Here is a 115,343-nt window from a genome sequence, read left to right as displayed (position 1 = left end):
GGAAAGCGGCACCGTCGCCGTTCTATTGCCCGGCGCATTTTATACATTACGCGAGACACAACTCCCGCCAGTCCAGGCCCTGCGCGATGCGGGCGTGCCGATAGCGATTGCGACCGACTGTAATCCCGGATCCTCCCCGCTGACCTCCCTGCTGCTGACACTGAATATGACCTGCACGCTGTTCCGTATGACTCCGGAAGAGGCGCTGGCAGGCGTCACCCGGATCGCCGCGCAGGCGCTTGGCCTCGACGATGCCGGCACCATCGAGGCTGGAAAACGGGCAGATCTCGCTGTCTGGAACGTCAAAGAGCCGGCCGAGCTGGCCTACCGCATCGGCTTCAACCCTCTCCACAAACGCATTTTCGCGGGGACTTCATGAGCGACATCATCCTGACGCCGGGCAGCACCACGCTGCTCGATCTCGAAGGCCTGCGCGGTCAGGGCCACCGGTTCCGGCTCGACAGGGCGGCGAAACCCGCTGTCGATGCGGCTGCCGCTCTTGTCGCCCAGGCGGCGAATGGGGATGAGGCCGTCTATGGCGTCAATACCGGGTTCGGCAAGCTCGCCACCGTGCAGATCGCACCGGAGGATACGTCCACCCTGCAACGCAACCTGATCCGCTCTCACTGCGCTGGCGTCGGCGCGCCGACGGAGACACAGGTAGTGCGGACGATGATGATCCTGAAGCTGCTGTCTCTCGGACGCGGCGCCTCCGGCGTGCGTTGGGAAGTGATCGAGCTGATCGAGGCAATGTTGCGCGTCCGGGTGACACCCGTCGTGCCGAGCCAGGGTTCCGTCGGCGCTTCCGGCGACCTCGCCCCGCTCGCCCATATGGCCGCGGTGCTGATCGGCGAGGGCAAGGCCGAGTACAAGGGCCGGATCATGCCGGGCAAGGAGGCGCTGGACACCGCCGGACTGACACCGATAGAGCTAGGCCCAAAAGAAGGTCTGGCGCTCATCAACGGAACCCAGTTCTCCACCGCCTACGCACTGATCGCTCTCTCCCACGCCTGGCGCAATGTCGAGGCGGGTGTGGTCGCGGCGGCACTTTCGACAGACGCCATCATGGGCTCCACCGCGCCCTTGCATCCCGCTATCCACGCGCTTCGCGGCCAGCCCGGCCAGATTGATGTCGCCGCAGCCATGCGATCCCTGATGGAGGGATCCGAGATCCGCGAGAGCCATCGCCATGGCGATACCCGCGTCCAGGACCCCTATTGCATCCGCTGTCATCCTCAGGTTTCAGGCGCGGCCATCGACATGATGCGCCATGCCGCCCGCACGCTTGAGATCGAAGCAAACGCAGTGACCGACAACCCGCTGGTTCTGGTCGAGGATGGCCGGATCATCTCCGGCGGCAACTTCCATGCGGAGCCGGTTGGCTTCGCCGCCGACCAGATGGCCATCGCCATCGCCGAGATCGGCGCCATCGCCCAACGCCGTGTCGCCCTTATGGTGGACCCGGTGTTGTCCTTCGATCTGCCGGCCTTCCTGACACCCGAGCCCGGCCTCAATTCCGGCCTTATGATCGCAGAGGTCACCACTGCCGCGCTGATGAGCGAGAACAAGCATCTCGCAAATCCCTGCTCGACGGACTCGACCCCCACAAGCGCCAATCAGGAAGACCATGTTTCGATGGCCGCCCACGGCGCCCGGCGACTGATGCGGATGAACGACAACCTGACACGGATCATTGCCGTCGAACTGCTCTGCGCCGCGCAGGGCATTGAGTTCAGGGCACCCCTAAAGACCAGCACAACCCTCAACCGCGTGGTATCGGCCATCCGCGCCGTCTCTCCGACACTGACCGAAGACCGAGAGGTCGCGAACGACATAGAAGCGGTTGCAGAACGCATCCTCGACAAATCAATCGCGGAAGCCACTGAACACGATCCGCTGCTGTCCCTTTCCGCCCGTTACTAGACCGGAGGCGAAACAATGACCGATCCCCGCAAGAATGCCCGCGACATCTTCCCGCCGACCGGCCCGGAGCTGAACGCCAAGCACTGGACCACCGAAGCACCGATGCGCATGCTGATGAACAATCTGCATCCGGACGTGGCCGAAAATCCGCATGAGCTGGTGGTTTATGGCGGTATTGGCCGGGCGACCCGGACCTGGGAAGACTTCGACCGGATCGTCGCCAGTCTCAAAGAGCTTGAAGAAAACGAGACTCTGCTTGTGCAATCCGGGCGCCCTGTCGGCGTCTTCCGCACCCACGCCGACGCTCCCCGTGTCCTGATTGCCAATTCCAACCTGGTGCCACACTGGGCCACCTGGGAGCATTTCAACGAGCTCGATCGCAAGGGCCTGATGATGTACGGCCAGATGACGGCCGGCTCGTGGATCTATATCGGCAGCCAAGGGATCGTGCAGGGGACGTACGAAACCTTTGTCGAAGCCGGGCGCCAGCATTATGACGGCGATCTGAACGGCAAATGGATCCTGACCGGCGGCCTTGGAGGCATGGGCGGCGCCCAGCCGCTCGCCGCAGTCTTCGCAGGGGCCTGTTGCCTTGCTGTCGAATGCGACGAAACCCGAATCGATTTCCGCATCCGTACCGGCTATGTCGACGAGAAAGCCACCAGCCTCGACGAAGCACTGGAGATGATCGAACGCTGGACAGCGGCTGGCGAAGCCAAGTCCGTCGGCCTGCTCGGTAATGCCGCCGACATCTTCCCGGAACTGGTAAAGCGCGGCATCCGCCCGGACATCGTCACCGATCAGACCTCGGCGCACGATCCGATCAACGGCTACCTGCCGCAAGGCTGGACTGTCGCCGAATGGCGGGCGAAGCGCGAGAGTGACCCGAAAGCGGTCGAGAATGCTGCCCGCGCGTCAATGAAGGTGCATGTCGCCGCCATGGTGGATTTCTGGAACCAGGGCGTGCCGACGCTGGATTACGGCAACAACATCCGTCAAGTCGCGCTGGAAGAAGGGCTGGAGAACGCCTTCGCCTTCCCTGGCTTCGTACCTGCCTATATCCGCCCGCTGTTCTGCCGCGGCGTTGGCCCGTTCCGATGGTGTGCGCTGTCCGGAGATCCGGAGGATATCTACAAAACCGACGCCAAGGTTAAGGAGCTGATGCCGGACGACACGCATCTGCACAAATGGCTCGACATGGCGCGTGAGCGGATTTCCTTCCAGGGACTGCCCGCCCGGATCTGCTGGGTCGGCCTCGGCGACCGACACAGGCTCGGCCTAGCCTTCAACGAGATGGTCCGTAATGGCGAGCTGAAAGCCCCGGTGGTGATCGGCCGCGACCATCTAGACAGCGGCTCCGTCGCCTCCCCAAACCGGGAAACCGAAGCGATGAAGGACGGCTCTGATGCGGTGTCGGACTGGCCGCTGCTGAATGCCCTCCTGAACACCGCCTCCGGCGCCACCTGGGTCTCGCTGCATCATGGCGGCGGGGTTGGCATGGGCTTCTCACAGCATTCCGGGATGGTCATTGTCTGCGACGGTACCGAGGATGCCGACCGGCGGCTGGAGCGGGTTCTTTGGAACGATCCGGCGACCGGTGTCATGCGGCACGCGGATGCGGGCTACGAGATCGCCATAAACTGCGCCCGGGAGCATGAATTGAATCTTCCGGGCATTCTGAACCGGTAATTAAAATCCGGAGACAAAAACGAAGTGAGGAACCACAGAGTTTTCTGAACAGGGAAAGGCAGAACTATGAAAAGACGTGATTTTCTGAAAACAACAGCAACCGGCGCAGCAGCTGTCGGTGTAACGGCAGGCGCTGCGACGCTTGCCTCACCAGCGATTGCCACTGGCAAGATACAGTGGAAGATGGTCACGGCATGGCCGAAAAACCTGCCTGGTCCGGGTGTGGCCGCGCAGATGCTCGCGGACCGGATCACTACACTGTCCGGCGGCCGGCTTGAGGTCAAACTGTTCGCTGCCGGCGAGCTGGTTCCAGGCCGGGGCGTGTTCGACGCTGTGTCCGAAGGAACCGCAGAACTTTATCACGCGGTTCCGGCCTATTGGGGCTCCAAGTCCAAGGGCATCCTGCTGTTCGGCTCCCAGCCGTTCGGCCTGCGAGCGGATGAGCAGTTTGGCTGGCTGGCACATGGTGGCGGACAGGAACTCTATGACGAGATGTATGGCCGTTTTGGCCTCAAGCCGTTCCTGTGCGGCAATTCCGGACCTCAGTGGCAGGGCTGGTTCCGTAACGAGATCAACTCCGTCGACGATCTCAAGGGATTGAAGTTCCGGACCACCGGTCTGGCATCGGAAATGTGCGCCAAACTCGGCATGTCCGTGCAGGCCATGGGCGGCCGCGCCATGTTCCAGGCGATGCAGTCCGGCGCACTGGACGCCGGTGAGTTCATTGGCCCGTGGACGGACAGCGCCCTCGGCTTCTATCAGATCGCCAAGAATTACTACTGGCCCGGCGTCGGCGAGCCGTCCTCGGCAGAGGAATGCGCGGTGAACATGGAGGCCTACAATGCCCTTCCGGATGATCTGAAGGGCGCGGTCAAGATCGCTTGCGAAAGCCTCTACAATCCGGTCTGGACCGAGTACACGACCAAGCATGCCGCCGCTCTGAAGCAGCTGGTGGAAACCAAGGACGTGCAGGTCAAGAAGCTTCCGGAAGAAGTCATCATCGCCATGGGCAATGCCGCTGGCGAAGTGATTTCGGAGTTACGCGGCGATAGCGACGAGCTGGTGAAGCGGATCACGGAAAGTTTCATCACCTATCGCAAGTCGGTTGCCAGCTACATGGTCTATGCCGATAACGGGCAGATGAACGCTCGTGCACTTAACTACACGTACTAAGGCCCATCTCTCGGGGTACGTTCCTTAAATGGGAAAAGCCGGGGCGGAATTCCGCCCCGGCTTTCACTGATCTATCATGATGAATTCCCCATTCGCCGATTATCTCGACAGGATTAACGACACGGTCGGCAAGATCGTCCGTTGGCTCGCCATATTCATGGTGCTTGTGCAGGTTGCCATCGTCATCATGCGCTACGGCTTTGGCATCAGCGCAATCGCCGTGAACGAGAGCGTTCTCTACATGCATGCGGCCCTGTTCATGCTGGGCGCCGGATACACTTTGCTAATCGACGGACATGTCCGTGTTGATATCTTCTACGCAAAGGCCAGTACCGCAACAAAACAGGTGATCGACATTTTCGGGCACCTGTTCCTGCTACTGCCATCCATGGCGACTGTGCTCTATTGGTCATGGCCTTCCGTGCGGAACGCATGGTCAATTCTTGAAGGTCCGATTTCCGTTGGCGGTATCCCCGCCTCTTTCCTTCTTAAATCCCTGATACCGGCCTTTTGCGTGCTGCTGATGATCCAGTCCACAGCGTGCCTGTTGCGGAACATAGCCGTCCTCGCCGGACGGAGGATCTGACACGATGGCCCTCGACCTGTTGATGTTTCCGGCTCTGATTGCCTGCATCCTTCTCGGCTTTCCGGTTGCATTCAGCATCGCGGGTGTTGCGATCCTTTTTGCCGCACTCGGATGGCTCACAGGCGCAATGGATATCTCCCTGCTCGGCGCTCTGGGGCAGCGCATTTTCGGTGTCGTCACCAATGACGTTCTGATCGCGATTCCACTCTTCGTGCTGATGGGGATAGTGCTTGAGAAAAGCCGAATAGCCGAAAACCTGCTCGAAACCATGGGCCAACTTTTCGGCCGCGTGCGTGGCGGTCTCGGTGTCTCGGTCGTGCTTGTTGGCGCCCTTCTGGCGGCCTCGACCGGGATTGTTGGGGCAACCGTCATCGCGATGGGGATGATCGCCCTCCCGACCATGCTGAAGAACCGCTACGATCCCCGGCTAGCCTCAGGGCTTGTCTGCACGGCAGGGACACTCGGCCAGATCATTCCGCCATCGACCCTGCTCATCATCCTCTCGGACGTCATGTCCAACGCCTACCAGCAGGCACAGTTCACCCAGGGAAAGTTCTCAGTCGAGACCATCTCCGTCGGCCAGCTTTTCGCCGCCGCTCTGGTCCCCGGCTTGACGATGGTTGGTATTTACATCGCCTATGTGATGGCACGCGCCTGGCTGCGCCCGGGCGACGCCCCCGCCATTGAGATCAGTGGAAGCCCGCCGACACGCACCGCAGTGCTTGGCGCCGTAATACCGCCCGTATTGCTCATCGTTGCCGTGCTGGGGGCGATCCTGGGCGGCATCGCGACGCCGACGGAAGCAGCCTCTGTCGGCGCAATCGGTGCTCTGCTAATGGCAGGGCATCAGCTTGGTGCAGACCGCCGCATCATCCTGTTTGGTGCGGGCAGCTTGATACTGCTTGCGGTCGCGGCAGGGCTTTTCCCCGTACGCCTGCAACGCAGCGATGCCGAGTTAGCAGACTGGTTGCAGGGTGGCGCCTATGCAGGATTGGTTCTGCTTGGCACCGGAGCTATCGTGAACGCTCTTATGAAAGCGCACCGATCCGGGATTCTCAAACCGGCAATGACCCAGACTATGACGGTCACCTCGATGATTTTTGCCACCATCCTGACAGCCAGCATCTTCTCGCTGGTCTTTGTCGGACTCGGTGGCGAAGAACGGGTGGAACAAATTCTGACGGCCATGCCTGGCGGTCCTTTGGGCGCCCTGGTCTTCTCCATGGCGCTGATCTTTGTGGCGGGGTTCTTCCTCGATTTCGTAGAAATCACCGTGATCCTGCTGCCCCTGATCGCCCCCGTACTGATAATCATGGGGCATGATCCGATGTGGCTTTCCGTGCTGATCGCAATCAACCTGCAAACCTCTTTCCTGACCCCACCGTTCGGATTTTCGCTGTTCTATCTCCGTGGCGCCGCACCGAAAGAAATCACCACCGGCCAGATCTATGCAGGGGTGGCGCCCTTCATCCTTCTCCAGATCCTGGCGGTCTCGGTTATCTGGGTGCTACCGCAAATCGCGACATGGCTACCCGGGATCCTGTTCTGATACCGGAGGCAGCAACTGAGCTTCATCTGTCACCCGGATCAAACCTGGATCACGAAACAGTGGCTTGCTGCGGCGCGCGAACGGTGCTGGTAGAACCGCAGCTTTAGCGTTCTGCGGATAGGTCAGGCTACAATCCATGCAACCCATTACAAGCGGCAACCAATCGAAGAGACGCGCAATCGCGGACTATTACCCGTGGACGGACCGGACAGGCCGGGTTTCGTTGGTCAAAACCGTTGTTCTGCTCGCCATCCTGACACCCGCTTTTTTGCTGATATTCGACACGCTTGTCGGAAAACTGAGCGCACGCCCCTGGGATGTGGCGATCCACCGGGTCGGCTGGTGGTCCGTTGTGTTCCTGCTGGCATCGCTTACCGTTACACCGCTGCGCCGAACACTGCGCTGGAACGGACTGTTCGCAGTCCGGCGCATGATCGGCGTTTCCGTCTTCTTCACGGTGGCGCTGCACCTGTTGCTCTATATGGGCCAGCAAGCTTGGGACCTGCCAAAGATTGCCACCGAGATTGTCCTGCGGTTCTATCTGGCTATCGGTTTCGTCGCTTTGCTCGGCCTCGCCGCTCTTGCCGCGACATCGACGGACGGCATGGTTCGGCGCCTCGGCGGCAAGCGCTGGCAGCTCTTGCACAAGCTGGTTTATCCGATCAGCCTGCTGGCCTTGGTGCACTTCTTCCTGCAATCCAAGAATGATGTGACCGAGCCGATCCTGTTCAGCGGACTATTCGCCTGGCTGATGCTCTACCGCGTCTGGCGATGGCGCCTGGGCGATCCGTCACTCGGCGGGCTGGCAGCCCTGGCCATCGCCACTGCCTTGCTGACTGGCGCAGGAGAAAGTATCGGCATCGCGCTCACACACAATGTCCCGCTATCGGTGATGCTTCAGTCTCAGTTCGATCCAAGCATCGGGATTCGCCCAGCCTGGTGGGTTCTGGGAGCAGGACTTGCCGTGACGGTTAGCTCGGCGATCAGACAGTATCAGCGGCTCCTAGCCTCCGCTTGATGAAACGGCTCAAGACGTCGGCGCCCAGTCATTCGCGAAGGGTTTCTCCAATGCCCGCGCCACCAGCTCAAGCCGGTCCTGGCCATAGAACGGATCGCCATCGACCACATATGTCGGGGATCCGAAAAAGCCCCTGGCAATAGCCTCCTCCGTATTGGCGCGATGCCGTGCGGCAACCTCCTCCGCGCCGGCGGCCTCGATCAGAGCCGCCCCGTCGATTCCCGCCGAAGCCGCTATAGCCAGCAGGGTTTCGCGGTCCGATAAGTCCGCATCATCCGCCCAATGCGCTTCCAGAAAGCCATGCGCCAGCCGGTCCGTCTGCTCTCCCGTCTCGCCGCTCGCGATCAGCATCCGGTTCGCTGTCTCATAAGATTCTTGATGATAAGTCGGCGTTCGGCCGAGCATCCTCACATTTCGGTATTCGGCCCAGCGCTCTATCTCCCGGCGGAATGCATAGTCACGATAGACAGCGTCCTCGACACGACTGGTATTTCCGCGCGCCGTAACAAGTGTCCGGAGAACGAACGGCCGGTGCACAAGCCTGGCCCCGGCCCTGGCCGCTATCTCCTGCAAAACGGCGGAGCCGATATAGGCATAGCCGGAGTAAGCAGCGTAGAAATACTCAATCGTTTTCATTTGGCGGGTTCCAGGCCGGAGGGAAACGCTCACTCTAATGCCTGTTTCCCGAAAAATGAGACTGATCTTTTCGATGACGCTCTTCGTAACGGAAAGGGTCCAAAGACCAATCGATCGAGGCGTCCGCCATGAAGCCGTTGAACAAAAGCAACCTGCCAGAAAAAACCTGCCCGATCTGTCAGCGCCCTTTCGCCTGGCGCAGAAAATGGGCGCGGGTGTGGGACGAGGTTCGCTACTGTTCGGAGCGCTGCCGGCGCGCCGCTAAAAACAAGCGTCATCAGAGTTCCGAAAGAATCACCTCGGCACTGTCGCGATAATCCTGCTGCTTGGCCGGCGTCATCCTGTCCCAGGTACGGTAGACAGGGCCCAGACGTGGATTACCGCCCAGCTGTCCGCGGTTTCTATCCATGAAATGCCAATAAAGGGAATTGAAAGGGCAGGCGCCCTCGCCCGTTTTCCGCTTCACGTCGAAATGACAGTTCCCGCAATAGTCAGACATTTTGTTGATGTAGTTACCGCTGGCCGCATAAGGCTTGGAGCCCAGCAAACCACCATCGGCGAACTGGCTCATTCCCAATGTATTCGGCATCTCCACCCATTCATACGCATCGGCATAGACCGCCAGATACCATTCATGCACCTGATGTGGATCGATCCCGGCCAGCATTGCGAAATTGCCAGTCACCATCAGACGCTGGATGTGGTGGGCATAAGCTTCTTCCCGCGTTTGTCCGACGGCCGCCGCGAGGCAAGACATGTCCGTCTTGCCGGTCCAGTAGAAATCAGGCAATGGGCGCGTGGAGCCAAAGAAGTTCGAGCCCGCATAGTCCGGCATCTTCAGCCAGTAAATGCCCCGGATAAATTCCCGCCAGCCGATGATCTGCCGGATGAAACCTTCCGCCGCGTTCAGAGGTACATCACCGTCCAGGTAGGCACGCTCGACCCGGCGGCAGACTGCGAGCGGTTCAAGCAGGCCCGCATTGAGATAGTGGCTCACAACGGCGTGGTAGAGAAAACTCTGCCCCGTCAGCATGGCATCCTGAAAGTCCCCGAAGCGCGGTAAGGCCTGCGCAACGAAACTTTCGAACGCCGCTTCCGCATCCGCGCGGGTTACAGCGAACCAGAACGGCTCCAAATCGCCAAAATGGTCCGCGAACTGAAGAGCAACCAGATCGAGAACCTGCCCGGTGACTTTATCCGGGTTTGTCCGCAATGGCTCGGGCATGAAGAGGTCACCCGCAGCGGGCTTCCGGTTTTCCGCATCATAGTTCCATTTGCCCCCCGCCGGCTTATCCCCCTCCATCAGCAGACCGGTCTTGCGGCGCATTTCACGATAGAAATACTCCATCCGGAGCTGCTTCCGACCGTCCGCCCAGGCCGTGAACTCTTCTCTTGATGACAGAAAACGATCATCCGGAAGAACATCCACCGGCCGTCCGAGAGCATCGCTCCAACGTCGCACTTCCTTCTGCAAGCGCCACTCTCCGGCCTCGGTGACGAGGATGCGCGCGGGGTTCAACCGCCCTGAAATCCGCTCTACCTCTGCACCGAGAGATCCGGTATTCTGTGGATCGTCCAGCCGGACATATTCGACCGACCAGCCGTCTTCGCGAAGCTCGTCGGCGAAATGCCGCATCGCTGAGAGAAGAAAGGCGATCTTCTTCTTGTGGTGTTTCACATAGGTCGCCTCGGCGGCGACTTCCGCCAACAGGACAACATCACTGTGCTTGTCTCCCGCCTTGAGCGAGGAGACTTCCGGAGACAATTGGTCGCCGAGAACAAGGATCAGATTGCCGTCCATGGCAGGTACCGCATAACAGAGGGACACTGTAACGGATACGCTCTTCCAGCGGTGATGGATTGGTCAGCGATCAAATGCAACCGGCCGGCCGCGATCGCTGGCCGGCCGGTCTGGTAGACGCAGCAGTCCTAGCCGATCAGGCCGTTGTCGTCGCGCTTGATGGCGATGACGCAGGAGCGCGGCACCGAGGCGCCGCCGTCCGGGAAGTGGCTGTTGCCCTTCTCACCCGGATGCTGGATGCCAACAAACAGAGTTCTGCGGTCCGCACTCCATGTTACGCCAGTGACCTCGGCTTCATTAGGGCCGACGAGGAACCGCTTTATCTCACCGGTTTCCGGATCGCCAACCAGCATCTGGTTGTTCCCCATTCCAGCGAAATCGCCTTCGTTCTTGTAGTTGCCGTCCGTCTGGATCCAGAGCAGGCCCGTGCTGTCGAAGGCAAGGCCGTCAGGGGAATTGAACATATTGTCGGCATTGACGTTACCGGAGCCCGCATACGCGTCGGAATGCACCGCCGGGTTGCCTGCAAGTACGAACAGGTTCCAGTTGAAACCGCTCGCGATATGGTCGCCGCCTGCCGGCTGCCAGCGCACGATCTGACCGTAATTGTTCTTCTCACGCGGGTTCGGTCCGTTGGCCGACGTATCGTCGCCACCGGCATTCGGCTTTACGCCGCGGTTCTTGTTGTTGGTCAGGCAGCAATAGATTTCGGCCTTCTTCGGATGCGAGGAAACCCATTCCGGCCGGTCCATTGTCGTGGCGCCAACCTTCGAGGCGGCGATCCGCGTATGGATCGAGATCTCCGGCCGTGACATGCCCGTGGCTTCCGGCGTCAGCGCGAGCCATTCACCGGAGCCATCGTCATTGAACTTGGCAACGAAGAGGGAGCCGGTCTCGAGCAAGTCAGAATTGTCGCCACCCACGGCATAGGTGCCGTCGGAGATGAACTTGTAAAGAAACTCGCCGCGCTCATCGTCGCCCATGTAGGCGACAACCTGACCGTTCGCCGCGACCACCACTTCGGCGTTCTCGTGCTTGAAACGGCCAAGGGCGGTGCGCTTCTTCGGGGTAGAGGTCGGGTCCATCGGATCGATTTCGACAATGTAGCCAGCGCGGTTCGGCTCATGCGGATGTTTGGAGATGTCGAAGCGCTCGTCGGCTGTCGCCCAGGCGTAACCCCAATCCTTCGTCTTCACGCCATAACGGCTGAGCTCGGCGCTCGGCTTGTAGGCCTCGTCACTAGAGGAGAAGTAACCGTTGAAATTCTCCTCGCAGGCCAGATAGGTGCCCCACGGAGTGCGGCCGTTACCGCAATTGTTCCAGGTGCCGAGCGAGGTGGTGCCACTCGGATCGGCGGCGGTCTTCATCAGATCATGGCCGCGCGCCGGGCCGGTCAGCTCCATCGGCGTATCGGCGGTGATGCGGCGATTCAGAGGCGAATCGACAACGACATGCCAGCGGCCGTCCTGCTCTTCGACTTCCATAACGCTGACACCATGCGCGGCCTTGCCCTTGCGCACATCGTCGGGGTTTTCCGGCAGCTTGCTTTCACGCGCTCCATAGATAATCGAGCGGTTGGTGTATTCGTTGTTCACGGCGAGGACATTCTTGCCGCCGGAGACAAACAGGGCCATGCCGTCATTATTGTCGCCGAAAGCCATTTCCTGCGTCTCGCCCGTACCCCGGGTCGACTGGTCGAAATCGGCACCGCGAGACCAGAGTGGCTGCCCCCAACTCGTGACGATGTTCCAGTTATAGCCCTTTGGCACGGTTATCGTGTCCAGCGTATTCGCCGCAACCTGCTCGAAGGAAAGACGGGTGGCCGCCTCGACCGGCGTCAGCGCGGAGGTGCCCATAAGGAAGCTGGAAGCGCCGAATACAGTCAGCGCGCCGAGGAAGCCACGACGGCTCATTGCGCTTTCAACAACGATATCGAAACCGCAGACATCGGGGCTGGGGCTGGTAGCCTCATCCCATTCGTCAAAAGACATATCGTGGTCCGGACCTGGGATCGGGCTGTGCTTGATATCCTGCATATTCTCTCTCCGAATTCGCGTCTTTGGCCGTTTTTTCGGCGCATTATGGAAGTCAGGAGATTATGCGTTTCAGGTTTGCGAAATATGACAGTGACGGATGATTTCTCGATTCATCCGCCAATATCTACCGAGTGTACTCAAAACCGATCGCATTCAATTTGGATTGGCGGCCGCATGTTCCGTCAGGACCGTATCGATCTTGGTTTTGAGATGTGTCAGAGAAACCGGCTTCGTTATATACCCGTCAACGCGCAACTCCTTTGCTTTCATGACTGTGTCAACCTCTGCATCGGCAGTCAGGAAAATCACCGGCAAATCCGCAACACCGCCGGTTTTCAAACCCCGCAGGGTCTTCAGAAACTTCATGCCACCCATCGGTTCCATATGAATATCGCAAAGGATCAGATTTGGACGGACACGCAGCAACTCCTTCATCCCGTCAATTCCGTCAGAAACTTCGTAAACGGCCTCAAAACCGATCTCGCGCAGCAGCCTTACAATGATTTTCCGAATGTAGAATTCATCTTCAAGTACAAGAACATTCATCGTTTCGTACTTTATTTTCGGAATACCCATCAGCCCTCCCCGGACTCCTAGAAAATCCGTTTAACCGTTTCGTCGAACTCTGTGAGGGTTGGCTCCAGCACTTCAGCCATAATCCCGGCCATCACGTCATCCTGCGCGTCAAGCGCGTCCTGCAACTCGCCTGCGATGCGCCCCAGACGGAGCGCTCCAACCGAGAGCGCAGCTCCTTTGAGGGAATGCGCCGCGTTGCGCGCGGCCGCCATGTCTCCCTCCTGCATGGCATGACCGACTTCGGAAATCCGAACACCCCACGCTCCCCGCGCGGACAAAACGAACTCCTTCGCCTCGTCATCGAATTTGCCAAAAGCCTCTTCCATGGCGGCCGGCTCAAAGATCTCCCGGTCCCAGACGGGCAGATCGGGAACATCCTCCGCCTCTTCGGGCTCGGGTTCGTCGCTCTCGGCGTCGCGTCGCAGTGGGAGACCCGCAGGCAGATAATCAGACAGAGAAGAAACGAGCATTTTGCTGTCGATCGGTTTGGTCAGACAGGCGTTCATGCCAGCAGCGAGACATTCCGCCTCGGTTTCGGCCATCGCATCGGCTGTGAGAGCGATTATCGGCAAAGGCTTATCAGCGGCGGTTTCTTTTCCGCGAATTGCCCGGGCAAGCGAAAATCCATCCATGCCAGGCATGTTGATATCGGTCAGCAGCAATCCATGACCGCCATCATCAAGCGCGGCGAGTGCGGCAGCGCCGTCATCGACAATCTCGCAGGCAAAGCCCATGCGGAACAGCATTTTGCGGACCACCACCTGGTTAGTGGGATTGTCTTCGGCGACAAGCACAATTGCATTCGCAGACCGGGCCTCTTCAAGTGGAGGCGGCGTGAACGCAAGTTCCGGACGCGCATCCCCTTCTTGCGCATCGGCGCGCTCCAGGCCAAGTGCTATCGCCACGGCGCGCCACAGCTTTGGGCGGGTGATCGGCAGAGGGAGCAAAACCGCGGCGCTCTTCTTGGCCGCGTCAGGAAGACCAGCCAGAGCCTCCCGTCCAGCGCAAAGCGCCAGCGCCCCGCCCGGTTTACATACCCGCCGGGCATCGTCCAACTCACCCCCCAGCCCTGCAATCACGAGGTCGCACGGTTGAGTATTTTCCGGATCGTCTGCTCCTATGTCGGTCACGCCTCCCGCCTGCAGATAGCGGGTCGCAACATCGGCCTGGCAGGGCTCAAGCCCGGCGAGCAACACTCTTGCTGCGGAAAGATCGTGGTCTGGGGCCGGAACCGTTCCCTCATCCCCTTTCACCGGCAGCTCAAACCAGAAAGTAGATCCTTCGCCGAGAGTGCTGAGAGCGCCTATACGTCCCCCCATAAGTTCTGTCAGACGATGGCTGATCGACAGCCCCAGACCGGTGCCACCAAACTTCCTGGCTGTCGACTGGTCGGCTTGGACGAAGGGTTTGAAAAGTTTGCTGCATTGTTCCTCGGTCAATCCAATGCCGGTATCCAGAACCTCAAACCGAAGCCACTCACCGTCATGATCGGAAAGTTCACGGATCTTGATACGAACATTGCCACGTTCGGTGAACTTGACGGCGTTACCGCCGAGGTTAAGAAGAATTTGGCGCAATCTGGTCGGGTCGCCATGACGCTGGTCGGCAAGATCCGTCTGGATATCCACTATCAGCGAGAGTCCTTTCTCGTCCGCCTTCTGGATCAGGATTTCAGAGGCGCCGTCCACCGTCTCCATAAGAGAAAACGGAACAGTCTCGATATCGAGCTTTCCGGCTTCGATCTTGGAGAAGTCGAGAATATCGTTAATGATAGTCAACAGAGCGCCAGCGGAGTCCCGTATGACCCGGGCCATCCCACTTTGCTCAGCATTGAGTTTGCTGAGCGCAAGCAGTTCAGCCATCGACATGACACCATTCATCGGTGTCCTGATCTCGTGGCTCATTGTGGCGAGGAAAGACGATTTGGCACGGGTGGCGGCTTCCGCCATATCGCGGGCCTCGACGAGTTCCGCTTCCGCTTTCTTTCTCGCAGTGACTTCAACACCGAGCTTGACCACATAGAACGAGACCGTCCCGAAAGCGACAATGGCGACGAACAACAGAGTCACATTGCGCATCAAAGTGGTATTCGCATCGGCCAGAATGGTATTCATGCCTTCTGCGAGATAGATGCTGATGGGCATTGCGAGATCCGGGTCGAGTACAGCCCTCGTAGCCAGATATTGAGCTTCACCGGTATCGACGATGCTAACGGTGCCTGGAACCAGCAGAGACTCGATCAGGATCTGCTCAACCGAATTTTTCTCCCGGTAACGCTCCAGAAAAGCCTCCACATCTAGCTTCTCTGACGGTTTCGCCCGCACCAGATCCGGATGCCCGAGCATTCTCCCGGCTAGGTCCGTTGCAAAAATCAGATCGCCGAAGCCATTCAATATCTCCGAAGCCTGAACAAGAGTGAGGGAGAGCGACGAGAGAGACAGGTCCACCCCCAGAACCCCCCACAGCGCACCGTCATCGTGATAGAGCTTCCGCGTGTACGTGACGCCTAGAGAACCGCTGGACGCAAATTGATAAGGTTTTGTCCAGACACCGGATTCAGCAGCAAGAGCCTCTTTATACCAGGGACGGCTTCTAGGATCGTATGGCCCGGACGCGACATCCACCCCGACCCAGCGGCCGGTCTTCTTTGCCGTGGAAAACCAGTGTCCGGCAGGTTCCCCGGTCGGGTCGTCAATAACCCTCCGCGTCAGTTTCCCTTCGGTAGCGCTCTGGTTCAAAGGCACAAGATCCTGCACCTGCAGGAAACGGCCATCGGGAAACCCGATATAGATTCCGTTTATCTGCGGCAAACGCCGAACCGGTCCCGTCGCTACAGCGAAGAACAGATCCTCAACCTCAAGATCTGACAGTCCGACGAGACGGGTATCAGTGATTGTCTCGTAGACCGCTGGTCCCGGATCAAAAAGCCGATTGAGTTCACGTGAAAATGTCGACCGGGCGACCGCTAGTTGTGCGCTGCCATCAGATATCAGCGCAGCATACTGCCGGTCATATACCCAGTATGAAATCCCGCTGCCAAACGCGAGGATAAGTATAAATGCCGCAACAGAGGCTAAAGCCCGTGTCATAGTGGCTCCAGAGGCACCAACCAAAAGGTACCACATAACAGTATTTTTCATACTATGGAGTGCCAGTGCTAAAAATAAAATCAATACAATTTTTATGAGAACAGAGCGGCCACCAAGCGACTGTTGCCGCATCGTACGGTTTTAAGATTGCCTTTCATTAATCGGCACGACATTGTGGCCGCCGATTTTCACCGCATCGGTCAAGCCATGAAGTCTCTGAGGCAGAAACGGACATTGGCGCTGCTCCCCGCGATCCTCTGGGTCGCGGTGCAATTCGCCATGACCGGTGTGTTTTCCACACCGGCATCAGCCGCTTATGCCGCTCTCCTCTCAGGAGAAGCGGAGCAGATCGTCGAGATCTGTTCCTCGGATGGCCTCCGGACCATCGCTGTTGACGCACAAGGTCGTCCCGTTCCGGCGACCGGTGGTGCAAACACATGCGACTGGTGCCAGTCCTTCGGCGCTTTCATTCTGCCGGCACCAACTGTTGACGGTATCCCACACGGTCTGTCTTCCGGTCATATCCGGCAAATCATACCGAACCAGCAACACCATCGTCTGGCTGCATACCAAAGCCGGCACCTGACACGAGCGCCTCCTTCTGTGACCTGATCCTCCCAATAGGTGCCTCGGCACCGCGATTAGCTTTCACAAAAGGAAAATTCATGCTCCGCACTCTTCGTGCGGCCGGGGCTTGTCTAGCCCTCGCCGCCGCATTACTTGCCGCAATCCCCACGACGGCATCCGCCGCTCCTGAAACCGTCACCGTCACGGATACTCTTGGCCGAACCGTGACCGTGCCGCACGGCGCAAAGCGCGTTCTTCTCGGTTTCTACTTCGAGGATTTTTACGCCATCGTTGGCCCAGATGCCTTCAAGCGTGTCGTCGCCATCTCCCGCGATACGTGGGAAGGCTGGCGTAACCTGCAATGGAAAGCATATAGCGCGGTTGAGCCGCGCATCGAAAAGCTTGTCGATGTCGGCGAAGTTGAATCCGGAACCTTCAACCTTGAAGCAGCGCTGGTAGCAAAACCTGACGTCGCCATCGTCGCCGCATGGCAATTCCGCGCCATGGGCAATGCGGTCGACAAACTGGAGAAAGCGGGCATCCCCGTGGTTGCCGCCGATTTCAATGCACAGACCCTGGAAAAACATCTGGCGAGTGCCCGGCTGATCGGGGCAGTTATGGCCACCGAGGATCGTGCCGAACAACTGGCCAGCGAATATGAGAACGCCTTCAAAGACGTCCTCGCCCGTGTGGCAAATGCTACCGGACCGAAAAAACGAGTCTATGTTGAACTCGCACGCAAGGGTGCTTCGGAATACGACAACAGCTATGCCGGACGGATGTGGGGCGGCGTGATCGACCTTGTCGGTGGAGACAATATCGCCAACGGACAGATCACGAACTGGGGTGCTCTCAGCCCCGAATATGTGCTCGCTTCGAAACCGGAAATGGTCCTGCTTGCAGGCTCCGGTTGGGCAGGTCGGGATCAGGCTGTTCTGATGGGCTTCGGCGTCGACGAAAATGAAACGCAGGCACGAGCAAGGGCATACCGGTCTCGTCCCGGATGGGCGGAGCTGCCTGCGATCCGGAATAACGAAATCTATGCCGTCTATCACGGCGGCGCCCGGACCCTCTACGACTACACCTTCCTGCAATTCATCGCCAAAGCGCTGCATCCGGAGGCGTTTGCCGATATCGACCCGCAGGAGAACCACCGGCGCTTCTACGAAAGATGGCTGCCTGTTAAGGCCAGTGGAAGCTTCATGCTGAAAGTGGATTGATCACCTTCCGGTCCCGGTGGTGCTCACAGCTTCGCCGGGACCGGCCCGCTTCCTCCTATCGCGAGAAAAGCATGACGCATTCACTCCAGCAGGAGCCTGCCCCTGAGCTTGCCCAGGAGCAGATTGCCTACAGATCATTGATGGCGCGGCGGTCCGGTTTGGCTCTGGTCGGCATCGCACTGGTCTGCGCCGCCGCCATCGCCGACCTTTTGATCGGCCCGTCTTTCCTGAATGTCTTCGACGTCCTCGCTGCTCTGGTTGATGCGGATGGCGCAAGTGATCCGATGACACTCGTGATCGTGCACGATATTCGCCTGCCGATGACCCTGACCGGCTTGATCGTCGGGGCGTCCCTCGGGATAGGCGGAGCGTTGATGCAAACCATCCTGGGAAACCCGCTGGCCAGCCCCTACACGCTCGGGTTTTCCGCCGCGGCCGGTCTTGGTGCGTCGATCGCCATCCTCACCGGCTTATCGCTCGGCGCCCTGTCGGCTTTCAGTGTTCCATTGGCCGCTTTCAGCACTGCCTCACTCGCCGCCTTGATCGTTCTTGGCCTCGCATGGAGACGCGGTATGAGCGCGGAGATCATGGTTCTGGCCGGTATCGCAACCCTGTTCCTGTTCCAGTCGCTTCAGTCCCTCGTGCAATACATGGCCTCGCCGGAAGTCCTGCAGGAGATCGTTTTCTGGGTCTTTGGCAGCCTGCTGAAAGCAGACTGGATCAGCGTCAAGGTCTCCGGCTCGGTTCTGATCGTCGGGATGCTTCTGATTATACCGGACCTGTGGCGGCTAACGGCGCTCCGGCTCGGAGACGACCGCGCAGCCAGCCTGGGCGTGAAGGTCAAACCGCTCCGGTTTCGAATTTTCGCAATCGTGGCCCTCCTGACCGCAGGCGCCGTCTCGTTTGTCGGCACAATCGGCTTCATCGGGCTCGTCGCCCCGCATATCGCACGCATGCTGGTCGGGGAAGATCAACGCCTGTTGCTACCGCTATCAGGCGCTGCTGGAGCAGGCATCATGATCGGCGCATCGATTGCCTCGAAGCTGATCGCGCCAGGCGCCATCGTTCCGATCGGTATCGTCACCGCGATTATCGGTGTGCCTTTCCTGTTCGGACTGATCCTGAAACAACGGAGGGCTTACTGGTGACACTGTGTGTAAATGGCCTCTCTCTCAGTTACGGACAGACGGAGATCCTGCGGGATATCAGTTTCAACCTCACTGCCGGGTGCCGCGCCGCGCTGGTCGGCCCGAACGGTACTGGCAAGTCCAGCCTGCTGCGGGCGATTGCCGGGCTGCAACCGCATGGCGGCACGGTGTCGCTGCTATCGGGCGAACGGCCGGAAGATTCCATTGCCTACATGCCGCAGGACACCGGGACGGCATCTGCATTGACCGTTTTGGAAGTTGTTCTGCTTGGTCGGCTGAGAAGCCTCGGCCTGCGGGTAGGCGAGAATGACCGCATAGCAGCCTTTGAAGCGCTTGCCATCTTCGGGCTGACAGATCTTCAGTCACGAACATTGGGGCATCTCAGCGGCGGTCAGCGCCAGTTGGTGTTTCTCGCCCAGGCACTGGTTCGCACGCCTCGCGTTCTGCTGCTTGACGAGCCGACAGCCGCGCTTGACCTGCGGCACCAGATCCTTGTCCTCGACATCGTTCACAAACATTGCCAGACGCATGGAATTCTTGCCATTGCAGCTATGCACGATCTTGGGCTGGCAGCCCGCTTTGCCGACCAGGTCATCAGCTTGTCTGCGGGACGCATCCTGGCGACCGGCACACCAGAAGAAGTCCTGACAGCCGCAGCAATCGAAACGCTTTACGGAGTCACCGCAGAGGTTACTCGCACTGCCTCAGGCGGTTTTGCCATTACGCCAACCGGGCTCGCAAACCCGCCCGGCAGCCAGAAAGAACGCGTTTCAGCTTGAATTCCCACGCCTGCTCAGGCAGAAGCCCTGCACTCCCTATCCGATTCATGTCCGTACGACAGATCGGTATGCGCGCTGGCTTTGAGAACCGGCGAAGAGGAAGCTGCATTGATCGCATTCGAAACTGTCAGCGTGACGGCGGGAGACCGGACTGTCCTCGCGGACATCAGCCTGACGCTGCGGGAACGGCGGATTGCCGTGATCGGCGCCAACGGATCTGGTAAATCGACCTTCGCCCGACTGATCAACGGCCTGCGTCGGCCAAGCACTGGCACTGTTACCGTGGACGGCCTCGATACCGTGAAAGCCGCGAAAGACGTCCGCCGGCAGGTTGGGTTCCTGTTTCAGGACCCTGACAACCAGATCGTCATGCCACTGGTGGAAGAAGACCTTCGCTTCAGTCTGAAGGGCCTCAAACTCCCCCCGGCGGCTGAGGACGAGCGGATCGAACGCATCCTCGACAGCTACGGACTGACCGATTTGCGCAACCAGCCTTCCCATAGCCTGAGCGGCGGCGAAAAGCAGTTGCTCGCGCTCGCCAACTCAATGCTCCGGAAGCCGCGCTATCTGGTGTTGGACGAACCGACCACTCTGCTCGATCTTAAAAACCGGAAACGCGTGATGGATGCCATCGATGGGCTGGAGCAGACGGTAATCTGCGTCACCCACGATCTTGAAATCGCCGCGACGGCGGAGCGCGTGCTGGTATTGGCGGAAGGTCTTGTCGCTTTCGATGGCCCCGCATCGGCTGCCATTGCAGCCTATAGGGAGATGGCGCGGTGAAACTGTCGCTCTATGTGCCTAAGGACTCCCCGGTCCATGCGCTACCTCCCGGATGGAAACTCGGCCTTTTGTTCATGACGGGACTGCTGATCCTTCTTACAGACGACGCACGGCTTCTTGGCACTGGGCTCGCCATCGCTCTAGTCGGGTTTCCACTGGCGCGGCTGCCATCGACGGAGATCTTTCATCAGGCCCGCCCGATGCTGATTGTTCTGGCGATCTTCTTTGCAGCCCACGCCATGTTCACCACGATCGAGACCGGTACAGTTCTGACACTGCGTTTTGCCATCATGATCGTCTGCGGCCTGCTGCTGACGCTGACCACACGCGTCTCCGATCTGATGTCTGTGCTGGAACGCATCTTTCGTCCGCTCGCGCCTCTCGGACTCAATCCGGAAAAAACCAGCCTTGTTTTCGCCATGACCATCCGTTTCATTCCGGTTCTGGCAGAAACTTGGGAAACCGTTCGCGCGGCGCAACAAGCCCGCGGCATGGACCGCAATGCACTCGCCCTCTTGATCCCCATGACGGTGCTGACCCTGCGCCGCGCCGACCAGATCAGCGACGCTATCGAGGCTCGCGGCATTGACCTCTAACACCAGAACATTCGGAGTCTCTCAATCATGACCACACGCGACCTTGTCCTGATCGCGCTTTTTGCAGCGATCACCGCCGTGCTTGGACTCTTTCCTGCCCTCACCCTGCCGATTACCGGAGTACCGGTGACGGCGCAGACCCTTGGCGTCATGCTGGCCGGCTCCATCCTTGGCGCCCGGCGTGGCGGTCTTGCCCTGCTTGTCTTTCTCGTGCTGGTCGCTGTGGGCCTGCCGCTGCTTGCGGGCGGACGAGGCGGAGCGGCGGTCTTCTCCGGCGTCACGGCCGGTTTTCTCTTCAGCTGGCCGGTTGCCGCCTTCGTGATCGGGTGGCTGACGGAAAAAAGCTGGGACCGCTACCGACTGATCCACGCAGTCTCGATCAACGTCTTCGGCGGCATTCTGGTTGTTTATGCGGGAGGCATTGCCTGGATGGTGGCTGTCGCCGGCATTCCGATGGACAAGGCGCTCTATGGCTCACTGCCCTTCATTCCAGGCGATGCATTGAAGGTGATTGCCGCAGCGACCGCCGCAGTCGCCCTGAAACGCTATCAGCAACATCCGCTCGGCCATTCAGCCTGATACGTTCATATACAAAAAAGCGGCCCTCCGGGGCCGCTTTCATTTTGGTCTGAACAGAATTCAGACCGCGATATCGAGAGTTGTGCCTCTGTTCGGGTCACCAGAACCCGGCAACCGACCGTCATTACCCTGTGCGGCCGCACCCGGATTTTGGTTTTCTCCACGATCTGCAGAAGTATCCGTCACGTTCACCACTGTCGGCTCGTTCGGAGTAGCATCTACACCTGCACCGCTTGCACCGATCTGTTCCTCACCTGCATCTCCGTCAGCAGCAGGCCGTACAATTGGCTCCTGCTGCGTCTGAGTGACGTTTCTGAGGTCTGCTACCGATGCGCTTACTGCTGGCCCAACAGCCATGTTAGCCTCCAACCGACATAAGGAACCGATCCTGCTTCTTTCTCACAGGATAGAGATATTCGCTCGAAATTTCAATTCAAGTCTGAATGGCGGCATTTTCTCAGCCCCATTCAACCGAACGCAGCCTGAAAATCCCGAATCAGAGTTTCCGGATCTTCCGCCGGCACACCGAACCGGACAAGTCCGTCCGGAATGCCAAGCACGCGGCGGATTACTTCCGGAACCGCCTCATAATCCCTGTGAGCATAATGCCAGAAGGTTCCCGGCTGGCCCGGAACCAGCCCTGGCCGAAACCGGGCCAATCGCGCCAGAGACGCATCAACTTCTTCAGGCCGACCATGAAAGGAAACCGACAGATCGGTACAGCCATCGCACGGGTAGAAAAGCTCCGCTACACTCTTGCGATCCTTCAAGGAAGAAGCGAGCTGCGCTGCCGCTTTCGCACGCTCAGACAAGTGCCCTGGTGCGTCGCTTAAGGTGTCCAGCAGCGCTTCAGCCTCGGCCGCACCGGGCATTGCGTCGTAAGCTCTTTGCAAATAGGCAAAGCGATCCTCGGCAAACCCCGAACTCTTGGAGAAAGCGATCAGTCCTCCGCGACCCGCCGGGGCCGATGTGAAAACAATGTCACACCCTACCGCAAGCGGCTTTAGCACTTCATGGCCCAACACCGAATTGTCAGCCAGAACCAGAATGTCCCGGGCCTTGGCAAATTCGACAACCCGCGCGAGATCCGCGCGGGAAAGCCTCGGTCCAGATACTGTTTCGACCCAAAGCAGACGTGTCTCCTCGGTGACAGCCAATTCCAGGGCGTCCAGGTCCCCCATATCCGCGAAACCGACCTTGAGCCCCGCTGAACGCCGCCGAATAGATTCGATCACACGATAGGTATCGGGATGTGCGCCCTCTGAGAGAACCAGATGATTCCCGCCATCCAGCATATCGAGCAGCGCTGAAATCGCCACTGGTGCCGAAACGAAAGCATATCCGTTTCCACCTTCATTGGCCGTCGCGAATGCCTGCTCAAGCGCGACCAGCGCGGCCGGTTTTTCCATCCTGAACATCATCAGCTTCCGTTGAGAATGCGAATACTGACACTGGACAGCGAGTTGAGCTGCTCGAAACGGAGATACCGCATCGAAGAGTCGCCAACATAGGTCCGCCAAAGATCGATGGAATGGTCAATCCGGCTCATAGAATCGCCAATCTGGAAAAAGCGCTTCCCGGCCTTGTGCAGAAATTCGATAAACGGCTCCGGACTCTTGTGATCACGGAACAGCATTTCATACGAATTACGATATTCCGCCAGCATCAGATGCACCGCTTTCCATCGCTTCTGATAAAGCTTACGCCATTGACCGACCCTATCATTCAAGGTGGCCTGCGCGGCCGGCGGCATGCTGTCGAGCGGACGCGACTCTGTGTTGAGCCAGTTCGCAAAATCTTTCCAGATTTCTTGCCGACGAGCGAAAATATGCTCGTAATAGATAACGCCTTTCCAGGCATACAAAGTTTCCGCAGCGTCGCTTTCCTTGATCCGCATGGCCTGGATCAATGGTTTCAGGGCGCCCATGTCGTTGGCGTCCCAGAGCTTGTTGACCAGAGTTTTCAGATAACTGGCGCGATTCTCATCAGTGACGCCGTCGAATGCGGTTTCGACGATCGGCTGGAATTGCTTCATAACGTGGTCGCGTACACGGCCGAATTCGGCAGCGGTCATCTCGAAATAACCCGGATGCGGATCAAGCCCCTCTGCCTCCATCCGCTCCCGAAACAGGAACGGATCGACCGAAGGAAGGTCATCCAGAATTTTCAAAACCTTGAGATCGGCCGCGGCTTCCTCGGATTCCAGGGAGTCCGACATACCAGCCTGGAATTGCAATGCGGTCCGCAAATTCCGATCATTCAGGAAAATGGACCGGCCGCCGTCGAGGTCCGCCTTTTCACTGTAGGAGAAGAAAACCTTGGTCCCGACAGGCTTCGACGCCGATTCACGCATATCGTCGTCGGGATAGGTTTCCTTCATGAAAATTGCATTGTTCAGGTCCCGTGTCTTGAACAGGAACTGCCCCGGCGCACCGCCGTCGGCAAGAACACTACGATGCAACGCCGCGCAATTGAAAACCCGAGAAGACCCGGCTTGCAACATGCGCGACAGCTGCTCAACGGCCAATCGCTCTATAGAGACCCGTTTACGCGTATGACCCATGCAGAACGATCTTACCCTAAAGTTACATCCAGGCCTCAATCAAATGCGGTCCCGGCTCATTCAACGCGCGCTTGAATTGTTCGTTGAACTCATCCGCGGTCGTCGCCCGGGTCGCCGAAACCCCCATACCGCCAGCCAATTGCCGCCAATCCAAGTCCGGACGGCCGATCTCCAGCATGTCGAAGGCCTTCCGGCCCGGGTTTTCGGCGCCGACATTCATCAGTTCGCCCTTCAATATTTCATAGGTTCTATTCGCGAAGATAACGTTAACGACGTCGCACTTCTCGCGCGCCTGAGTCCAGAGCGCCTGCAGCGTATACATGCCACTGCCATCGCCCTCGAGGCAGATTACCTTGCGGTCCGGACAGGCGATTGCCGCACCGGTCGCGAACGGCATACCTATACCGATGGAGCCACCGGTCAGCGACAGCCAGTCATGTGGCTCGGTACCGGCGGTGAACGGCATCAACCCACGGCCCGATGTTACTGACTCATCCGCAATAATCGCGTCTTTCGGCATAAGGTGGCCGATCGCCGCAGCGATACTCTCAGGCGTGAGGTCACCGCTCATCAGCTCCGGCTTTTCGGCTTTCTGACGAACAGGCTCGATATCGGTCGCACCGAGTTCCTCGGCGATGGCGGTCAGGGCGTCCAGCAGGTCGTAGCCTTCCGGCGCCACCTCAACGACTTTGCATTCTTCGGGAACCAGCACGCTTGGCTTGTTCGGATAGGCGAAGAACGCCACCGGCACAGGCGCGCCGAGCAGAACCAGATGCTTGACCGACTGAAGCTGTTTCAGGGCGATATCCACCGGATACTGGATCCGCTCAACCGGCACACGGCCCGCACCGCGCTCCCAGCGCCGGTTACTGGTCTTGCAGCTCAGACGGCAGCCGGTCTTCGCCATGATACGTCCGGCCATCTCCAGCGCCTCGCCCATCAGGGCGGTGTCAGAGATATGGATCATGCACTCCTCGCCGGAGGTCAGAGCCGCTGCGGCCGCGCGAATCGCTTCGGCAGGTGCTTTCGGACGGGCTACCGGTGCAACCGGGGCGGCCGGACCGTCGGACTCTTCCCACGCGGTATTGGCCGGCAGAATCAGCGTCGCCACCTGACCGGGCACACCCATGGAGGCGGCAACAGCTTCGGCGCCGTCGGCCGCGACATCCTTTGAGGACCGCGAGGTTTTCACCCAGTCGGAGACCGGGCGGGCGATACCTTCGATATCGGCGGTCAGCGGCGCATTATATTCAACATGATAGGTCGCATGCTCGCCAACGATGTTGACGACTGGCGTGAAGGCCTTCTTCGCATTGTGCAGATTGGCCAGACCATTGCCGAGGCCTGGGCCGAGATGCAGCAAGGTGGAGGCCGGTTTCAGCGCCATCCGCGCATAGCCGTCTGCCATACCGGTGACAACGCCCTCGAACAGGCCGAGCACGCAGCGCATGCCCTCTACCCGGTCAAGCGCGGCGACAAAATGCATCTCCGACGTACCGGGGTTGGAAAAACATACGTCCACTCCGGACGCGACAAGGGTCCGCACCAGGCTCTCTGCGCCGTTCATTTTTATCCTCTGGATTCAGGGAGTCGAAAAAGAACGGCGATGATGGCGCCGCGCTTTGCAAAGCGCAAGCGCGGTCGCCTCACCCCATTCGTTCCGATTAGAGACGGGTAAAGCCGTCAGCTCGCGATTGCGTGTACTTTGCGTGCTTTGCCGCCAAGCTCGTGATCGTGCTCGCGGATGAAACCCTTCACCACAGGCGCGATCTCGCGGCGCCAGCGGCCACCGTTGAAGACGCCGTAATGGCCAACGTGCTTCTGCAGGTGATAATGCTTCATGGAGTCCGGCAGATTCGGCGTCATATCGAGCGCGGCCTGCGTCTGGCCTACACCGGAAATATCGTCGAGTTCGCCTTCGACGCACAGGATCGCGGTTCTGGTGATCTGCTCGGTTTTGACCGGGTTCCAGCGGGCCATCATCTCGCCCTTCGGCAAGGAATGCTTCTGGAAAACAGTTTCCACCGTCTCCAGATAAAACTCCGCCGGCAGGTCCATGACCGCCAGATATTCATCGTAGAAGGCCTTCTTCTTGTCCGCCTCCTCCTCATCGCCCTGGACCAGGTGATCGAACAACTCGTTAAGCGAGATCATGTGCTTGTCGAGGTTCATCGAGATGAAGTTGGTGAGCTGGATGAAGCCCGGATAAACCCGTCGCCCCATACCCGGATAGGGCGGCGGCACTACGGTGACGACATGGCGCTCGAACCATTCGATCGTATGTTCCTTGGCGAGCTTGTTAACCGCCGTCGGATTGCGCCGCGTATCGATCGGACCGCCCATCAGCGTCATGGATGCCGGTGCGCAGATATCACCCCAACCAGACATTATGGAAACCGCCGCCAGTACAGGAACGCTTGGCTGGCAGACCGCCAGAACATGGGTATTCGGGCCGAGATAATGCAGAAAGTCGATGATGTAATCGATGTAATCGCTGAGATTGAAACGGTCCGCCGTGATCGGCACATAGCGGCAATCGTTCCAGTCCGTCACATAGACATCGTGGTCCGGTAACATCGCTTCCACGGTACCCCGCAACAATGTTGCGTAGTGCCCTGAAACCGGCGCCACCACCAGCAGCTTCGGATCCTTGCGCTTGGTGTCGCGCTTGAAATTCACCAGGCTGCAATAGGATCGGTGGATAACGACTTCTTCTTCAACCGCGACATCCTTACCGTCGATTACAGTCTTCTCTAAACCCCATTCAGGCTTGCCGTAGCGCCGGGTTACCCGCTCGAACATCTCTGCGGCGGAACCGATCTGCTTTCCCAACGGCGTATAGGAGAGCGGACTCCAAGGCGCCATAACTGTGTTACGGACGGCCTGCGCTCCCATCCGCCATGGCATGATCGCCATGCGGGTCGCTTCATACATATGATACAGCATCGCTTAAGCTCCGCGTTCCGACGAACACGCACAGCCGGGCACAATCGCCTGCCGCAGCGTCCGTACAATAACTAGACAATACTGGCACTCAAATTGCTGCATTGCACCAAAGAAAGCGCACAACAAACCCCGCCGGCCAAAATGTTGAGCGCGGGCTTAATGCAGAGCCGGCGACTTCAGCAAAGTCTGACGCGCGATCGAACGGACATTAATGCTGAGTATTTCACCGTCCCGAGCGAGAGATAGAGGAACGGTCACCCCCGCCTCGCCAAGGGACCAGACATGCCGGAAAAACTCCGCCAGCGAGTTGACCCGCTCATCGTCAACGGCAACGACAATGTCGCCAACCTCGATATCAGCTTCGTCCGCGGGCCCGTTTTCACTGAGCGCCGCAACCACCACCTGATCATGGACTTCCGTGCCGAAAATGCCCAGCCAGGGGCGCGCGGGCTTATCCACCCGTCCGAAGGTCGACAATTGCTCAAGGATCGGTTTCAACAGATTGATCGGAACAATCATGTTCCCGTCGACCGCTGTATCCTCACTGGTTTGCTGAACCATCAGCGATCCGATGCCCAACAAACTGCCATCCGGCCCGATCAGCCCGCAGCCGCCCCAATTCGGGTGCGCTGGCGCCGTGAAAATCGCTTTGTCGAGCAGATATTCCCAGTATCCCGCAAACTCGCGGATGGCCATCACCTCCGCTGCTATCGCCCCTTTGCGGCCTCCAAGACCTCCGATTACGACCGGATCGCCTTCACTCAGAATGTCCGAATCGCCTAGCGGGAGGCACGGCAGATCAAGATGGCCGAGGGCCTGGATGAGGCCGAGGCCGGTCTCCTGATCATAGCCCAGAACATGGCCCGCGACGGCGCGGCCAAAATTATCTGTAATCCAGACCTGCTCGGCTTCCGTGACAAGATAGCCAATTGTCAGAACCAAACCGTCTTCCCGGATAACGACGCCATTTCCGCTGCGCTCCGTGCCCAGCAGGCTGGCGGTGTAGGCATCATCCGGAATTGCTGTACGAACACCCACGAGGGAAGCATAGATACGGTCTAGGTCATATCCGTAATCTTCCTGATTGGGTGGGCTTGCGCTGTCCTGTTCCATCAATGTCCTGGCGCTTGTGTCCTGATGCCTGGGCTATTTTACTCTGCTTTGGTTCAGTATACAGAGCCGCTTCGCTGTTGGAAGAGCGTCACCCCGTCTTGAAAAGAGCGCATAGCCCGGCCTCGCGCATCATGCGATAAGGCAAGGTCAGTGTATGGGCATTGCGTTCAGCCTAGCGGCCGCGCATATAGCGCCTTTCCGGTCGATACGGATGCAACATAGCATGTACCGACTTACGAAGAATTTCCATAAAGCGGACCATTCTGTCCAACTCCGTCTGTAGGATCGGCCGAGCGCCGCCGCGCCTGCGGCTGGGCTGCCAAATCCAAGTTTGAACTGTTTCAGTTCGATGCAATTGACGGGCCAAGAGCTGACCAATGCATCGGGATCTTTAGAATGCGGTATAGGGGTGAAAATATCGTAAAGAAACTGGGCACACTGACCAAAAAGCGCACATTGCGGACGGGTTGTGAACAATGTCACTCCTGAGCCCATGGAATCTGGAATGAATAACGAACGATACAAACGTGACCAGTCGATGAGCACAATGGCCAAAGAATGAGCAAAAGACCGGCAGCCTTCCTCGACCGTGACGGCGTTCTCAATCGGGATACGGGGTATCCGCATCGCCCAGACCAGATCGAATGGGTCGATGGCGCAATGGAAACTGTCGCACTGCTGAAAGCGCGCGGATACCTTCTGTTCGTTGTTACCAATCAGGCCGGAATTGCCCGTGGATACTATGGAATATCAGACGTCGAGGCGCTGCACCGATGGATGAATATGCGGTTGCAGGAACATGGTGGTTCGATCGACGACTTCCGGATTAGTCCCTACCATCCGGATTTCGACGACGGTCGTTTCACCAACCTCGCGGATTGGCGCAAACCACGGCCGGGCATGCTGCTCGACCTTCTGGCGCATTGGGACGTTGACCTGTCTCGTTCCTTCATGATCGGCGACCGGGCAACCGATATGGAAGCCGCCGCAGCGGCAGGGATTCCGGGCCATCTCTTTAAAGGTAATGACCTGCTGGAGTTTGTGAACGACCTGCTGTCTCCAGCCCCGGATTGAGCGGCCGCACAATAAAATGGTTTCGATTTCCGCATTGCGGAACCAGTGCTTGCGTGCGACGCATTGGATCAAGAGGATGCGCCGCGATTCATGAACCATAGAACTCACGCGGAAAGGGCCTCGCGATGACCAGCCGGATCCAGATCGGCACTCTGCAGATCGACCAGACGCTCTACAATTTTGTCAATGATGAAGCCCTTCCCGGCACCGGCGTCGCGCCGGAAGCTTTCTGGGCTGGGTTCGAGCGCATCGTCGGAGAATTCGCGCCGAAGAACCGGGCACTGGTCGCCAAGCGTGGTGAACTGCAGAAAAAAATCGACACCTGGCACAAAGCCAATCGCGGCGCCGGTTTCGATCTCGAGGCCTACAAGCTCTTCCTGAAAGACATCGGCTACATCGTGCCGGAAGGCCCCGCCTTCTCCGTCGGCACCGATCTTGTCGATGCGGAAATTGCTACCGTCGCCGGGCCGCAGCTCGTCGTTCCGGTGATGAATGCACGCTACGCCCTGAACGCCGCGAATGCGCGCTGGGGCAGCCTCTACGACGCGCTCTACGGCACTGACGCGATCTCGGACGAAGGCGGCGCTGCCGCCGGAGGTGCCTACAATCCTGCACGCGGCGCCAAGGTCATCGCCTGGGCACGGAATTTCCTCGACAAATCGGCACCGCTCTCCAGCGGCAGCCATGCGGATGCCACCGGTTACAGTATTGCCGAAGGCCAGCTTTCCATCTTGCTGAAGGACGGCACGAAAACCGGTCTGAAAACCCCGAGCCAGTTCGCCGGGTATAAAGGCGACGCGGATGCACCGAGCGGTATCCTGCTGCGCAAAAACGAACTCCATTTCGAGATCGTCATCGACCGCAGCCACATGATCGGCAAAGACGATGCGGCCGGTATCGCCGACGTCATTGTCGAAGCGGCACTGACGACCATCATGGATTGCGAAGATTCGGTCGCAGCGGTTGATGCAGAAGACAAGGTGCTTGCCTACCGCAACTGGCTTGGCCTGGCGAAAGGCGATCTTGCCGACAAGTTCATGAAGGGCGGCAAGGAAGTCACCCGCACGCTGAACCCGGACCGCATCTACACCGCCGCCGATGGCGGCGACGTCCGGTTGCACGCGCGCAGCCTGATGCTGGTCCGCAATGTCGGCTTGTTGATGACCAACCCGGCCATTCTCTATGATGGCGACAAGGAAATTCCGGAGTGCCTGATGGACGGCGTGTTCAACGCCGCTATCGCCCTGCATGACCTGCGTGGCGAAAACAAGGGTGGCAACAGCCGGGCCGGTTCCGTCTATACCGTGAACCCGAAAATGCACGGCCCCGAAGAAGTCGCCTTCATCGAAGCGCTCTTCACCGAGACCGAGCAGCTGCTCGACCTCGCGCCGAACACCCTGAAAATGGGAATCATGGACGAGGAGCGCCGGACCACGGTGAACCTCAAGGAATGCATCCGTGCCGCCAAGGACCGGGTGGTCTTCATCAATACCGGCTTCCTCGACCGTACCGGCGACGAGATGCACACCTCCATGGAAGCAGGCCCGATGATCCGCAAGGGCGACATGAAAGCCTCTGCCTGGATCAAGGCCTACGAGGACTGGAACGTCGATATAGGGCTGGAATGCGGCCTGCAGGGCCACGCCCAGATCGGCAAGGGCATGTGGGCCATGCCGGACCTGATGGCGGAAATGCTGAAGCAAAAGAAGGGCCATCCGGAAGCGGGCGCAAACACCGCCTGGGTCCCGTCCCCCACCGCCGCAGTGCTGCATGCCACGCATTATCACGAGTTGAACGTGAAGCAGCGCCAGGATGAGCTGAAGACCCGTGGCCGCGCCAATCTGGACGATATCCTCTCCATCCCGGTGGCCACGCGCCCGAACTGGGACGCGGAGACCATCCAGCAGGAACTCGACAACAATGCCCAAGGCATTCTTGGCTACGTTGTCCGCTGGGTCGATCAGGGCGTCGGCTGCTCCAAGGTGCCGGACATCAACAATGTAGGCCTGATGGAAGACCGCGCGACCCTGCGGATCTCCAGCCAGCACATCGCCAACTGGCTGCATCACGGGGTCTGCGACGCCGCACAGGTCGAAGAAACCATGAAGCGTATGGCCAAGGTGGTCGACGGCCAGAATGCTGGCGATGCGGCCTATTCGCCGATGGCCCCTGACTTCGACAAGAGCATCGCCTTCCAGGCAGCCTGCGATCTGGTATTCAAGGGACGCGAGCAGCCGAGCGGCTATACCGAGCCGGTACTGCACGGTCGCCGGCTGGAAGTGAAAGCCAGCGCCTCTTAGTAAATTACGTCATCTGAAAGAAAAACCCGGCACCTCAATCTTGGGTGCCGGATCGGCCGGGCTAGAGAAACTCTAGCCCCGCCCGGTCGTCGTCAACCGAGACAACTTTCGCTGAACGATCCCCAATAGACTTGGATTTCACATCAACTTTCTGGGACACATTCAGGTTCCTGACGGATTCGCCCGCGACGGCGGCGCCGCTGGGTGAATAATCCACGACATCCACATCCACCTTGCCCGCGGCATTTACGACAACAGCGGACTCCCGGACTGAAAGACGCTCGTCGCCACGACGGTCAACATCATCAGTCGATGTGCGGACAGATTTAATAATCGCCTGACGCAAGCGCCTGACAGACTGGTTGACCTCCCCGACAACTTCACGGACCCGCCCTACGCGCTCTTGGTTGCTTACTGCTTCATCCGACACTTGCCCGATATTTTCAGAAACGTCACGAGCGGCATCTGCCGTTTCGCTGACATTGCGTGCGATCTCGGCTGTAGCCGCCTCCTGCTCTTCCATCGCAGCGGCAATTGATGCGGTGATCTCGTCCACCGTGGTGATCTGCTTGACCATCTGGCCAACGGCATCGACGGAGGCCTTTGTTGCCTTCTGAACTCCTTCAATCTGCGCCGTAATCTCATTGGTCGCCTGTTCAGTCTGGCTGGCCAAATTCTTGACCTCGGAAGCGACCACAGCAAAGCCCTTACCGGCATCCCCCGCACGCGCCGCTTCGATCGTCGCATTCAATGCCAGCAGATTGGTCTGTGAAGCGATCGTGCTGATCAAGGTTGCTATCTCTCCGATCTTGTCTGCCGCTTCCGAGAGAGATCCGATGGTCTTCTGAGAGGTATCCCCGACCTCGACAGCCGTTGAAATGGCCGTGGTCGCGCTCGAAACCTGCGTGGCGATTTCCTGAATTGACGAACTCAGTTCAGTGGTCGCGGCTGAAACGGATTCGGCATTGTCCAGGGCTTGCTGAGCAGCCGAGGCAACACGCCCGGTACTGCTGTGAACATTGGATGCAGACTCGGACATAGCGCCAGTCTCTTCATCCATCTTTTGCGCGTTGCTGGAAACTTCTTGGACAGCGTCACCGGCCGTGCGCTCGATTTCAGAAGCCATGCCCTGAAGAGATTCGACCCGGCTCCGGTCAGCTTCTTCCCGTTCGACTTCCTGCCTCGCAACAAGAGCAACGTTTTCGCGGCCCTTTTCCTGAAAAAAGAGCAGTGCACGGGCAATATCACCGATTTCATCACCGCGATCTTGAGCCGGAACCTTCGCATCATAGTCGCCTTGAGCAACGTTACCCATAACACGAACAAGATTGCTCAACGGCCTGGTAATAGAAAGCGTGAACAACAAGGCGAGAACCACGACAACAATAAAAATTCCTAGCGAAATCAGGGCACTGTCTAGTGCAAAGCTCGAAACCTCCGCTCGAATCCCAGTTCTGTCATCAATGGCCACAATTGCCCATGTAGCCCCAAGAAACTCAAACGGTGCCGCGCCAACCAGCCAGTCATCCCCCTTGAAGGGAGCGCTTCCAGAAGCCGCTTTCCCCTCGAAAGCCTGCGACATAATCGGGATGTTCATCTTCTCGACCAGAACGCGCGGCGTGTCGTCGTGGCGAGAGTCGCTGCGCCGGAGCCCGTCTTCTCCGACGATCATTGCCTCACCCGCCTCACTGAAGCCGTATGGCAAATTCATGATCTCGTTAATGCGCCCAATTGGCATCTGAAAGACCAATACGCCAACTTGATTCCCACTCGCGTCTGCTATGCCGGTCGAGATGAAACTCGCTGGCGCGTCCGCACTCGGCTCATAAGGGCGAAAATCAAAAAAACTATGCTTCTCCGGTGCATTGAGGGCAGCACGAAAAGCATTTCCAAGGTCTGTTTTGGACCAGGCACCAGTATTCAGGTTGGTGGCGTAATCCGCCTCTTTGAAAACCGAATAGACCAAGTCCCCTTCCAGATCGAACAGGAACACATCGTAATATCCCCGGGTCCTGAGGAAATCGCGAAACCAGGGGTGATAGGTTCCATGAGCCCTGTTATAGGCATTGTCCGCACTACCGCGATCCAGCTTCTCTTTCTCTCCGAGCGCGTTGCTGTTCGAAGTTATGTAAATGTCCTGCAACACTTCTGTGCGGTTACCGTCGATCTCCAACCATCCGGCTGTGAAAGCAGCAAGGGCGTCCCGCGTGAAACCACTCCTTGAAACGGTTCGGAGGTCGTCCTCTATGCTTGAGAAATAAATCCCGAGCATCTCTTCGCGTGCTTGAGCCACGCTTTCCATGCGGCTCTCGCCTGCGGCTTCGAGATTGTCTGTTGATTTGCTTACGCTGTAAAACCCGTTGCTTGCCGTCGCCACCAGTACAGCGAGAAGCAAAACTGCCGGAATCTTGATGAAAAGCCTGTTCAAGACACGCACAATGTTTCCCCTCAAAATACGTTGGGCACTCTATTTTAGAGGGTAATTTGTTAAAGTTAAGAAAAACTAAAATTGACACTACAATTCGAGCAAAAAATTAATGGGTTACAGGCACACCGCATGATGGCCATGCAATATGAAAAAAACCTATCTCCACATTCTACTATGAATCCTAAAAAGAATGATACTTGAGGACATTAGACCAAAGGATCACGTATCCGGATAGCGGTAGCGACCCGCCCTTCGAAAAATCATCTGTCCGCAAAGATCAAAAAACACTCCTGCGCACGATCTGTAATTGGCGTTCGGCAGTTGCTCCTTTTGCGAAAGGTACGCCAGCAGCGGAGCTAATCCTCGTCCACCGACGGCCGCAACCCCAGATCCATGACCTGCTTGCGGGCGTCCTCGTCCTCGACACCTACCATGGCGGACAACAGCATTGCCGCGGCAACGACTCCTTCCATATGCGCCTTTAAAGGCGAAAGCCCACGCGCGAAGGACTCCTCAACCGTCTCATGATAGGCATCCTCGATCATGCTTCTGGTACTGTCGTCCACGATGGCCTCTGTCTGGATTTTGTCGCCTCAAGGCCTATTGGTTAACGGCCCGCAATGCAACGCGCATAGTTGGAAAAATCAGCCTCTTTTTGGAACGGATGTTTTTGAATTTCAGACATAGATGCACCGGAAGATCGGATCCTTGAAAACAGGATCCTCCAACAACCATAAAACCTGACTGCAGAATCTGAATGCTAAGATTTTGTGACCGGACCGTTAACCTCGACACGCGCAATTTCGTTCTTTTTCCGGCGTCGAAAGATCAAATCGCCCCGCTGACGATTGATCACAAATTCTTGATCCAGCATTTGAATGCCCGACCAGTTCCCAATCTGGCTTTAAATTGCTCTAAACCCGGGCGTCAGCAATCAAAAATGTGCAGGATCAAGACTGAATGAATGTGACCGAGCTAATTGCAGGCTGCGGCTTGGACCGGAAGAGGGTCGACGCTCTACCCGGAATATGGGCAAACCATGTAGGACCGGAACTGGAGGACGCACTGAGTGCGACCTACACATTCTGTAAATCCTATGATGGATTGACCGGATTTCTTTGGGGCCAGAACGAGACGGCATGGGTTGCAAGCCAAAAGGATCGCTGGCAATCCGTGTTCAGAGCTGGGATCGGTCTAGAGCATGTTGAGCAGGTTCGCGAGTTCGCGCGAGGTGATCTCGAAAGCGCCATGAACCCGGCAGTCTATGGGCAATTCTTTGCCTGCCTGGGCCGGGAGCTTACGGCCCGGGTCCTTGCAGTCGGCAAGGGCTCACCAGAATCTCAGGACGCCGCCCTTCTGATCGGCACATTGATGAACGCCGAAGCCACAATCGCGTCTTCTGCCTATAGCGAAGCGCAAAACGAGAAGAACCAGTCCACCATCGAAGAGCTCACGGGCATGATGGGACAGAATGTAGGCGATATCATCGGTGGCGTGGCAGGCGCTTCCGACAAGCTCTCCTCCAGCATGGCCACCATCAGCCAGAATGTCGGCCGCAACCTCGATCTCGCGACCGGCATTTCCAGCACTGTGGATTCGGCGGTTTCCCAGCTCTCCGAATTGTCTTCCGCAATCGACGGCATCCTGAAATTGCTTAATGGCATCAAGTCGATTGCCGGGCAGACCAACATGCTGGCGCTGAATGCGACCATCGAGGCCGCCCGTGCTGGCGAAGCGGGGCTTGGTTTCGCCGTCGTCGCCCGTGAGGTCAAGATGCTGGCCACAGACAGCCGGGAAGCCGCCGACGGCATCGCGGAAATGACCAATAGGCTGAGCGATACGCTCGGCATGGTCCAGACCGGGTTCGCGGAAATCACGGAGCGGGTGTCGACCATGGTACGATCCATCCAGGAGAACGGCACAGCAGCCGAAGAGCAGCACCGGGCGACCGGTGAGATCGCGGACCGCATGGCCCGACTCGGACAGGAAATTGACGAATCGATCTCGGGCATCCGTCAGCATTACGGCTGACGGATGATGAACAGGAGAGAACAAGCGGATGATTGAGGTTCCGGCCGTCGAAACGGTTCAGAGCATTTTCACTGCCGCCAGCTACTACGGTTATGTCGGCATCGCGGTGGCTGCCGCTTTCCTCCTCTACGGGGTCGACAGGATCGATCCCAGCACGCGGGGAAGCTACCTCTTCCGACTGCTTCTGATCCCGGCGACGGTGGTGTTCTGGCCGGTGATCCTCTGGCGCTGGGCACTTGTCGGCCGCATGGGAAGTGAACAATGAAGCGCCGTCATCAACGCTGGCACCTGAGGATCTGGATCGCTCTGGCGATCCTGCTGCCAGGCTTCCTGCTCATCACCGTTCTGCAGCGTCAGGACCGCCCGATCGAGCCGCCCCTTCAACTCGGCGAAAGGGCAACTCAATGAGCGTGCAATACAGGCCCATCACCTGGACCCGAAACAAAATCATCTACGATCTCGCGCTCGGATTCGGTATCGCGGCCTTCATCATCCTGTTCTTGCGGTATGCACCAGGCTGGCTGGAAAGCCCGCGGATCAGCGGCCCCCAGCTCCGCATGCGCGCCTTCGGCACATGCGCCTTCCTGCTTCTGACCATTGTACTCAGCATCGGCCCTCTGGCTCGGCTGGACAGCAGGTTTCTGCCGCTGCTCTACAACCGCCGGCATTTCGGCGTCGCCATCTTCTTCGTCGGGCTGGCCCACGCGCTTGCGGTAATCGGCTGGTATCAAGCCTTCGGTCCAGTCGACCGCTATGTCGCACTGCTCGCATCGAATACCGCCGTCACGTCCTGGCAGGCCTTCCCGTTCGAGTATCTCGGCATTTTTGCTCTCGGCATCCTCTTCACCCTGGCAGCGACCAGTCATGATTTCTGGCTGAACTTTCTAGGCGCGCCTGTCTGGAAAGCCATCCACATGTCCGTTTACGTGGCCTACGCCGCCGTGATCGGCCATATCGCGCTCGGCGTGCTGCAAGCGGAACACTCGCCCTGGCTACTCGGCCTAACAGGCATCAGCGTGCTTCTCGTCTGCGGACTGCACATCGCGGCGGGCCTGCGCGAACGCGCCGCGACGGATGCGGAAGCCGTCACTGATTCTGATGGAGACTGGGTGCACGCCGCTTATATCGGCGATCTGCCCGACGAAGGCGGCGTTACAGTCTTCCTGCCCACCGGCGAGAAGGCCGCCCTGTTCCGCTATGACGGCAAGGTCTCCGCGCTCTCCAATGCCTGCGCGCACCAGAATGGCCCGCTGGCCGAAGGACGTATGATCGACGGTTGTGTCACCTGCCCCTGGCACGGCTACCAGTACCGGCCGGAAGACGGCTGCTCGCCCGCTCCCTTCACCGAGAAAGTGGCGACATATCGCCTGCGCCGCGACGGTGATCGCCTGCTGATCGATGCCATCGCACTGCCCCCCGGCACTCCCGTTCCGCCCATCCAGCTGGAGCAGAGCGCATGAGCCAGTCCTCCAACGATTTCTTCATCGGCTATCTAAAAACTCCGCCGAAGCTCGCGATATTCCTGACCGTCGTCACCACTCTGGTGATGGGGCTCGGGATCGGCGGCGGATTCGCCCTGCTGGCAGGGCAGCCCGACTATGGCAGTGGTGGCTTCAAGGGCGGCTACCAAGAGCATCTCGGTGTCTTGCAGACAGCCCCATATCCGATGCTGCGGATACCGCCGGACGAAGCCCACCCCGATGGCCAGACAATCCTGCTCTCCAATCCGGGCAAGCGCGGCGCACAGAAACGTGCAGCGAAGCATGACGGCAGCATCGTCGATGTCGGCGGCGTCTTCATCACCCGGGAAGGGGCGCGCATTCTTCAGGTCGGTGGTGCCGCAAAGATCCGCGCAGCGAAGGATCCGGCACCTGTGCAGGGCTTTGTACCGTCAGCTGACGTGCCGCTCGGCCCGGTGACGCTGCGCGGCGAGATCGTCGATACGAAATGCTATCTCGGCGCCATGCGGCCCGGCGAAGGCAAGGTGCACCGGGCCTGCGCCAATCTCTGCCTGATGGGCGGCATCCCGCCGATGCTGGCGGTCTTTCACGAGAACGAGGCCCCGACCCTGCTGTTGCTAACGAATGCAGACGGCGAGGCCTTCGACGCCGATATCCTGGATTATGTCGCGCCCTATGTCTCTGTCACGGGAGACCTGTATCGCCGGGGCGATCTGCTGATATTGCGCACGGATGCCAGCCGGATCGGTTTCATATGATGCGCCTGAAAGACTTCCTCTGGTTGCTTCTAGGACTGGCCTATGCCGCCGCCGCTGGCTGGCTGATGTATGATTATTCGGACGAGGCAGCATCCCTGCTGCGCGGGCGCTGGTTGAAAGATCTGTGGCCCGGTGCTGAGAAAGTGATCCGAGTAAGCTGGCTATACGACCTGCGGATTGTCGCCGTACCACTCTATGCCGCGCTCGGCCTCTGGATAGCCGAACAGGTCTGGCGGCTGCTGACGGGTCTGATCAGGCGCAAAACTCAATAATGAGGAAAAACCGGAAGTGACCGATATTGCGGGCAAGGTAATTGTGGTCAGCGGTGCGACAGGTAATCTGGGCGCAGCCTGTGTTGCGGCAGGAAGGCGCGCCGGCGCAAGGATTGTGGCACTCGGCCGTTCGAAAAACTCGCTGGAACAACAGTTCCCTGATGCGGCGAGCGATGCTGGAATTTTGCTACTCGATAATGTGGATCTCGCCGACCCGGCATCCGTTGAAAGCGGTTTCGCCAGAAGCGTTGAAACCTTTGGTGGCGTCGATGCCGTGATGAACACTGTTGGCGGTTTCGCGATGGGCCGGATCCGTGAGGACAGTGTCGAGACCTGGCGCAAAATGCACGCGATCAATACCGAAACCGCGTTCATTCTGACCCGAACAGCCATCCCTCTGCTGCAACAACGCGGTGGGGGCACAATTGTGCATGTTGCCGCTCTCGCCGGTCTCAACGCCGCGCCGGAGCTCTCCGCCTATGCCGCCTCGAAAGCAGCCGTACTTCGGCTTGTCGAGGCTGCCGCCGCTGAGCACCGCACAGATGGCATCCGGATCAATGCAGTGATGCCCAGCACAATCGACACACCGCAGAATCGTGCGGCAATGCCGGATACCGATTTCAGCCAATGGGTCTCCCCCACCGCCCTCGCCGAGGCCATGCTGGTGCTGGCTAGCGACAGCGCACGGGCCATAACCGGCGCTGCTATTCCAGTCACCGGGCAAGGCTGACAGGCATCGTAGCGGCATGGTCTAATCCGGCACATAACCGGACGGAAGACCATTCAATGAGCAAAACAGACAGCGGCCTTTCTAGAAAGGCCTATCAGCGCGCGCTCTATGACCTCCAGGTCGAACTGTGTCATCTACAGGCTTGGCTCAAGGCTTCTGGTGAGAGAGCGATAATTGTTTTCGAGGGCCGAGATGCAGCCGGAAAAGGAGGCGTGATCAAGCGGATAACAGATCGGGTGAGCCCGCGTGTATTCCGCACAGTCGCCCTTCCCGCACCGACCGAACGGGAAAAGACCCAGCTCTACGCCCAGCGCTATATCCAGCATTTCCCAGCAGCAGGCGAGATCGTGCTGTTCGATCGCTCTTGGTACAACCGTGCCGGGGTCGAGCGCGTGATGGGCTTCACCGACCAGGATTCCGTCGACCAGTTCCTCGAAAGCACCGTATTTTTCGAGCGGGAGATCGTCTCAGCCGGGATCAAGCTGATCAAATATTTCCTGAACGTCAGCAAGGACGAGCAGGAGAAGCGCTTCCTGTCCCGCATGACAGATCCGGTCAAACACTGGAAACTGAGCCCGATGGATCTCGATTCCTATCGGCTCTGGGATCAGTACTCGCGCGCCTATGAAGACATGATCGGCGCCACGCACACGCTTGAGGCACCGTGGTTCATTGTCGATTCCGATGACAAGAAACGCGCGCGCCTGAACTGCATTTCCCATCTGCTCGACCAGTTCGAGTATGAAAAGATTCCCTTTGTGGCGCCGGACCTGCCGCCCCGCGAACATCTGCCGGACGCCCCGCCGGACGATCCACGCTTCGGCACAACAATACCGGAGCCTTTCTGAGCATCTTTAGTTTCGCCAAGCGAAACCGAATTTCGAAAACACTTGTCGGCCTCCCCGGCAGTTCGATATGACTTAGGAAAAGCACTTGGGAGGAATGAAGAGTGAAAGAGGCAGTCGTCCTTTCGACCGCCCGCACGGGACTGGCAAAATCCTTTCGCGGCGCCTTTAACGACACCCACGGCGCGACCATGGCAGGGCATGCGCTCGAACATGCGGTCACGCGCGCCGGTGTCGAGCCTGGCGAAATTGAGGATGTGATCCTTGGCTGCGGCCTGCCGGAAGCGGCAACGGGCAAGAATATCGCGAGGCTTTCGGCGATCCGCGCCGGTTTGCCGGTCTCCGCCGGCGGCGTTACCGTCAATCGATTCTGCTCGTCCGGCTTGCAGGCGATCGCCATGGCGGCGCAGCGCGTCATTGTCGATGGCGTGCCGGTGATGGCGGCGGGCGGGGTTGAATCCATCAGCCTGACCCAGACCAACCTGAACCAGACCCGGCTGGAAGAGCCTTGGCTGATGGAGCACAAGCCCGAGCTCTATCATTCCATGATCGAGACGGCGGATCTGGTGGCCACTCGCTACAGCATCAGCCGTGAGGCCCAGGACGCCTACGCCCTGAAGAGCCAACAGCGCACGGCGGCGGCCCAGGAAGCAGGCAAATTCGATGACGAGATCGTCCCGATCACCGTCGAGAAACTGGTGAAGAACAAGGAAACCGGCGAGATAAGCCGGGAGACGGTCACCCTCACCAAAGACGAATGCAACCGCCCCGGCACCACGCCGGAAGGCCTTGCGGGTCTCACGCCGGTGCGTGGCGACGGACATTTTATCACCGCCGGTAATTCCAGCCAGCTTTCGGACGGCGCGTCCGCCTGCGTTATCATGGACGGCAAGCTGGCGGAGCAGCGTGGGCTGGAACCACTCGGCATCTTCCGCGGGCTGGCCACCGCCGGCTGCGAGCCGGACGAGATGGGCATCGGCCCGGTGTTCGCCATACCGCGCCTGCTGGCGCGGACCGGCGTCAAGCTGGAGGATATCGGACTATGGGAGCTGAACGAGGCCTTCGCCTCGCAGGTTCTCTATTGCCGCGATAAACTCGGCATACCGGACGAGATAATGAACGTGAACGGCGGCTCGATCTCTATCGGTCATCCTTATGGGATGACCGGCTCGCGCATGGTCGGGCACGCCTTGATCGAAGGAAAGCGCCGCGGCGCGAAATATGTAGTGACCACGATGTGCGTCGGCGGCGGTATGGGCGTCGCCGGGCTCTTTGAAGTGGCATAAGGGAGCAGGCAAATGGACTTGAATTTCACCCCGGAGGAACTGGCGTTCCGCGAAGAGATACGCGCCTTTCTGCAGTCCGATCTTCCGGACGATATCCGGGCCAAGATGAAAGGCGGCAAACGCCTCGTCAAAGACGACTATTTCCGCTGGCATCAGGCGCTGTCGAAGCGCGGCTGGCTGGCCACGAACTGGCCGAAGGAATATGGCGGCCCGGGCTGGACACCCGTGCAGAAGCATATCTTCGACGAAGAATGCTATTCCGCAGGCGCTCCGCGCATCCTGCCCTTCGGCGTCAACATGGTCGCTCCGGTGATCATGAAATTCGGCAGCCAGGAGCAGAAGGACTATTACCTGCCGCGTATCCTCGACCTGACCGACTGGTGGTGCCAGGGCTATTCTGAACCGGGCTCCGGCTCCGACCTCGCCTCCCTGCGTTGCAGCGCGAAGCTGGAAGGCGATCACTACATCGTCAACGGCCAGAAGACCTGGACCACACTCGGCCAGTATGCGGATCATATCTTCTGCCTGGTCCGCACCGATCCGGATGCGGCCAAGCCCCAGCAAGGCATCTCCTTCTTGCTGATCGACATGAAGACGCCGGGTATCACTGTCCGCCCGATCATCCTGCTCGAAGGCGAGCATGAGGTGAACGAAGTCTGGTTCGACGATGTGAAGGTGCCTGCCGAAAACATCGTCGGCGAGGAGAACAAGGGCTGGACCTACGCCAAGTATCTGCTGACCCACGAGCGCACCGGTATCGCCAATGTCGGCGCCTCCAAGGCCGGTCTACTGCATCTGAAGGCGATCGCCCGCGACCAGATGAAGAATGGCCGCCCTCTGCTCGAGGACCCATTGTTCCGCAACCGCCTCGCCAAGGTCGAGATTGACTTGTTGGCGCTGGAGATGACGAACCTCCGCGTGCTGGCCGAAGTCCAGTCCGGCGGTGCGCCTGGGCTGGAAAGCTCAATCCTGAAGATCAGGGGCACCGAGATCCGTCAGGAGCTGACCGACCTAGCCCGCCGTGCCCTCGGCCCGTACGCGCTGCCGTTCCAGTCGGAAGCGCTTGATGGCGGCTTCAATGGAGAGCCGGTCGGCCCCGATTACGCGGCGCCGAAGGCCCAGCAATATTTCAACATGCGCAAGCTCAGCATTTATGGCGGATCGAACGAGATCCAGAAGAACATCATCGCCAAGGCCGGGCTCGGACTCTAAGGGATCAGGAACATGGATTTTTCGCTCAGCGAAGAGCAGCGGATGCTCAAGGACACGGTCGAGCGCCTGGTACGCGAGACCTATGATTTCGAAAAGCGGCAGAAGACTGCCGACACAGAGGAAGGCTTCTCCCGCGAGGTCTGGGGCCAGTTTGCCGAACTCGGTCTGCTCGGCGTGCCTTTCCCGGAAGATTTCGGCGGCCTCGGTGGCGGCGGTATCGATCTGATGATCGTCGGCGAAGCAATAGGCCAGGGCCTTGTGGTCGAGCCCTATCTCGCCACCGTGGTGCTCGGCGGCGGACTGGTCGAACTGCTCGGCTCCGATACCCAGAAGGAAGAGATCCTCGGTGCTGTTGTCGGCGGCGAGAAACTGTTGGCTTTCGCCCATGGCGAGCCGGACGGCCGCTATGAGGCCACCCATGTTCGCGCAACGGCCGAGAAAGTCGGCGGCGGCTGGAAACTCACCGGGCGCAAGTCCGTCGTGCTCAATGGCGGCGAGGCGGACACGTTGATTGTCTCCGCACGCGTCAGCGGCGCCCATGACGACGAGGACGGCATCGGTCTGTTCCTGGTCGACAGGGACTCAGCCAACCTGAAGCTGCACAGCACGCCGGCAATCGACGGCACCCGTGTCGCCGAAATAGCACTCGACGGCGTCGAGATTGCCGAGGATGCGGTGCTCGGCACGCCCGGTGCCTGCTTCCATGCCATCGAGGAAGTGCTGGCCCGCGCCGTCATCCTGCTGTCTGGCGAAGCGGTCGGCGCCATGAACATGGCGGTCGATACTACGGTCGAATACCTGAAGACCCGCAAGCAGTTCGGCAAGGCTCTCAGCCAGTTCCAGGTGCTGCAGCACCGGGCCGTCGAAATGAGGATTGCGTTGGAGGAAGCCCGTTCGCTGGCGATCCTGGCCGCCGCCCGCCTGGGTGAACCCCGGGACGTGCGTGAGCTTGCGGTTAGTGCCGCCAAATCCGGCATCGGCCGCCACGCCCGCTTTGTCGGAGAACAGGCGGTCCAGCTGCATGGCGGCATCGGCATGACCCGGGAAGTCCCGGTCGCGCATTATACCAAACGGCTGATCATGCTCGACCATCTGTTCGGCGATACCGACCACCATCAGGAACGCTTCGCGGCTTTGTCCGACGCCGCGGCCTAAAGCCCCGCATCTATACAACAGCCGTCATCCCGGCTTTCGACGGGGTGACGGTTTGGTGTGGAGATGAAAGTTTTGTTTTAACTTTCAGGCATCGGTCATCCACCGGTGACAGCCGCGCCGAAATTGCCTACACCGGAGCTCCTTTCTTCTGACCGGATGCTCTCATGTTTTCCGCTATCATCTTCGACTGCGACGGCGTCCTCATCAATTCCGAGTCCATCCTCAGAGACTATTATCGGCGCTTTCTCGCCGGGCTTGGCCTGAATTACGAACCGCATGCCTATAGCCAACGCTTCAAGGGCAAGTCCTGGCCACAATTCACCATGATGATCGAGGCAGAATACCTGGAGACCTTCGGCAAGCCGCTACCCGAAAGCAGCTATGACGCCATCAAAGACGGCACTTGGGCGGAGTACCAACGCTCGCTGAGACCGACTGACGGCATCGACGCTCTGCTCGACAGCATCACACGCCCCAAGGCTGTCGCCTCGAACAGCCGTGCAGCGTCGCTCGAACGCAAATTGCGCCATACCGGGCTTATCGAGCATTTTGCCCCGCACATGATCTCCCTGGAAGATGTCGAGAACGGCAAACCGGCGCCGGATATGTTCCTTCTTGCCGCCCAGCGGCTTGGTGCCGCCGCTCGCGAGTGTCTCGTCATCGAGGACAGCACAACCGGCGTTACCGCCGGCGCGGCAGCAGGCATGACGGTTTGGGGCTATGTCGGCGAGAGCGGCGGCGACACCGATCTGCCGGACATGCTCCGCGACGCCGGAGCACACGAGATCTTTGCCCATCATGACGAGATTCGCGCAAAGCTGCCATGACAAGTGGGCCGGTGACAGGCCCGGTGTAATCCCGTATTTGGAGAGGCCCTCGAAACTGCGATGTATACTCGCGAAAGGGCCTCCCATGTTTTCCGCCATTATATTCGACTGCGACGGCGTTCTGGTGAATTCCGAATCGATCCATGTCGCGCTGGAACTTGAGCACTTGGCCGCGCTCGGCCTCACCTATGACCGAGCCGAGTATGTACACCGGGTAAAAGGCCGCTCCTGGCCGGATTTTCTGTCGATCCTTTCCGGCGATCATCAGGCGGCTTTCGGCACACCACTGCCCGAGCACTTCTCCGACGGGCTCTCCAGCGCTACATGGAAAGCGTTCGAGACCGAACTGGCGGCGATGGAGGGAGCGGCGGCCTTGCTTGGCGGCATCACCCATCCCCGCGCTGTCGCCTCGTCCAGCGGTCACAAGGCGCTCCGCACCAAGCTGGAAATGACAGCGCTGCTGGAGTTCTTCGAACCGCACGTGGTCTCCAGCGACCATGTCGAGAAAGCGAAACCGGCACCCGACATCTTCCTTCACGCAGCGGAAAAGCTTGGCGTCGCGCCAGATCGTTGCCTCGTAATCGAAGACAGTGTGAACGGTGTCCTCGGCGCCCGTGCGGCCGGAATGACAGCCTGGGGATATACGGGCGATGCGGAAGGAGAAGCCAGCCTCCCTTCACGCCTTAGAGAAGCAGGCGCAGCAGACGTTTTCGCGCATCACGACGAGATCCGGCAACAACTTGGCTGACCTCTTTCAGTAACGAACGAGCACGCCTTCCCATCCCAACACCTTATCCAGGTGTTGCACTTCATTTGAGACTTTGGCAAACCCCGTTGCTCGTAATAATGAGGTATCGACCGATTACGAGCGATCCTTATCCCAACTCCATCTCCGCCATCGCGATGCGGGCGTCGTGGAAGCGCGGGTTCAGGGCGAGGCACTGCTCGTAGCAGGTCCGGGCATGGTCCTTGTTGCCAGCGGCGTCGAAGACCTGACCGAGGGTGAACCACGGGTCCGGGTCGGAGGGATTGAGGTAGATGGCACGGTTAAGGGCGTTGGCGGCGGGCTCAAGCCAACCGGCCTCGAAGCATGTCCGGCCGAGCTGGCGCTGATGGTCAGCGTCCGCCGGATCGAGTAGAGCGGCCTGCCCCACGAGTTGTGCGGCCTCGTCATGCCGGCCGTTCTGCATCGCTAGGATACTTTTGACATGGAGCGAGCGCGGGCTTTCCGGCTGGTCTTTCGTGACCCGCCGATAAAGGTTTTCCAGCCGTGCCGTGCCGATATTCACCACCCGTCCCACTCGGGACTGGCTGTCTTGCGAGGTCCGTTCCATGACGAGACCACCTTACCCTGCCTCATCCAATAGCACCACAGGTGAGCGTCAGCCACCCAGCACGCGCCCGGCGACGGCATCCAGTTTCGCGACCAGTTCGGGATCGCGGGCTTCTGGATGGGTGATCATGGCGTACTGCAATGCGTTGTCACCGCCCTGCTCGTCTACTTCGGGTCGCTTCGCCAGCATCGGCGCGACGGTCCGGACCAGATCGCGGGCTTTCTCCGCGTTTCCGGTCAGCACCTTGATGACCTGCTCGACGGTGACGCTATCATGTTCCGGATGCCAGCAGTCGTAATCGGTAATCATGGCGACGGTGGCGTAAGGGATCTCTGCCTCACGTGCGAGTTTCGCCTCCGGCATGTTGGTCATGCCGACCACATCACAGCCCCAGGAGCGATACAGCGTGCTCTCGGCGAAGGTAGAGAATTGCGGGCCTTCCATACAGATATAGGTCCCGCTCACGCTGTAGGGCAGGCCGAGCTGCTTGCAGGCACCCGTCAGCGCTGCCTGGATGCGTTCGGAGACCGGATGGGAGAATGACACGTGCGCAGCGCAGCCGTTCGTGTAGAAGGTCTTCTCGCGGGCGAAGGTGCGGTCGATGAACTGGTCAATCAGCACGAAATGCCCGGGTGCGTACTCTTCTTTGAGAGAACCGACGGCGCTGAGCGAGATGATGTCCGTCACCCCGGCACGTTTCATCGCATCGATATTGGCCCGATAGTTGATCCCGCTCGGGTTCAGTTTGTGGCCGCGACCGTGGCGCGGCAGGAAGACCAGTTTCTGACCATCCAGTTCTCCAAAAAGAAGCTGGTCGGACGGTGTGCCAAAAGGCGAGGAGACTGTCTCCCAGCGTGTATTGGACAAACCGTCGATCTCATAGATCCCGCTGCCGCCGATAAAGCCGAGAACCGCGTCACGCGTCAGTGCAGTCATGGGATGCAACCTTCTTCCAGAAACAAATCTGGCTCTCTGCCTAGCGGATGGCTGCGTCCTTGCCAACGGCAAAAGAAAAGGCCGCATCCAAAGACGCGGCCCTCTCATAGATATGATCGGTCAGATCAGTGCACGTCGGCCCAAATCTTCCGCTTGGAAGCATAGAATAGTCCGCTGGCAACGATCAGGAACAGGATCACCGCGACACCTGTCCGCTTGCGTTCCTCAAGGTTCGGCTCTGCCGCCCAAGTCAGGAACGTCGTGACGTCCCTGGCCATCTGGTCCACAGAGGCCGTGGTACCGTCCGCATAGGTGACGCCATCTTCATAGAGCGGCTGTGCCATAGCGATCTGATGTCCGGGGAAGGCTTTGTTGTAGCTCATGCCTTCCGCGACATTCACGCCTTCCGGAGCCTCGCCGTAGCCAGTCAGAAGAGCATAGATGTAATCCTCGAAACCGGCCCGCGCCTCAACGATGAGAGACAGATCCGGCGGCAAGGCACCCCCGTTTGAAGCGCGCGCTGCATTGTCGTTTGCAAACGGCGCGACGAAACGATCCGCCGCCGTACCCGCGCGGGCGAACATTTCACCCTCATCATTCGGGCCGTCCTCGACTTCGTATTCAGCCGCGATCGCCTTCACTTCTTCTTCCGAATAGCCGAGACCGGCCAGATTCCGGAAAGAGATGTAGTCCAGAGAATGACAGGTCGCACAGACTTCCCGGTAGACTTGGAGGCCACGCTGAGCGGCCCCCCGGTCGAAAGTGCCGAACAGGCCGGAGAATGACCAATCCTGCTTTTCATAGTGAATGGCATCACCGGCTGCATGTGCCGTCTGTCCACCAATGGCGAGAGCCGAGACCAACGCTGTCGCCGCGATCAGAGATTTCATACCCATCATGCTTTCTCCTTCGCGGCAGCAGGAGCAGCTGCCATTCCACCCGCGCCGCCAAGCACGGACTCACTGATGCTCTTCGGCAAAGGCTTCGGCGTCTCGAAAATCGAGAGCAGAGGAAGCGCGACAAGGAAGTAGAAGAAGTAATAGACCGTCGCGATCCGGGACGCTGTGACGTACCAGCCTTCAGCCGGCTTGCCGCCGAGCCATGTCAACGCGATGCAGTCCAAGAACAGCAGCCAGAAGAAGATTTTGAAGACTGGCCGGAAGCTGCCGCTTCGTACCGGGGATCTGTCAAGCCAGGGCAGGATGAACAGGACCGCGATGGCACCGAACATCGCCACAACCCCGAACAGCTTGTCCGGAACCGCACGCAGGATCGCGTAGAACGGCAGGAAGTACCATTCAGGCACGATATGCGCCGGTGTAACCAACGGATTGGCCGGAATATAGTTGTCCGGATGGCCCAGGAAGTTCGGCGCAAAGAAGATGAAAAAGGCGAACGGGATCAGGAAGACGAAGAGACCGAACGCATCCTTGATCGTGTAATAAGGATGGAACGGGATCGTGTCCTGCGGCCCCTTCACATCAATGCCCAGCGGGTTGTTCGAACCGAAACGATGCAGCGCGATGATGTGCAGCACAACGACGGCGAAGATCACGAACGGAAGCAGGTAGTGAAGCGCAAAGAACCGGTTCAGGGTCGCATTATCGACCGAGAAGCCGCCCCACAGCCATGTCACAACACTTTCGCCGACGATCGGAATCGCGGAGAAAAGGTTGGTGATAACGGTCGCGCCCCAGAAGCTCATCTGGCCCCAGGGAAGCACGTAGCCCATGAAAGCAGTTGCCATCATCAGCAGCATGATCACGACACCCAGCATCCATAGCAGCTCACGCGGAGCCTTGTAGGAGCCGTAATAGAGGCCGCGGAACATGTGGATATAAACGGCAATGAAGAAGAAACTGGCGCCGTTCATATGGATGTAGCGGATCAACCAGCCGGAGTTGACGTCGCGCATGATACGCTCGACAGAGGCAAAGGCGTAATCGACATGCGGCGTGTAATGCATTGCCAACGTGATGCCGGTAACGATCATGATGACCAGCATGATTCCGGCCAGCGAGCCGAAGTTCCACCAATAGCTCAGATTCTTCGGTGTCGGATACTCATGCGCTTCATGATGCAGAAAGGTGAAGATCGGCAGGCGGTGGTCGATCCACCGGACAACCGGATTTGTAAAATTAGCTGTGCTCATAGATCACGCTCCTCAACCGATTTTGATCGCGGTATCGCCGGTGAAGACGTATGGCGGTACGGGAAGGTTAAGTGGAGCCGGGCCTTTGCGAATTCGCCCGGAGCTATCGTAGTGAGATCCATGGCACGGGCAGAACCAGCCGTCGTAATCCCCGCGCGGCTCGGTCGTCTTCTGACCAAGCGGAACGCAACCCAGATGGGTGCAGATCCCGATCAGGATGAGCCATTCCGGCTTCTGCACACGATCTGCGTCCGGTGTCGGGTCCCGCAACTCGCCGAGATCGACATCCTTTGCCTCTTCGATTTCCTTCGCCGTACGATGACGAACAAAAACCGGCTTGCCGCGCCAGACGACCGTGATCGACATGCCTTCCTCGACCCCGGAGATATCAACCTCCGTGCTCGCGAGGGCCAGCGTATCCGCCGCCGGGTTCATTTGGTTGATGAACGGCCAAGCCGCAGCCGCGATGCCAACCACGCCAACCGCGCCGCTGGCGACATTGATAAAGTCGCGCCGTGTCGCGCCTTCTTCTACCTCAGCCATTGTAAATCAGCACCTCTCGCCCACTTATTGAATCGCCAAGAAACTTATATCGTCCCCTGCCGGTGTGAGTGCGACACAGGGTCGCGCGCTACTGGCAGACGAAAGCCTGCTCTGACGCTATTGCATCGTCCTATACTGCACCCGGAAACCAATTGCAAAGCCTCCCTAGTCTCCTGTCAGCAATAGGCCCCTGCCCGTGCGAATTGCCCTCTATCAACCGGATATCCCACAAAATACCGGCACCATTCTCCGTATGGCCGCCTGTTTTGGCTTGCCGGTGGACATTATCGAGCCCTGCGGCTTCGCTCTGAGCGATGCCCGGATGCGCCGTGCAGGTATGGATTACATCGATCATGTGGACTGGTCGCGGCACAATTCATGGGAGCGCTTTCTGGAGCAGAGAACGTCTGGACGACTGGTCCTGCTGACAACAAAAGCAGACGCCTTCCTTCAGGATTTCAACTTCAAAGCGGACGACACACTCCTGTTCGGTCAAGAATCCGCCGGCGTACCGGAAGAGGTTCACAACCGGGCCGATGCCCGCATCTCCATTCCGATGCAAAGCGGCCTGAGATCACTGAACCTCGCGGTGAGCGCTTCCATCGCAGCCTGGGAGGCGCTGCGCCAGACCGGTTTCAACCAAGGCATCCCGGCTCATCCGAATGGCGGACAGGCCTAGAGCCAAACCCACCTGCGCCAGTTTTTGACCGTCTGTTCTTACATGCAGAGCGCAGCATCAAAGTCGTTAACTTTCGAGAAAGCCCTGTGGCCGGGGTTTTCTGTGCCGTGATTATCAAAAAGGGACTTCATCACCTCCTCTCCCAAGCATTCTGCAAACAATTCCGGCGTCTTGATTTTCTCGTCTCCTCCCATCCCGCGTTCCTGAGTTGAAGAGAAGCGATTTCGATTAACCATATTTTAGTCAAGCCACATCAATATTTTAATCAAACCACATCATTATCTGGGCTATACCAGTGCAAAACTTGACATTTTCGTCACAGCAACCATCCTGAAGTCATGGCAAGACAAAAAGAATTTGATCGATCCGACGTCCTGCAAAAAGCCATGCAGGCGTTTTGGATCCGCGGCTACGAGGCGACATCCATTCAGGATCTGGTCAAGGTAACCGGCATCAACCGCGGCTCGATGTACGATACCTTCGGCGACAAACGCGGGCTTTTTGAAGCCGCGATTGATTTTTATATTTCAAATGTCAGCGCCAAACGCCTAGCCAAGATGCAGAGTACAGATTCGGCCCTGACGGCGATCCGGACCTATTTCGAAGATCTTATTACCTTCTCTGTCGGCGACGGCCGCAAGCTCGGTTGCCTGATTACGAACTCCGTTGTTGAACTAGCCCCACATGACCCCGTCATCGGCGGGATACTCCGCGGCAGTTTTGCTCGGGTTGAAGATGTCTTCCATCAAACCCTGCTGCGCGCGCAGGACGACGGCGAAATCCCCTCTGAGATTGATGCCCGGGCGACTGCCAGGTTCATGACAGCGACGGCAAACGGAATCCGTGTGTTCGCACGCGCCGACGCGGACGCAGAAACCATGCGCGATGTCGTCAACAGCGCAATGTCCGTGATCGAGGATAGACATCCTGAGCTGCCGATCGCGGCCGAGTAAAAGCGCCCCAAAAGACCTTTTCTTCCGCCATTGGATCGTTTCGTTTGAACGCATTTTGTTGAAGAGCGGTTATTGATTTTGAATTTTGGAACAAGTGTTCCATATTGATGCTTATAAAATTCAGCCACGGGAAAACATCCATGACTCAGCTTACTCCGCTCTTTCCTCGTCAGCAGGTACCTGCCCTTTCCGTTAAAACACTCGGCGGCGGGAACTGGGAAATCTCCGATGCAAAGCCCGAGAATTTCACCATGGTCGTTGTTTATCGCGGCCTGCATTGCCCGATCTGCGGCATGTATCTGAAAGATCTCGACCGCAAACTCGCGGATTTCAAGGAACGCGGCGTCGATGTGATCGCGCTTTCCAGCGACGATGAAGCCCGCGCCACGCAAGCCAGAGACGACTGGAAGATCGAGAACCTCACGCTCGGTTACGGACTGACACTTGAGAAGGCCCGTGAGTGGGGTCTCTACATCTCTGCCGGTCGCGGCAAGACTTCCGTCGGCATTGAGGAGCCGAAACTGTTCGTCGAGCCGGGTCTGTTCGTGGTCCGGCCAAACGGCGAGCTGTACTTCGCCAGTGTCCAGTCCATGCCGTTCGCACGCCCGGATTTCGCAGCAGTCCTGAAGGCCCTCGATTTCGTTATCGCGAATGATTATCCGGGTCGTGGCGAAATCGTCGATCACCTCGCACAAGCAGCCGAATAATCGAACGTCCGGGGAAGTCGCCCAGCGGCTTCCCCTCTCTTGCCATGGCGTTGCTCGCTCCCTGCATGCCCCGATTCCACTGGCACCGGCTCCGGCCTTGAGCTACTAGGGCAGCGTGAAAAACCATCCGCTTAAGACACTCCGTTTCCGACTAGAAGCCGCCCTCGTGGCAGTTCTGCTGTTTGTCGTGCGCCTGCTGCCTCTCACTGCCGCGTCCTGGATCGGCGGCAAGATCCTGCAGCTCGTCGGACCATGCCTGCCCGTGCACCGCACGGCCCGACGGAACCTCGAGCGCGCCTTCCCGGAAAAAGACAGCGCCGAGATCAGGCGTATCCTGAACGGAATGTGGAACAATCTTGGCCGGACCGCTGCTGAATATCCGCACCACGATACAATCAAGGCCGAAGCTTCCAGCCGTCTGGAAGTTCATGGCGGCGAACGGCTTGAAAAGCTCGCCGCCAATCCGCGCCCGGCCGTTTTCTTTTCGGCTCATCTTGCCAACTGGGAGGTCCTGCCGATTGCCTCCGCTTTGCGTAATCTGCCGGTGAACCCAGTATTCCGGAGCCCCAACAATCCCTATCTGACAGAGCTTTTCGAGGCCCGGAGACCCCACCCGGATGTACAACTGGTCGCCAAGGGACCGCGCGCCGTGCGGGAGCTGATCAAGATCCTGAAACAGAATCGCTCTGTTGCCCTGCTGATCGACCAGAAACTACGGGAAGGTATCCCAGCCAAGTTCTTCGGACGTGACGCGATGACGCCGAGCGCCTTTGCCGAACTCGCCCAAATGCTCGACTGCGATATCTATCCGACCCGAGTCGAGCGGCTGCCCGGCGCCCGATTCCGAGCGACTATATACCCGCCCCTTACAAAGCCGGACACGACAGACCGGAAAGAGGCCGTGCGCATCCTCACTCAGACGGCGACAACCATGATCGAGGAGTGGGTGCGGGAACGGCCGTCGGAATGGTTCTGGGTACACCGGCGCTGGCCAGATTAAGGCGCAAGCTCCGGCGAATTCTCTCCAGGCGGGCCAACCGTCAGCTCCATGCGGCTAGACAGCATGATCCTTCCGCGCCGTTTCGCCCGGCCCAAACTGCAGCGCATGCAGGTGGGCATACAGACCGGCTTCGCCGATCAATGCATCGTGAGTGCCGCTTTCGACCACGCGGCCGGCATCGAAGACATGGATCACATCCGCATGCTGAATGGTCGAAAGCCTGTGCGCGATGACGATGGTTGTCCGCCCTTTCATCAGGATCTTGAGCGCATCCTGTATCTGCCGCTCCGACTCGGTATCCAGCGCGCTAGTGGCCTCGTCCAGCAATAGGATCGGGGCGTCCTTCAATATGGCCCGGGCGATCGCAAGCCGCTGTCGCTGCCCGCCGGAGAGTCTCGTGCCTTGCTCGCCGATTACGGTTTCATAGCCATTTGGCAATGCGGTGATGAAATCATCCGCCGCAGCCGCCCGGGCAGCCGCCCGGACTTCTTCATCGCTCGCATCAAGCCGACCGAAACGGATGTTATTGATGACAGTATCATCGAACAGCACGACGTCCTGACTGACAATGGCAAGCGCCTTGCGAACGCTTTCGAGGGTCACACTCCTGATATCGAGTCCGTTGACCATGACGCAACCACCAGCCGGATCGTAGAAGCGCGGGATCATTGAGAGGACCGTGCTCTTGCCGGCACCCGAGGGGCCAACCAATGCAGTGACCTTGCCGGCCGGCGCCTCGAAACTCACATTGTTGAGCGCTGCATCCGGCACCATACCGGCCTCACCCGTCTCACCGTCAGCCGGAGCAGGCTTACCATAGGAAAATTGGACGGCATCGAACGTCACCGCACCCGCAGCCCTTGGCAGAGGGCCGGAACCGGGTACGTCCTTGATCTGCGGAGCCTGATCGATCAGAGCGAACACCCTCTGCGCGGCAGCAAGGCCCTCCTGGATGTGGGTTGTGATTTTACCGAGCGCACGCAGCGGCTGATAGGCCATCAGAGTCGCCGCGATGAAAGAGAAAAAGGCGCCGGGAGATGTATGTCCCTCAATCACTCGGGCGCCACCATAGGCAATGACTGCGGCTACGGCGACGCCGCCGAGGAAATCGATAATCGGCTGCGGCGCAGCCTTCACCCGAACACCACGGTAATTCAACTGGAAAAGCCGTTCGACCAGCACTTGAATTCGACTTGTCTCATTCTCTTCGAGGCCAAAAGACTTGATCATGCGAATACCCTGGAAGCCCTGGGTCAAGAGGCTGGTCATCGCACCCATTTCCTCTTGCGTTTCAGCCGAAACACGACGCATACGCTTGCCGAGCTGACGGATCGGATATGCCGAGAGTGGCGCGACGACGAAGGTGATGCAGGCCAGTAGCCAGTCCTGATAAAACATCACTGCAACGAGGAAGATAACAGACAGGGTATCCCGGCCAAGACCGACCAGGGCATTCGCCACCGCGTTACGCATCGCATTGATGTCGAACGTAAAATGCGAAATTAGTGTGCCGCTATGCCGGTCTTGGAACAGGCCGAGATCGAGATGAATCAGGTGCCGGTAAAGCCGGGCCTGGGTGTCAGCGACCACCCGCTGACCGACATAACCGACGAGCACTTCCTGCACATAGGCAGCAACACTCTTCACGAAGAAGGTCGCGACAACCGCACCAGCGACCAACCACAGTACCGACAGATCTTTCTGGACGAAAATCTTGTTCACCATCGGATCCATCAGCCAAGCCGAGGCGGCGGTCGCGGCGGCAACCAACACCATACAAAGCCCGGCAAGAATCAGACGTCCCGTATAGGGTCTCACAAGATCGCGGACCACGCGCCTGAGCAGCGTGATACTGGCCTCGTCCGTGAGACTTATTTTGGTCCGGTCGGTTTTTTTGGCCATGCAGTCCAATCCAAGCTATGCGGCGCTCTGGATATAGCATGGCACCGCCGGACCGCCACCGATTTGCGGGAGTATATTCGCGCCAACACCCACAATCACGACCGGGCCATGTTGATTTAAATTCGGTATCCCGTACTATTGCCGCCTCGAATTCAAATTTATCCGGTCAATCGGACAAGCGCCTAACAAAGCAAGAATAATAATTGGCGCAGCAATTTGGCAAAACAGGAGGCTCAAATGAAGTCGGACAACAAGCTCACGTCAGCAATGAATGCTGACGTATCGCGTCGGGGGTTTCTCGGCGGCACTGCTGCTCTCGGCGTAACTGCAGCATCTACTTCAGCATTGCTGGGGAAGAAGGCTTATGCGGCCAAGAAGGGCGGTCATCTGCGCGCCGGTATCGCGCATGGTTCGACCACTGACTCGCTCGATCCGGCGACCTACGAAAACGGCTTCTCCCTCGCCCTCGACTACACCCTTTTCAACCATCTCGGCGAAGTCGATCACACCGGCTCGGTGAAACCTGAACTGGCGGAAAGCTGGGAAGCCTCCCCGGATGCGAAGAGCTGGTCCTTCAAGCTGCGCCAGGGCGTTGAGTTCCACAATGGCAAGACCCTTGAAGCCTCCGATGTGATCGCGTCCATCGAGTACCATATGGGCGAAGGCACCAAGTCCGCGGCGAAATCCCTGCTCAAGCAGGTGAAGTCGATGAAGGCCGACGGCAAGAACGAGGTCGTCATCGAGCTCGAAGCCGGCAATGCCGACTTCCCGTATGTGATCAGCGACTACCACATTGCCATCAAGCCAGCCAAAGACGGCAAGATTGATCCGAACGAAGGTATCGGAACAGGTCCGTATTCGCTCGAGAATTACGAGCCGGGCGTCCGCCTGATGGCCAACAAGAACAAGAACTACTTCAAGTCCGACCGCGCCCATTTCGACCAGGTCGAACTGATCACCATTATCGATCTTGCTGCCCGTCAGAATGCCCTGACCACTGGCGAAATCGACATGATGGATCGCGCCGACCTGAAGACCGTGCACCTTCTGAAGCGTTCGAAGGGCATCAACGTCATGGAGACGGTAGGCTACAAGCACTACACCATGCCGATGCGCACGGACACGGCTCCGTTCGACAAGAGCGACCTGAGGCTGGCCCTGAAATATGCTCTCGACCGCGAAGAGCTGGTGAAGAAAATCCTACGCGGCCACGGCGTTGTCGGTAACGACCATCCGATCAGCCCAACCAACCAGTATCATGCCGAAGGGCTCGCCCAGCGGATGTATGATCCGGACAAGGCGAAGTTCCACTTCAAGAAAGCCGGCATGGAAGGCGCGACGATCCAGCTTTCCGCCGCAGACGCCGCCTTCCCCGGCGCTGTCGACGCAGCTGTTCTCTACAAAGAGCATGCGGCCAAGGCAGGCATCAATATCGAGGTCGTCCGCGAGCCGAACGATGGTTACTGGTCGAACGTCTGGATGAAAAAGGCCTGGTGCGCCTGCTACTGGGGCGGCCGTCCAACCGAGGACTGGATGTTCACCACGGCTTATGCCGACGGCGCCGACTGGAACGACACGTTCTGGAAAAACGACCGGTTTAACGAACTGCTCCTTGCCGCACGCGCCGAGCTCGACAGCGACAAGCGCCGGACCATGTATTACGAAATGCAGGAAATCCTGAGCAACGACGGCGGAACGGTTGTGCCGATGTTCGCGAACTACGTGTTCGCCGCGTCCGACAAGATCCTTCCGTCCGAGCAGATGGCCGGTAACTGGGAGCTTGACGGTTCCAAGTTTGCAGAACGGTGGTCCTTCGCCTGAGCGGCGGGGACACTGTAGGCAAACCTCATGTCACAAATCCTCAAAATGGTTGCCCAGCGCTTTGCGCTGGGCTTCCTGACCCTTTTCGTTGTTTCGCTCATTATTTTTCTCGGGATCGAGCTTCTTCCTGGTGATATCGCGGAAGAAATTCTCGGCCAGAGCGCCACACCCGAGACCGTCGCCGCGTTCCGTGCCGAGCTCGGCCTCGATGTCCCCCCCCACATTCGATATTTAGACTGGCTCTGGGGCATGCTCCAGGGCGACATGGGCCGCTCGCTCGCCAACAAACGCGAGATCTCAGAGCTGATCGGGCTGCGCTTCGGCAACACGCTGTTCCTGGCTGTCACTGCAGCCGCGATCGCCGTGCCGCTGGCCCTGACACTTGGTGTCCTGGCAGCGCTGTACCGCCACTCTTTCTATGACCGTACGGTCAACGTTGTGACCCTCAGTTCCATTTCGTTTCCTGAATTCTTTGTTGCCTATATCCTGATCTTCCTCGTTTCCGTGACCTTCCCGATTTTCCCCTCCATCGCCAATATCAGCGATGCAACCCCTTTCTGGGAGAAGGTCTACAAGGTTTTGCTGCCTGCCTTGACACTCACTCTGGTCGTGGTCGCGCATATGATGCGGATGACGAGGGCGGCGATCATCAATCTGCTCGCCAGTCCCTATATTGAAATGGCGAACCTCAAGGGCCTCAGCCGGGCACGGGTCATCGTCAAGCACGCCCTGCCAAACGCCCTGGCACCGATCATCAACGTCGTTGTGATCAACCTCGCCTATCTGATCGTCGGCGTGGTCGTGGTCGAGGTGGTGTTCGTTTATCCGGGCCTCGGACAGCTCATGGTCGACTCGGTCTCGAAACGCGATCTGCCGGTAGTGCAGGCGGCTGCGATGATCTTTGCCGGCACCTACGTTTTGCTCAACCTGCTCGCGGACATTCTGTCGATCCTGACAAATCCCCGCTTGCTGCATCCGCGTTGAGGGAGGAAGTCCAATGAACGCCACCCTCAAACTGCTGGCCAGCGCTCCATTGAGCGCCAAGTTCGGCATGGTCGTCATTCTCGGTTATGCCTTCATAGCCATCTTCGCACCGGTGCTGACGCCTTACGGCGAAACGGAAATCGTCGGGGCCGAGTTCGAGCTCTGGGGTGACGGGTTCGTGCTGGGTACGGACAGCCTCGGACGGGATATGCTGACCCGGCTGATTTACGGCGCCCGGAACACCATCGGCATCGCCTTCCTGACGACAATACTGGCCTTCCTGCTCGGATCGATCACCGGCTTCCTTGCCGCCGCCATCTCTGGCTGGGTCGACCAACTTCTGTCACGTATCGTCGATGTCCTGATGGCTATTCCGGCCCTTATCTTTGGCCTTCTCGTCCTGACCATCGTCGGCACCTCGATAACCAACATGGTGCTGGTCATCGCCGTGCTCGAATCGACCAGGGTCTTCAGATTGGCCCGCGCGGTCGCGATGGGGATCGTGGTCATGGACTATGTCGAGGCGGCCCGGCTGCGCGGCGAAGGCCTTTGGTGGATCATGAGCCGCGAAGTCCTGCCGAACGCCCTGCCGCCACTGGTGGCCGAGTTCGGCCTGCGCTTCTGCTTCGTGTTCCTGTTCATCAGCGCGCTCAGCTTCCTCGGCCTGGGCATCCAGCCGCCGACAGCCGACTGGGGCAGTATGGTTCGTGACAATGCGACCCTCATCACCTTCGGCGACATCACCCCGCTGATGCCGGCAGCAGCCATCGCGCTGCTGACCGTCGCTGTCAATTTTGTCGTCGACTGGTTCCTCCACAAGGCAAGCGGATTGAAAGAATGAGCGAGCAGAGCGAACAAGACATCCTCCTCCGCATCCGTGGGCTGCGTATCGAGGGCATGAGCGGCGACAACTGGCAGGAGATCGTGCATGGCGTCGATCTCGATCTGCGAAAGGGCGAAGTTCTAGGGCTGATCGGCGAATCCGGGGCAGGCAAATCGACCATAGGCCTCGCCGCGATGGGCTACGCACGGGACGGCTGCCGGATCACCGGAGGGGAAATCCTGTTCGACGGTACGGACCTGGCCGCCTCGGAGGAATCCGAAAAGCGGCATATCTGGGGCTCTCGTATTGCCTATGTCGCGCAGAGCGCTGCCGCCGCCTTCAACCCGGCGCACCGGCTGATCGATCAATTCACCGAATCGCCTGTCCAGCATGGCCTCTCCGACAAACCTTCATCGGAGGATGAGGCCCGCGAGCTTTTCGCACGACTGCAGCTACCGGATCCAGACGGGATTGGGCTGCGCTACCCGCATCAGGTCTCGGGGGGCCAGCTGCAGCGGGCTATGACTGCCATGGCCATGTCCTGCAAGCCGGACCTGATCATCTTCGACGAACCGACCACAGCCCTCGACGTGACAACCCAGATCGAGGTGCTGGCCGCAATTCGAGATGTGGTCGAGGCTTACAACACGGCCGCCATCTACATCACCCACGATCTCGCAGTCGTCGCCCAGATGGCGGACCGGATCATGGTGTTGCGTCATGGCAACGTGGTTGAGGAGAATGCGACCCGCTCCATGCTGGAGGAGCCGAAAGAGACCTATACGCAGGAATTGCTCGCGGTCCGCAGCTTCAAAAGCGACGAAATGGCCGCTCCGGCCGGTAACCCCCCTCTCCTGACGGTCGACAATGTCACGGCCGCTTATGGAGATGTTCCGGTGTTGCACGGCGTCTCCGTCGACATCCACAAGAAGCGAACCGTCGCAATCGTCGGGGAATCGGGTTCCGGGAAAAGCACGCTCGCGCGGGTCATTACAGGCTTGTTGCCGGCAAAGAGCGGCACCGTCAGCTATAATGGTGAAATCCTGCCTCTCAGCTACAAACAGCGCGACAAGAGCCAGTTGCGCCGCATGCAGATGATCTACCAGATGCCGGACACCGCGCTTAATCCGCGACAGCGTATCCGAGATATCATCGGCCGTCCGGTCGCTTTCTATCTCGGGCTGACCGGCAAACAGCTTGAAGACCGTGTGCGCGAGCTCCTGTCCCTGATCGAGCTGGAGCCGGACGATTATATCGACCGTCTTTCGACAGAGCTTTCAGGTGGTCAGAAGCAGAGGATCTGCATCGCCCGCGCGCTTGCGGCAGAGCCGCAGCTGATCATTTGCGATGAAGTCACCTCCGCACTCGACCAGCTTGTCGCCGAAGAGATCCTGAAACTGCTGCAGCGCCTGCAGGACGAGCTTGATCTGTCCTACATGTTCATCACCCACGATCTGGCAACCGTCCGCGCCATTGCGGACGAGGTCGTGGTGATGCTGCAGGGCAATGTCGTGGAGCACGGCTCGAAGACGGAAATGTTCAAGCCGCCGCATCACGACTACACCGACCTGCTGCTGTCGTCCGTGCCGGAGATGGATCCGGACTGGCTCGATAACCTGCTGGCCGAACGGGCCGAGCTGGCGAAGCAAGGCCGAATCTTGAAAGCTGCCGACCACTAAACCGAAGGCGCCTGGAGCCTCCATGCAAACTGTTGGACAATTTCCCCACGCCGTGCGGGAAATCGAGAACTGCTGGATTACCCTCAGTGACGGATGCCGCGTTGCCGCCCGAATCTGGCTTCCGGAAGGGGCCGAGAATGCCCCGGTCCCCGCGATCCTTGAATATCTTCCCTATCGCAAGAGGGATGGCACCTCGGTCCGCGATGCCCTGACCCATCCCTATTTCGCTGGCCATGGCTATGCCGCCATCCGAGTCGACATGCGTGGTAATGGCGAATCCGATGGCATCATGGAAGACGAGTACCTGGCGCAGGAGCAGGACGATGCACTGGAGGTGATCGACTGGATCACCAGCCAGCCCTGGTCGAGCGGCGCCGTCGGCATGATCGGCATCTCCTGGGGAGGTTTCAACGGATTGCAGGTCGCCTTCCGCCAACCCGAGGCCCTGAAGGCCGTAGTCACCATCTGCTCCACGGATGACCGCTATGCAGACGACATCCACTACAAGGGCGGGGCGATGCTGAATGAGAATATGGGCTGGTCCTCGACCATGCTTTCCTATTCCTCACGGCCGCCAGACCCGACGCTGGTCGGCGAGAGCTGGCGCGAGACCTGGCTTAAAAGGCTTGAGGCCGAGCCATTGCTGATCGCCAACTGGCTACACCACCAGACCCGCGATGAGTTCTGGAAACACGGGTCGGTCTGCGAGGATTATGCCCGCGTGAATGTGCCAGTGCTGGCCGTTGGTGGCTGGTCCGATGCCTACAGCAACGCCGTGCCGCGCATGCTGGAGAACCTTCCGGGGTTCGTCCGCGGTATTGTCGGCCCCTGGCTGCACAAATATCCGCACTTCGCTGTTCCCGGCCCGGCTATCGGCTTCCTGCAGGAATGCCTGCGCTGGTGGGATCACTGGCTGAAAGGGATCGACCGCGGCGTCGAACAGGACCCCGCCTTCCGGGTCTATATGCAAGAGTCCGTGCCGCCGAAAGCGGCCTATGAGACACGTGACGGCCGCTGGCTCGGTGAACAGACCTGGCCGAGCCCGAACGTCGAAGCCACGCGCTTCTATCTGCAGGGTGGCCGCCTGAATGACAAAGCCGTCGGCACAGCCGAAACCCTGATCCACTCGCCGGAGACCGTCGGTCAGGCTGGCGGGGAATACTGCATGATCTGGCTTGGCCCCGAAGGACCGACGGATCAGCGGGTGGACGATGCGGGCTCCGTCTGTTTCGAGACCGCGCCGCTGGACAACCGGATGGAAATCCTGGGCGCGCCCATACTCGATCTGGAAATCTCATCGGACAAGCCTGTCGCCCATCTGATAGCGCGCCTGAACGACATCGCGCCGGACGGATCGGCGACCCGGATCACCTACGGCGTGCTGAACCTCACCCACAGGGACAGCCACGAGCATCCAAAAGCCCTCTCACCGGGCAAACGCTATCGCGTGTCTCTCCGGTTGGACGATATCGCCTACGCTGTGCCCCCGGGGCACAAGGTTCGGGTTTCACTCTCCACGAACTACTGGCCGATGATCTGGCCCGCACCGGAAGCAGCGACTGTAATCCTCCAGGAGGACAGCAGCAGCCTCTCGCTGCCCCTGCGCCCAACGGACGGTACGGACGCCCCCTATGAGCCCTTTGCCGCGGCAGAGGCGGCTCCGCCCCTGCAGAAGGACATCCTGCGCCCCGCGACGAACACGCGGACAATCACGAGAGATGCGGAGACTGGCCGGCAGAAGATAACAATCCTGGACGATTTCGGCTCCGACCGGATCGTCGAGATCGACCTGACGACCGACCATGTCGCGCGAGAGAGCTATTCAATCCAGCCGGGCGATCCGCTCAGCGCGCGGATGGAGACCCATTGGAGTCAAGGCCTGTCTCGTGGCGACTGGAGTGTCGGAACCGAGACCTATTGCACGCTGACTGGCGATGCGACCCATTTCCACGTCACCGGCCGGATCGAGGCATACGAGTCGGGGGCGCTAATCTTCGAGAAAGATTTCGAAGAGTCGATCCCACGCAACATGCTCTGAACCCGGCGCCGCCTATTCTGCAGGCGCAACACGGATATCCTGAAAGAAACTCGTGCTGAGCATTCGGAGACGGCGGCTGAGTGCACTCATGGCATCTGCCGTCGCATCCACCTCGCGCGCCGCGTCCTCGCTCTGCACCGTCGCCTCCGCGAGGCTCGCGATACCCGAGTTGACCTCATTACTTGCCGCGGCCGCGCCGTCGGCACTGCTCGCGATCTCCCGCGTGGCTTCCGTTTGCGCGGTCATGGCGGAAACCGCGTCCTGGGTATTCCGGTCTATCGACGCGACGCTTTCAATCGCCTCTCCAATGGCGGACACCGCGGCATCGATGACGGATCGCATTTCGGCAACCTGACGCGAAATCTGCAAAGCTGCGTCTTCGGTCTGCCCGGCAAGCGATTTAACCTCACCGGCGACAACCGCGAAGCCGCGCCCCATTTCACCAGCCCGCGCGGCTTCGATGGTGGCATTCATGGCCAGCAGGTTCGTCTGATGGGCAACCGTGCTGATGATATCGGCAAAACCGCCGACTTCACCGGCCAGCGTTGTCAGTTGCCCCACGGTCGCGGTCGTACTCTCCGCGCGCTGGGAGGCCAGCGCGGATGATTCCGCCGCCGCCCGGATAACCAACCCAAGATCCGATATCGAGCGGTCGAGAGAGGTCGCCGCATCAGACACACCGCCTGCACCGGCTGCCGCCGTGCTTGACGCCGAGCGGGCTTTCTCCGCGCTTCCGGCGGCACCGGAAACCGAATCCTTCATCGTCCGGGTTACGTCTTCCATCCGCTGCGTCGCGTCTGCAACTTCGGCGAGGATCTGGCCGATCTCTTTCTCGAAGGATTTCAATATCAGCTCGCGACGGTCGACTTCCTCGGCCTGCGCATCGTGTGCTGCACTTGTCCGCTCCTGCAGCAAGGCGTTTTCTTCCAGCACCGACTGGAACTGGCCAACACGGCGGGCGATGGTGCCGATCTCGTCCTTGCGCTCAAGATAGGGAACCGTCACCGGCTCCATCGAGGCGACTGCCCGGATCGCCTGCGTCACCCGTTCAAGTGGCCGCGTAACGATGATCCGGCTTGACGCATAGGCGGCCGCGATGGCGAACAGAGTGCCCACACCGGCCAGGATTGCGAGCAGCGCTCTGGCCTGGCTTTCAAAGACCGTCAGCTCGCTCTCTTTCGCCAGGATCTTTTCGTTTTCCTGCACGATCGCGTTGCGGACCTGCTCCGCCGCCAGCGCCTCGTCCGCCAACTCCCCCTTCACGATCACCAGCCGTTGCTCGAGGCTGGCCGTATTGAAGAGGTCGGCGATTTTCTGATTGGCCGCGTCGGCGGTCACGCCGTGGATCGTCAGCTCGTTCACCGCGTCCGCATATTCGCCATCCTCGAACACACCGAAAGAGATGGCCGCACCGCCATCCATATCTTCGACGACGAATGTCGCCGCTTTCTGGAGGTCCCGGCGCTGTCTGCGCTTCTTGTAGCGCGCGACGATAGCGTCCCGGCCGGAATGCACGGCCTCAGTCGCACCATTCTCGACCGCCCAGTTCTTCAGCTCGGCCGACGGGTTCACTTCAAGGCGCTGCGGGATCTCGAAATAGCTCTGCTGCAGGGTCATCACCCGGGCGCGGAGATCCTGGTTCATCGCCCGGAGCAGGGCCGCACGCTGGTCTTCCCTCTCGGCCACCATCGACACAACGATGTAGATGGCGATGAGCAAGCCCGCGAAGACCAGGGCCGTCATCACGGCAGCCGACAGAACCAGTTTCGTGCTGATACGGGAGCCGAGGCCTGACGATGGCGCACGCTGTTGCGTCTCTAAACCGATGTCCTGTTGTTCAAAAACAATGTCCGACATGACTGTCTCTTGCGCCCGAATAGGGATCATGACGGCGGTATACCGTCATGGACATTTTACGCTTGAGAGTAAGTTCCGGCCGAAACCGAGAGCAAATGACGGTTTGATGTAAAGAACAGCGCATCCACGGCTAATTTACATAAAAATGACAACAAAAAACCCCGCCGAAGCGGGGTTTTTCGAAACACTTTATGTTCGTTTACTGGAGCCGGGCGGGAAGGTCCGCGACCGCGCTCTTGACGATCTTTTCGTTGACCTCGGGAGTCATTTTCTGGGCCAACAGGTTACCAGTCGCCGCCATGGCCAACTCAACAGCCTGGTTGCGAACATCCTGAAGAGCCTGAGCTTCGGCCCGTGCGATTTTTTCGGCGGCCTGTTCTTCACGACGTTTCAGGGTTTCGGTCAGATGCTGCTTCGCTTCCTTCCGGATACGAGCGGCTTCTTCCTTGGCATGGCCGAGGATTTCTTCGGCTTCCTTCAGCGCATCACGCTGCAGGCGCTGATAATTCGCCAGAGCGGCCTGCGCTTCTTCGCGCAAGGCTTCGGCTTCCTTCAGCTGAGCACCAATAGCGGCGGACTTTTCGTCAAGCATACCGCCAACCTTTGAGACGACCGGCTTGATCGCGGCGATGACGAAGATGATAAAGGCAACCGCAACCCAGCCTGAAGCGCCCAGGCCTAGCAATGTCGGATCTTGTTCCATCACTTCGTCTCCATGGCCGCTGCGACCGCCTTGTTCAGGTCGGTCTTGGTGACCTTGACGCCGATCAGCTTGGCAACCGCATCACCTGCAACTTCGCTAACCACGTCCTTGACGTTCGCGAGCGCTTCGGTGCGGGCTTCGTCGATCCGGACTTCAGCTTCCTTGACCTTCTGAGCTGCAGTGGCATCTGCTTCCGCCTCGGCCTTTGCATTCTTGCCGGAAACGTCGTCCTTGGTTTTGCCGATCAGCTTGTGTGCAGAGCCACGGGCATCCGCCAAAGCCTTCTCGTAGTTTGCCTGAACCTCTTCGGCATCCGCCTTGAGCTTCGCGGCCTTATCGAGATCTTCGGCAATTCGGCTATGCCGTTCTTCCAGCACATACTCGATGCGCGGGATGGCAATCTTCGACATCGCGATGTAAAGCACGATGAACGTAACGAAGAGCCAGAAGACCTGGGTCGGAAACGTGCCGACATCGAGCTGCGGCAAGGTACCGCCGCCGCCATTTTCGCTGGCAGCCATGGCTCCCTTGGCAACAAGCGCCAGAGCGCCGGTGCCACCGAGCACAGCCGAAAATCTGAGCAAGCGCTTCATACCGCTGTCCAATTCCGTTCCAGTATTCTCATTTAAGCCGGAAAGAGCCGGACCGCAAAATGCGGCCGGCGGCTCTCACTCGAATCGGTCTTACGAGAACAGGATCAGGAACGCGATCAGCAGCGCGAAAAGCGCCACGGCTTCGGTCAGGGCGAAGCCCAGAATGCCGATTCCGAAGACTTCGCTACGCGCCGCCGGGTTGCGGGCGATGGAAGCAACGAGGGTGGAGAAGATATTTCCGATGCCAACGCCAACGCCCATGAGGGCAATAACAGCGATACCGGCGCCAATCATCTTCGCGGCTTCAACGTCCATGTTCAAATCCTTCCTTATGGATCAGGTAGTGCACATATCAGGCCGGAGATCCGGCCCGGTTTCTGGTTCCCTCAGGCCTCAATGCAGATGGATCGCATCATGCAGGTAGAGGCAGGTGAGAATAGTGAAAACATAGGCCTGGAGCACCGCCACCAGGATTTCGAAGGCGGTCAGTGCCACAATCAAGGCGAGGGGCGCAACCCCAAACACACCGAGCGCGACGACAAAGCCGCCGAACACTTTAAGCATCGTATGACCGGCCATCATGTTCGCGAACAGACGAACGGAGAGGCTGACCGGACGAACGAAGTAGGAAATCACCTCAATCGGGATCAACAGCGGCGCCATGTAAACAGGCGCGCCGGACGGGAAGAAGAAGGTGAAGAATTTCAGGCCATGGCGGGCCAGTGCGATCAGCGTGACACCGATGAACACAACAAATGCCATGGCGAAAGTAACGATAATCTGGCTGGTCGGCGTGTAATGGATGCCCGGGAACGGGATCATGCCGAACAGGTTACAGGCAAGGATGAACATAAAGAGAGAGAAGACGAAGGGGAAATACTTGCGCCCTTCACTGCCGACATTCTCTTTCACCATGTTGGCGACGAACTCGTAGGAGAGTTCTGCCATAAGCTGCCAACGTCCCGGAACAAGCTTCCGGCTGCTCATCGACAGGGTGAGGAAGCCGATGATCCCGACAATCGCCACAACCATCATGGCTGCAGAGTTTGTGAAGGAAAGATCCACGCCCCCGACCTCGATCGGGACATATGACTTCAGCTCAAACTGCTTGACCGGTGATGCCACGCGCCGTTCCCCTCAATCGTCCTCAGCCCGGTCTTCGGGCCGTTTATCTGTCGGAGACCGGCGGTAGCCCATCTGCAACCCTTCCCCAGTCGCAGCGCGATAGACATTCATCATGCCTCCGGCAGCGCCCAAAAAGAAGAACAGTATGAGCAGCCAGGGACCGGTCCCAAGCCATCTGTCCAAGAGATACCCGATACCGGCGCCAACACCGACTCCGGCAACCAACTCCACTCCGATCCGCATTGCCATACCGAGACCCTCGGTAGCCATGGAACCGCGACCGCCCTTCGGACCCCGCTCACTTCCATCCTCGCCACGAGCTCGCCTTAATCTGGTGTCCAGATCAGCGAGTGAAGGAGGATCGCTAGGCTTATCACCTGTCATTGAGCGAACCCGATTGGCCGAAGCCAGTTGATCTATCCCACTTCCGCCAGCCAAGGCCCGCGAAAGCGCCGCAAACATACGGAGGGGTCCTTTCGCTGTCAAGGCGGAAGCCGCACTGCGAAAACACGCCTAATATATTGATTTATATGAATTTTTAGAAAGACGCGTGCAATGCGGCTCTCTAAACGACGTCGCGAAGCTCCACCGCGCCCGCCAAATCGACGGAAACAAGCTGGCTGACCCCCCGCTCGGCCATGGTCACACCGAACAGCCGATCCATTCTGGCCATGGTCAAACGATGATGGGTTATGACGAGAAATCGCGTGCCCGTGGTCTTGCTGATCTCCTGCAACAAAGTACAGAATCGGTCGACGTTCGTATCATCCAGTGGCGCATCGACCTCGTCGAGCACGCAGATCGGTGACGGATTGGTGAGGAACGCGGCGAAAACCAATGCCACCGCGGTCAAGGCCTGCTCGCCGCCGGACAACAGGGACATGACCTGCATCTTCTTGCCCGGCGGGCTGGCCATGATTTCCAGCCCGGCATCCAGCGGGTCGTCGTCCTCGACCATCTTAAGGTGCGCCTGGCCGCCGCCGAACAGCCGGCTGAACAGATCCTTGAAATGGGCATTTACCCGCTCGAAGGATTCGAGCAACCGTTCCCGGCCTTCCCGGTTCAGGGTCTGGATCGCACCACGCAGACGGGAGATTGCCTGGATCAGATCGTCCCGCTCGCTCTCCATACCGGCGATTCTCTGCTCGAGCTCCTCGACTTCCTGCTCTGCCCGAAGATTCACGGCCCCGATCCGTTCCCGCTCCCGCGTCAACCGTTCCAGTCGCGTGCTCACCTCGTCCGCGTCCGGCAACGGTCCGTCGGAATCGATCCCGGCTTTCGCCAAGATCTCGTCCGGCCGGCATTTCAGGCGCTCGACAATCCTCTCACGCAGGGCATTGGTTGCCTGATTGATCTGCTCCAGCGCCCCCTCGGCGCGGATATGCGTCTCGCGTGCCTCCGAGAGCTCCCGGTCCGCCTGACGCGCAACCTCATCTGCCGTACGTTGACGCGCCTCCGCCTCGCTCAGCACATCCGCTGCCTGCTTCCGCTTGGCCTCGGATTGAGTGATCTGATCGATCAATGCCTTGCGCTGCGTCTCGATTTCCGCGGGGCGGGCTTCAAGACGGGCGATATCCGTCCGTTCCGCGATCTGCCGCTCGGTCAGCTCTTCCTTACGCGATGCCGCCCGCTCATTCCGGTCAGACCAGGACCGGAGTTCACCTTCGATGGCGGAAAGCCGCGTGCGACGAACCTCCGCCTCCCGCATCAGCCGGTCATGGGCACTGCGCGCTTCGGCCAATGCATTCCGGGTTTCCGCCAGTTCCTGTCGCGACGCCGCGCTCTCGGCCCGCAGGGTGGCAACATCGTCCAGTTCGACCTCCGCCGCCTCGGCCGTCACCCGCTGCCGTTCGGCCTCCTCGATCTCGCCCTCATACCGAGCTTTTGTATCGTCGATGGCGGAGAGTTTCGACTCGATCTCCGCCAGCAGCGCCGCCAGCTTGGAACGCCGCGTCCGGGCCGTCTCACTTTCAGTAAAGGCCTCCCGCATGGCTTCGCGTGCGGCCTTTTCGGAATCCACTGATTCACGCTGCGCGGTGCGCGCGGCATCGAATCGCTCGTTCGCCCCAGCTCGGGTCTTCTCCACCACAAGGATTTCCGATTGTAAGGCCCCCAGCCTGTTGCGTTGCTGCAGCCGAACCGCAGCAGAACTTGGCGCACCGGGGGCAACGACGAAACCGTCCCAGCGACACAGCCCACCGTCCCGGCTGACCAGACGCTGACCGTCCCGCAGAGCCGGCTGCAGAGCCTTCGCTGTCGCAAAATCGGTGACCACACCGGTAGCAGCAAGGCGGCGCGTCAGAGCGGCCGGTGCGGTCACACGCTTTGCCAGTGGCTCGACACTGTCCGGTAAGGAACTTCCAGTCTCGGCACCGGCCATCCCGCTCCAATAGCGCACATGGTCACCGCCCGATTCGGACAGCGGTGCTGTCAGATCGTCGCCCAGCGCCGCGCCGAGCGCCGTCTCGTATCCCGGCTCAGCAGAGACGGAATCGAGAATCGGCGCCACACCTCCGTCTTTACCTTCACCGGCCAGCAATTGGTCCAGCGCGCCTGCCTCCGCCGTCAGTTTCGCCAGTCCGGCTTCAACCTGCTGCAACGCTTCGCGCGCGGCGCTCTCCGCTTCCGTCGCGGCTTCCCGTTTGGCTTCCGATGCGTCAGCTGCAGCGCGCGCGGCTTCAAGCGCGGTCTCAGCTTCCGTTACAGCCAGCTCCGCCGCCTCGACCTCTTCTGGCCCTGCCGCCGTTTCCTTCAACCGCTGCCGGTCATCCTCCAGTCCGGCAATCTGCCGGGTCAGTCGCTCGATCTGTTCCCGCGCCATCCGGGCCTGGCGCTGGAGACTCGCCCGCCGCGCCTCGGTCGTCGCGATATGCTCCGTCATCTCCGACAGCTTTGTTTCCAATGCGTCGGCAGCGCGATTGATTTCGCTGAGCGCTTCGCTGGCCTCGGCCTGCGCTTCCGCTTCGCCCTCACGAGCGGCGGTTATTTCGGCATGCTCGCCCTTCAGCCGTTCCAGCGCTTCTTCCGCATCGGCGGACAACAACTGTTCGCGCTCAAGATCGTCCCCAATCTGGCGCAACCGCAGCTCCGCCTCGCTCTTCGCGGTGACGATTCGGCGCTCTTCATTATCGAGTTCAGCACGCGCCAGGGTGAGGCGCTGCAATTCAGCCGCCGCTTTCGCCTCGTCCTCTCTCAAAGACGGCAGGCTGGCCGCTGTCTCGGTCTGGATAGTGCTCGCCTCGGCGGCCTTGCGGGTCGCCTCAGCGACCGCATCACCGGCTTCGGCAACAGCCTTCCCGGCGACAGCACGCTCTTCCCTGGTCGCTTCCCAGCGACGGTGCAGCAGCACCGATTCCGCCGCGCGCATCTGTTCGGCGACCGTGCGGTAACGCTGGGCCTGCTTGGCCTGCTGACGCAAACCGTGGAGCTGGCCTTCCAGCGCCTTCAGGACATCTTCCAGCCGTTCGAGATTGGTTTCTGCCGCCCGCAGACGCAGTTCAGCCTCGCGCCGTCGCGCATAGAGGCCACGGATATTCGCCGCCTCTTCCAGCAGGATGCGGCGCTCGGACGGTTTCGCGTTGATGATGGCGCCGATCCGGCCCTGACTGACCAGCCCGGCGGAGCGGGCGCCGGTACCGGCATCGGCGAAGAGAAGCTGCACATCGCGCGCCCTGACTTCCCGGCCATTGACCCGGTAGGCGGAGCCCTTGTTGCGTTCGATGCGCCGGATCACTTCCAGCTCCGGCGCATCATTGAGGGCGGCAGGTGCCTTGCGGTCCTCGTTATTCACCAGCAGACCGACTTCGGCGAGATTTCGGGCCGGGCGGCCAGTCGTTCCGCCGAAGATAACGTCGTCCATCTCGCCGCCGCGCATCTGCTTGGCGGAGGTCTCCCCCATCACCCATCTGAGTGCTTCGACGAGATTCGACTTGCCGCAACCATTCGGCCCGACAACCCCCGTCATACCCTCTTCGATCAACAGCTCGGTCGGATCGACGAAGGATTTGAAGCCCGAAAGACGAAGCTTAGAGAGATGCAACCGTTAGACGCTCCTTATCCGGCCTCAATGTGCGATCGACGAGCCACGCCTACAGCGCGTCCTCGATCACCTCCTCGAAGGCTTCAAAGCTGAACACACCATCCAGCTTGCGTCCATTCATGACGAAAGACGGTGTCGAATTGATATCGTGATCCTTGGTCGCCGCAAGTCGCTCGTTCAAGATAAAATCGAGCAGCTTCTCGTCGGTCATGCATTCCTGCACCCGCTCTTCCGAAAGCCCGGCGAGACGCCCAAGTTTGACGAGCTCCGCGAAGGGGTTTTCCGACCGCGCCCAGACGCTCTGCTTCTTCATCAGCAGATCGACCATCGCCACATAGCGCTTGCCGTCGAGGCAACGGGCCATGGCGGAGGCGCGGAGCGCCCACTGGTCGAGCGGGAAATCCTTGAATTCCATCTTCACCTTGCCGGTGTCGATGTATTTTTCCTTCAGCTGCGGATAGACCTCGGTGTGAAACCGGGCGCAGTGCGGACAGGTCATCGAAAAATATTCCGAGATGGTGATCTTCGCATCCGGATCGCCGACCACCCGGGGCGCCATCGCCGCCTCCATGTCCACTCCGGCAGCCAGTGCCTTGAGCGGCAACCCGGCAGTGAATGGCGCGATCAACCCGAGCCCCAACACAAGATTTAGCGTTCTGCGGCGCACTATTAGCCTCCTGTTACAATATATTGAATATTAATGCGGCTTTTCTCTGTCCGCAACAACCTGCCCGCACGATGCGGTTTTCGCCCGCATGGGCGGCATCTTAAAACACTCTGCAGACCAATCATGTCAGGAATTAGTCCGTTTCCCGGAACCGGCCTTGGCGCGAGCCGTGACAGCTTTACCCAGATCCTCCAGCGCCTGCCGCAGATCGCTCCGCTCGACACCGGCAACGCTTTCCGTGACCTTCTGCGCCTCTTCCGGCTTCAACTGCCGCAGCTTCGGACGCAGGCTCTCGCGCCTTTTCGGCAGCGGGCCCTGCTTCAGCGCGATACGGGCAATAGCGGAATATCCGAAGACCATGTTGATACGCTCGATCAGCACCGGGATCTGATGCTGGATCTCCAGCGCAGCCGCCCCGGCAACGCGCAAGTGCAGCGTGCCGCCACCCGTGGCGCCTTTGGCAAAGACCATCTTTTCAGGCGCGCATTGCAGGGCAAGGACCTCTCCGACGATGGCCGGCCAGTCGCTGACAATGCGCGATTCGGCGAATCCGCGCCGACGCAACGCCTTGTCGCCGAGCGTAGGCGCGACAGCAGCAAGCCTGGCGAGACCGCCGATACGGCGGCGCCACGATGCCGGTTGTATTGTTTTGCCTGCTGCCGTCTTCTCGGACATTGCCGCGCTCCCCATGCGCACTAATGTAAGGGCTCCCGCGCCTGACCCAATGGAAATAACCCCAATGGAAATAACATAGACGTGACCTCGCCTGAAATCCTGCCCGGCCTTCTGCTCGACTGGTACGATCGGCACCGTCGCCGCCTGCCCTGGCGCGCTGAGCCCGGAACGCGGGCTGATCCCTACCATGTCTGGCTTAGCGAAATCATGCTGCAGCAGACCACCGTGGTCGTTGTCGGGCCTTATTTCACGCGGTTTCTGGAGCGCTGGCCAAGCGTCATCGCGCTGGCCGATGCGCCGCAGGAAGACGTGCTCGCAGAATGGGCCGGGCTCGGCTACTACGCCCGCGCCCGCAACCTGCATAAATGCGCCGGCGTTGTCCGCGATCTGCATGGCGGACGCTTCCCCGATACCGAAGACGCCTTGCTGGAGCTGCCGGGGATCGGCGCCTATACCGCCGCCGCCATCGCCGCCATCGCCTTCGATATTCCGGCAACGCCCGTAGACGGAAATTTCGAACGGGTCATGGCCCGGATGCACGCGGTCGAAACCCCGCTGCCGGACGCTAAGCCGGAACTGAAGCGCCTCTCCGCCGCACTCACCCCGCGGCAGCGTCCCGGCGACTATGCCCAGGCGGTAATGGATCTCGGCGCCACCATCTGCACCCCGCGCAAACCGAAATGCCTGACCTGCCCGTGGAGCGCGTCCTGCGAGGGCCGGATCGCAGGGATCGCCGAAGACCTGCCAAAAAAGAAAAAGAAACCACCCAAGCCGACCCGCAAGGGCGTCGCCTTTTGGATCGTCAACGGACGTGGCGAAATCCTCCTCCGCCGCCGCCCGCAAAAGGGCCTGCTCGGCGGCATGGTGGAAATCCCGTCAAGCGACTGGCGCGAGGACGAGGTGCCACTGCACAAGTCCCTCACCGAAGCCCCGATCAAGGCACAATGGACGGAATTACCGGGCATGGTCCGCCACACCTTCACGCATTTCCATCTGGAACTGACGGTGTATCGCAGCCGGGCCACGGGAACGCGCCCGTCAGACAGTTTCTGGCATCCGGTGGAGAAGATCGGCGAAGCGGGGTTGCCATCCGTGATGGCGAAGATCGCGAAACACGCCCTTCGCCACCAGTAGACACCATCAATGCCGGAAGTGGCGCATCCCGGTCATGACCATGGCGAGGTTCTTTTCGTCCGCCGCCTTGATCACTTCGTCATCCCGCATGGAGCCGCCCGGCTGGATCACCGCTGTGGCACCGGCTTCGGCGGCTGAGAGCAGGCCGTCGGCGAAGGGGAAGAAGGCGTCGGAGGCGACGACGGAGCCGATGGTTCCCGGCTCTGCCGCACCAGCGGCTTCGGCCATGTCGCGGGACTTGGAGGCGGCGATGCGGGCGCTGTCGACGCGGCTCATCTGCCCCGCGCCGATGCCGACCGTGGCACCGTTCTTCACATAGATAATCGCGTTCGACTTCACATGCTTGCAGACCCGGAAGGCCATCAGCATATCGGCCAGTTCTTGGCTGGTCGGCTGGCGCTTGGTGACGACCTTCAGGTCGGCCTCCGTGATACGGCCATTGTCCTTGTCCTGCACGAGGTAGCCGCCAGCGACATTGCGCACGGTGCGCGCCGCCGCCAGAGGATCTGGCATGCCATGGGTCAGCAGCAGGCGGAGGTTCTTCTTCGCCGCCAGCACCTTACGGGCGTCCTCGTCGGCATCCGGCGCGATGATGACTTCCGTCATGATCTTTGTGATCTCTTCCGCCGTGGCGCCGTCGAGCGTGCGGTTGGCGGCGATGATGCCGCCGAAGGCGCTGACCGTATCGCAGGCATAGGCCCGCTGGTAGGCGGAGACAAGATCGTCCCCGACAGCAACGCCACACGGATTGGCGTGCTTGATGATGGCAATGGCGGGCTGGGCGTCGAACTCGGCGACCAGCTCGAAGGCGGCGTCCGTGTCGTTCAGGTTGTTGAAGCTCAGCTCCTTGCCCTGGATCTGCTCGGCATTGCCGACGCCCGGGCGCAGATCGCCGCTGCTGTAATAGGCGGCGGACTGATGCGGGTTCTCGCCATAGCGCATGATCTTCGGGGCGGCGCCGGAGAAGGTGATACGGCGCGGATAGGTATCGCCGATCTCGGCCGCCAGCCAGGTGGAAATGGCGCTGTCGTAAGCGGCCGTACGGGCATAGGCAACCGACGCCAGCTTGCGGCGCAGGGCGTAGGTCGTCGCTCCCTTGTGCGCGTCCAGCTCGGCGATCAGGTCGGCGTAATCTTCCGGATCGACAACGGTGGCGACATGCCCGTGGTTCTTGGAGGCCGCGCGGATCATGGCCGGGCCGCCGATATCAATATTCTCGACGCAATCGTCATACCCGGCGCCGGAGGCCAGCGTGCTTTCGAACGGATAGAGGTTCACCACCAAAAGATCGATCGGCGCGATCTCGTGCTTTTCCATTGCCGCGACATGCTCGTCATTATCGCGCAGGGCCAGAAGCCCGCCATGGATCGCGGGGTGCAGCGTCTTCACCCGTCCGTCCATGATTTCCGGGAAGCCGGTGTGGTCCGCAACCTCCGTCACAGGCACGCCTGCCTCGGCCAGCGCCTTGGCGGTGCCACCGGTCGAGAGGATCTCGACGCCATGCGCCGCAAGCGCCTTGCCGAGCTCTACCAGGCCGGTTTTATCGGAAACAGAGATAAGAGCGCGGGAAACGCGGACGAGATCGGCTGCCATCTTTCGGGACCCGTTCCTGTGGATGAATTGCGGAATTCGGGGCAGCTTATGCGCGGGATGGCGACGCGGGTCAACCGGACGCCTTGTCGCTGGAGGGCACCGCCTGCTTTTTCAGCCGGGATTCGCGCACAGCGATATAGGTGGTGCTGACGAAGATCATCGCCCCACCGATCCAGGTATAGAGGTCCGGCAATTCGTCAAAGATGAAAAATCCAATAAATGCCGCCCAGATCAGTTTGCTGAAATCAACCGGCAGGACGACCGAGGCATCGGCAAGCTTCAGGGACTGATTCATCGAAATTTGGGCAATCGTGCCGAGAACGGCGATCAGACAGAGCCAGCCCGCTTCCTCCACCGTCGGCCAGCGCCAGAAGAAACTGGCGGCGACAAGGGTGATGGGAGACAGAAAGACGGATGCGTAGACGGTGATGGTGACGCTAGATTCGGTGCGGGTCAGGAACTTGATGATGATCAGCGCGAAAGACCAGACGATTGTCGCCGACAGGATCAGGATCGGGCCGAGACCGACGTCGGTCACACCCGGCTGGATGATCACCAGCGTTCCGGCAAAGCCGATCAGGATCGCAATCCAGCGTCTTATCCGTACGACTTCTCCCAGAAACAGCATGGCCAGCAGGGTGGCGAAGAGCGGTGCGGTGAAACCCAGCGCTGTGGCCTCGGCCAGCGGCGTGATCGACAGGCCATAGAAGAACATCAGCATCGCCGCCGCATTCACCGCGCCGCGCAGAAACAGCAGCTTCATGTTGTTCGTGCGCAGAGGTTGGAAGCGCTGACGGATCAGCAGCGGGGCCAGAACGAAGAGACCGAGGAAGGAGCGGAAGAAGGCAATCTCGAACGGATGTAACTCCGCATTCTTGCCAAGATCCCGGATGATCGCATGCATGCAGACGAACATGGCCGCAGCAAGCGCCATGAGGAGGACGCCGCGAACCGGAGCCGGCAGGCGGTCGACATAATGTTTGAAAACAATGAACTTGGACACGGGACCAAGCTAGATCCGGCGGCCATCTCGCACAAGCGAAGAGGCGGCACATTAATGGTGCCGCACCGCCGCGAATTAGGGCTGTTGGTCCAGGATCAGAACGTCGCCCAATCCGGCTTTTCCGGCAGGATCGTGCTGCCGCCCGCGCTGAGCACCGCATGCTCCAGATCCTCGAGCACGTTCACCCGCAACATGGCCAACGCCATAGTCCCCGCGCCCGAACGGATCTCGCCTACCTCGCGATCGTCCCGCATCACGGGTGTGCCGGGCGCGGGCATTTCACCGTCGAGGATGCGCACCGGCATCAGCCGCCGTTTCACCAGGCCGCGATACTTGGTCCGGGCCGTCAGCTCCTGGCCCATATAGCAACCCTTCTTCCAGTCAACGCCGTTCAACTCATCAAACCCGGCTTCCAGAAGAATTGTTTTCTCAAGCTGCATGTCCCGGCTGCCGTCCGGCACGCCGAGCTTGATACGGGCAAGGTCGTACGCTTCCTGCGTGCTTTCGGTGAGGTCGCGCGCAGCGATAAAACCTTCCAGCTTGTCTGTTCCAATGATCGCCCGGGCACCGAGCCCGGCATGGCGCGGATCGGTGAAGACCACGCCGCCCTCAACCGCTTTCGCCATTCCTGCCTCTGCATTGAGGCCCAGCTTTTTCGAGGCATCATCCCCGGTAATGACCAGAACCCGGAACTTGGCGCTCACGTCCTCGACGGTGACGTCGGAGCGCAGCTTGTAAAGCTTCAGCCGTTTCTGGAAATCAGTCAGCCGGTCCGCTTCGCAGTCCAGCAACAGCGCGCCATCGGCCTCGGCAATCATGAAATCGAAAAGATATTTTCCCTGGGCAGTCAGAAAGGCCGCATGGATCGTCCGATCCGGTGCAACCCGCTCCACATCGTTGGAAACGAGACCCTGCATGAACTTGCGTGCATCCGGGCCAACCACGGACAAAACGCCGCGAGAGGGGAGTTCGACGAAATCAGGCATCTTGGCATCCGAAGTTGGACAATGAGAGGCGGCGCCCCAGTCAAAAGACTTTCAATGCCCCTCTAACTTGCCATTAGAAGACGAAACTTCAACGGCCTTCTTGCGCAATCGATCACTCGGACCAACAACGCTATGCGGGGATATGTTTGGCAAGGACGTTGTAAAGGATAACGGGATCGACCGGTTTTGCAATGTGATCTACCATTCCGGCTTCTCGGCTGAGCTTCCTGTCCTCGCCGAACGCGTTCGCCGTCATGGCAATGACCGGAACGGAACGATACCGAGGATCCTGCCGGATCCGGCGCGTCGCCGTGAAGCCGTTCATCTCGGGCATCTGAAGATCCATCAATATCGCGGAAAACGCATCTGCCGAATGGGCTGCGAGGCACTCCAGCGCATCCCGGCCGTTCGCAGCAACCGTTACCTTGAGGCCAATCCGTTCTAGGATTTCCCTCGCGACATTCTGATTGGCGATATTATCCTCGACAACCAGCACGGAGCGCCCTTTCAGATAAGCTGGAACGACCGGTTCGGCGTCACGATCAGCAATGGTACCGGCCCCCACAAGACCAAACAGCTTGAGCAACAGCCGACGCAGTTGCGTCGGCGGAATTGCTTGTGGCATGACACCGTCAGCGCCGTTCAGCAAAAAATCCTCGCCCGCACCCGACGCCCTGACGAGCACCTTTGCCCGGCTGTCCAAGTGCCCTTCTCCGGTACAGCCTCTCGTTTCCAGCGCCGTGCGCAAATTCGATAGATTTTGCCCCGATGCCAAGGCCTGACCGAGCACAACCAGATCGAACGGCATGGGTGCAGCGGCGACCGCCTCTATAGCGCGCTCACAATCGGCCGCGTTCCAGGCCCCAACGCCGATGGATGACAGAGCGCCAGACAGAAGTTTACGCGCGCTGGCGCCCTCATCGACGATCAAAGCCCGAAGCGCGCCCTCGGCCATTGGAAGGCGCGTGCCAGCAGGAAACTCATCATCTTCATGGACCGGGAACGTCACAGTCACATAAAACGTGCTGCCACGGTCAATCTCGCTCTCGACTCCAATCTCCCCGCCCATTTGCTCCACAAGGGCTTTAGATATGGCAAGGCCCAGACCGGTCCCGCCAAACTTGCGGGTCGTTGAGGAATCGGCCTGACTGAAGGCCTTGAACAACCGTGCCACCTGCTCCTGCGTCATTCCGATACCGGTATCGGACACCTCGAAACGCACAGTCACACCGGCACCCTCCCCATCCACCAAGACGACGGAGAGGGTGATCGTGCCCTGCAGCGTGAATTTCACAGCATTGTTGGTCAGATTGAGGAGTATTTGTGCGAGACGGAGAGGATCGCCCACGAACGCCTCTGGAACGCCCTCACCGACGGACAGAAGCAGATCAACATCGCGAGAATGCAGCTGATTTCCTGCTAGCGTAAGGACATTGCCGAGAACATCGTCCCGCTTGAAGCGAACCTCTTCAAGTTCAAGCATGCCGGCGTCAATGCGGGAAAAATCGAGAATATCGTCAAGAATTCTCAGTAGTAATTGGCTCGAACTCTCGACTTGCGTCAGATGATCTCGCTGCTTTTCGTTAAGCGAACCGCGCAACACCAGCTGCGTGAAGCCGATGATCGCGTTCAGCGGCGTCCGGATTTCATGGCTCATATTCGCAAGAAACGCCGCTTTGGCGCGCGCAGCAGCCTCGGCATCTTCCTTAGCCTGCCGAACTTCGTCCTGGTCGTTCATCCATTCGGTGACGTCAACCAGAACGGAGACCCAGCCGCCGGATGCCGTTCGCCTCGTCCGACGTTCAATATGCTTCCCGCGCTTCGGCCAATACTGATAGGAATAGTCCAGATCGGGGGTCTTGTAATAACTCTGATAACGTTCCCAGACTTGCTCGAAGGTCATGCCGGGACAGGACTTCACGACATCCATCTCGTACCGCAGCAAACCGGCCATACCGCCCATTTCCTGCAAGAGCTCGTTCGTGTATCCTTGGATCTCGGCAAACGCGTCGTTCCATGCGCGAAAATTGAAGTCCTTGTCATAGATGACGATCGGGTGCGGAAGAGCCTGCAACGCCGCGTCGAGATCCTCATGCAATTGGTTCGAACGGTCACGTTCGATGGCGAGATCGTCAGCAGCATGGCGAATGGCAAAGAGCATCCCGGCCACCGTCGCGCCCAAAGACGTCAAAATGCCAAAATCCATATCGGAAAATGGCTGCTCCCGGTCGGATAGGGCAATAATGGCTCCAACCGTTCGTCCTAACAGCACGAGGGGAACTGCCAATCCGGTTTCAGGACCACCTTCCCAATCCGGCGAGCCTGCAAAAATGACTCGGTCCCGGCTCTCGATACATGCCTCGGCCATTTCAACGGCATAGACTGGGTCTACAGTCCCGGGCAGAGGTTCGGACGGAATAATCGAAACCGTTCCTGACGGGTCTACAGTCGCGAGAAGTACAGTCTTGCACGGAAATATCTTCGGCAGTCTCGCCTCAAGAATATCCCGCATTTCCGTTATGCTCTTACACCCGGTGAGCCTCTCCGAAAGCACGGCAAGTTCTTTGACAATGAAATCAGACTGCTTAACCAATGCCCCGTCCTTCGGTCCCGTGACAGGATCGCCACACGCATTCATGTTTAAGTGAAGCAAAGACTGACGAAATGAATGGCCTTGTGAAAAAATATAGACATTCAACGGGAAATGGATCCGGGCTCTGACACCGGCCCGGATCCATAAGCAATCAAAGACGCCTAATTATGCTTTCTTTTACAGAAAACCGCGCCGCGCTCGGTCAGGTTGGTGACCCGATGTTCAAATGGCCCGGTTCGCGTAAGGATCGACTCCGGTTGGAGATCGTATTCCTCCAGTTCAATGCTTCCATCTTCCCGGCGCACCTCGCGACGGAACTTGAAAGGTGTCATCGCACGCACGGAATAGGTCTCCCCAGCTCCGTATTTATGCCAGTCCGTCGCATCTCCAGCTTCCGGAAGGACGACGATGTCCCCTTCCCGTTTCGGAGATCGGACCACAACGCCGTCCCCTTCGCCGGTTTCAAAAAATTTTACGGCCATCATACATCCCCAAGTGTTGGTGGCAAAAAATCACCAATAGCATTTTTCAGGGAAAGGTAAATTGATTTGCGCTGAAAATGTTGTGGATATGCTTTTACGTCCGACAGATAAGAAAACAGTTCTATCGGCCAAGCCCGCTAGTGGACGCCAGATCAGGATTGCAGAAAATCGAGACGCTTTCGGTTTACTTCAAAAGTACGAAAACGTCCCGGTCTTGAGATTATCTCGAAGCAAGGCCAAACGTCTGTTTAGCTCTTAATCAATCGGCGACTTCGAGGTCGGCGATCACTTCGTGAGAGAGCGTCTCGAGCCTCGGCATTAGGTCGAGCAAATGCCGTGAATACTCATGCTGTGGCGATTCGAAAAGAGTCTCGGTCTCCGCCACTTCCAGCAGCTTGCCGTATCGCATCACTCCAACCCGGTCACACATCTGCCGGATCACAGGCAGATCATGGCTGATAAAGAGCATCGTGAGCCCGAGTTCTGACTGCAAGTCTTTCAGCAGGTTGAGAATCTGGGCCTGAATAGAGACGTCGAGCGCAGAGGTCGGCTCGTCACAGATCAGGAAGCGCGGGCGTGTGGCCAAGGCGCGGGCGATGGAGATGCGCTGACGCTGACCGCCTGAGAATTCGTGCGGGTATTTCCGGGCAGCCTCGGCGCCGAGACCGACATGCTCAAGCAAATCCATGACGATCTGCCGGGTCTCCGCTCCGCCCGCGGCAAGACCGTGGAACCGGATGGGCTCAGCCACGATATCCAGCACCTTCATGCGCGGATTCAGGGATGAGAAAGGATCCTGGAAGATCATCTGCATCTGCCGCCGGTATCGATCCATCTCCGACTCTGTGCGGACTTCGGTCAGGTCGGCACCGGCGAAGTGAATGTGGCCTCCGGCAGGTTTGTAAAGCCCGGCTATGGCTCGGGCGATGGTCGATTTTCCGCTTCCACTCTCACCAACGAGACCGAACACCTCGCCCTGACGGATTTCGAAAGAAACCCGGTCGACCGCATCAAGATAAATCCGGTTTTTCTTCAGGAAAGAGAATTTGGTGAGAAAGCGGACATGGAGGTCTTCAACCCTGAGCATCGTCTCGCCGCCGGACTCCGTCCGTCCGGCGCCGAGCCAGTGGGTAGCAACATCAATGCTCCCCCTGCGATCTCCAGCGCTTTCAATATATTCGACAACCGGGAATCGTTTGAGGCGCACATCAGGACGCGGCACGGCACTGATCAGGCTCTTGGTGTATTCGTGGTCCGGATCGCCAAGGATCTTTTCTGTACGGCCTTCCTCGACAAGACGGGAGCGGTACATGACCGCGACTCTGTCAGTGACTTCGGCGATCACCCCCATATCGTGGGTAATCAGAATCATGCCCACGGCCCGTTCCCGGCACAGCTCGCGCATCAGCTCAAGAATTTGGGCCTGGATGGACACGTCGAGCGCAGTTGTCGGCTCGTCGGCGATAATTACTTCAGGGTCCGCGCACAGGGCGAGCGCGATAACCACGCGTTGGCGCATCCCCCCGGAGAACTGGTGCGGGTACTGCTTGATCCGGATCTTGGGATCAGGGATCCCAACACGCTCAAGCAAGCTCACGGCGCTCGCGCGCGCTTCCTCATCACTCTGCTTCAAATGCAGCTGGATCGTTTCCATCAGCTGCTGCTCGACAGTCTGCAGCGGGTCGAGAGAGGTCAGCGGATCCTGAAAGATCATACCGATCCGCTTGCCCCGGATCGCACGCAACGCGTCCTCGTCAAGATTGTCGATCCGGCTACCCTTGAGATAAATCTCGCCGCCGGCAAGGCGCCCCGGCGGCTCAAGCAGGCCGATGACCGCGTTTCCGATGGTCGATTTACCGGCGCCGGATTCCCCGACCACCCCAAGAATTTCGCCCGGCTCGACCGAAAGGCTCACGTCACGAACAGCAGTGAAAATCCCGCGCCGTGTCGGAAATTCCACGGTCATATTCTTGAATTCAAGCAAACTCATCGTGCGATCACCTGAGTTTCGGGTTGAGCGTATCGCGCAGCCAGTCGCCGAGAAGATTGACGGCGAGGACAAGCACGACCAGCGCGATGGCCGGGAAGAAGGTGATCCACCAGAGGCCGGAGAAAAGGTACTCGTTACCTACCCGGATCAGCGTCCCAAGCGATGGTGTCGTTGGAGGCACTCCCTGTCCGAGGAAACTCAACGTCGCCTCTGAGATGATGGCAAGCGCCAGACCGATAGTCGCGAGCACAAGCACCGGGCGCATCACGTTCGGCACAATGTGACGCGCCATGACGATAGCCGGACGCAAGCCTATGACACGGGCGGCCTGGATATATTCCTTTCGGGCCTCAACCAGAGTCGCGCTGCGGGCCACCCGGGCGAACTGCGGCCAGTCACTGAGCCCAATGGCGAGAATAACGACATAGATCGCCATTTCATCACGCAGCTCCGGCGGCAGAACGGACCGTAGAATTCCGTTGATGAGAATAGCGGTCAGAATTCCCGGGATCGTCAGCTGAATATCTGCAAGCCGCATGATGAGCGTCTCGAACCAGCCGCCAATATAGCCGCTGATCACGCCGAGCGCGACACCGAGAAACATGCCGAGAAACACGGACGCAAACCCAACGAGCAGGGAAATCCTGCCACCATATAGAATGGTCGAAAGCATATCCCGGCCCTGATTGTCCGTACCGAGCAAGTAGGCAGGATCCCCTCCCACTTCCCAGGCCGGCGGTTTCTTGCCGTCCCAAAGCGAAATCTGCGCCGGATCGAAGGGATCAAAAGGTGCGATCAGCGGTGCGCCGAACGATGACAACACAATCAGCGCCGTAACAAACGCAGCTGCCATCGCCATTGGGGAATGGAAGAAGGAATAGGCTATATCATTGTCATTCAGACGCGCCCAGAGGCCCGGCTTTTTGTCATCCTGTTGAACAGCCATGGGTTAATGCCCTCCCTCGGCGCGCAAGCGCGGATCGATCACGAAATAGAGGATATCGACCACAAGATTGATGGTGACAAAGATCAGTGCCACGAAACAAAGATAAGCGGCCATGATCGGCACATCGACGAAGTCCACCGCCTGGATGAACATCAATCCCGTCCCGGGCCACTGGAACACCGTCTCGGTGATCAGGGAGAACGCAATCAGACCGCCGATATTCAGGCCTATGATCGTGATCACCGGCACCAGCGTGTTCTTCAGCGCGTGGTTATAATTGATCCGGTTTTCCGGCAGCCCGCGCGCGCGGGCGAATTTTATGAAGTCGGTGCGCATGATCTCAAGCATTTCGGCCCGCACAAGCCGGAGTATCATGGTCACCTGGAACAGACTGAGCGTGAGTGCCGGCAACAGGATACTGCGCCAGCCATCGACGGTCAGGAGGCTTGTCTTCCAACCGCCGAGTTCGACGGTTCCGGCACGGCCGGAAGATGGCAAGACGCCCATATTCACGGCGAATATATAGATCAGGCTTATGCCGATAATGAAGGTTGGCAGACTGACTCCGACAAGGGAAACAGTCAGGACCGCCTTACTGATCCAGCTGGTTCTGTTGATTCCCGTGAACACGCCGAGCGGAATACCGAGACCAAGAGCGATAAGCGCGGAGACAAAAACCAGCTCCAGCGTTGCCGGGATCCGTTCGGCGATCATCTCCGTCACCGACCTCTTCGTCCGGTAGGAGAGCCCGAATTCGCCCTGCAAGGCGTTTTGCATGAAGCGGGCATATTGAACGAAGAACGGATCATCAAGGCCGAGCACGTCGCGAATTCGCTGCCGGTCCTCAAGGGTGGCTTCCTGCCCGACCATATTGTCGACTGGATCACCGACATAGTTGAACAGCGAGAAAGAAATGAACGAAACCGCAGCCATGACCACAAGGGCCTGCAGCATGCGGCGCGCTATATAAGTAATCATGCGTGTGAGGCTCGCCTGAAACTGTTTTTAGGTGCCAGAAAGGGTGAAGGCGGCGGATATACCGCCGCCCTCGAAACCCGGCAAGCTGTTATTGCAGTTTCGCCCAGCGGAACTGCGGCGAGTCGTTTGGCGTGATCGGAAGATCAAGCTTCGTCGACATGCCCCAGCCGATGACCTGATGGTGGATCGGCAGGTAGACAATCTCGTCCTTCACGATGCTCCATGCTTCAGCGATCATCTTGTCACGCTTGGAAAGATCGGTCTCGATCGCGAATGCATCGGTCAATTCGTCGACCCTTGCATTGGCGAAGCCGGTACCATTCCAGCTGCCCTTGCTGTGCATCAGATAGCTGAAGACATAATGGGAATCGAGCGTCGGCACGCCCCAACCAAGCATGTAGAAATCGCTGACCCGGTTTTTGATCTTCGGGAAATGCTGGCTCTTCGGAATGGCATCGAGTTTCACCGTGACACCAATTTTGGCCAGCATGGCCACTGCCGCCTGACAGATCTTCTCGTCATTATTATAGCGGTTGTTCGGGCAGTCGAGCTGGATAGTGAAACCGTTTGGATAACCAGCGTCGGCGAGCAAACCTTTGGCCGCTGCCGGGTCGAAGGGCCGCCGTGCATCGAGTTCCTTGGTGAAACCATGCACACCCGGGGACGTGATGATACCGGCTGGGAAGGACAGACCTTCCATGACAACACGCTGGATCGCCGCAACGTCGAGTGCCTGGTAAAAGGCCTGACGCACCCGCTTGTCTTGGAACGGGTTCTTGCCTTTGACGTCAGAGCTGCGCAACTCGTCAATACCCTGGTCCATTCCGAAGAAGATGGTCCGGATCTGGTTCACCGTGACGGTCTTCAGCTCGGCGGAGGAATCAATACGCTTCAGATCCTGGAGCGGCGGATCAAGGACGAAATCGACTTCACCGGAAAGCAGCGCTGCAACGCGGGTCGCCGCGTTCTTGATCGGTCGATATTCGATCTTGTCGATATTGTGCTCGGCATTCGCCGCGCCCCACCAATTCGAGTTCTTCAGTAGAACCGTCAGCTCGTCCGGCAGGCGCTGATCGACGATGAAAGGACCGGTGCCATTGGCATTGCGGACCGCGAAGGTTTCTTCGCCAGCGGCGAAGTCCTGCGGCTCCAGAACGTTGTTCTTCTCAGCCCAGCCTTTGTCCATCATGTAAAGGTTGGTGATCTCGTTCGGCAGGATCGGGTTCGGCCCATCGGTCAGGAACTGGACCGTATGGTCGTCAACGATCTTAACTTCCTTGATCGACTTGACCTGCTCCTTGAAATCGGAGCTTTGAGCCTGCGCACGCTTGACACTGAACGCGACGTCTTCAGCGGTAAAGTCCGCGCCGTCATGGAACTTGACCCCCTTGCGGAGCGTGAACTCCCAGCCGGTCGCTCCCAGCGGCTTCCAGCTCTCTGCAAGCCCGGGCTCCAGAACCATGTCCTGGTCGCGCGTTACAAGCGGCTCATAGATCTGGCCGTTCATGCTGTTGGTCGGGCCTTCGTTCTGGCCCATCGGATCCAGCGTCAGGGCATCGCCCTGACTCGTCCAGCGCAGCACGTTCTCTGCCTGCGCGGCGCCGACCAACATCGTTGTCGACATCATCGCGGCAATCGCGATAGTGCGGATACTCATAAGGATGGTCTCCCGTCTCTGATGCAAATAGTTCCCTGCGGGGTCCGAAATTATTTTTCTCTCGCCGCATAGCGGCATTCCGGATCGCCAGGAACGAAATCTAGCAGGCAATAGACGGAAGGAAAGAGGTAAAGCGCAACCGGGCATCATCAAACGCCCGGTTGCGATCACATCTCTATCAGGCTTTGAGCGCTTCGTTATCCGGATCGTAAGGACTCTCCGCGACGATCCGTGCTGGACGGAGCTGGTCCAGAACGCGAACCTGGCATTCGGCACCGATCACCGCCTTATCGGTTCGGATGTATCCGAGCATGAGCGATTTACCGACATGATGGCCATAGCCGCCCGCGGTGCCGCGACCGACAACCTCACCGTCCATGAAGACCGGCTCGTTGCCGAACGGGTCGGCATCGTCCGCGTCGATCTCGATAGTGCAGTAGGTGTTCGGGATGCCCTCTTCCTGCTGCCGCACCAGTGCATCACGGCCGGTGAACTCGCCCTTGTTCAAACGCACAAAGCGCTTCAGGCCAGCTTCGAGCAAGGAGTTCTCGGCATTCAGGTCCGTGCCCCAGAGACGATAGGTCTTCTCCAGCCGCATGGAATCCATCGCCCGCATACCAACCAGCCCGATATCGAATTCCTCGCCCGCCTTCATCAATGCATCGTAGAGATGCAGTTGATACTCGATCGGGTGATGCAACTCCCAGCCTAGGGAACCGACGAAGTTCACACGCAACGCCCGCACACTCGGGCAGTATCCAACAGGGATGTCCTGCATGGTCAGCCACGGGAAGGCTTCGTTGGAGACATCCGCGTCCGCCAGTTTCTGCAGAACCTTTCGGGAATCCGGGCCGGCCAGCACAAAGACGCCGTACTGGGTCGTAATGTCCTTCAGGAAGACTGAGCCGTCACGCGGCAACCTCTTTTGCAGAAAATCGAGATCATAATCGTGACCTGCACCCGGACCGATGACGAAGAAACGCTCGCCATAGAAACCGTCAGGCATGCGGGTGATAGTGAATTCGGAACGGACTGAACCCGACGGGTTCAGCGCATGGCAAAGATTAATCCGGCCAATGCCCTTGGGGATGGCGTTCGCCACCATCCGGTCCAGCCACTCACGGGCGCCCGGTCCCTCAACCTCGTATTTGGCGAAAGAGGACAGCTCCAGCAAGCCAACCCGCTCGCGCATGGTACGGACTTCGTTGCCGACATGCTCGAACCAGTTCGAGCGCCGATAGGAATAGATGTCTTTGCGCTCGACACCTTTCGGCGCGAACCAGTTCGGCCGCTCCCAGCCGAAGCGTGCGCCCCAGACTGCACCGGCCTCATCGAGCCGGGGATAGGCAGGCGTGGTTTTGGCCGGACGGCCTGCTTCGCGCTCTTCCATCGGGAAGTGATTGAAGAAGACATGCTCGTAGGCTTCCTCGTTCTTGACCTTGGCAAAATTCTTCGAGACCACACCAAAGCGGCGCGGATCGACGCCGATCATGTCGACCGACGGCTCCCCGTCGGCGATCCAGTTGGCAAGCTGCCAACCGGCGCCGCCGGCCGCGGTCACTCCGAAGCTGTGACCCTCGGAAATCCAAAAGTTTTCCAGACCGAAGGCCGGTCCGACCATCGGGTTTCCGTCCGGCGTGTAGGAGATCGGACCATTCACGATGTCCTTGATTCCGGCATTCTCGAAAGAGGGGACGCGGGCCATGCAGGCTTCGACATGCGGCATAAGACGCTCAAGGTCGCCCGGGAACAGGTCTTTCTCGAAAGTGGACGGCACGCCGTCGACGAAGCAGGCCGGGGCGTGACGCTCGTACGGCCCGAGAATCCAGCCGTTTCGCTCTTCGCGGAAATAATATTGGGAGTCGGACTCACGCAGCACCGGCAGCTCACGATTTCCGGCTTCGCGATATTCCTTCAGTGTCGGATCGACGTCGGTGACGATGTACTGGTGCTCGACAGGGATGGCCGGGATTTCGAGCCCGACCATCTTCGCCGTGGTCCGGGCGTAGTTGCCGGTCGCGCAGATCACATGCTCGCAGCGGATGTCGCCCTTGTCGGTCTTGACGATCCACTCGCTGTTCTCACGCTCGATGCCAGTGACCGCCGTCTGCTGATAGATCTCCGCGCCATGCATCCGCGCGCCCTTGGCCAGCGCCATAGTGAGATCGACCGGCGCGATATGCCCGTCGCTCGGGTGCCAGAGAGCGCCAACCAGGTCGTCCGTCATTGCCAGCGGCCAGAGCTTCTTGATCTCCTCAACGCCGACAAGATGCGCCTCGACGCCGATGGTCTCCGCAGTGCACTGGTAATTCCGGTATTCGTCCATTCGCTCGCGGTTGGTGGCGAGACGCAGGTTCCCAGTCTGGTGGAAACTGACGGCCTGGCCGGTTTCCTCCTCCAGCTCCTTATATAGCTCGACCGAGTACTGATGAAGCTGACCAACGCTGTAACTCATGTTGAAGAGCGGCAGCAGACCGGCCGCGTGCCAGGTCGAGCCCGCCGTCAGCTCCGTCCTTTCAAGCAGCACGACGTCGCTCCATCCCTTCTTGGCGAGATGATAGAGGGTGCTGACCCCGACCACACCGCCGCCAATCACCACTGCCCGTGCCTGCGTCTTCATTTTGCCATTCCCCGTAGTCCGGCCTGTGCCGGAAGAATTTCCTGTTCAGGGAGAGATTGCATCATTTCCACGCATGCAATTCACGAAATGCGACCGGGTGATGTCGGATTCGGGACGTTGGGAATCGCCATATTTCGGCGGATTGCATCCATTTTGACGCGAGCGCTTTGACAAGTGGGAACGAGCGTGGTTAGGGTTGTTATCAGATCGTGAAAACACGACGGTAAGCCGGTATGCGATGGGAACGCGCTACCGCATGGGCAGAACAGGGGCGCAGAATCTATGGCAAACGGCAACCAGCCGTTCGTTCAGTTTAAGAACGTTCAAAAGACCTATGACGGCGAGATTCTTGTCGTCAAAGACCTCAACCTAGACATTGAGAACGGCGAGTTCCTGACCATGTTGGGCCCGTCCGGTTCGGGGAAAACAACCTGCCTGATGATGCTGGCGGGTTTCGAAACCCCAACCCAGGGTCAGATCATGCTTGGCGGCACGGAGCTCAATAACGTTCCGCCCCATAAGCGCGGCATCGGCATGGTGTTCCAGAACTATGCGCTGTTCCCGCATATGAGCGTCGCCGAGAACCTCGCATTCCCGCTTGAGGTTCGAAAATTGACGAAGGCCGAGACCGAGCAGAAGGTCAACCGGGCCCTCGACATGGTTGAGCTCGGCGCCTTCGGCGACCGTCGCCCCGGTCAGCTTTCAGGGGGCCAGCAGCAACGAGTGGCCCTAGCCCGCGCGCTCGTCTTTGAGCCTGATCTGGTGCTGATGGACGAACCTCTCGGCGCACTCGATAAAAATCTGCGCGAGCAGATGCAGTATGAAATCAAGCACATTCACGAAAATCTCGGCATGTCGGTCGTCTACGTGACGCACGATCAGTCCGAGGCGCTCACCATGTCGGACCGCATTGCTGTCTTCAATGACGGCAAGATCCAGCAACTCGCGAAGCCGGCAGATCTTTATGAGCGACCGGATAATGCTTTCGTGGCGCAGTTCATCGGCGAGAACAACCGGCTTTCAGGCAAGGTTACCGCTGTAAACGGCACCGGATGCACTGTGGAAGTTGCCGGCAATGCGGTGCAGTCCCTCAAGGTCAATATTTCAGGCCAGGGCGATACCTCGACCCTGTCGATCCGGCCCGAGCGGGTGCAACTCGCCCCAGAGCCCGGCTCGCTGCCAAACATCTTCGACGCCAAGGTGCTGGAGCTAATTTATCTCGGCGACCATATCCGGTGCCGGATGGCCTGTTGTGGCGATGATGAGTTTATCGTCAAGGTTCCGAACACGCACAAGAACACCTCAATCGCCAAGGGCGACGATGTACGCGTGGGCTGGGAAATCGATGATTGCCGGGCACTGGACGCATAAGGCGTCCGGCGAACGGAATAAGGAGGCCGGCCCCCCCATCCGGTTCTTGATAAGCGGCAACGCCGCGAACGATTCCAGGGGTAATCCGAAACTAGGGAGTTCTTCGCAAAATGAGCGCAATTAAACCATCCAGGCTTTTGATCGCCGGCCTCGCCGCCATCGGGCTGACCACGGCGGCCCAGGCTGCCGACACCATCACCGTCGTCTCCTGGGGCGGCGCTTACACGAACAGCCAGGTCAAGGCGTACCACGAGCCGTGGATGGCCAAGACGGGCAACAAGATCAACTCAGAAGACTATAACGGCGGCCTCGCCGAAGTCCGTGCCCAGGTTGAAGCTGGAAACGTGACCTGGGATCTGGTCGACGTCGAGCTGGCCGACGCTGTGCGCGGCTGCGACGAAGGCATCCTTGAGCCGATGCCGCTGGACGAGCTTCCGGCCGGTGCCGACGGTACCCCGGCAAAAGACGACTTCATTGCCGGCACTCTTCATGAGTGCGCGGTTGGTGAAATCGTCTGGTCAACGGTCTACTCTTACGACACCACCAAGGTCGCAACCAAGCCGACCACGATCGCTGATTTCTTCGATCTGAAGAAAATTCCTGGCAAGCGTGGCCTGCGTAAGACCGCGAAGGTGAACCTGGAATGGGCCCTGATGGCGGACGGCGTTCCGGCCGACAAGGTCTATGAAACCCTCGCCACCCCGGCAGGCATCGACCGCGCCTTCGCCAAACTCGACACCATCAAGAACGACGTTGTCTGGTGGGAAGCCGGCGCTCAGCCGCCGCAGCTCCTCGCAGACGGTGAAGTTGTGATGACCAGCGCCTATAACGGTCGTCTTTTCAATGCGATCGTGAACGAGAAGAAGCCGTTCGACATCGTCTGGGACGGTCAGGTCTGGGACATCGATCTTTGGGTAATGCCGAAGGGTTCCAAAAACAAAGCCGCCGCGATGGACTTCGTTAAGTTCGCCACGGACACTGAGCGTCTTGCCGACCAGGCCAACTACATCTCCTACGGCCCGGTCCGGAAATCTTCCTTCGCCAAGGTCGCTCCGGCAATGCAGCCGCATATGCCGACGGCTCCGGTCAACTTCAAAAACCCGCTGCAGAATGACTTCGGGTTCTGGGCTGACTATGGCGACGAGCTGAACGAGCGTTTCAACGCCTGGCTCGCCAGCTAATCGACTTCCGGTCGGGAGCGGCTTCCAAGCTGCTCCCGGCCGATCCTCAACCCCGGGCTCCGGTCCGTGGTTGAGGATCGGTTTGGAAGGATCTGGGACATGGCGGCAATCACCGAAAATGACGGCTTGATGCGCACGGCGGACGGTACCCCGCTGAAACAAGCGCTCGCACGAGCCACCCGCATGAACAAGGCGCGGGCCTTCCTGCTGACGACACCATTGCTCGCCTTTATCCTGGTGACCTTCATTCTGCCGATCGGCTTGATGCTGTTCCGAAGCGTCGATACCCCGGAGGTATCCGCAGCATTCCCGAAGACTCTTGCTATCCTGAAAAAATGGGACGGAAACGACCTGCCCAGCGAAGAAGCCTTCGCTTCTCTCGCCTCCGAGATGCAAGAACTCGCGGCGGACCGTGATACACGCCCGATGATCAGCCGCGCCGGTACCAGACTAAACTACATTCAAAGCGGCTTCCGCTCGCTCATGAACAAGACAAGCCGCGGGATCAGGCGGGCTAAAGAGCCCCCCTACAAGGACGCCTTCATCAAGATCGACAAGAGGTGGGGCGAGGCGGATACCTGGAAAACGATCCGGCAGGCTGGCAGCCCGTATTCAACGCGCGCCTATCTGAATGCGCTCGATCTTACCACCAGCCCAGATGGAGATATTGTCGCCCAGCCCGAGATCAAGCAGATCTATGTGACCCTTTTCGAGCGCACCATCTTCGTTTCGATCGGCGTTACGATTGCCTGTATCGCACTGGCGTATCCGATATCCTATCTGCTCGCGACCCTGCCTTCCGGGACCAGCAATCTGCTGATGATTTTCGTCCTGCTGCCGTTCTGGACGTCCCTGCTGGTGCGGACAACGTCCTGGATCGTGCTGCTGCAGACCAACGGCGTGATAAACGACATATTGGTCTGGATAGGCATCGTCGGAGACGAGCAACGGATCCAGATGATCTACAATATGACCGGCACCTTCATTGCAATGACGCACATTCTGCTGCCGTTCATGGTGTTGCCACTCTATTCCGTGATGAAGACGATCCCGCGCGATCATATGCGCGCCGCCCGCTCGCTCGGCGCGAATCCGGCGATTGCTTTTGGCAGGATCTATCTGCCGCAAACCATCCCTGGCGTAGGCGCGGGCTCGATCCTCGTCTTCATTCTGGCTATCGGCTACTATATTACCCCGGCTCTGGTCGGCGGTCAGGACGGCCAGTTGATCAGTAACATTATCGAATATCACATGAAAAAGTCGCTGAACTGGGGCCTGGCGGCAGCACTTGGCGGCATTCTGCTTGCCGGCGTGCTCGCCCTCTACTGGCTCTATAACCGCATTGTCGGTATCAGCAACATGAAGCTCGGATAAGGAGAGAGACCATGGCAGCCCTTCCCTCCTACGCCGGCCCGCTTGAGCGCTTCTGGTACTACGCCTTCCGCTTTCTGTGCGGCACGATCTTCCTGTTCCTGATCGCACCGATTATCGTGATGATCCCGCTGTCCTTCAATGCGGAGCCTTACTTTACCTTCACGCCGGATATGCTGGCTTTTAAGCCAGAAGCGTTCTCGATGCGCTGGTACCAGGACATTCTGGATAACGAGCAATGGCTGCATTCGATGAAGAACAGCTTCATCGTCGGCATCGCGGCAACGTTCCTGGCGACATCCCTCGGCACCATCGCCGCGCTCGGCCTGTCCCGGGGCGACATGCCTTATCGGACTTTGATCATGGGCCTCCTGCTCTCGCCGATGATCGTACCGCTCATCATCACTGCGGCCGGCCTGTTTTTCTTCTACTCCTCTCTCGGTCTGGCTCAGACCTATACCGGCCTGATCCTGGCCCACACCGCGCTCGGCACGCCCTTCGTGGTCATCACAGTGACAGCAACGCTCTCGGGCTTCGACCGGAACCTGATCCGGGCCTCCTCAAGCCTCGGCGCGTCACCACAGCGCACATTCTTCAAGGTCATCCTGCCGCTGATCTCCCCAGGAGTGATTTCCGGCGGTCTGTTTGCCTTCGTCACGTCTTTCGACGAAGTCGTGGTCGCCCTGTTCCTCGCCGGGTTCGAGCAGCGCACGGTGCCGCGGCAGATGTGGGCCGGTATCCGCGAGCAGATCAGTCCGACGATCCTGGCGGTTGCCACGATCCTGGTCTGCGTTTCGGTTCTGTTGCTCGCTACTATGGAGATTCTGCGGCGTCGGTCCGAACGTTTGCGCGGCCTGAGCCCGAACTGATTTCCAGTACTTTGAGTTCAAGGGGGCTCATTTTACATGAGCCCCTTTACATCTGCGGCAATTAGTCCCATTTTAAGAACGGTTCGCAAATAACTCTGCGAGCCTAAGAACCGCAGCGAGACGACGGATGTACCGCGATAATTCTCTGATCCCCAAGGAAGCAATCCGCATGGCGGCGCTTGGCGCGCTGTCATCCGGCCCGCGGCCTTATGCGGATGTTGCGGGAGAAGTCCGTCAGTTCGGGGCCCGGATTGTCGGCCCGTCCCTTGATCTGCTGGGCAGCTCGATTGAGCTGCTTAAGTTCGAGGGCCTGATCGCTCCGGTTGCCGGCGAAGGATTTGAGGACAATGCCGAGCTTCGTCTGACCGATGCTGGCTGGGCAGCTCTCAAGGACTATCTAAGCGCGTCCGTTCGGCCCGGCGTCAATGACCTGAACAAACTCGTTATCGCCCTCAAGTTGCGTTTCCTGCACCTTCTCGACAAGGACGAACAAGTCGAGCAGATCGATAATCTGCGCGCGCTCTATGAAGGCGAACATACCCGCCTGTTTGACCTCCTCACCCACGAGGAATGGCAGCAAGGACATCTGCGGGCCTGGATCGAAATGGAAATTTCCCAGGTTAAAGAGCGCATGGCTTGGTGCGACCGGATCGCCGCAGACCTTTAGAACTCTGTTTCCTTCAGTGAACAGTTAGGCGAACCCTCGTTCAAACAGGGAGCGAAGGTGTCCGCGTAAGGATATCCAAGCGTCAGTCTTGCTGCGACTTTCCGTTGAAGGAACAATTCTCCAGTACCGTCCAAAGCATTAACTATAATAACAAAAATCATTATTTTGTATTTTATATATTTTTAAAGTATATTGAAAACATTGAAGTGTCAGAGCTTGATTCAGCTAAGGCTGAGGAAAGGAGACGCACGATGATGGCCTTGTTCAGGTCCCGCATGGACTCTCCAAAACCAGCCAATACAATTTCGGCTGCGCAGGAACTCAGACCACGCGGCGACTCCTATGTACGCATAGACCGACGGGACTACCCACTCAGGTGCTGGTCTCCAGCTGGATTTACCCTCGCGCCCTACAATGGCTCCTTAATCGAGCGCCAGAAAGCGCGCGTGCGCATGCTGGTTCGGGACATCCACGATCCGGACGGCTCGCTTGAGGTTAGTGGAGAAATCATAGTCGACAGTGTTGGGGGCGGATTTCTAACTGCCCGTTGGACCGGTCTCCCGAAATACAAATTGGCAGCGCTTGCAGAATACTTCTCCGGGAAGCTTTCCGCCTGAAGAAGAACAACGGCTCCCAACTCAAAACATGTGCTGACCGCCGGTCACGAAGATTTCGGTGCCGGTCACATATCCGGAATCTTCCGAGCAAAGATAGTGGATGGTCGATGCGACATCTTTCGGCGTCCCCATCCGGTTAAGCGGAATACGCGGGATCAGCATCTCATATTCAGGGGACAGCATCGCCGTCTCGATCTCGCCCGGCGCAACCGCATTAACGCGCACGCCGAGTTCAGCAAACTCATTCGCCATCTCCCGCGTCAGCGACGACAGAGCCGCCTTCGATGTGCTGTAGGCAGAGCCTGCGAAGGGATGGATGGAATGCCCAGCAATCGAGGTAATGTTGACGATAGCCCCATTCCCCCTGTGCAGTGCCGCTGCAAAGCCGCGGGCAAGCCGGAGAGGAGCGAAGAAGTTCACCTCGAACACTTGGCGCCACTCATCGAGATCGCCATTCAGGCAGCCGAGACGTTCCTTGAAAGACGTTTTCGGCGACCAGCCTGCATTGTTCACCAGAGCATGCAGCGGCTTATCCCCAAGCAGCTCGTTTGCTTCCTCGATGAAATTGTCGAGGCTGTCCGAGTCCGTCAGGTCGGCGGTGATGTGGTGGCTCCAGTTCGGGTCGCGCCGACACTCATCCGGCGGCGCATCGCGCGAGCAGGTAATGATTTCCCAATGCCGTTCGCTGAAAAAACGGACAGTAGCGTGGCCGATGCCCCGGCTGGCGCCGGTCAGCAGCATGGTTTTCTGGATCGTGCTCATGGTGCGGGAGTGTAAGCAAATACGGCGGCCCGAGAAAGGCCGCCGCACGTATCACATATGTTTGTCACCAAAGCTTATTTTACGGCCACAACCTGGAAGGTCCGCTGCACACCGTCATGCTCGGTAATGGAGACATATTCTCCCTCAACGAAGTGATGCCGGTCGAACTTGAAGATCGGCTCGTCATCCTCTTCTCCGTCGGCATAGCTGAAAAGCCAGCGCCGTCCACGGGTATGAATCAGGTGCCCTTCCTCGTCCGGCTCACCCTTCCAGAACCGGTGCACGCTGCAGTCGGCTTTCACTTTCTGCCAGGTATCAAGGTCGAGACTGCCATCCTCGGTCAGAGGGGCCCTGAACTCATAGCCATGATTGCTGCTGCCTTCGGGGAAGTCCGGGTTCCGCGCCAACTCAAGGCGAATGGTACGCACACTCACGGGGATACCTCCTTTGTTCGATCAAACAGGGTCATCAAACTTAGTGCGCCATCAGAACCGGAATGCGCGCTGCGGTCAAAATATCGTCGGTGACACCGCCGAAGATCGACTCGCGGAGCCGGCTGTGGCTATAGGCGCCGAGGACCAGCAACTGAGCATCCGCCTCGCGCGCTTCGGCCTGAAGCCGACCGGAAATGCTGCCCGATGAGGCAACAAAGCTCTTCGCGGTGGCCTTGACCCCATGCCAGAGCAAGGAGTCCACAAAGACGCCCAACTGTTCTTCCGTCAGGTCATCGTCAATGCCCGACATCACAAGCACGTTGTCCACAGTTTCAAGCAGCGGCATGGCGTGAGCGACGGCGGCGGCGGCTTCTTTCGACGCGTTCCAGCCAATCGCGATCCCGGTAATTGCCGGCATCTCAACGTCTTGCGGCACCACTAGCGTGGCCTTACCGCTCTCCAGCATGGCTGCCTCGGCGATCATTGCCGCGTCAGCACCTTCACTGTCTGTTGGCGCGACCACGCAAATAGCATCGACGGTCCGGGCACGGCGGGCAACCACCCGGCCCGGCTCACCAACGATCGTCTCGAAAGAAACAGTAACTCCATCAATGTCAGTCGGCTTTTCGACAGAGGGGAAATTGTTTGCCTCGCGCCAGCGGTCGAATGCGGCGAGCGACACCGCACGCGCCTCGTTCGCCGCATTCTCCGCCTGCTCGACAAGTGTTTCGATCATCGAAGCGCTCATCCCCATGCCGACCTGCGGGACCAGTACTTCCCGGGGGTCGCGGTGAATATGAGCAACAAAAACATGGGCGCCATGCAGCGCAGCAAGAGCGCGCGCAGCATTCAGAATAGCCGCGTCAGCGTCGTTGCCGAGCACGGGGGCGAGAACCGTTTTCAAAGACATGGTACACCTCGGGGTTAATACGTTTAATTCATTAACCCTATATTGACTGAGGATGGCTCCTCATTGACCTAGGTCAAAACTTTAGAAACAGCCGCCAATATCGTAATGCCAAGTCATTTCGTATTGTCCTTGCAGCGCTCAGGGGTAGAGCCGATCCACGGCCCAGGCATCACTTTCGCTCGCCCGGCTGAAGCGGAACCGGTCATGCAGGCGGAATTCGCCATCCTGCCAGAATTCGATGGCGAGCGGGGTCAGGCGCCAACCTGACCAATAGGGCGGACGCGGAACGGATTCGCCCGGAAATTTCCGGTCGGCATTCTCCACCGATGCCATCAGGGTCGGCCGGTCTGCCAGAGGCCTCGATTGCTGTGAAGCCCAGGCGCCAACCCGGCTGCCACGCGGCCGGGAGTTAAAATATGTATCCGCCTCTTCATCGGTCACGCGCGCCACTGGCCCGCTCACCCGGACCTGCCGGCGTACGGACTTCCAATGGAAACATAGGGCGACGAAAGGGTTGACCCCAATCTCTTGGCCCTTCTGACTTTCCATGTTGGAGTAGAAAACGAAGCCCTGTTCGTCGACCCCCTTCAGGAGCAAAATCCGAGCCGACGGGCGTCCATCCGCATCGGCCGTCGCGACGGTCATCGCGTTCGCATCGTTCGGTTCCGTTTCGGATGCAGCTTGGAGCCAGCCATCAAAAAGGTGAAAAGGGTTATTTGTATCGGGTTCGAACATGCTCAAGCCTCAATCTGAAGGTGGCGAATCACACAGGAACGCGACTTCGGTCTTTTTATTGCCTTATTGATCGCCAAATAAGAACCGAAGGATACCTATCACTAGCGAGCGTCAACATGGGCTGTCCAGCGATGAAACGTCGCAGCGCCTCCCTCGGGAACCACGTGGTGTCCTCGCCAGTGCACGGTATTACGTAAAATGAATTCCAGTGCGACGGTTTTAGCGGTGTCATCCGTTATAGATCTGGTCGGCCGCAATTGTGAGGAACAGAACCATGAGAACTCAAGCCGTGATTGTCGTCGTCGCCTCTCTGGCCCTCGGCGCGTGTCAGACAAGTCAGCTCGGGGCGAAACAGACCGCAGGCGGCCTGTTCGGCGCTGTTGGCGGTGCCATAGCGGGCTCGAATATCGGTGGTGGTAAGGGCACAGTCGCCGCCGTTGCCATAGGCACGTTGCTCGGTGCCTTCATCGGAAGCGAGATCGGCAAGTCCCTCGACAATGCGGACAAGGCGGCAATGGCGCGGACCACGCAAAACACGCTGGAGACACAGCCGGTCGGCACGACTTCGACATGGCACAACCCGGATAGCGGTCACTCCGGCACCGTTACCCCGACCAGCACCTATCAAGCCCCGTCGGGGCATTATTGCCGTGAATACAGCCAGACGGTGAATATCGGTGGACAGACCGAGGAAGCCTTTGGAAAAGCCTGTCGTCAGCCGGACGGCAGCTGGAAAATCCAGAACTAGGCATGGACTGTCAGCTCTGTAATGATCGGGCCGGGCGGATTTTTGCATCCGGTCCGATTATTTTTTCCATATACTCCCGAGCTATGAGCGATCCATACAAGATATTGGGTGTAAAACCCGACTCCTCGCAGGACGAGATCAAGAAAGCGTACCGAACGCTGGCGAAGAAGCTGCATCCCGATCTCAATCCCGGTAATACGAAAATCGAGCAGCAGTTCAAGGAAGTCACGGCTGCTTACGACCTGCTGTCAGACGAGACAAAGCGCGCCAAGTACGATCGCGGCGGCATGAATGCCGGCGGCGGTGCGTCGGCGAAGGCGGCAAGCGGGTTCTGGAAGGCCTGGACATCGGCCCGTAAAAGACAGTCCGGCGGCTTCTCGGACATGTTCGACGGTGACGACGCAGACATGTTCGACGACATCCTGCGCCGTCATGGCCAGGCCGGCGGCGGTTCGGGCCAGGGCGGCAGCGCCTACACGGTCGGCCCAGACGTCAATTACAAGCTCAAGGTGAGCTTTGCCGAGGCGGCCGCGGGCGGCACAAAACGTGTCACGCTGTCTGACGGCAAAACGCTCGACCTAAAAATTCCGCCTGCGACGGAGAGCGGCAAAACACTCCGGCTAAAGGGCCAGGGCCGCAAGGGCAGCAACAGCGGCCCCGCTGGCGACGCCTTCGTCGAGATCACCGTCGAACCGCACGACTATTTCCACCGCGATGGACAGCACGTCAAACTAGAGATCCCGGTCACGCTCTATGAAGCCGTCCTTGGTGGCACCATCACCGTGCCCACGGTTCAGGGCAATGTGTCTCTGAAAATCCCACCCAAATCGAACACCGGCGCGACCTTGCGCCTGAAGGGCAAGGGCATTCCGGCGCAAGGCGGAAAGCCTGCAGGAGATCAGCTCGTCACTCTTAAAGTGGTCCTGCCGGACACGGAAGACCCGGAGCTGATCAAGTTGATGCAAAAATGGGCCGAGGAAAAAGGCTACAACCCGCGCCACAAGATGCGCTTCAGCTGACCGGCCAGGGAGCGAGCGGGCCGCCCATGATTCTGACCAGATATATCCGCCGGCACTTTATCGAGAAGGCAGTGCGCGCGTTTCAGCCTTTGGGATCGGTGCTCGAGATCGGCAGCGGAACGCGTTGGCGTTATTTCGACGGCAGTACAACCCTGAACCGCGATGCCTCGGCGAAAGCCGACATTCTCTGTGATGCTGAGGCCCTGGCGCTCGCTGATGGAAGCTTCCTCAATATTGCCTGCATTGAAGTTCTGGAACACACTCTCTCTCCGGAAACACTGATCTCAGAAATCCACAGAGTTCTGGAGCCTGGCGGCAAGCTTTTGCTTACGGTTCCGTTCGTGTTCGAAATCCACGACGCACGAGACTATTACCGCTTTACCCGGATGGGGTTGGAGCACCTGCTGCGAGACTTCTCTGACATAAAGATTGAACCCAATGGCGGCGTCTTCTGCGTTCTGTTCCATTTCATCCGGCTCAGCATTTTTGGAAAGCTCCTCTATCCGGTACTGAACAATCTCGGCTATGGGCTGGATTGTCTGTTCCAGCGAAGTGATCCGCGTATCACGCTCGGCTATACCGTCGTCGCGACGAAATAGCGTCAGGCTATTCCGCGACCGCCGGCGTCCCAGGAAGGTCTTTGACCCCGCCTGTTTCGCCAGAGAGCGTGTCGAGCACATCAGACACTGGCCGGGACAGAGCGCTGCGCTCTGATTTTGAAAGCGCATCGATCACGGCAGCAACAGAAGCTGGCTCCTTGCTCTCACCTGATCCAATCGGATCGACGGCACAGCCAAGCCCCAGATAGAGATCGTAAAGACTGAAGCGGGCCGGGTCTCGCGCCAGGACAAAGCGGCCATCCTCAACCCGTGCGACGAACTCGGCTGCAAGCAATCGCTCCAGAACCTGGCCCACCGCATCGGCGGACGCTACATCATCCAGGGCCGTCTGCTGAACCGGCCCCGCCTTCTCACGGATGGTCGACAGGGTCGAAAGGGCTACGGAGAACAAGCGGGCCGGACTGAGCTCCGCTGCTGCGTCAAGCTGCCTGGAATGCCACCAGTCCGGGAAGGACGCTGCGAACACAGCGCCCAGCAGGATCACCGTCCAGGAAAAATAGACCCAGACCAGAAAGATAGGGATCACGGCCATTGCGCCATAGATCGTCTGAAAAGTTGGAAACGCGGTCAGATACCAGCCGAAACCGAGCTTCAAGATTTCGAACGCCGTGCCCGAGAGACAGCCGCCGATCAGCGCATCGCGCCACGCGACCGAACGGTTCGGCACGATCATGAAAAGAAGCGTGAAGCCCGCGCTCTGCAAGAGGATCGCGATGACACGATCTCGGGCATCGCCGCCGACATTGAACGATGCCGTATCCAGCCCGGCATCCGCCCAAGTTTGACGCAATACGCCGAATGCGTCGCTGGTGGTGGAGAGAACCAGTCCCATCAGGATTGGACCAAGGGACAAAACAGTCCAGAAGATCAGGAATCGGATCAGCAGATGCCGCTGTCTCTCCACATGCCAGATTGCATTGAAGGTCGATTCGATGGTCGCCAGCAACAGGATCGCAGAAACGGAAAGCCCGATAATGCCCGCCGCGCCAAGTTTCGACGCGTTCTGCATGAAACTGTTCAGATAGGATCGGACAGGCCCCGCGATCTCCGGCACGAGATTTTCGAAGATCGTTGCCTCGATAGCCGTTCGCGCGGCCTCAAAAGCCGGAAACGCGGTGAAAATCGCGAAGCCGATGGCCAGCAGCGGCACCAGCGCCAGCAATGTCGTGTAGGTCAACGCAGCGGCCGCCTGCATACCCCGTCCGCGATAGAACCGCATCAGAGCGAAGCCTATATATTCCGCCAGATCAGCTGCAACGGCAGCGGCGGCGAGGGTTTTCCATCGGTCCAGTCGATTGGCTTTTTTGCTCATGTTGTCAGCCTATCACGAAAGCCTGTAGAACAACGCGGGTCCGCTCTCTAGAGGGAACGCCCGCCGACAGATTCCGCAGCCTTCAGGCCGCCGCATGAAGTTTGCCGCGCGCAGCCTTTAGTGTAGGATCGCGCGAATCGTGCGTAATATTTTACGACAACCTGCGTCGAGAGGCATCGAATGACTGAACCAAGCCCGATCATGAGTGGCAAACGGGGCCTTGTCATGGGGGTCGCAAACGACCGTTCCATCGCCTGGGGCATCGCGAAAGCGGTTGCCGAGCAAGGTGCGGAAGTTGCGTTCACCTTCCAAGGCGAGGCATTGCAAAAGCGGGTTGAACCGCTCGCCGCACAGCTTGGCTCCAATCTGGTGCTTCCCTGCGATGTCACCGATGACGCAAGCGTCACGAAGACTTTCGAGACGATCCGCGAGAAGTGGGGCAAGCTCGACTTTCTCGTCCATGCCATCGCCTATTCAGACAAGGACGAGCTGAAAGGAAAATATGTCGACACAACGCGGGATAACTTCCTGAAGACATTGGATATCTCCTGTTACTCTTTCACCCGGATCGCAAAAGAAGCTGCTGAACTGATGACGGATGGCGGTTCGCTCATGACGCTGAGTTATTACGGCGCCGAACGGGTGATGCCGCATTACAACGTGATGGGTGTTGCCAAAGCCGCGCTGGAAGCCAGTATTCGTTATCTTGCCGCCGATCTCGGTGCCGATAACATTCGGGTCAACGGCCTCTCCGCCGGTCCGATGAAGACGCTCGCCGCCTCCGGCATCGGCGACTTCCGTTACATCCTGAAATGGAACCAGTACAACTCGCCGCTGCGCCGGAACGTGACGCTTCAAGATGTCGGCGGCGCTGGCATGTATCTGCTGAGCGATCTCTCAGGCGGTGTCACAGGCGAAGTGCATCATGTCGATTGCGGTTACAACATCGTCGGCATGAAGGCGGTGGACGCACCCGATATTTCCACGGTCTGATCCGGGACAACCAACGTAAATGGCCAGCAATTCCTTCGGTGAGGTCTTCCGCTTCTCCACCTGGGGCGAAAGCCACGGCCCAGCTATCGGCTGTGTTGTCGATGGCGTGCCGCCGCGCCTGCCCGTCTCCGAGACAGACATCCAGTTCTATCTGGACCGGCGCAAACCCGGGCAGAATCGCTTCACCACCCAGCGCCAGGAGCCGGATCAGGTAAAGATCCTCTCCGGCGTGTTCGAGGGCCAGACCACCGGGACCCCGATCGGGCTGATGATCGAGAACACGGATCAGCGCTCGAAGGATTATGGAGACATCATAAGCCGGTTCCGGCCGGGTCATGCCGACTTCACCTACGAAGCCAAATACGGGATCCGCGATTATCGCGGCGGCGGACGGTCTTCTGCGCGGGAAACTGCGATGCGGGTGGCCGCTGGCGCCATCGCGCGCAAGATCATCAACGCCCGTCTCGGCAATGCCTTCCATCTGCGCGGCGCTCTTGTGCAGGTCGGCCCGCACAAGGTGGACCGCGACAATTGGGACTGGGAAGAGGTCGAACGAAACCCGTTCTGGAGCCCTGACGCAAAAGCGGCGGAAGTCTGGACGGACTATCTCGACGGTGTGCGCAAAGCTGGCTCCTCTGCCGGTGCGGTGATCGAGATCGTCGCCGAAGGCGTGCCTGCCGGCCTGGGTGAGCCGATCTACGGCAAGCTCGACAGCGATCTGGCGGCCGCGATGATGACCATCAACGCGGTCAAAGGCGTCGAAATCGGGGACGGGTTCGCAGCCGCGGAAATCCCCGGCCATGAGGCTGCGGACGAAATGCGGATGGACGGCGATAACCCGGTTTTTCTCTCGAACCATGCGGGTGGCGTGCTCGGCGGAATTTCTTCCGGACAGCCGGTCGTCGTGCGCTTTGCCGTGAAGCCAACCAGCTCCATCCTGACACCGCGCCGGTCTATCGACAAAAACGGCGACGAGGTCGATGTGGTGACCAAGGGCCGGCACGATCCCTGTGTCGGTATCCGTGCGGTTCCGGTCGGCGAGGCCATGATGGCCTGCGTTCTGGCAGATCATCTGATGCGCCACGCGGCCCAGTGCGAAAGCTGAGAGCGAACAAGCTCAACTGCCTTGGTAAAGCCATCGTTTTCGTTTAGCCGAATTCCTATATGTAAGAGAGACAATGAGGGGTGCGGCCGCGATGCTTAGATTTCTGAAAGGGCTACTGATCAGTTTCGGGGTTCTGTTCCTCGTTCTGGTCGTCGGTGGCATTATCGGCCTGCGTTATGTCACGAGCGAATGGCAACCCAAGCCCCTTCCCGAGCATATGGTGCTCTCCCTCACACTGAAGCCGGAGTTGCGCGAGACATCAGGGGGAGCGCTGCCTTTCGAGAACATCTTTAATACCGGCTCCTCTTCACTGCTGGATCTCGTAAACACGCTGAAAACGGCAAGCGAGGATGAGCGCGTTCAGGGCTTGTTCCTCGATCTTTCCGCCGCCCAGGTCCGGCCGGCGAAAGCCCAGGAACTGAGAGAAGCAATCTCGCGCTTCCGGGCAAGCGGTCGTTTCGTCCATGCCTATGCGGACAGCCTTGAAGGCAATGGCGGTATCTCAACCTATCATCTCGCCACCGGGGCGGAGAGCATCGCTCTGCAGCCTTCAGGTCTGCTGGATATACGCGGCATAAGCCTTTCCACACCATTCTTTGGCGAAGCGCTGAAAAAACTCGGAATCGAAGCCGACTTCCGAGCCCGCCATGAATACAAGGGTGCCGCCGCGTCCATGACAAACGCAGCATTCCCGTCCCCGATCCGTGCGAATTACCGGCGGCTTGTAAATTCCCTTTATGCCGGGACCGCCGCCGACATCGCCACCGCCCGGCGGCTCTCTCCTTCTTCGGTCAATAAGCTCATCGATACCGCCCCGCTCACAGCCGGAGAAGCGAAGAGCAACGGCCTGATCGACGAAATGCTGTATCGTGACGAGGCAATCGACGCCGCCCGGGCAAAAGCGGGCGGTGCCAGACTGGTTCCACTCACACGCTACAGTAACGACGCGGACACGAGCGAAACCCCGACACGAATAGCAGTAATCTCGGTCGACGGTCCGATCGTACGTGGTCGCACCTCCCTGCTTTCCCGTGACCGTCAGGCGGCCGCGCGAAACATCGTCGATGCAGTGAAAGACGCCCGAGAAGATAAACGGGTCAAGGCGATCATCCTCCGGGTGAACAGCCCCGGCGGCAGCTACGTGGCATCAGATACCATTCTGCACGCATTGTCTGCGGCCCGTTCCAGCGGCATGCCAGTCATCGTTTCCATGAGCGACATGGCGGCATCAGGTGGATACTTCGTCGCGCTCGCGGCGGAGCATGTCGTCGCCCATCCGAATACCATCACCGGCTCCATCGGCGTCGTCAGCGGCAAGCTGAACCTGTCCGGCTTTCTTGCCGAATACGGTATCCGGACCGACAGCGTGAGCGTCGGCCGCAATGCAGACATGTTCAGCATGACGAAGCCTTTCAGCGCCGCTGAAAGTGCCCGGCTCGACGCTATTCTGGACACCATTTACGAGGACTTCACAACCAAGGTTGCTTCAGCCCGTCGGCTCGATCCGGCAGAAATCGATGCCGCCGCGCGCGGACGGGTGTGGAGCGGCGAAGACGCCAAGCGTATCGGTCTCGTAGACGTGCTCGGCGGCTATGCCGCAGCCGAAGGGCTTGCCCGGGATGCTGCCGGGATCGCCCCGGAAACCCGGACAGCGCTGGTTGCCTATCCGGAACCACGCCAGGACCTGGAAGCCTTTGTGACTGCGCTTGAGGAAGGCGAGATCGGTGAATCGGCCAGCCGTCTAGACGCGCTGTTAACTTTTATACGATTTAGTGGGATTATAGAGTCAGTCCTGAAAACCACGGGAGACGGCCGTATCGATGCGGCTGCACCCCACATAATTGTCCGCTGAGGAGAATCCGATGTCGCGACTTTTGCCCGTAATCGGGCTGGCTGTCATATTTGCCTTGGGTCATGGCGCCGACGTCCTCGCTGCAAGCGAAGGCGACGAGGCCAATGCCAAAGTCGAAGCCGAGCGCGCGCAGAGAGACAAGGACCAGCGCAAAAAAGACAAGAAGTTCAATCGCGATATTACGTATCGGCACGCCATTGGCCCGGACGTGCTCCCGCTCGGCCCGTTCACCATTTCTCTCTATATTGATGGACGCCTGACTGAGCACCGCCTCAAAGTCGCGCTCCAGGCCACCGATACGGCAAAGAAAAACGAACTAGAGGCCGCCAAGACGCAGCTCTACGGGATCGTCTACCCGCTCTGCCTGAAGCTGTTCGAAAATGGACGACCATCCTCGTCCGACATTCTCGCCTTCAAGGCACAAGTGCAGAAGAATGTGTCCACCCGATTCAAGGATAGCCTGAAAGGCGTCTATATCGCGTCCGTGCTCTAAGCACCCTCTATGGATCAGAGGGCCTTCGCCTGATCCCGCAACACAAACTTCTGGATCTTGCCGGTCGACGTTTTCGGTAACTCACCGAACACCACCGTCTTCGGCGCCTTGAAATGCGCCATATTCTCCCGGCAGAACGCGATCAGGTCGGCTTCTGTCGCCGTGGCACCTTTCTTCAGGGTAACGAAGGCACAGGGCGTCTCTCCCCATTTTTCATCCGGCCGCGCCACCACCGCCGCGTCCAGCACCGCCGGATGACTGTAGAGCACACCTTCCACCTCGATCGTTGAGATGTTCTCGCCGCCCGAGATGATGATATCCTTCGAGCGGTCCTTCAATTCGACATAGCCGTCCTCGTGCCAGACCCCGAGATCGCCGGTATGAAACCAGCCTCCCCGGAAGGCATCCTCGGTGGCTTTCGGGTTCTTCAAATAGCCCTTCATGACGATATTGCCGCGCATGAAGACCTCGCCAATGGTCTCGCCGTCCTGCGGTACCGGCTCCAGCGTCTCCGCACCGGCGACCATCAGGCCTTCCTGCACAGGATAACGCACGCCCTGCCGCGACTTCAGCCGCGCCTGCTCCTCGATCGGCAGGCCATTCCATTCCTCGTGCCATTCGCAAACCACCGCCGGGCCATAGACCTCTGTCAGACCGTAGACATGAGTGATCTTGATACCTTTTGCTTCCATACCCTCAATCACTGAGGCGGGCGGCGCGGAAGCGGCGGTCATCATCTGCACCTGATGATCCCAGTCACGGCTTTCTTCGTCCGGCGCGTTCAGCAGCATCGACATGATGATCGGCGCGCCGCAGAGATGTGTGACACCATGATCAGCAATGGCGTCATTGATATCCTTGGCAGCAGTCCGTCGCAGACAGACATGGGTGCCGCCGAGCATGGTGATGGTCCAGGGGAAGCACCAGCCGTTGCAGTGGAACATCGGCAGGGTCCAGAGATAGATCGGATAATGCGCCATGCCCCAGACCAGCGCATTGCCCAGCGCGTTCAGATAGGCGCCGCGATGGTGATAGACCACACCTTTCGGATTGCCTGTGGTTCCCGATGTGTAATTGAGCGCGATGGTCTCCCATTCGTCGTCCGGAGGCACAGCGGCGAAACCCGGATCTCCTGTGGCGAGGAACGCCTCATACTCTATCTCGCCGAGACACTCGCCGGAGGATGCCGCCGGGTCCTCGATATCGATTACCAGAATGTCCCGCTGCACCTGTTTTAGCGCTTCCCGGATCACCGGCGCGAACTCGGTGTCAGTCAACAACACGCTGGCTTCGCCATGGTCGAGAATAAAGGCAATGGTCGGCGCATCGAGCCGGACATTCATCGCGTTCAGCACGCCGCCAGTCATCGGCACCGCGAGGCTGGCTTCAAATGCGGCGGTGATATTCGGCGCCATGACGGCGACCGTCTTGCCCTTGCCGATGCCGCGTTTTGCCAATGCGGAGGCCAGACGATGGCAGCGCTCCCGCGTTTCAGCCCAGGTAAACCGGCGGTCCCCGTCGATCACGGAGGCCCTGGTTGGGAAAACAGCAGCGGTCCTGGCCAGAAATGAAATCGGCGTCATCGGCACATAGTTCGCCGCGTTCCGGTCCAGATTTTCCTCGAACGGATTACCGCCCATGCCGCTGTTCCCCCGTATGTTCGCCGATCCGGCACTTTTTCTTTGCCCGAGGCTAGCGCCGCAGCGACCGGGCTGCAATGCGTTCGGCATTCTAGGTCATTGCGAAGCCCACGGAACCGAGGCTAACCTTAACTTCACGCCTTCCGGAGCCACCCCATGCTGCATCCACTCCTCACACAGAATCTGGTCGACGCCTATTGGCGTGACGGTGCTGTCCTGATCAAGGGCCTGTTCAAGGGCCATGTCGACCAGATCGCAGCCGGAATCGAGCGCAATCTGGCCGAACCGGGCCCCTTTGCCGGTGACAATCTGAAACCCGGGGAAGGCGGGCGCTTCTTCGAGGATTACTGCAACTGGGATCGCATTCCGGAATTCACTGACGTGGTGCGCAACTCCCCCGCAGCCGAAGTCGCGGCAGATCTGATGGGTTCGAAGAGCACGCAGATGTTCCACGAGCACGTGCTGGTGAAAGAACCGGGCACCTCCAAACCGACACCCTGGCATCAGGACAGCCCGTATTACTTCGTCGAGGGCATGCAGAATGTCAGCTTCTGGGCCCCGGTAGATCCGGTGACCGAGGCGTCGCTGCGCTGCGTTGCCGGCTCGCACCGCTGGGAGAAGGAAGTCCTGCCGACGCGCTGGCTCTCCGACACGAATTTCTATCCGGGCGACGAGGATTACATGCAGATCCCGGACCCAGAGGCAGAAGGCATGCCCATTCTGGAATGGCCTCTGGAGCCCGGTGACGCCGTCGCCTTCCATTTCCGCAATCTGCATGGTGCGCGCGGCAACGAGACCGGCAACCGGCGGCGCGCTTTCTCGCTCCGCCTTGTCGGAGACGATGCCCGCTACGTGGAACGCCCCGGTCCGACCTCCCCGCCCTATCCCGGCCATGACATGAAGCCGGGGCAAGTGCTCCGGGAGGACTGGTTCCCTTTCCTCTATACCGCCTGATTAGAAAGATATCGCCATGACCGAGGCACGCCCTCAAGCCGTCCCGACTACCCTGCTGGACGATGACGTAGTCCGCATCACCCGGTGGGACTTTCAGCCCGGCGCCGAGACCGGCCATCATGTCCACGGCATGGGCTATGTCGTGGTTCCGATGACAAACTGCTCCTTCTTGCTCGAAGAGCCGACAGGACCGCGCCGTGTCGACATGGCCGCCGGTGCCGCGTACCGGCGTGATGCCGGGGTTGAACATAATGTGGTGAATGGCGGCGATGCGCCAATGGCTTTCATCGAGATCGAATACAAATAGCCAATTGCGCCTCAAGCGGAACCGTGACAGCGTTTTCCATCGGTTTGGAGCCTGAAACGGATGCACACGGTCATCGGTCGAAATCCCGGTACACCGCATGCCAAAGCGCATTGGTGGTGGCCACCGCCCGCCGCGCGTGAGTTCCGCGGACACGCATGAATTTGCCTGTCCGCTCATTCTCATGACGGACTGAAGGCAAAATCCATGATCACAGCATCGCTTCGTGCCGAGAGCGGCACGGTTCACGTCGCATGGCCGGAAGGCCTCACAGCGGACTATCCCTATCTCTGGCTCCGGGACAATTGCCCGAGCGGTTTCCACCCTCAGACCCTGGAACGGGAATTCGACCTGCTCTCGGTGCCGGAGAGCATCGCCCCGCGGAGCGTTGAAATCGTCGGCGATACCCTCACCATTTCCTGGACCAACGACAATCATGTCAGCCGCTTCGACACAACCTGGCTGAAAGCGCACCGTCCGGGCACGCAGCGTCCGGACCCCGCTGCCATCCCGGCCGAACCCTGGCGCGGTGACCTAACGGCAGCGTCTTTGCCGCGCATCACAGCGGACGACATGCTGAGAAGTGACAGCGCCCTGCTAGAATGGCTCGCCGCTCTGAAACGGACCGGCATCGCCATAGTCACGGAGTTGGCCGACGATCAGGAGGCAGGGCTCACAGCAGCGCGCCGTATCGGCCATCTGCGGGAGACCAATTTCGGGCTGACCTTCAATGTCGTCTCGAAGCCCAACCCGAACAATCTCGCCTATACCGCGCAGCGGCTGCCGCTGCACACGGATCTCGCCAATCAGGAACTGCCGCCGGGCTTCCAGTTCCTGCATTGCCTCGCCAATGAAGCGGAGGGCGGCGGCTCGCTCTTTGCCGACGGCTACGCCATCGCCGAGGACCTAAAGGCACAAGACCGGGAAGCCTACGATATCTTGGCGACCACAAAAATCCCGTTCCGGTTTCACGACCGGGAGAGCGACATCAGGAAGCATGACACAGTGATCCGGCTCGGCGCTGGAGGTATAGTAGAAGAGATCCGCTTCAACGCCCATCTCGCCGACATTCTCGATCTGCCGGCAGTCGCCATGCGGGACTTCTATCGGGCCTACCGGGCCTTTATGGCTCTCTCGCGGCAGGAACGCTATATCGTCAGCTTCGCGCTCGGATCGGGCGAGATGATAGCTTTCGATAATCGCCGCGTTCTTCATGGCCGTGACGCCTTCGATCCGGCGACCGGACGCCGGCACCTCCATGGCTGCTATGTCGACAGGGGTGACCTCGACAGCCGTATTCGAGTGCTGAGCCGCACCTGACAATCAACAATCAAGCCCGCTGCCGGGGGCTGGCAGCGGGCGACCAAACGCTACCTCTAAACCGCGAACTAGGCGTATATCGCCGACGCGTGCTCCGTTACCCAAGCCATCATGTCGCGCCACGGACCCGGCCCGTAGCTGATCCGGGCCACACCGAGGGTCGCCAGTTCCTGCGGCGCGGGCACGCCCGGCATGATCAGGATGTTGAGCGGCAGGGAGACTTCTTCCGCCGCCCGCTTGATCAGCTCCGGCGTCTTCAGGCCAGGCATGAAGATCCCGCTGGCACCGGCGTCCGTATAGGCTTTGGCGCGGGCCAGCGCCTCGTCCATCAAGCGCGGGTGATTGGCGGGCTCCCGGTCCTTCAGGAAAATGTCTGTACGGGCATTGATGAAGAACGGCAGGCCCGCGTCCTCGGCGGCGGCCCGTGCGGCGCTGATTCGCTCCGCCTGCTTTGCCACCGGATAAAGCCCCTCCCCGCCGACCTTCTGATCCTCGAAATTCACCCCGACGGCACCGGCGGCGATCATCCGCGCGATGTTCCGGCCCACGCCGCTCGGGCCCGCCGCATAGGCGCCTTCGAAATCGACGCTGAGCGGCAGGTCGCAGGTTGCCGTGATCCGCTTCACGATCATCTCCAGCATGTCGAGCGGGAGCGCCTCGCCGTCGCCATAACCCTGCGCGCCAGCGACCGACCAGCTTCCCGTCGCCAGCGCCTTCGCCCCGGCATCGGCCACCGCCTTGGCGCTGCCCGCATCCCAAATATTGAAGAGAATGACCGGATCACCCTTACGGTGAAGATCCGCGAATTCCTGTGCCCTGTCAGCCTGTGACATGTGTCTGTCCTTCCTCGTGCCTTGCATAGGCCTGTTCAAGCTCGATTAGTTTCTGTTTGCGCCAAATCCCGCCGCCATAACCGGTGAGCGAGCCGTCGGCCCCGATCACCCGGTGGCAGGGAATGGCGATGGCGATCTGGTTCGCCCCGTTGGCGCGGGCGACGGCGCGGGTCGCCGACGGTCGTCCGATGGCTCTTGCCAGATCGCTGTAGCTGCGCGTCGCGCCTGCCGGAATACGCCGCAATTCCTGCCAGACTTCCCGTGTGAAAGGGCTGCCGTGATAGGTTATCGGCGTTTCGAACCGGGCGCCTTCACCCGCAAAATAAGCTTTTAGCTCGGATTCGACCTGTTCCGTCGGGGCGAAGCGTCCGATACCGATGCCGCCGCGTGTCGCGTCCCGCAATCTCGACAGCTCACGCGGCAGCGCTTTGCGATCAACAAATTCGAGCAGATGCAGACTGGACTGGTCACTGACCGCGACCAGCGCGCCAATCGGGCTGTCGATCCAGTCCGCCTTCAGGAATTCCTCCCCGGTGAAACTGGCGGGAGACTGGCCGAGCAATCGGGCGAAAGCCGACCGGAAGCCGCTCGGCGAGTCGAACCCGGCCTCAAGCTGCGCATCAATCACCCGGCCACCGTCCGACAGGGTGACGAACCCGTCCCTGAGCCGACTGAGCCGGGCCATTTCAAGAAAGGTCACGCCGAACTGGCGCTTGAAACTGCGCCGGACGGTCGAGGGGTCGAGGCCAAGCGCTATCACATCCGCCTCGGTCCAGCGCCGGGCCGGGTCGGCTTCGAAAGCGGCAATGAGGATCTTCACCGCCGGATCAGCCTCCGCCGCCGTCGCCACCGGCTTGCAGCGTTTGCAAGGCCGGAAGCCGGACTCAATGCACTCGCCGACCGTGGTGAAGAAACGGCAGTTCTCGGGCTTCGGTTTCCGCGCCGGGCAATTCAGCCGGCAGAAAATCCCTGTCGAGGTGACTCCGACATAGACCCGGCCATCATAGGCCGGGTCCCGCCGGACAAGAGCGTCGTAAAGGAGGTCATGGTTTTCAATGTCGTACTGCATGCCCCTCCTCTATCAAACCGCGCCGGGACCGTCCGCCGCATTCCGGGCGGAGATATTGTTTTCCTCACCCTAGCCTTCCTCGACACCGTCACCCCGGCGCAGGCCGGGGCCCAGAGGATCATAGAGTATCGTTCGTCTTCCCTGGGTCCCGACCTCCGTCGGGATGACAACGGGAAAAATGCAGGGTGACGGTATTGAGGTTCGCTAGGAGGGAAGAATGAGCGCGAGTCCTTACCTCAGATCTCGATATGCCCCGAGAGATACCGCGCGGCCTTGCCGGCCATCTCCACCCGGTCGCCCAGAAGACTGCATTTCAGCTCGCCACCGCGGGACGAGATCTGCCGCCCGACCAGCGTCTTCTTACCGAGCCGGTCCGCCCAATAGGGGATCAGCAGGCAATGATTCGAGCCGGTCACCGGATCTTCGTCGATGCCATGGTTCGGCGCGAAATACCGGGAGACAAAATCGACCTGCCAGCCCGGCGCCGTCACCATGATGGAGACGGTCGGGAGTTTTCGCAGCGCCCCTAAATCCGGGCTCAGCGCGCGGATCTGATCCTCGTTCTCGAACACCGCCATCAGCCGGTCCCGTTCCGGTTCCTGCGGTGCATCATACAGCGTAGTGGGGACAGCTCCGAGGGCCTCGTAAAGACCTTCTGGTTCCCCCCTCTTCGCCGGCGGGTAGCTCGGGAAATTCATTACGTAAAATTCACCGTCCCGCCGAACGTGCAGGATACCGCTTCGGGTCCGGAAACTGATCTCCTGACGGTCCGGCATCAGGTCGTCGAAAATCAGCGCGGCACTCGCCAATGTCGCATGGCCGCACAGATCGACCTCCATCGCCGGAGTAAACCAACGCAAATGAAAGTCGGCCTCACCCGTGTCGTCAGGTACGAAGAATGCAGTTTCCGCCAGATTGTTTTCGGCGGCGATGGACTGCATGGTGGGATCGCTCAACCAACTATAAAGCGGACAGATCGCCGCCGGATTGCCAGCGAACACATTCTCGGTAAAGGCGTCGATCTGATAAATCGGAACCCGCATTTCCTTGTTTCCTTCTTGTACTTCTTGATTACTCAACCAGCGTCAGATTTATCCGCCGGTTCTGCTTGCCCTTGTTCTCGATCTTGCCGATCTGGATGCTGCCGATCTCCGCCGTGGAGCGGACATGGGTGCCGCCGCAGGGTTGGAAATCGACATCGTCGCCGATCCGGATCATGCGCACCTTGCCGCTTCCCATTGGCGGTTTGACGGACATGGTGCGAACGAGATCCGGATTTGCTGCCAGCTCATCGTCTGTGATCCAGGAAATGGAAATCCCGTGATCGCCAGCGATGATCTGGTTGAGCTGCTCGGTCAGCGCTTCCTTTTCCGGACGCTCGCCGGGAATATCGAAATCAAGCCGGCCCTTGCCCGCCCCAATCTGCCCGCCGGTCACACCGCCATCGACCACGGAGCAGAGTAGATGCAGCGCCGTATGAATGCGCATGTGCTTATAGCGGCGGTCCCAGTCGAGCGTGACTTCAACATCATCACCAACAGCCGGTATCGCCGCACCTTCTTCAAGCTTGTGCAGGATGCCACCCTCGCCCTTCACTGCCTCGTTGATGGCGAGAGTTCCGCCGGGGCCTGTCAGTGTACCGCTGTCGCCGGGCTGACCGCCGCCGGTCGGGTAGAAAACTGTACGGTCCAGCATCACCCCATCCGGGCCGGATGCCAGCACTTTCGCGGTGCAGGATTTCAGGTAGGACTCTTCCCGGAACAGCTCTTCAGTCACGTCGCAGTCTCCTTATGTGTCTCCGCGCCCATCAACACGTCGCGATAGAGCGTAAGGTCGACATTGGCACCGCTGAGGATAAGCGCAACCTTTTGACCTGCATTGGAGTCTTTCTCCTTGAGGCAGGCCGCGAGCGGTGCGGCCGCGGCGCCTTCGGCGACATTGTGGGTATCGGTGAAATAGTGCCGCATGGCGGCCTTGATCTCCTCCTCCGACACCCGAACGATCCGCTCCGCACCTTTCAGAATGACCTCGACCGCCTGCGGCACCGGCACACGGCAGGCAACGCCGTCCGCCATGGTGTCCGCGCTGTTGGTCGAGACCGGCTTCTTCTGCTCGAAGGACAGTGCATAGGCCGGTGCGTTCTCCGCCACCACGCCGATCACCTGCGTCTTCAGGCCGAGCGCATCCCGCGCCGCGATTACCCCGGAGATACCTGAGCCAAGCCCGATCGGGACATAGACCCGGTCAAGATCCGGGCAGGCCGTGAACAGCTCGAGTCCATAAGTCGCAACGCCACGCACCAGATCGGGATGGTAGCTGGGCAGCAAATGCAATCCCTCGCCCTCGGCCAGGGAGACCGCGTGTTCGAACGCCGCCTGGAAATCTGCGCCATGCTCGATCAGCTCAGCACCAAGTGCGCGCATGGCGGCGTTCTTCTCCACTGAATTACCATGCGGCACGACGACGACCGCACGCAAACTGGCCCGCGCGGCGGCGAAGGCGACGCTCTGTCCGTGATTGCCCCGTGTCGCCGTGATCACACCGGGGCAGTCGGGCTCCCGGCGTTTCAGGCTGTCCATATAGACCAGCCCGCCTCGCATTTTGAAGGCGCCGAGCGGGGTCTGGTTCTCGTGCTTGACGAAAATCTCCGCCCCAGCGCGCTGCGAGAGCAGTGGCCAGTGGTGTTGCGGTGTCGGCGGCACGAGCCGATGCACCAGCCGGGCCGTCTCTTCAAGTTCTTCACGTGTAAAGGAGAAAGCCACGATTTATCCTTCCCGGTTGCGGTTGGTCAGCCCGCATCATCTCAAAGCCGCAGCGAGCAATCCATGCAGGCACACAGAATTGTCACCATTTCGAATCACACAAATAGATACAATATTACGATTGATGCGATCCAATACCTGCGTAATATCGGTTCAATCATCGATCAATCGATACATTGTCACAGAGACAAAGTATGCACAGCCGCCCGATGGACTGGGTCCCCGACCTGAGCGACCGGCCCGGACCGAAGTATCTCTCGATTGCCCGCGCCATGGCGGAAGACATTGCCACCGGCGCGCTGCAACCGGGCACGCAACTGCCGACACATCGCGAGCTGGCCTATCAGCTCGGCGTGACCGTCGGCACCGTATCGCGCGCCTATGCCGAAGCGACCCGGCGCGGCCTGATCGATGGCGAGGTTGGCCGCGGCACCTTCGTACGCCGCCGGATCGGCCGGGATATGGGCGAGATACCGGCCGGTGCAAACCGGGGCGGGATCGATTTCGGACTGAACTTTCCGCCGATGGGGAACACGGAGCAGGAGGCCTTCTCCGATGCCCTGAAGGAAATCGCGGACAGCCGCGACCTGATGAATCTTATGGCCTACGCCCCGCACGGCGGCGCCCCGCGTCACCGCCAGGCGGCGGCAGACTGGATGCGCAGCCTTGGTGTCGAGACCGATGCCAGCCGCTCCATTGTTACCACCGGCGGGCAGAACGGCATGCTTGCAGCCTTCGCCGCGCTTGTGCAGGCAGGGGATACAATCCTTGTCGAGAAACTGACATATCCCGGCATTGTCCCCCTTGCCGAAATGCTCGGACTCAAGGTCCAGCCGGTGGAGATGGATGCCGAAGGCGTGCGCCCGGATTCCCTAGAAGAAGCCTGCCGCAGTTTCGCACCACGCGCGCTCTATTGCATGCCGACCCTGCAGAACCCGACCAACGCGGTGATGGGCGTGCAGCGCCGCGAGGACATTGCCGCCATCGCGAAACGCTACAACCTGATCCTGGTCGAAGACGACCTCTACCGCTTCCTGGTAGCGGACGCACCGCCGCCGCTGGCGAACTACCTGCCAGAACAGGCGATCTTCATCACCTCGGCGGCGAAGCAACTGGCGCCGGGCCTGCGCATCGGCGGCATCAGTGCGCCCCGCGCCATGGTGCCGAAGCTGGAACGGGCCATGCGGGCTTCCACCTGGATGGCCTCACCGGCCATGGCGGAAGTCTTCGCACTCTGGGTCGACCGTGGCGTCGCCAGCACGATGGCCCGGGAAAAGGCCGCCGAAATGCGCGGCCGTCAGACAGCCGCCGTCGAAATCCTGCAAGGGTTCGAATTCGCCGGGCACCCGACCAGCATGCATCTCTGGCTCACCGTGCCGGAACCCTGGACCGACCGCGATGCCGTCGCCGTGCTGGGCGAGCATGGCGTCATCGCCTCTTCCGGTCAGGTCTTCGCCACCGC

The 115,343-nt window shown here is 59.3% G+C and carries 107 protein-coding genes (2 of these 107 running past the window's edge); 57 read left to right on the top strand and 50 right to left on the bottom strand.

Annotated features, from left to right (window positions below):
- From hutI to ABJ076_RS07340, 7 genes are all read left to right on the top strand, one after another.
- Positions 1 to 379: the final stretch of an imidazolonepropionase gene (hutI, locus tag ABJ076_RS07370; protein ID WP_348194638.1), read on the top strand. 821 nt of this gene lie to the left of the window's left edge; 379 of the gene's 1,200 nt are visible here — the last part of the coding sequence; the start codon falls outside the window, past its left edge; the stop codon is at positions 377 to 379.
- A 5-nt stretch (positions 380 to 384) separates the two neighbouring features.
- On the top strand, positions 385 to 1,923 hold the full coding sequence (hutH, locus tag ABJ076_RS07365; RefSeq protein WP_348194728.1) for a histidine ammonia-lyase: 1,539 nt from the start codon (positions 385 to 387) through the stop codon (positions 1,921 to 1,923).
- Between the two features lie 15 nt (positions 1,924 to 1,938).
- Positions 1,939 to 3,612 (top strand): urocanate hydratase, encoded by a 1,674-nt coding sequence (gene hutU, locus ABJ076_RS07360; protein WP_348194636.1) that lies wholly within the window; start codon positions 1,939 to 1,941, stop codon positions 3,610 to 3,612.
- A gap of 66 nt (positions 3,613 to 3,678) precedes the next feature.
- Positions 3,679 to 4,785, top strand: a complete 1,107-nt coding sequence (locus tag ABJ076_RS07355; protein WP_348194634.1) for a TRAP transporter substrate-binding protein — start codon at positions 3,679 to 3,681, stop codon at positions 4,783 to 4,785.
- 76 nt (positions 4,786 to 4,861) lie between these two features.
- Positions 4,862 to 5,371 (top strand): TRAP transporter small permease subunit, encoded by a 510-nt coding sequence (locus ABJ076_RS07350; protein ID WP_348194633.1) that lies wholly within the window; start codon positions 4,862 to 4,864, stop codon positions 5,369 to 5,371.
- Between the two features lie 4 nt (positions 5,372 to 5,375).
- Positions 5,376 to 6,920 (top strand): TRAP transporter large permease subunit, encoded by a 1,545-nt coding sequence (locus tag ABJ076_RS07345; RefSeq protein ID WP_348194631.1) that lies wholly within the window; start codon positions 5,376 to 5,378, stop codon positions 6,918 to 6,920.
- A gap of 136 nt (positions 6,921 to 7,056) precedes the next feature.
- A complete protein-coding gene (locus ABJ076_RS07340) occupies positions 7,057 to 7,938 on the top strand; it encodes a protein-methionine-sulfoxide reductase heme-binding subunit MsrQ (protein ID WP_348194629.1) in 882 nt (293 codons plus the stop codon).
- Between the two features lie 9 nt (positions 7,939 to 7,947).
- On the opposite strand, the gene ABJ076_RS07335 is transcribed toward ABJ076_RS07340, so the two are convergent.
- Positions 7,948 to 8,574: a 2-hydroxychromene-2-carboxylate isomerase gene (locus ABJ076_RS07335; protein WP_348194627.1), complete on the bottom strand. Its 627-nt coding sequence runs from the start codon at positions 8,572 to 8,574 to the stop codon at positions 7,948 to 7,950.
- Positions 8,575 to 8,702: 128 nt separating this feature from the next.
- Here ABJ076_RS07335 and ABJ076_RS07330 point away from each other — a divergent pair, with 128 nt between their 5' ends.
- Entirely contained in the window at positions 8,703 to 8,891 is a 189-nt protein-coding gene (locus ABJ076_RS07330) for a DUF2256 domain-containing protein (RefSeq protein ID WP_348194625.1), read from the top strand.
- Here the strand turns inward: ABJ076_RS07330 and ABJ076_RS07325 are convergent.
- The 4 genes from ABJ076_RS07325 to ABJ076_RS07310 form a co-directional block, all read right to left on the bottom strand.
- On the bottom strand, positions 8,852 to 10,375 hold the full coding sequence (locus ABJ076_RS07325; protein ID WP_348194623.1) for a cryptochrome/photolyase family protein: 1,524 nt from the start codon (positions 10,373 to 10,375) through the stop codon (positions 8,852 to 8,854). The two genes, ABJ076_RS07330 and ABJ076_RS07325, sit on opposite strands and share 40 nt — an antisense overlap.
- Before the next feature lie 128 nt (positions 10,376 to 10,503).
- On the bottom strand, positions 10,504 to 12,411 hold the full coding sequence (locus tag ABJ076_RS07320; protein WP_348194621.1) for a PhoX family phosphatase: 1,908 nt from the start codon (positions 12,409 to 12,411) through the stop codon (positions 10,504 to 10,506).
- A gap of 153 nt (positions 12,412 to 12,564) precedes the next feature.
- Positions 12,565 to 12,987 (bottom strand): response regulator, encoded by a 423-nt coding sequence (locus ABJ076_RS07315; RefSeq protein WP_348194620.1) that lies wholly within the window; start codon positions 12,985 to 12,987, stop codon positions 12,565 to 12,567.
- 17 nt (positions 12,988 to 13,004) lie between these two features.
- Positions 13,005 to 16,076, bottom strand: coding sequence for an ATP-binding protein (locus ABJ076_RS07310; RefSeq protein ID WP_348194619.1), 3,072 nt, complete (start codon positions 16,074 to 16,076; stop codon positions 13,005 to 13,007).
- A 174-nt stretch (positions 16,077 to 16,250) separates the two neighbouring features.
- On the opposite strand from ABJ076_RS07310, the gene ABJ076_RS07305 reads away from it, so the two are divergent.
- From ABJ076_RS07305 to ABJ076_RS07275, 7 genes are all read left to right on the top strand, one after another.
- A complete protein-coding gene (locus tag ABJ076_RS07305; RefSeq protein WP_348202634.1) occupies positions 16,251 to 16,688 on the top strand; it encodes a DUF2946 family protein in 438 nt (145 codons plus the stop codon).
- Positions 16,689 to 16,741: 53 nt separating this feature from the next.
- Positions 16,742 to 17,863 carry an ABC transporter substrate-binding protein gene (locus tag ABJ076_RS07300; protein ID WP_348194617.1) on the top strand — a complete coding sequence of 374 codons (1,122 nt, stop codon included), beginning with the start codon at positions 16,742 to 16,744 and terminating at the stop codon, positions 17,861 to 17,863.
- 71 nt (positions 17,864 to 17,934) lie between these two features.
- Positions 17,935 to 19,011: an iron ABC transporter permease gene (locus ABJ076_RS07295; protein WP_348194616.1), complete on the top strand. Its 1,077-nt coding sequence runs from the start codon at positions 17,935 to 17,937 to the stop codon at positions 19,009 to 19,011.
- Positions 19,008 to 19,790, top strand: coding sequence for an ABC transporter ATP-binding protein (locus ABJ076_RS07290; protein ID WP_348194615.1), 783 nt, complete (start codon positions 19,008 to 19,010; stop codon positions 19,788 to 19,790). Before ABJ076_RS07295 ends, ABJ076_RS07290 begins: the two co-directional genes overlap by 4 nt.
- Before the next feature lie 108 nt (positions 19,791 to 19,898).
- Positions 19,899 to 20,573 carry an ABC transporter ATP-binding protein gene (locus ABJ076_RS07285; protein ID WP_348194613.1) on the top strand — a complete coding sequence of 225 codons (675 nt, stop codon included), beginning with the start codon at positions 19,899 to 19,901 and terminating at the stop codon, positions 20,571 to 20,573.
- The gene (locus ABJ076_RS07280) at positions 20,570 to 21,169 is read left to right on the top strand and encodes an energy-coupling factor transporter transmembrane protein EcfT (protein ID WP_348194611.1); all 600 of its coding nucleotides are present in this window, start codon (positions 20,570 to 20,572) and stop codon (positions 21,167 to 21,169) included. Before ABJ076_RS07285 ends, ABJ076_RS07280 begins: the two co-directional genes overlap by 4 nt.
- 27 nt (positions 21,170 to 21,196) lie before the next feature.
- Positions 21,197 to 21,748, top strand: coding sequence for a biotin transporter BioY (locus tag ABJ076_RS07275; protein WP_348194610.1), 552 nt, complete (start codon positions 21,197 to 21,199; stop codon positions 21,746 to 21,748).
- Positions 21,749 to 21,808: 60 nt separating this feature from the next.
- On the opposite strand, the gene ABJ076_RS07270 is transcribed toward ABJ076_RS07275, so the two are convergent.
- The 6 genes from ABJ076_RS07270 to ABJ076_RS07245 form a co-directional block, all read right to left on the bottom strand.
- Positions 21,809 to 22,105: a hypothetical protein gene (locus tag ABJ076_RS07270; protein WP_348194608.1), complete on the bottom strand. Its 297-nt coding sequence runs from the start codon at positions 22,103 to 22,105 to the stop codon at positions 21,809 to 21,811.
- 110 nt (positions 22,106 to 22,215) lie between these two features.
- Entirely contained in the window at positions 22,216 to 23,157 is a 942-nt protein-coding gene (locus tag ABJ076_RS07265; protein WP_348194606.1) for a PLP-dependent transferase, read from the bottom strand.
- A gap of 11 nt (positions 23,158 to 23,168) precedes the next feature.
- Entirely contained in the window at positions 23,169 to 24,311 is a 1,143-nt protein-coding gene (locus tag ABJ076_RS07260) for a hypothetical protein (protein ID WP_348194604.1), read from the bottom strand.
- A 22-nt stretch (positions 24,312 to 24,333) separates the two neighbouring features.
- Positions 24,334 to 25,878 carry an acetolactate synthase large subunit gene (locus ABJ076_RS07255; RefSeq protein WP_348194602.1) on the bottom strand — a complete coding sequence of 515 codons (1,545 nt, stop codon included), beginning with the start codon at positions 25,876 to 25,878 and terminating at the stop codon, positions 24,334 to 24,336.
- Between the two features lie 116 nt (positions 25,879 to 25,994).
- Positions 25,995 to 27,257 (bottom strand): polyhydroxyalkanoate depolymerase, encoded by a 1,263-nt coding sequence (gene phaZ / locus ABJ076_RS07250; protein ID WP_348194600.1) that lies wholly within the window; start codon positions 27,255 to 27,257, stop codon positions 25,995 to 25,997.
- A gap of 156 nt (positions 27,258 to 27,413) precedes the next feature.
- Positions 27,414 to 28,370: a S1C family serine protease gene (locus ABJ076_RS07245; protein ID WP_348194598.1), complete on the bottom strand. Its 957-nt coding sequence runs from the start codon at positions 28,368 to 28,370 to the stop codon at positions 27,414 to 27,416.
- Between the two features lie 558 nt (positions 28,371 to 28,928).
- Here ABJ076_RS07245 and ABJ076_RS07240 point away from each other — a divergent pair.
- Both ABJ076_RS07240 and ABJ076_RS07235 read left to right on the top strand, forming a co-directional pair.
- The gene (locus ABJ076_RS07240; RefSeq protein ID WP_348194597.1) at positions 28,929 to 29,444 is read left to right on the top strand and encodes an HAD family hydrolase; all 516 of its coding nucleotides are present in this window, start codon (positions 28,929 to 28,931) and stop codon (positions 29,442 to 29,444) included.
- A 125-nt stretch (positions 29,445 to 29,569) separates the two neighbouring features.
- Positions 29,570 to 31,744 (top strand): malate synthase G, encoded by a 2,175-nt coding sequence (locus ABJ076_RS07235; RefSeq protein ID WP_348194595.1) that lies wholly within the window; start codon positions 29,570 to 29,572, stop codon positions 31,742 to 31,744.
- A 61-nt stretch (positions 31,745 to 31,805) separates the two neighbouring features.
- On the opposite strand, the gene ABJ076_RS07230 is transcribed toward ABJ076_RS07235, so the two are convergent.
- Positions 31,806 to 34,046, bottom strand: coding sequence for a methyl-accepting chemotaxis protein (locus ABJ076_RS07230; RefSeq protein WP_348197854.1), 2,241 nt, complete (start codon positions 34,044 to 34,046; stop codon positions 31,806 to 31,808).
- Between the two features lie 482 nt (positions 34,047 to 34,528).
- Positions 34,529 to 34,738, bottom strand: a complete 210-nt coding sequence (locus ABJ076_RS07225; protein ID WP_348189973.1) for a hypothetical protein — start codon at positions 34,736 to 34,738, stop codon at positions 34,529 to 34,531.
- A 394-nt stretch (positions 34,739 to 35,132) separates the two neighbouring features.
- Between ABJ076_RS07225 and ABJ076_RS07220 the strand changes: the two genes are divergently transcribed.
- The 13 genes from ABJ076_RS07220 to ABJ076_RS07160 all read left to right on the top strand — a co-directional run bounded on the left by ABJ076_RS07220 (position 35,133) and on the right by ABJ076_RS07160 (position 45,496).
- On the top strand, positions 35,133 to 36,203 hold the full coding sequence (locus ABJ076_RS07220) for a methyl-accepting chemotaxis protein (protein WP_348194594.1): 1,071 nt from the start codon (positions 35,133 to 35,135) through the stop codon (positions 36,201 to 36,203).
- Between the two features lie 28 nt (positions 36,204 to 36,231).
- Positions 36,232 to 36,468, top strand: coding sequence for a hypothetical protein (locus ABJ076_RS07215; protein WP_348194592.1), 237 nt, complete (start codon positions 36,232 to 36,234; stop codon positions 36,466 to 36,468).
- Positions 36,465 to 36,611, top strand: a complete 147-nt coding sequence (locus ABJ076_RS07210) for a hypothetical protein (RefSeq protein WP_348194590.1) — start codon at positions 36,465 to 36,467, stop codon at positions 36,609 to 36,611. Before ABJ076_RS07215 ends, ABJ076_RS07210 begins: the two co-directional genes overlap by 4 nt.
- Positions 36,608 to 37,663, top strand: coding sequence for a Rieske 2Fe-2S domain-containing protein (locus ABJ076_RS07205; protein ID WP_348194588.1), 1,056 nt, complete (start codon positions 36,608 to 36,610; stop codon positions 37,661 to 37,663). The genes ABJ076_RS07210 and ABJ076_RS07205 overlap by 4 nt, the downstream gene beginning before the upstream one ends.
- The gene (locus tag ABJ076_RS07200) at positions 37,660 to 38,421 is read left to right on the top strand and encodes a hypothetical protein (protein WP_348194587.1); all 762 of its coding nucleotides are present in this window, start codon (positions 37,660 to 37,662) and stop codon (positions 38,419 to 38,421) included. Before ABJ076_RS07205 ends, ABJ076_RS07200 begins: the two co-directional genes overlap by 4 nt.
- Positions 38,418 to 38,693 (top strand): hypothetical protein, encoded by a 276-nt coding sequence (locus tag ABJ076_RS07195; protein ID WP_348194585.1) that lies wholly within the window; start codon positions 38,418 to 38,420, stop codon positions 38,691 to 38,693. The genes ABJ076_RS07200 and ABJ076_RS07195 overlap by 4 nt, the downstream gene beginning before the upstream one ends.
- Before the next feature lie 16 nt (positions 38,694 to 38,709).
- Positions 38,710 to 39,423, top strand: a complete 714-nt coding sequence (locus ABJ076_RS07190; protein WP_348194583.1) for an SDR family NAD(P)-dependent oxidoreductase — start codon at positions 38,710 to 38,712, stop codon at positions 39,421 to 39,423.
- A 56-nt stretch (positions 39,424 to 39,479) separates the two neighbouring features.
- The gene (gene ppk2 / locus ABJ076_RS07185) at positions 39,480 to 40,271 is read left to right on the top strand and encodes a polyphosphate kinase 2 (RefSeq protein ID WP_348194581.1); all 792 of its coding nucleotides are present in this window, start codon (positions 39,480 to 39,482) and stop codon (positions 40,269 to 40,271) included.
- A gap of 101 nt (positions 40,272 to 40,372) precedes the next feature.
- The gene (locus ABJ076_RS07180; protein WP_348194580.1) at positions 40,373 to 41,554 is read left to right on the top strand and encodes an acetyl-CoA C-acyltransferase; all 1,182 of its coding nucleotides are present in this window, start codon (positions 40,373 to 40,375) and stop codon (positions 41,552 to 41,554) included.
- Between the two features lie 12 nt (positions 41,555 to 41,566).
- Positions 41,567 to 42,766, top strand: a complete 1,200-nt coding sequence (locus tag ABJ076_RS07175; RefSeq protein ID WP_348194578.1) for an acyl-CoA dehydrogenase family protein — start codon at positions 41,567 to 41,569, stop codon at positions 42,764 to 42,766.
- A 12-nt stretch (positions 42,767 to 42,778) separates the two neighbouring features.
- Positions 42,779 to 43,921 (top strand): acyl-CoA dehydrogenase family protein, encoded by a 1,143-nt coding sequence (locus tag ABJ076_RS07170; RefSeq protein WP_348194577.1) that lies wholly within the window; start codon positions 42,779 to 42,781, stop codon positions 43,919 to 43,921.
- A 164-nt stretch (positions 43,922 to 44,085) separates the two neighbouring features.
- Entirely contained in the window at positions 44,086 to 44,748 is a 663-nt protein-coding gene (locus tag ABJ076_RS07165) for an HAD family phosphatase (protein WP_348194575.1), read from the top strand.
- An 85-nt stretch (positions 44,749 to 44,833) separates the two neighbouring features.
- Positions 44,834 to 45,496, top strand: a complete 663-nt coding sequence (locus ABJ076_RS07160; protein WP_348194574.1) for an HAD family phosphatase — start codon at positions 44,834 to 44,836, stop codon at positions 45,494 to 45,496.
- 127 nt (positions 45,497 to 45,623) lie between these two features.
- Here the strand turns inward: ABJ076_RS07160 and ABJ076_RS07155 are convergent, their stop codons facing one another.
- From ABJ076_RS07155 to petA, 5 genes are all read right to left on the bottom strand, one after another.
- Positions 45,624 to 46,082, bottom strand: a complete 459-nt coding sequence (locus ABJ076_RS07155; protein WP_348194572.1) for a tetratricopeptide repeat protein — start codon at positions 46,080 to 46,082, stop codon at positions 45,624 to 45,626.
- 48 nt (positions 46,083 to 46,130) lie between these two features.
- A complete protein-coding gene (locus tag ABJ076_RS07150; RefSeq protein WP_348194570.1) occupies positions 46,131 to 47,018 on the bottom strand; it encodes an S-methyl-5'-thioadenosine phosphorylase in 888 nt (295 codons plus the stop codon).
- 125 nt (positions 47,019 to 47,143) lie between these two features.
- Positions 47,144 to 47,917: a cytochrome c1 gene (locus ABJ076_RS07145; protein WP_348194568.1), complete on the bottom strand. Its 774-nt coding sequence runs from the start codon at positions 47,915 to 47,917 to the stop codon at positions 47,144 to 47,146.
- The gene (locus tag ABJ076_RS07140; RefSeq protein WP_348194567.1) at positions 47,914 to 49,170 is read right to left on the bottom strand and encodes a cytochrome b/b6; all 1,257 of its coding nucleotides are present in this window, start codon (positions 49,168 to 49,170) and stop codon (positions 47,914 to 47,916) included. Before ABJ076_RS07140 ends, ABJ076_RS07145 begins: the two co-directional genes overlap by 4 nt.
- A 12-nt stretch (positions 49,171 to 49,182) precedes the next feature.
- Positions 49,183 to 49,713, bottom strand: coding sequence for a ubiquinol-cytochrome c reductase iron-sulfur subunit (petA, locus tag ABJ076_RS07135; RefSeq protein WP_348194565.1), 531 nt, complete (start codon positions 49,711 to 49,713; stop codon positions 49,183 to 49,185).
- Positions 49,714 to 49,909: 196 nt separating this feature from the next.
- Between petA and ABJ076_RS07130 the strand changes: the two genes are divergently transcribed.
- Positions 49,910 to 50,392 (top strand): tRNA (cytidine(34)-2'-O)-methyltransferase, encoded by a 483-nt coding sequence (locus tag ABJ076_RS07130; protein WP_348194563.1) that lies wholly within the window; start codon positions 49,910 to 49,912, stop codon positions 50,390 to 50,392.
- A 38-nt stretch (positions 50,393 to 50,430) separates the two neighbouring features.
- On the opposite strand, the gene ABJ076_RS07125 is transcribed toward ABJ076_RS07130, so the two are convergent.
- The gene (locus ABJ076_RS07125; protein ID WP_348194561.1) at positions 50,431 to 50,586 is read right to left on the bottom strand and encodes a hypothetical protein; all 156 of its coding nucleotides are present in this window, start codon (positions 50,584 to 50,586) and stop codon (positions 50,431 to 50,433) included.
- 192 nt (positions 50,587 to 50,778) lie between these two features.
- Here ABJ076_RS07125 and ABJ076_RS07120 point away from each other — a divergent pair, with 192 nt between their 5' ends.
- The 3 genes from ABJ076_RS07120 (at position 50,779) to ABJ076_RS07110 (ending at position 53,052) form a co-directional block, all read left to right on the top strand.
- Positions 50,779 to 51,345 (top strand): TetR/AcrR family transcriptional regulator, encoded by a 567-nt coding sequence (locus tag ABJ076_RS07120; protein ID WP_348194560.1) that lies wholly within the window; start codon positions 50,779 to 50,781, stop codon positions 51,343 to 51,345.
- Between the two features lie 140 nt (positions 51,346 to 51,485).
- Positions 51,486 to 52,052 carry a peroxiredoxin-like family protein gene (locus tag ABJ076_RS07115; RefSeq protein WP_348194558.1) on the top strand — a complete coding sequence of 189 codons (567 nt, stop codon included), beginning with the start codon at positions 51,486 to 51,488 and terminating at the stop codon, positions 52,050 to 52,052.
- Positions 52,053 to 52,167: 115 nt separating this feature from the next.
- Positions 52,168 to 53,052 (top strand): lipid A biosynthesis lauroyl acyltransferase, encoded by an 885-nt coding sequence (locus ABJ076_RS07110; RefSeq protein ID WP_348194556.1) that lies wholly within the window; start codon positions 52,168 to 52,170, stop codon positions 53,050 to 53,052.
- 54 nt (positions 53,053 to 53,106) lie between these two features.
- On the opposite strand, the gene ABJ076_RS07105 is transcribed toward ABJ076_RS07110, so the two are convergent.
- Positions 53,107 to 54,954, bottom strand: a complete 1,848-nt coding sequence (locus tag ABJ076_RS07105; protein ID WP_348194554.1) for an ABC transporter transmembrane domain-containing protein — start codon at positions 54,952 to 54,954, stop codon at positions 53,107 to 53,109.
- Between the two features lie 237 nt (positions 54,955 to 55,191).
- On the opposite strand from ABJ076_RS07105, the gene ABJ076_RS07100 reads away from it, so the two are divergent.
- The 5 genes from ABJ076_RS07100 to ABJ076_RS07080 are packed head-to-tail and all read left to right on the top strand — an operon-like array spanning position 55,192 to position 62,299.
- Complete coding sequence (locus tag ABJ076_RS07100; RefSeq protein WP_348194552.1) at positions 55,192 to 56,775, top strand: ABC transporter substrate-binding protein; 1,584 nt, start codon at positions 55,192 to 55,194, stop codon at positions 56,773 to 56,775.
- Between the two features lie 27 nt (positions 56,776 to 56,802).
- A complete protein-coding gene (locus ABJ076_RS07095; RefSeq protein WP_348194550.1) occupies positions 56,803 to 57,759 on the top strand; it encodes an ABC transporter permease in 957 nt (318 codons plus the stop codon).
- Between the two features lie 13 nt (positions 57,760 to 57,772).
- Entirely contained in the window at positions 57,773 to 58,600 is an 828-nt protein-coding gene (locus ABJ076_RS07090) for an ABC transporter permease (protein WP_348194548.1), read from the top strand.
- Positions 58,597 to 60,261 carry an ABC transporter ATP-binding protein gene (locus tag ABJ076_RS07085; RefSeq protein WP_348194546.1) on the top strand — a complete coding sequence of 555 codons (1,665 nt, stop codon included), beginning with the start codon at positions 58,597 to 58,599 and terminating at the stop codon, positions 60,259 to 60,261. Before ABJ076_RS07090 ends, ABJ076_RS07085 begins: the two co-directional genes overlap by 4 nt.
- 22 nt (positions 60,262 to 60,283) lie before the next feature.
- The gene (locus ABJ076_RS07080) at positions 60,284 to 62,299 is read left to right on the top strand and encodes a CocE/NonD family hydrolase (protein ID WP_348194544.1); all 2,016 of its coding nucleotides are present in this window, start codon (positions 60,284 to 60,286) and stop codon (positions 62,297 to 62,299) included.
- Between the two features lie 12 nt (positions 62,300 to 62,311).
- Here ABJ076_RS07080 and ABJ076_RS07075 read toward each other — a convergent pair whose 3' ends face one another.
- The 9 genes from ABJ076_RS07075 to ABJ076_RS07035 form a co-directional block, all read right to left on the bottom strand.
- The gene (locus ABJ076_RS07075; RefSeq protein ID WP_348194542.1) at positions 62,312 to 64,156 is read right to left on the bottom strand and encodes a methyl-accepting chemotaxis protein; all 1,845 of its coding nucleotides are present in this window, start codon (positions 64,154 to 64,156) and stop codon (positions 62,312 to 62,314) included.
- A gap of 199 nt (positions 64,157 to 64,355) precedes the next feature.
- A complete protein-coding gene (locus tag ABJ076_RS07070) occupies positions 64,356 to 64,859 on the bottom strand; it encodes a F0F1 ATP synthase subunit B (protein ID WP_348194540.1) in 504 nt (167 codons plus the stop codon).
- Positions 64,859 to 65,452, bottom strand: a complete 594-nt coding sequence (locus ABJ076_RS07065; RefSeq protein ID WP_348194539.1) for a F0F1 ATP synthase subunit B' — start codon at positions 65,450 to 65,452, stop codon at positions 64,859 to 64,861. Before ABJ076_RS07065 ends, ABJ076_RS07070 begins: the two co-directional genes overlap by 1 nt.
- Positions 65,453 to 65,542: 90 nt before the next feature.
- Positions 65,543 to 65,767: an ATP synthase subunit C family protein gene (locus ABJ076_RS07060; protein ID WP_028466437.1), complete on the bottom strand. Its 225-nt coding sequence runs from the start codon at positions 65,765 to 65,767 to the stop codon at positions 65,543 to 65,545.
- 78 nt (positions 65,768 to 65,845) lie between these two features.
- Positions 65,846 to 66,577 carry a F0F1 ATP synthase subunit A gene (locus ABJ076_RS07055; protein WP_348194537.1) on the bottom strand — a complete coding sequence of 244 codons (732 nt, stop codon included), beginning with the start codon at positions 66,575 to 66,577 and terminating at the stop codon, positions 65,846 to 65,848.
- A gap of 12 nt (positions 66,578 to 66,589) precedes the next feature.
- Positions 66,590 to 66,847 (bottom strand): AtpZ/AtpI family protein, encoded by a 258-nt coding sequence (locus ABJ076_RS07050; protein WP_348194536.1) that lies wholly within the window; start codon positions 66,845 to 66,847, stop codon positions 66,590 to 66,592.
- A gap of 295 nt (positions 66,848 to 67,142) precedes the next feature.
- Positions 67,143 to 70,616 (bottom strand): chromosome segregation protein SMC, encoded by a 3,474-nt coding sequence (gene smc / locus ABJ076_RS07045; RefSeq protein ID WP_348194535.1) that lies wholly within the window; start codon positions 70,614 to 70,616, stop codon positions 67,143 to 67,145.
- Between the two features lie 49 nt (positions 70,617 to 70,665).
- Positions 70,666 to 71,283, bottom strand: coding sequence for a DsbA family protein (locus tag ABJ076_RS07040; RefSeq protein ID WP_348194534.1), 618 nt, complete (start codon positions 71,281 to 71,283; stop codon positions 70,666 to 70,668).
- 126 nt (positions 71,284 to 71,409) lie between these two features.
- Positions 71,410 to 71,958, bottom strand: coding sequence for a DciA family protein (locus ABJ076_RS07035; RefSeq protein WP_348194532.1), 549 nt, complete (start codon positions 71,956 to 71,958; stop codon positions 71,410 to 71,412).
- Between the two features lie 81 nt (positions 71,959 to 72,039).
- Between ABJ076_RS07035 and mutY the strand changes: the two genes are divergently transcribed.
- Positions 72,040 to 73,092 carry an A/G-specific adenine glycosylase gene (gene mutY, locus ABJ076_RS07030; protein ID WP_348194530.1) on the top strand — a complete coding sequence of 351 codons (1,053 nt, stop codon included), beginning with the start codon at positions 72,040 to 72,042 and terminating at the stop codon, positions 73,090 to 73,092.
- 6 nt (positions 73,093 to 73,098) lie between these two features.
- Here mutY and purH read toward each other — a convergent pair whose 3' ends face one another.
- The 10 genes from purH to ABJ076_RS06980 all read right to left on the bottom strand — a co-directional run bounded on the left by purH (position 73,099) and on the right by ABJ076_RS06980 (position 87,940).
- On the bottom strand, positions 73,099 to 74,685 hold the full coding sequence (gene purH, locus ABJ076_RS07025; RefSeq protein WP_348194528.1) for a bifunctional phosphoribosylaminoimidazolecarboxamide formyltransferase/IMP cyclohydrolase: 1,587 nt from the start codon (positions 74,683 to 74,685) through the stop codon (positions 73,099 to 73,101).
- Positions 74,686 to 74,755: 70 nt separating this feature from the next.
- Entirely contained in the window at positions 74,756 to 75,688 is a 933-nt protein-coding gene (locus ABJ076_RS07020) for an EamA family transporter (protein ID WP_348194526.1), read from the bottom strand.
- Between the two features lie 95 nt (positions 75,689 to 75,783).
- Positions 75,784 to 76,674 (bottom strand): folate-binding protein, encoded by an 891-nt coding sequence (locus tag ABJ076_RS07015; protein ID WP_348194524.1) that lies wholly within the window; start codon positions 76,672 to 76,674, stop codon positions 75,784 to 75,786.
- 130 nt (positions 76,675 to 76,804) lie between these two features.
- On the bottom strand, positions 76,805 to 79,267 hold the full coding sequence (locus ABJ076_RS07010; protein WP_348194522.1) for an ATP-binding protein: 2,463 nt from the start codon (positions 79,265 to 79,267) through the stop codon (positions 76,805 to 76,807).
- Positions 79,268 to 79,428: 161 nt separating this feature from the next.
- The gene (locus tag ABJ076_RS07005) at positions 79,429 to 79,749 is read right to left on the bottom strand and encodes a hypothetical protein (protein ID WP_348194520.1); all 321 of its coding nucleotides are present in this window, start codon (positions 79,747 to 79,749) and stop codon (positions 79,429 to 79,431) included.
- A 259-nt stretch (positions 79,750 to 80,008) separates the two neighbouring features.
- Positions 80,009 to 81,739 (bottom strand): ABC transporter ATP-binding protein, encoded by a 1,731-nt coding sequence (locus ABJ076_RS07000; RefSeq protein ID WP_348194518.1) that lies wholly within the window; start codon positions 81,737 to 81,739, stop codon positions 80,009 to 80,011.
- 7 nt (positions 81,740 to 81,746) lie between these two features.
- Positions 81,747 to 82,685, bottom strand: a complete 939-nt coding sequence (locus ABJ076_RS06995; RefSeq protein WP_348194516.1) for an ABC transporter permease — start codon at positions 82,683 to 82,685, stop codon at positions 81,747 to 81,749.
- A 3-nt stretch (positions 82,686 to 82,688) separates the two neighbouring features.
- Positions 82,689 to 83,663 carry an ABC transporter permease gene (locus tag ABJ076_RS06990; RefSeq protein WP_348194514.1) on the bottom strand — a complete coding sequence of 325 codons (975 nt, stop codon included), beginning with the start codon at positions 83,661 to 83,663 and terminating at the stop codon, positions 82,689 to 82,691.
- A gap of 88 nt (positions 83,664 to 83,751) precedes the next feature.
- Positions 83,752 to 85,320 (bottom strand): ABC transporter substrate-binding protein, encoded by a 1,569-nt coding sequence (locus tag ABJ076_RS06985; RefSeq protein WP_348194512.1) that lies wholly within the window; start codon positions 85,318 to 85,320, stop codon positions 83,752 to 83,754.
- Positions 85,321 to 85,498: 178 nt separating this feature from the next.
- On the bottom strand, positions 85,499 to 87,940 hold the full coding sequence (locus ABJ076_RS06980) for an FAD-dependent oxidoreductase (RefSeq protein ID WP_348194510.1): 2,442 nt from the start codon (positions 87,938 to 87,940) through the stop codon (positions 85,499 to 85,501).
- Positions 87,941 to 88,222: 282 nt separating this feature from the next.
- Here ABJ076_RS06980 and ABJ076_RS06975 point away from each other — a divergent pair, with 282 nt between their 5' ends.
- From ABJ076_RS06975 to ABJ076_RS06950, 6 genes are all read left to right on the top strand, one after another.
- The gene (locus ABJ076_RS06975) at positions 88,223 to 89,311 is read left to right on the top strand and encodes an ABC transporter ATP-binding protein (RefSeq protein WP_348194508.1); all 1,089 of its coding nucleotides are present in this window, start codon (positions 88,223 to 88,225) and stop codon (positions 89,309 to 89,311) included.
- 110 nt (positions 89,312 to 89,421) lie between these two features.
- Entirely contained in the window at positions 89,422 to 90,492 is a 1,071-nt protein-coding gene (locus ABJ076_RS06970; RefSeq protein WP_348194506.1) for a polyamine ABC transporter substrate-binding protein, read from the top strand.
- Positions 90,493 to 90,591: 99 nt separating this feature from the next.
- Entirely contained in the window at positions 90,592 to 91,866 is a 1,275-nt protein-coding gene (locus ABJ076_RS06965) for an ABC transporter permease (protein ID WP_348194504.1), read from the top strand.
- Between the two features lie 11 nt (positions 91,867 to 91,877).
- Positions 91,878 to 92,732, top strand: coding sequence for an ABC transporter permease (locus ABJ076_RS06960; protein ID WP_348194502.1), 855 nt, complete (start codon positions 91,878 to 91,880; stop codon positions 92,730 to 92,732).
- A gap of 127 nt (positions 92,733 to 92,859) precedes the next feature.
- A complete protein-coding gene (locus ABJ076_RS06955) occupies positions 92,860 to 93,399 on the top strand; it encodes a hypothetical protein (RefSeq protein ID WP_348194500.1) in 540 nt (179 codons plus the stop codon).
- A 251-nt stretch (positions 93,400 to 93,650) separates the two neighbouring features.
- Entirely contained in the window at positions 93,651 to 94,016 is a 366-nt protein-coding gene (locus ABJ076_RS06950) for a hypothetical protein (RefSeq protein WP_348194499.1), read from the top strand.
- Positions 94,017 to 94,037: 21 nt separating this feature from the next.
- Here the strand turns inward: ABJ076_RS06950 and ABJ076_RS06945 are convergent, their stop codons facing one another.
- From ABJ076_RS06945 to pdxH, 4 genes are all read right to left on the bottom strand, one after another.
- Positions 94,038 to 94,778 carry an SDR family oxidoreductase gene (locus ABJ076_RS06945; RefSeq protein ID WP_348194497.1) on the bottom strand — a complete coding sequence of 247 codons (741 nt, stop codon included), beginning with the start codon at positions 94,776 to 94,778 and terminating at the stop codon, positions 94,038 to 94,040.
- A gap of 74 nt (positions 94,779 to 94,852) precedes the next feature.
- A complete protein-coding gene (locus tag ABJ076_RS06940; protein ID WP_348194495.1) occupies positions 94,853 to 95,212 on the bottom strand; it encodes a hypothetical protein in 360 nt (119 codons plus the stop codon).
- Between the two features lie 40 nt (positions 95,213 to 95,252).
- Entirely contained in the window at positions 95,253 to 96,122 is an 870-nt protein-coding gene (locus tag ABJ076_RS06935) for a universal stress protein (RefSeq protein WP_348194493.1), read from the bottom strand.
- A gap of 138 nt (positions 96,123 to 96,260) precedes the next feature.
- Complete coding sequence (gene pdxH / locus ABJ076_RS06930) at positions 96,261 to 96,857, bottom strand: pyridoxamine 5'-phosphate oxidase (protein ID WP_348194491.1); 597 nt, start codon at positions 96,855 to 96,857, stop codon at positions 96,261 to 96,263.
- 274 nt (positions 96,858 to 97,131) lie between these two features.
- On the opposite strand from pdxH, the gene ABJ076_RS06925 reads away from it, so the two are divergent.
- From ABJ076_RS06925 to ABJ076_RS06915, 3 genes are all read left to right on the top strand, one after another.
- Entirely contained in the window at positions 97,132 to 97,605 is a 474-nt protein-coding gene (locus ABJ076_RS06925) for an RT0821/Lpp0805 family surface protein (RefSeq protein WP_348194489.1), read from the top strand.
- A gap of 83 nt (positions 97,606 to 97,688) precedes the next feature.
- Positions 97,689 to 98,624 (top strand): J domain-containing protein, encoded by a 936-nt coding sequence (locus tag ABJ076_RS06920; protein ID WP_348194487.1) that lies wholly within the window; start codon positions 97,689 to 97,691, stop codon positions 98,622 to 98,624.
- A 26-nt stretch (positions 98,625 to 98,650) separates the two neighbouring features.
- Positions 98,651 to 99,223: a methyltransferase domain-containing protein gene (locus ABJ076_RS06915; protein ID WP_348194485.1), complete on the top strand. Its 573-nt coding sequence runs from the start codon at positions 98,651 to 98,653 to the stop codon at positions 99,221 to 99,223.
- A 7-nt stretch (positions 99,224 to 99,230) separates the two neighbouring features.
- Here the strand turns inward: ABJ076_RS06915 and ABJ076_RS06910 are convergent, their stop codons facing one another.
- Positions 99,231 to 100,556, bottom strand: a complete 1,326-nt coding sequence (locus ABJ076_RS06910) for a YihY family inner membrane protein (RefSeq protein ID WP_348194484.1) — start codon at positions 100,554 to 100,556, stop codon at positions 99,231 to 99,233.
- A gap of 180 nt (positions 100,557 to 100,736) precedes the next feature.
- On the opposite strand from ABJ076_RS06910, the gene fabI reads away from it, so the two are divergent.
- The 4 genes from fabI (at position 100,737) to ABJ076_RS06890 (ending at position 104,999) form a co-directional block, all read left to right on the top strand.
- Complete coding sequence (gene fabI, locus ABJ076_RS06905) at positions 100,737 to 101,549, top strand: enoyl-ACP reductase FabI (RefSeq protein WP_348194483.1); 813 nt, start codon at positions 100,737 to 100,739, stop codon at positions 101,547 to 101,549.
- Positions 101,550 to 101,568: 19 nt separating this feature from the next.
- Positions 101,569 to 102,654, top strand: a complete 1,086-nt coding sequence (aroC, locus tag ABJ076_RS06900; RefSeq protein ID WP_348194481.1) for a chorismate synthase — start codon at positions 101,569 to 101,571, stop codon at positions 102,652 to 102,654.
- A 91-nt stretch (positions 102,655 to 102,745) separates the two neighbouring features.
- Complete coding sequence (gene sppA, locus ABJ076_RS06895; RefSeq protein WP_348194479.1) at positions 102,746 to 104,506, top strand: signal peptide peptidase SppA; 1,761 nt, start codon at positions 102,746 to 102,748, stop codon at positions 104,504 to 104,506.
- Between the two features lie 10 nt (positions 104,507 to 104,516).
- Positions 104,517 to 104,999, top strand: a complete 483-nt coding sequence (locus ABJ076_RS06890) for a hypothetical protein (RefSeq protein ID WP_348194477.1) — start codon at positions 104,517 to 104,519, stop codon at positions 104,997 to 104,999.
- A 14-nt stretch (positions 105,000 to 105,013) separates the two neighbouring features.
- On the opposite strand, the gene ABJ076_RS06885 is transcribed toward ABJ076_RS06890, so the two are convergent.
- The gene (locus ABJ076_RS06885) at positions 105,014 to 106,639 is read right to left on the bottom strand and encodes an acyl-CoA synthetase (RefSeq protein ID WP_348194476.1); all 1,626 of its coding nucleotides are present in this window, start codon (positions 106,637 to 106,639) and stop codon (positions 105,014 to 105,016) included.
- A gap of 156 nt (positions 106,640 to 106,795) precedes the next feature.
- Here ABJ076_RS06885 and ABJ076_RS06880 point away from each other — a divergent pair, with 156 nt between their 5' ends.
- The 3 genes from ABJ076_RS06880 to ABJ076_RS06870 all read left to right on the top strand — a co-directional run bounded on the left by ABJ076_RS06880 (position 106,796) and on the right by ABJ076_RS06870 (position 109,217).
- Positions 106,796 to 107,593, top strand: a complete 798-nt coding sequence (locus ABJ076_RS06880; RefSeq protein WP_348194474.1) for a phytanoyl-CoA dioxygenase family protein — start codon at positions 106,796 to 106,798, stop codon at positions 107,591 to 107,593.
- Positions 107,594 to 107,609: 16 nt separating this feature from the next.
- Positions 107,610 to 107,900, top strand: a complete 291-nt coding sequence (locus ABJ076_RS06875; RefSeq protein WP_348194472.1) for a cupin domain-containing protein — start codon at positions 107,610 to 107,612, stop codon at positions 107,898 to 107,900.
- Between the two features lie 204 nt (positions 107,901 to 108,104).
- Entirely contained in the window at positions 108,105 to 109,217 is a 1,113-nt protein-coding gene (locus ABJ076_RS06870; RefSeq protein ID WP_348194470.1) for a TauD/TfdA family dioxygenase, read from the top strand.
- Between the two features lie 68 nt (positions 109,218 to 109,285).
- Here the strand turns inward: ABJ076_RS06870 and ABJ076_RS06865 are convergent, their stop codons facing one another.
- From ABJ076_RS06865 to ABJ076_RS06845, 5 genes are all read right to left on the bottom strand, one after another.
- Positions 109,286 to 110,050, bottom strand: a complete 765-nt coding sequence (locus ABJ076_RS06865) for an isocitrate lyase/phosphoenolpyruvate mutase family protein (RefSeq protein ID WP_348194468.1) — start codon at positions 110,048 to 110,050, stop codon at positions 109,286 to 109,288.
- Positions 110,037 to 111,119 (bottom strand): trifunctional transcriptional activator/DNA repair protein Ada/methylated-DNA--[protein]-cysteine S-methyltransferase, encoded by a 1,083-nt coding sequence (locus ABJ076_RS06860; protein WP_348194466.1) that lies wholly within the window; start codon positions 111,117 to 111,119, stop codon positions 110,037 to 110,039. Before ABJ076_RS06860 ends, ABJ076_RS06865 begins: the two co-directional genes overlap by 14 nt.
- Before the next feature lie 236 nt (positions 111,120 to 111,355).
- Positions 111,356 to 112,162 (bottom strand): PhzF family phenazine biosynthesis protein, encoded by an 807-nt coding sequence (locus ABJ076_RS06855; RefSeq protein WP_348194464.1) that lies wholly within the window; start codon positions 112,160 to 112,162, stop codon positions 111,356 to 111,358.
- A 28-nt stretch (positions 112,163 to 112,190) separates the two neighbouring features.
- Positions 112,191 to 112,895 (bottom strand): alanyl-tRNA editing protein, encoded by a 705-nt coding sequence (locus ABJ076_RS06850; protein ID WP_348194463.1) that lies wholly within the window; start codon positions 112,893 to 112,895, stop codon positions 112,191 to 112,193.
- A complete protein-coding gene (locus ABJ076_RS06845) occupies positions 112,892 to 113,881 on the bottom strand; it encodes a threonine dehydratase (protein WP_348194461.1) in 990 nt (329 codons plus the stop codon). Before ABJ076_RS06845 ends, ABJ076_RS06850 begins: the two co-directional genes overlap by 4 nt.
- Before the next feature lie 194 nt (positions 113,882 to 114,075).
- Here ABJ076_RS06845 and ABJ076_RS06840 point away from each other — a divergent pair, with 194 nt between their 5' ends.
- Positions 114,076 to 115,343, top strand: the 5' portion of a protein-coding gene (locus tag ABJ076_RS06840) for a PLP-dependent aminotransferase family protein (protein ID WP_348194460.1). The gene runs 133 nt beyond the window's last position; only the first 1,268 of its 1,401 coding nucleotides appear in the window; the start codon lies at positions 114,076 to 114,078; the stop codon falls past the right edge of the window.

Source organism: Nisaea sp., assembly GCF_039990255.1.
GTDB lineage: Bacteria > Pseudomonadota > Alphaproteobacteria > Thalassobaculales > Thalassobaculaceae > Nisaea.
This window is presented reverse-complemented; position numbering and strand designations above follow the sequence as displayed.

Excerpts from the sequence above, each read along its gene's own strand:
- ABJ076_RS07080 (WP_348194544.1), top strand. The coding sequence starts at position 60,284 with ATGCAAACTGTTGGACAATTTCCCCACGCCGTGCGGGAAATCGAGAAC.
- ABJ076_RS06920 (WP_348194487.1), top strand. The coding sequence starts at position 97,689 with ATGAGCGATCCATACAAGATATTGGGTGTAAAACCCGACTCCTCGCAG.
- ABJ076_RS07260 (WP_348194604.1), bottom strand. The coding sequence starts at position 24,311 with ATGGGTCATACGCGTAAACGGGTCTCTATAGAGCGATTGGCCGTTGAG.
- ABJ076_RS07145 (WP_348194568.1), bottom strand. The coding sequence starts at position 47,917 with ATGATGGGTATGAAATCTCTGATCGCGGCGACAGCGTTGGTCTCGGCT.
- ABJ076_RS07170 (WP_348194577.1), top strand. The coding sequence starts at position 42,779 with ATGGATTTTTCGCTCAGCGAAGAGCAGCGGATGCTCAAGGACACGGTC.
- ABJ076_RS07195 (WP_348194585.1), top strand. The coding sequence starts at position 38,418 with ATGATGCGCCTGAAAGACTTCCTCTGGTTGCTTCTAGGACTGGCCTAT.
- ABJ076_RS07115 (WP_348194558.1), top strand. The coding sequence starts at position 51,486 with ATGACTCAGCTTACTCCGCTCTTTCCTCGTCAGCAGGTACCTGCCCTT.
- ABJ076_RS07220 (WP_348194594.1), top strand. The coding sequence starts at position 35,133 with ATGAATGTGACCGAGCTAATTGCAGGCTGCGGCTTGGACCGGAAGAGG.
- ABJ076_RS07085 (WP_348194546.1), top strand. The coding sequence starts at position 58,597 with ATGAGCGAGCAGAGCGAACAAGACATCCTCCTCCGCATCCGTGGGCTG.
- ABJ076_RS07075 (WP_348194542.1), bottom strand. The coding sequence starts at position 64,156 with ATGTCGGACATTGTTTTTGAACAACAGGACATCGGTTTAGAGACGCAA.
- ABJ076_RS07235 (WP_348194595.1), top strand. The coding sequence starts at position 29,570 with ATGACCAGCCGGATCCAGATCGGCACTCTGCAGATCGACCAGACGCTC.
- ABJ076_RS07175 (WP_348194578.1), top strand. The coding sequence starts at position 41,567 with ATGGACTTGAATTTCACCCCGGAGGAACTGGCGTTCCGCGAAGAGATA.
- ABJ076_RS07255 (WP_348194602.1), bottom strand. The coding sequence starts at position 25,878 with ATGAACGGCGCAGAGAGCCTGGTGCGGACCCTTGTCGCGTCCGGAGTG.
- sppA (WP_348194479.1), top strand. The coding sequence starts at position 102,746 with ATGCTTAGATTTCTGAAAGGGCTACTGATCAGTTTCGGGGTTCTGTTC.
- ABJ076_RS07165 (WP_348194575.1), top strand. The coding sequence starts at position 44,086 with ATGTTTTCCGCTATCATCTTCGACTGCGACGGCGTCCTCATCAATTCC.
- ABJ076_RS07240 (WP_348194597.1), top strand. The coding sequence starts at position 28,929 with ATGAGCAAAAGACCGGCAGCCTTCCTCGACCGTGACGGCGTTCTCAAT.
- ABJ076_RS07125 (WP_348194561.1), bottom strand. The coding sequence starts at position 50,586 with ATGGGAGGAGACGAGAAAATCAAGACGCCGGAATTGTTTGCAGAATGC.
- ABJ076_RS06890 (WP_348194477.1), top strand. The coding sequence starts at position 104,517 with ATGTCGCGACTTTTGCCCGTAATCGGGCTGGCTGTCATATTTGCCTTG.
- ABJ076_RS06880 (WP_348194474.1), top strand. The coding sequence starts at position 106,796 with ATGCTGCATCCACTCCTCACACAGAATCTGGTCGACGCCTATTGGCGT.
- ABJ076_RS06855 (WP_348194464.1), bottom strand. The coding sequence starts at position 112,162 with ATGCGGGTTCCGATTTATCAGATCGACGCCTTTACCGAGAATGTGTTC.
- ABJ076_RS06870 (WP_348194470.1), top strand. The coding sequence starts at position 108,105 with ATGATCACAGCATCGCTTCGTGCCGAGAGCGGCACGGTTCACGTCGCA.
- ABJ076_RS07245 (WP_348194598.1), bottom strand. The coding sequence starts at position 28,370 with ATGGAACAGGACAGCGCAAGCCCACCCAATCAGGAAGATTACGGATAT.
- ABJ076_RS07210 (WP_348194590.1), top strand. The coding sequence starts at position 36,465 with ATGAAGCGCCGTCATCAACGCTGGCACCTGAGGATCTGGATCGCTCTG.
- phaZ (WP_348194600.1), bottom strand. The coding sequence starts at position 27,257 with ATGCTGTATCATATGTATGAAGCGACCCGCATGGCGATCATGCCATGG.
- ABJ076_RS07350 (WP_348194633.1), top strand. The coding sequence starts at position 4,862 with ATGATGAATTCCCCATTCGCCGATTATCTCGACAGGATTAACGACACG.
- ABJ076_RS07215 (WP_348194592.1), top strand. The coding sequence starts at position 36,232 with ATGATTGAGGTTCCGGCCGTCGAAACGGTTCAGAGCATTTTCACTGCC.
- ABJ076_RS07335 (WP_348194627.1), bottom strand. The coding sequence starts at position 8,574 with ATGAAAACGATTGAGTATTTCTACGCTGCTTACTCCGGCTATGCCTAT.
- ABJ076_RS07105 (WP_348194554.1), bottom strand. The coding sequence starts at position 54,954 with ATGGCCAAAAAAACCGACCGGACCAAAATAAGTCTCACGGACGAGGCC.
- ABJ076_RS07155 (WP_348194572.1), bottom strand. The coding sequence starts at position 46,082 with ATGGAACGGACCTCGCAAGACAGCCAGTCCCGAGTGGGACGGGTGGTG.
- ABJ076_RS07315 (WP_348194620.1), bottom strand. The coding sequence starts at position 12,987 with ATGGGTATTCCGAAAATAAAGTACGAAACGATGAATGTTCTTGTACTT.
- ABJ076_RS07205 (WP_348194588.1), top strand. The coding sequence starts at position 36,608 with ATGAGCGTGCAATACAGGCCCATCACCTGGACCCGAAACAAAATCATC.
- pdxH (WP_348194491.1), bottom strand. The coding sequence starts at position 96,857 with ATGTTCGAACCCGATACAAATAACCCTTTTCACCTTTTTGATGGCTGG.
- ABJ076_RS07050 (WP_348194536.1), bottom strand. The coding sequence starts at position 66,847 with ATGGCTACCGAGGGTCTCGGTATGGCAATGCGGATCGGAGTGGAGTTG.
- ABJ076_RS06970 (WP_348194506.1), top strand. The coding sequence starts at position 89,422 with ATGAGCGCAATTAAACCATCCAGGCTTTTGATCGCCGGCCTCGCCGCC.
- ABJ076_RS07325 (WP_348194623.1), bottom strand. The coding sequence starts at position 10,375 with ATGGACGGCAATCTGATCCTTGTTCTCGGCGACCAATTGTCTCCGGAA.
- ABJ076_RS07200 (WP_348194587.1), top strand. The coding sequence starts at position 37,660 with ATGAGCCAGTCCTCCAACGATTTCTTCATCGGCTATCTAAAAACTCCG.
- ABJ076_RS07140 (WP_348194567.1), bottom strand. The coding sequence starts at position 49,170 with ATGAGCACAGCTAATTTTACAAATCCGGTTGTCCGGTGGATCGACCAC.
- ABJ076_RS07330 (WP_348194625.1), top strand. The coding sequence starts at position 8,703 with ATGAAGCCGTTGAACAAAAGCAACCTGCCAGAAAAAACCTGCCCGATC.
- ABJ076_RS07265 (WP_348194606.1), bottom strand. The coding sequence starts at position 23,157 with ATGGAAAAACCGGCCGCGCTGGTCGCGCTTGAGCAGGCATTCGCGACG.
- ABJ076_RS06910 (WP_348194484.1), bottom strand. The coding sequence starts at position 100,556 with ATGAGCAAAAAAGCCAATCGACTGGACCGATGGAAAACCCTCGCCGCC.
- fabI (WP_348194483.1), top strand. The coding sequence starts at position 100,737 with ATGACTGAACCAAGCCCGATCATGAGTGGCAAACGGGGCCTTGTCATG.
- ABJ076_RS07100 (WP_348194552.1), top strand. The coding sequence starts at position 55,192 with ATGAAGTCGGACAACAAGCTCACGTCAGCAATGAATGCTGACGTATCG.
- ABJ076_RS06935 (WP_348194493.1), bottom strand. The coding sequence starts at position 96,122 with ATGTCTTTGAAAACGGTTCTCGCCCCCGTGCTCGGCAACGACGCTGAC.
- ABJ076_RS07015 (WP_348194524.1), bottom strand. The coding sequence starts at position 76,674 with ATGCCTGATTTCGTCGAACTCCCCTCTCGCGGCGTTTTGTCCGTGGTT.
- ABJ076_RS06915 (WP_348194485.1), top strand. The coding sequence starts at position 98,651 with ATGATTCTGACCAGATATATCCGCCGGCACTTTATCGAGAAGGCAGTG.
- ABJ076_RS06985 (WP_348194512.1), bottom strand. The coding sequence starts at position 85,320 with ATGAGTATCCGCACTATCGCGATTGCCGCGATGATGTCGACAACGATG.
- ABJ076_RS06950 (WP_348194499.1), top strand. The coding sequence starts at position 93,651 with ATGATGGCCTTGTTCAGGTCCCGCATGGACTCTCCAAAACCAGCCAAT.
- petA (WP_348194565.1), bottom strand. The coding sequence starts at position 49,713 with ATGGCTGAGGTAGAAGAAGGCGCGACACGGCGCGACTTTATCAATGTC.
- ABJ076_RS07065 (WP_348194539.1), bottom strand. The coding sequence starts at position 65,452 with ATGAAGCGCTTGCTCAGATTTTCGGCTGTGCTCGGTGGCACCGGCGCT.
- ABJ076_RS07300 (WP_348194617.1), top strand. The coding sequence starts at position 16,742 with ATGCTCCGCACTCTTCGTGCGGCCGGGGCTTGTCTAGCCCTCGCCGCC.
- aroC (WP_348194481.1), top strand. The coding sequence starts at position 101,569 with ATGGCCAGCAATTCCTTCGGTGAGGTCTTCCGCTTCTCCACCTGGGGC.
- ABJ076_RS06875 (WP_348194472.1), top strand. The coding sequence starts at position 107,610 with ATGACCGAGGCACGCCCTCAAGCCGTCCCGACTACCCTGCTGGACGAT.
- ABJ076_RS07310 (WP_348194619.1), bottom strand. The coding sequence starts at position 16,076 with ATGACACGGGCTTTAGCCTCTGTTGCGGCATTTATACTTATCCTCGCG.
- ABJ076_RS07295 (WP_348194616.1), top strand. The coding sequence starts at position 17,935 with ATGACGCATTCACTCCAGCAGGAGCCTGCCCCTGAGCTTGCCCAGGAG.
- ABJ076_RS06975 (WP_348194508.1), top strand. The coding sequence starts at position 88,223 with ATGGCAAACGGCAACCAGCCGTTCGTTCAGTTTAAGAACGTTCAAAAG.
- ABJ076_RS06955 (WP_348194500.1), top strand. The coding sequence starts at position 92,860 with ATGTACCGCGATAATTCTCTGATCCCCAAGGAAGCAATCCGCATGGCG.
- ABJ076_RS07120 (WP_348194560.1), top strand. The coding sequence starts at position 50,779 with ATGCAGGCGTTTTGGATCCGCGGCTACGAGGCGACATCCATTCAGGAT.
- ABJ076_RS07035 (WP_348194532.1), bottom strand. The coding sequence starts at position 71,958 with ATGTCCGAGAAGACGGCAGCAGGCAAAACAATACAACCGGCATCGTGG.
- ABJ076_RS06960 (WP_348194502.1), top strand. The coding sequence starts at position 91,878 with ATGGCAGCCCTTCCCTCCTACGCCGGCCCGCTTGAGCGCTTCTGGTAC.
- ABJ076_RS07000 (WP_348194518.1), bottom strand. The coding sequence starts at position 81,739 with ATGAGTTTGCTTGAATTCAAGAATATGACCGTGGAATTTCCGACACGG.
- ABJ076_RS07270 (WP_348194608.1), bottom strand. The coding sequence starts at position 22,105 with ATGGCTGTTGGGCCAGCAGTAAGCGCATCGGTAGCAGACCTCAGAAAC.
- ABJ076_RS06965 (WP_348194504.1), top strand. The coding sequence starts at position 90,592 with ATGGCGGCAATCACCGAAAATGACGGCTTGATGCGCACGGCGGACGGT.
- ABJ076_RS07340 (WP_348194629.1), top strand. The coding sequence starts at position 7,057 with ATGCAACCCATTACAAGCGGCAACCAATCGAAGAGACGCGCAATCGCG.
- ABJ076_RS07275 (WP_348194610.1), top strand. The coding sequence starts at position 21,197 with ATGACCACACGCGACCTTGTCCTGATCGCGCTTTTTGCAGCGATCACC.
- ABJ076_RS06990 (WP_348194514.1), bottom strand. The coding sequence starts at position 83,663 with ATGATTACTTATATAGCGCGCCGCATGCTGCAGGCCCTTGTGGTCATG.
- ABJ076_RS06945 (WP_348194497.1), bottom strand. The coding sequence starts at position 94,778 with ATGAGCACGATCCAGAAAACCATGCTGCTGACCGGCGCCAGCCGGGGC.
- ABJ076_RS07090 (WP_348194548.1), top strand. The coding sequence starts at position 57,773 with ATGAACGCCACCCTCAAACTGCTGGCCAGCGCTCCATTGAGCGCCAAG.
- ABJ076_RS06865 (WP_348194468.1), bottom strand. The coding sequence starts at position 110,050 with ATGTCACAGGCTGACAGGGCACAGGAATTCGCGGATCTTCACCGTAAG.
- ABJ076_RS07230 (WP_348197854.1), bottom strand. The coding sequence starts at position 34,046 with ATGGAAAGCGTGGCTCAAGCACGCGAAGAGATGCTCGGGATTTATTTC.
- ABJ076_RS06995 (WP_348194516.1), bottom strand. The coding sequence starts at position 82,685 with ATGGCTGTTCAACAGGATGACAAAAAGCCGGGCCTCTGGGCGCGTCTG.
- ABJ076_RS07160 (WP_348194574.1), top strand. The coding sequence starts at position 44,834 with ATGTTTTCCGCCATTATATTCGACTGCGACGGCGTTCTGGTGAATTCC.
- purH (WP_348194528.1), bottom strand. The coding sequence starts at position 74,685 with ATGGCAGCCGATCTCGTCCGCGTTTCCCGCGCTCTTATCTCTGTTTCC.
- ppk2 (WP_348194581.1), top strand. The coding sequence starts at position 39,480 with ATGAGCAAAACAGACAGCGGCCTTTCTAGAAAGGCCTATCAGCGCGCG.
- ABJ076_RS07005 (WP_348194520.1), bottom strand. The coding sequence starts at position 79,749 with ATGGCCGTAAAATTTTTTGAAACCGGCGAAGGGGACGGCGTTGTGGTC.
- ABJ076_RS07070 (WP_348194540.1), bottom strand. The coding sequence starts at position 64,859 with ATGGAACAAGATCCGACATTGCTAGGCCTGGGCGCTTCAGGCTGGGTT.
- ABJ076_RS06980 (WP_348194510.1), bottom strand. The coding sequence starts at position 87,940 with ATGAAGACGCAGGCACGGGCAGTGGTGATTGGCGGCGGTGTGGTCGGG.
- ABJ076_RS07355 (WP_348194634.1), top strand. The coding sequence starts at position 3,679 with ATGAAAAGACGTGATTTTCTGAAAACAACAGCAACCGGCGCAGCAGCT.
- ABJ076_RS06885 (WP_348194476.1), bottom strand. The coding sequence starts at position 106,639 with ATGGGCGGTAATCCGTTCGAGGAAAATCTGGACCGGAACGCGGCGAAC.
- ABJ076_RS07320 (WP_348194621.1), bottom strand. The coding sequence starts at position 12,411 with ATGCAGGATATCAAGCACAGCCCGATCCCAGGTCCGGACCACGATATG.
- ABJ076_RS07345 (WP_348194631.1), top strand. The coding sequence starts at position 5,376 with ATGGCCCTCGACCTGTTGATGTTTCCGGCTCTGATTGCCTGCATCCTT.
- hutU (WP_348194636.1), top strand. The coding sequence starts at position 1,939 with ATGACCGATCCCCGCAAGAATGCCCGCGACATCTTCCCGCCGACCGGC.
- ABJ076_RS07095 (WP_348194550.1), top strand. The coding sequence starts at position 56,803 with ATGTCACAAATCCTCAAAATGGTTGCCCAGCGCTTTGCGCTGGGCTTC.
- ABJ076_RS06925 (WP_348194489.1), top strand. The coding sequence starts at position 97,132 with ATGAGAACTCAAGCCGTGATTGTCGTCGTCGCCTCTCTGGCCCTCGGC.
- ABJ076_RS07150 (WP_348194570.1), bottom strand. The coding sequence starts at position 47,018 with ATGACTGCACTGACGCGTGACGCGGTTCTCGGCTTTATCGGCGGCAGC.
- ABJ076_RS07060 (WP_028466437.1), bottom strand. The coding sequence starts at position 65,767 with ATGGACGTTGAAGCCGCGAAGATGATTGGCGCCGGTATCGCTGTTATT.
- ABJ076_RS06860 (WP_348194466.1), bottom strand. The coding sequence starts at position 111,119 with ATGCAGTACGACATTGAAAACCATGACCTCCTTTACGACGCTCTTGTC.